A 112031-nucleotide genomic window follows, 5' to 3' on the forward strand; every position below is an offset into this window, starting at 1 on the left:
GCCAAGGCATGTAATAACGACCTGGACCAGCGGGATACCGCTGGCCCAGCTTCTCTGCAGAAGGCTCTCTGAGGCGGTTTTGCGGGAGTTGTTCAAAGACCAGTCGAACCTTGCAGCTGATCAATGTTCACAGCTGGTGCGCTGAGTATTTATCTCTGCCGTTGTGTACCTTAAAGGCAGTGATGCAGCGTCTGAGCTCATAAGCAAAATAATCCCCGGAAACAGACAATGCCGCCTGTCCGGACCCGGTCACCCCGGACTATCATGCCGATAGCCCTGTCTCTTACTGCAAGGAGCCGCTCGGAACGCCGATGCGCCAGATCTGGAAATCTTTTCGAGCCCTTTATTTCGCCTCCTTGATGATGCTGATCGGCTCCGGCCTGCTCAGTACTTATCTGGCCTTGCGCCTCGCAGCTGACCATGTAGACAGCCTGTGGGTCGGTGCATTGATGGCGGCCAACTATTTTGGCCTAGTGTTGGGTGGCAAGATCGGTCACCGCCTGATTGCCCGGGTCGGACATATTCGTGCCTACGCCACCTGCGCCGGGATCGTCGGTGCGGCGGTGCTGGGTCATGGCTTGATCGATTGGCTGCCAGCTTGGATTGTGCTGCGGATGATCGTGGGCCTGGGGATGATGTGCCAGTACATGGTCATTGAGAGCTGGCTTAACGAACAAGCCGACGCCAAGCAGCGTGGCGTGGTATTCAGCGGCTATATGATCGCTTCCTACCTGGGCTTGGTATTGGGTCAGTTAATCTTGGTGATGCATCCCCAGCTTGGCCTTGAGTTGCTCATGCTGGTGGCGCTGTGTTTCGCCCTGTGCCTGGTTCCCGTAGCAATGACTCGACGCATCCACCCGGCACCGCTGCACCCGGCACCGATGGAACCACGGTTTTTTATCAAGCGCGTGCCACAGTCGCTCAGTACGGTACTGGGCGCGGGATTGATCGTGGGGTCGTTCTACGGTTTGGCGCCGCTCTATGCGTCTCAGCAAGGGCTAACGACTGAACAAGTCGGCTTGTTCATGGGGTCCTGCATTTTTGCTGGATTGCTCGTGCAGTGGCCATTGGGCTGGCTGTCGGACCGCTATGACCGCGCGCTGCTGATTCGCTGCTTTGCCTTGTGTCTGGCGGTAGCGGCGTTGCCGTTGGCCATTATGACTCAAGTGCCATTGGAAATTTTGTTTGTGGCGGGCTTCCTGTGTTCGCTGGTGCAGTTCTGCCTTTACCCGCTGGCCGTGGCCTTTTCCAACGACCATGTGGAAGGAGATCGTCGGGTGTCGCTGACGGCCATGCTGCTGGTGACCTACGGCATTGGAGCCAGCGTTGGGCCACTCCTGGCTGGTGTGGTGATGAAGCTGTTTGGCAGCCAAATGCTGTATGCGTTTTTCAGTTTGTGTGCGTTGATCCTGGTGTGGCGTATTCGGCCGAAGGCGGTGACTAACCTGCATCAGGTCGATGACGCGCCGCTGCATCACGTGGCGATGCCTGACAGCATGTCCAGCTCGCCGCTGGTGGCTGCGCTCGACCCGCGGGTGGATGAGCAGGTGGTACAGGAGCAAATGCAAGCCGGTGCGCCAGAGCCAGCCCCTGAGCCCGCAATTGACGAGCCAGTTATCGAGGGCCCTCCAGAGCCACTTGGCCCTGACGACCATCCCCATGACCTGAGCAGGGCACGTCCCTGAATGAAAAAAGGGCAGATCCGATCAGGAACTGCCCTTTTTTTGCCTCGGCCTTTAAGGTTTAAAGGTCGTCGTCCTTGTCGAAGCGCCGTGCTTCACGCTGCAGTTGGTACACAAAACGCTCCACTTGGCGCTGCACCAAGCCACTCATATTGTGAAAGCGCACGCCGGCAAAGGTGGTGTTGATCTTATCTTCGAAGTGCAGGTATCGCAGCTCGACTGAAGTGGTCATGCTGCCGAAGGGCAGGGCTGCGATAAAGCGGTCATAGACCTGACCCAACTGCAGGCGCTCGGAGATGTCGCCCTCAAAGCGCAGTTTGCAGCCGGTGGCGGAGATGTCCAGCAGCTTACCGTTGATCGGGGCCTTGAGTTTTTCGCCACCCAGCTCGATGCTCACCAATTGCGCCAATTTCAACGCTGCGCGGAAGGCATTACGACGTTGATGGTAAACCACCTCGTCGGGCATGCTGCCGGTGTAGATGCGGTGGCCACCTTTTTCGCTGATGGTCAGCGTACCGTTGCTTTCCCACGCCACCCGCACGCCCTCATGGAAGCCTTCGATACGGAAGGGTTCGCCATTCTCAAGGTAGCGTTCCCCGTCACGCGGAATCATTTCGTCCAAAGCCAGCGTCTTGCTGTCCCGGTCAACATCTACCAGATAGCTTTGGAAGCGCTGGCTGCGTTCGTGGAAAGTGATGATCAGTGGGTCATGGCTTTCTTGCAGCATCCGCAAAGTGCCGGCGATTTCCAGAGGCGTGGTGAGGACCTTCGGTGGCTGCGGAGCATCTTCCGCATTAAGGGCGTTGAACACGGTTCTTCCATCTCCAGACAAAATACGACTACACGCAAGAACCGGCATTTTGCCAGTATGTAGCGCACCTTGGATAGGTCACGCCGTCAACTGGTGTCAGGCTTGGCTGCGGGTGCTTGGCTTGACCAGGCGTGAGGTGGAACCTTGGGCGTTGTACAGCGCCGGAGGTTCTCCGCCGTGGAGGATGCGTAACTGGTTGGCGGTCGTGGCTTGCTGAAGCTGGATCGACTGACCGTTGAGCAGGTTGGCTTCCTGGCACTGGGCGAGCAATTGATTGAGTGCGCTGCTTTGCGTCAGCAGTTGATCGCCGACCGAGGAATGGCTGGCCAGTTGTGCGAGGCCGTCATGATCGGCGGGCAAGCCCAGGCTGATGAGAATCTCGCTGCGCTTCTTGCCGTGCTGTTCGAGCAGCACAATCAGCGACTGTTTGCGCGCCAGTATTTCTTCCAGCAAGCGCATGTCCCGGCCGTACAAAGCCAGGGATTCTTCTTTGAGCAGCTCGAGCAAATGTTGCGTCGGCGCCAGATCATCAATGATCAGTTGAAGCAAATGTTCGTCGTGGTGCATGGCTGGCCTTGGGTTTTAAGCGTCCAAAAGCCCTGCGCAGGCCTTTGCCTAGCGCTCGGCTTCGAAGTTAAGCAGCTTGCTGGCTACACGGTTGCTGTCGACTTTATAGCTGCCATCGGCGATGGCCTGTTTCAACTCGGCCACACGGGCTTTATTGACAACCGGCTGATCGCGCAGCGAGTCAGTGACCTTCTGCAACTGTTGAGCCTCACTGCTCAGGTGTACCGATTCCCCACTCTGGCTGACACTGGCCTGTTCTGCCTTGGCGGGCGGGGCCTGAGTCTTGGCTTCTACGCCGTCCTTGGCGCCGCTGGTACGCGTACTGCCTGGCAAAGCCGGGGTGTTATTCAAACGACTGAAATCAATGACCATCTTAAAAAACCTCTGGGTATTTGGACGCTTGCCATGTTTTCGGCCATACCCGGGCAAACTTTAGGCTCGACTGACAATAAACCTAGTACAGCTCGACATCCAACGCACAGTGTAGGAAAAGCCAGCGTTTGATACCAGTGATCTATAAAGCCACTTCGACTTGGCCTGGCGCGGTCACCTGTGCCTTTATCACTCGGTTGGAGTTAAGGTTCTTGACTCGAATCTGTTCGCTCATTCCGCCATTGGAGAGCGCCTCGCCTGGCATCTTGACGGTCAACCCGCCGCTACTGGCGGAAATCACCACTTGGTCACCCTTGCGTATTACTTCGGCCTGTTCGAGATGAACCAGCGTGATGACTTGGTCGGTCACCATTGGTCGGGTGAGTTTTTGCCCGATAGCCTGGTCCAGGGAGGTCAGGTAGCCCTGATTGATCTGGCTGATATCCCTTTCGCGCAAAGCAACGTCTTCATAACCGATGATGCCGGTGCGTTTGAGGGGGCGCGTGACCACAACCACATCACGGAACAACTTGACTTGGGCCGGTACAAACACGGTCCACGGCGAAGCGCCATCGCAACGCACTTTCACGGTCACACGGCCGATGGGCTGGGCGGGGCTTTCCAGGGTGGCTGTCAATTCCTTGTCGCACATGGGCATACGCAGGCGCGGATCCAACGGGTTGACTTGGATTTCATAACGCCCTGGCGTCTGGGTGGTTGTCAGATAATCTTCTACAGTGAACTCAAGAAAGCCCTGAGTGACGCCGATAAGGAGATCAGGCAAGGTGACATTATCTGCGCGGGCTGCGGCACTCGAGCCCAAAGCGAGCAGCGCTATCGTGGCGCAGAACAATCTGCGGTACCGTGGCAGGCGTCGGGAAACTGTCGTTTTAAGGTTCATAAGCCAATAAATAGCAAAGCTCGTGCCGTTTCGTGTTGGGTACGCGCTGCCCTGTAGGTATAGCCCGGGTTTTAGCGTAGGAGTAAAGGCATGGCAGGTGTAATGGACTCAGTAAACCAGCGCACACAGCTGGTAGGGCAGAATCGCCTGGAGTTGTTGCTTTTTCGCCTGGACGGCAAGCAGCTGTACGGTATCAACGTGTTTAAAGTACGGGAAGTGCTGCAGTGTCCCAAGCTGACGATCATGCCCAAGTCCAGTCCGGTGGTGTGTGGCGTAGCCAACATCCGTGGCGCGACCATCCCGATTCTTGACCTGGCAATGGCCACGGGTTCTGCCGGTTTGCAAGACCGCGACAGCCCGTTCGTGATCATTACCGAGTACAACACCAAGACTCAGGGGTTCCTGGTGCGCTCGGTGGAGCGTATCGTCAATATGAACTGGGAGGAGATTCATCCGCCGCCCAAGGGCACTGGCCGCGATCACTATCTTACGGCGGTGACACGGGTCGATAACCAGTTGGTGGAAATCATCGACGTGGAGAAAATCCTCGCCGAAGTAGCGCCGACCTCTGAAACGATTTCCGTTGGGGTGGTGGATGCCGAGACGGCGCACAAGGCGGTATCCCTGCGTGTGTTGACCGTGGATGACTCTTCCGTCGCGCGTAAGCAAGTCACTCGTTGCCTGCAAACCGTTGGTGTGGACGTGGTGGCCCTCAATGACGGGCGCCAAGCCCTGGACTACCTGCGCAAGCTGGTGGATGAAGGCAAGAAGCCGGAAGAAGAGTTTTTGATGATGATCTCCGACATCGAAATGCCGGAAATGGACGGTTATACCCTTACGGCAGAGATACGCAGCGATCCACGCATGCAAAAATTGCATATCATCCTGCATACTTCATTGTCTGGGGTGTTCAATCAGGCAATGGTCAAGAAGGTCGGCGCTGATGACTTTCTGGCTAAATTTCGTCCTGATGACCTCGCATCCCGGGTAGTCGACCGGATCAAGGCAGCAGATCACGGCTAGGGATTTCCCTGGCGGTCATATGATTTAAGAGGCGGTATCATTGTCTACGGGTAATTTGGATTTCGAACAGTTCCGGGTCTTCCTGGAAAAAGCCTGTGGCATATTGCTTGGTGAAAACAAGCAGTACCTGGTATCCAGCCGTCTCAACAAACTGATGGAACAGCAGGGCATCAAATCCCTGGGTGAGTTGGTACAGCGAATCCAGGGGCAGCCGCGCAGCGGGCTCAAAGAGATGGTGGTCGATGCCATGACCACCAACGAAACCTTGTGGTTTCGCGATACCTACCCATTTGAAGTGCTCAAGAGCAAAGTGCTGCCTGAGGCCATCAAGGCCAGCCCGGGCCAGCGTTTGCGTATCTGGTCGGCAGCCTGTTCCTCGGGTCAGGAACCGTACTCGATCTCGATGTCCATCGACGAATTCGAGCGGACCAATATGGGCCAACTGAAGGCTGGCGCGCAGATTGTTGCCACGGACTTGTCCGGCACCATGCTCACCAACTGCAAGACCGGTGAGTACGACAGCCTCGCCCTGGGGCGCGGTTTGTCCCAGGAGCGCCTGCAGCGTTTCTTTGACCCGAAAGGGGCTGGGCGTTGGGCGATCAAGGCGCCGATCAAGAACCGAGTGGAGTTTCGCTCGTTCAACCTGCTCGACAGCTATGCCAGCCTGGGTAAGTTCGACATGGTGTTCTGCCGCAACGTGCTGATCTATTTTTCGGCCGAAGTGAAGAAAGACATCCTGTTGCGCATCCACGGCACCCTCAAGCGCGGTGGCTATTTGTTCCTCGGTGCGTCCGAGGCATTGAATGGCCTGCCGGATCATTACCAGATGGTGCAGTGCAGTCCCGGGATCATTTACCAGGCAAAATGATGCACGCTTGAACAAACAATGGGAGGCCCCGCAAAGGCCTCCCATTTTTTTCGCCGTAAAGCGGCAGTCCCTCTTGCCGCTTTACTGGCGCCAGGCGGAAACCGGTTGCCGCTTTTCTGGCATTGCCGCCGGCAATCTTCCTGCAACCCCTTGATTTACGGGGCTTGCGTGACTTGGCATGGCGCTTGCTATCTTCCTGTTACGAAAAGCAGGTCAGCCTAAAGGTTTCCGCCATGAGCATCAGCTTCGATAAAGCGCTCGGTATCCATGAACAAGCCCTGGGCTTCCGCGCCCAGCGTGCTGAAGTCCTGGCCAATAACATTGCCAACGCCGATACCCCGAACTACAAGGCTCGGGACCTGGACTTCTCCGCTGTGCTGGCCGCACAACAGGACAAGACCAAGAACGGCACCTTCGCCTTGAACATGACCAACAGCCGTCATATCGAAGCGCAAGGCTTGAGCAAGGGTGATGAGTCGCTGCTGTATCGTACGCCGATGCAACCGTCGATCGACCAGAACACCGTCGATGCCCAACTGGAGCAATCGGCCTACGCCGAGAACTCAGTGAACTTTCAGGCCAGCTTCACCCTGCTCAACAGCAAATTCAAAGGGCTGATGTCAGCCCTGCGTGGAGAGTAAGCCATGTCCCTGTCCAGTGTTTTCAATATTGCCGGCAGTGGCATGAGCGCGCAGACCACGCGCTTGAACACCGTCGCCAGTAACATCGCCAACGCCGAGACGGTGTCTTCGAGCATTGACCAGACTTACCGTGCTCGTCACCCGGTGTTCGCCACCATGTTTCAGGGTGGCCAGGGTAACGGCAGCGATTCGCTGTTCCAGAGCCAGGAGGCCGCTGGCTCTGGTGTGCAGGTGCTGGGTGTGGTCGAAGACCAAAGCAACCTTGAGGCCCGTTACGAACCCAATCACCCCGCCGCGAACGAAAAGGGCTACGTGTACTACCCCAACGTCAACGTGGTTGAAGAAATGGCTGACATGATCTCCGCCAGTCGCTCGTTCCAGACCAATGCGGAAATGATGAACACCGCCAAAACCATGATGCAGAAGGTCCTGACCCTGGGTCAGTGATAAGGGGCGCCAAATAATGGCCATTGTTGATACCACGTCTACTACACCCAACACGCCGGTTCAGGACCTTTTCAACTCCAAGGTCAAGACCGCGACGGACAATAGCGGCCTCGCTGCTGCTTCTACGGCGGCCACGGGTAACCAAGCACTGGGCAAGGACGCGTTCCTGCAACTGCTGGTGACCCAGTTGAAAAACCAGAACCCGCTGTCGCCCCAAGACAACGGTGCGTTCGTAGCGCAACTGGCTCAGTTCAGCAGCCTGGAAGGCATCAACACCCTGAATGATTCGGTGAATGCGATCTCCAGCAACTTCAGCTCCTCGCAAGCGCTGCAGGCGTCGTCACTGGTAGGGCGCTCAATCATTACCCAGACCAACCAGGCCATGGTCGACACCAGCAAGAGCATGACCGGTTCGGTGGCGGTGACGGCGGCGACGGGCAACGTCTCCGTCAAGGTCACCGACAAAGACGGCAATGTGGTGCGCACGATCGACATGGGCGCCCAGAGCGCCGGTGATTCCAGCTTTATCTGGGATGGCAAGAACGACAAGGGTGAGGTCGCGCCTGCCGGGACCTATACCTTCGCGGCCTCCACCAAAAATGACAAGGGCGATTCGGTTGCCCTGCTGACTTCGCTGCCGGCAACGGTGACCAGCGTGACGTTGAGCAAGACCGGTGGCGAAATGCTGCTGAACCTTGCAGGTGGCATGGGCAGCGTCAAGCTGTCGCAAATTCAGACTATCGGTACATAGAGCCGGCTAAATACGGCAGAGGGAGAGAAACATGTCTTTTAACATCGGCCTTAGCGGCCTCTATGCGGCCAACAAACAACTGGACGTGACCGGCAACAACATCGCCAACGTCGCGACCACAGGCTTCAAATCGTCCCGTGCGGAATTTTCGGACATTTACGCAGCGTCCAAGCTGGGTACTGGCCAGAACAGCGTTGGCAGCGGTGTGAACCTGGCGGCGGTGTCCCAGCAGTTCACTCAAGGTGATGTCAACAACACCGGCGGTATTCTGGATATGGCGATCCAGGGCGGTGGCTTCTTCGTTCAGAAGGGCAGTGATGGTTCGCTGGAATACACCCGTAGCGGCACTTTCCGTTCGGATAAAGACGGCTTCATCACCAACAACACCGGTACCTCGCGCCTGCAAGGCTACGCGGCGGACGCTGACGGCAATATCATCAAGGGCGCGTTGACCGACCTGCAATTGAACCTGGCGAACCTGCCGCCCAAGGCATCTAGCAAAGTCGATTCCAACAGCAACCTGAACTCGTCGTCGCCGGTGATCGACCAGACCGCCAAGCCGTTTGATCCAACCGATTCCACCACCTTCACCACCCAGTACAACACCACGTTGTATGACACCCAGGGTAATGCCCACCCGATGGTGCAGTACCTGGTCAAAACGGACTCCAACACTTGGAAATCCTACACCTTGATCGATGGCCGTAACCCCGACGGTTCGCCACCTACCGGCACGGGTTCTACGCCACCGGTTGCTTCGACGTTGAGCTTTGACGGCTCCGGCAAGCTGACCGGGATTGTCACGGGTACCACGTCCAGCACCACCCTGCAGCTCACCGGTTGGGTACCAGGTACGGTGACCAATGGCGTGTGGACCAGCAACGGTGCGAACGCCAACCCAGGCGGGATTGCCATCAACATGGGCAACATCACCCAGTACAACTCGGCGACCTACCGCAACCCACCGGTCACCGATGGCTACGCCACCGGTCAGATCACCGGCCTGAACGTTGACGGTAATGGCGTGCTGTTCGCTACCTTCAGCAACCAGCAGAGCAAGGCGGTTGGTCAACTTTCCCTGGCCAGCTTTAACAACGAGCAGGGCCTGCAGCCAGCCGGCGGCACCACTTGGAAAGAGACCTACTCTTCGGGCCAGCCGGGTTACGACACCCCGCAATCGGGCACCCTGGGTTCGATTGTGTACAAGTCCCTGGAGAACTCTAACGTCAACCTGACCAACGAGCTGGTGGACCTGATCAAGGCCCAGAGCAACTATCAGGCAAACGCCAAGACCATCTCCACCCAGAGCACCATCATGCAGACCATCATTCAGATGACCTGATGCGGTAGCGCTCGACAAAAAGCCCCTCGAGAGGGGCTTTTTTGCGGGCGTAGAAAAACATCTCGTATAGCCGGGAAGGCCTGTATCGCCAGGGCCTGAAAAATAACATTCGGGCCGCTACGGCCGCTGATTTACGGTGAAGTAAGGTAGGGCCTGTGGTGTACAACGGTCACTCGATGGCCGTTTACGATGGGCGGATTGAGTTGTGGGGAAGGCGAGGCGCAGCGCCACAGTCAGGCACGGCGACGGTGTTGTTTGGCACTTGAGACAAAAGAAAACCCCTGATAAACCCAACTGCATCCAGGGTCTATCAGGGGTTTTTCAATCCCGGGCATTCAAGCCCGGGACCGGCTCAGGTTATTGGCAAGCTTCGCAATCCGGCTCGTCAATCGCGCAGGCTTTCGGCACTGGCGCCGGGCCGGCTGGTGCGGCAAGCACCGAATCATCACCGTGGTTGCCGCTGGACACTGCGTTCAGCTTGCCGGTGTTGATGGTCGACTTCTCGGTGCTGGTCGCCGCCAGGGCACGGAGGTAGTAAGTGGTTTTCAGGCCACGGTACCACGCCATGCGGTAGGTCACGTCCAGCTTCTTGCCCGATGCACCGGCGATGTACAGGTTCAGCGACTGAGCCTGGTCGATCCACTTCTGGCGACGGCTGGCGGCGTCAACGATCCACTTGGTGTCCACTTCGAAGGCCGTCGCGTAGAGCTCTTTGAGTTCTTGCGGGATGCGCTCGATCTGCTGCACGGAACCGTCGTAGTACTTCAGGTCGTTGATCATGACCGAGTCCCACAGGCCGCGGGCTTTCAGGTCGCGCACCAGGTACGGGTTGATCACGGTGAACTCGCCGGACAGGTTCGATTTCACATACAGGTTCTGGTAGGTCGGTTCGATCGACTGCGATACGCCAGTAATGTTGGCGATGGTCGCGGTCGGTGCGATGGCCATGATGTTGGAGTTACGAATACCTTTCTGCACACGGGCACGTACCGGCGCCCAGTCCAGGGTTTCGTTCAGGTCAACATCGATGTACTTCTGGCCACGGGCTTCGATCAGGATCTGTTGCGAGTCCAGCGGCAGGATGCCTTTGGACCACAGCGAACCCTGGAACGTCTCGTACGCGCCTCGCTCATCGGCCAGGTCGCAGGACGCCTGGATCGCGTAGTAGCTGACCGCTTCCATGGACTTGTCGGCGAACTCGACGGCAGCATCCGAACCGTAAGGAATGTGCTGCAGGTACAGCGCGTCCTGGAAGCCCATGATCCCTAAGCCAACCGGGCGGTGCTTGAAGTTGGAGTTCTGCGCCTGTGGCACCGAGTAGTAGTTGATGTCGATCACGTTATCGAGCATGCGTACGGCGGTGTTGACCGTGCGTGCAAGCTTCACGGTGTCCAACTTGCCGTTGACGATGTGGTTCGGCAGGTTGATCGAGCCCAGGTTGCAAACGGCGATCTCGTCCTTGTTGGTATTCAAGGTGATCTCGGTGCACAGGTTCGAGCTGTGGACCACGCCCACGTGCTGCTGCGGGCTGCGCAGGTTGCATGGGTCCTTGAAGGTCAGCCATGGGTGGCCGGTTTCGAACAGCATGGACAGCATTTTGCGCCACAGGTCTTTGGCCTGGATGGTCTTGAACAGCTTGACCTTGCCTGGGTACTCGGTGAGGGCTTCGTAGTACTCGTAGCGCTCTTCGAAGGCTTTGCCGGTCAGGTCGTGCAGGTCCGGTACTTCGGACGGCGAGAACAGGGTCCACTTGCCATCATCGAAGACGCGCTTCATGAACAGGTCAGGGATCCAGTTGGCGGTGTTCATGTCGTGGGTACGACGACGGTCATCACCGGTGTTCTTGCGCAGCTCGATGAACTCTTCAATGTCCATGTGCCAGGTTTCCAGGTAGGCACATACAGCGCCTTTGCGCTTGCCACCCTGGTTAACGGCGACGGCAGTGTCGTTCACGACTTTCAGGAACGGTACAACGCCCTGGGACTTGCCGTTGGTGCCCTTGATGTACGAACCCAGTGCACGCACCGGCGTCCAGTCGTTACCCAGGCCGCCAGCGAATTTGGACAGCATGGCGTTGTCGTGGATCGCGTGGTAGATGCCCGACAGGTCATCCGGCACGGTGGTCAGGTAGCAGCTCGACAGCTGTGGACGCAGGGTGCCGGCGTTGAACAGGGTTGGGGTCGACGACATGTAGTCGAAGGACGACAACAGGTTGTAGAACTCGATGGCGCGGTCTTCTTTGTGCTTCTCTTCAATCGCCAGGCCCATGGCCACACGCATGAAGAACACTTGCGGCAGTTCGAAGCGGATACCGTCCTTGTGGATGAAGTAACGGTCGTACAGGGTTTGCAGGCCCAGGTAGGTGAACTGCTGGTCGCGCTCGTGGTTGATCGCCTTGCCGAGTTTTTCCAGGTCGAAGGTCGCCAGGATCGGGTTCAGCAATTCGAATTCGATGCCCTTGGCGATGTAGGCCGGCAGGGCCTTGGCGTACAGGTCGGCCATCTCGTGGTGGGTGGCGCTGTCGGCCACGCCGAGGAAGCCCAGGCCTTCGGCACGCAGGGTGTCCATCAGCAGGCGTGCGGTCACGAACGAGTAGTTCGGCTCGCGCTCAACCAGGGTACGGGCGGTCATCACCAGAGCAGTGTTGACGTCGGTCAGGGCCACGCCGTCGTACAGGTTCTTCAGGGTTTCGCGCTGGATCAGGTCACCATCGACTTCTTCCAGGCCTTCGCAGGCTTCGGTGATGATGGTGTTCAGGCGGCCCAGGTCCAGCGGTGCAAACGTGCCGTCGGCCAGGGTAATGCGGATCGACGGGTGAGCGTGTACGGCGGCTTCTTCGGCCGGGGAGCGCACGGCACGTTCCTTGGAACGGGCGTCACGGTAGATCACGTAGTCACGCGCGACTTTCTGCTCGCCGGCACGCATCAGGGCCAGTTCAACCTGGTCCTGGATTTCTTCGATGTGGATGGTGCCGCCCGACGGCATGCGACGCTTGAAGGTTGCAGTGACTTGTTCGGTCAGGCGGGCAACGGTGTCGTGGATGCGCGACGAGGCAGCAGCGGTGCCGCCTTCAACTGCAAGAAACGCTTTGGTGATGGCGACGGTGATTTTGTCATCGGTATAAGGAACGACAGTGCCGTTACGCTTGATCACGCGCAGTTGGCCGGGTGCGGTGGCGGACAGATCCAGGTTCGAATCAGCGGCCTGCGGCACGGAGCCTTGCGGGTTCTCGCGAGTTGTGTCGGTTTGCATGGGGGGTTGTCTCCACATTCTATATTTATTTGGGCACCATCACGGTGCCCACCGTTCCGTCCTGAAGCACTTACAGCAGGCATTGGCCTGGCATAACAACTTCGGGACAGGAGGAAGGGAGCTCATCGCGCCGCTTCCATGCCGAAGTCTTCGGCTCGGGGCACAAAGGCCCTTCGCCGTATTCCTGGTGGGTGACAGTTGCCAGGTTCAAGCACTGCAACACCCGTACCGTTTTTTACCAATTGGGTTGAAAAACGGTGGCCGTCCGCGCGTGCGGTTTGGCCTTCAAAAAATGCTTTGGTTCAACCAAACAGGAGCAAGAAAGCGCTTGAGTTTCTTGTCTGATCTGTGTTTGGTTTTTTCGCTGAAAACCCTACATGTAGGGTTTTTTTAGCGCTGAGGTACAAGATAATGCGTTTTGGGGGGCTTAGCAACGCACTACCTGTGGATAACGCTGTGGGTAAAATGTGTATGAATCATGGAACACCCGTGTAGGCCGCAGTACTACTGGATTACGCCGTTTGTCACCGAATATTCCAAGGGAAAAACTGCCGGTTGGAATTTTGAGGGCGCGAACCCTATCACAAAAAAACGCCATGACCGAATGGAATTCCCGGCTTGTGTTCAAGGGAGGGTGCATGGCTACAATCGGCCTCTGTTATGCCCTCAAAACATGACAAACAGGCTATGGGGCGGTGGAGATCTAATTGTGGGAGCGGGCTTGCTCGCCAAAGCGGTGTATCAGTCGATGCATGTGCCAGCTGACCCACTGCTTTGGCGAGCAAGCCCCACATTCGACCGCGTGAGCCAAAGAACTTCTAATAACAACGAGGTGGCGCATGGAGCAAGAAGCCTGGCAGATACTGATCGTCGAGGACGACGAGCGACTCGCCGAGTTGACCCGTGATTACCTGGAAAGCAACGGCTTGCGCGTGTCAGTAGAAGGCAATGGCGCCCAGGCTGCGGCGCGCATCATTGCCGAGCAGCCTGACCTGGTGATCCTTGATCTGATGCTGCCTGGCGAAGACGGCCTGAGCATCTGCCGCACGGTACGCGAGCGTTATGACGGTGTGATCCTGATGCTGACCGCACGCACCGACGACATGGACCAAGTGCTGGGCCTGGACATGGGCGCCGACGATTATGTGTGCAAGCCTGTGCGCCCGCGTTTATTGCTGGCGCGTATCCAGGCCCTGCTGCGACGCAGCGAGCCGGCGCTGCCTGCTGCGGTGGAAACCCAACGCCGCCTGCAATTTGGCCCGCTAGTGGTGGACAGCGCCCTGCGCGAGGCCTGGCTGCACGAAGGCGGCATCGAACTGACCAGTGCCGAATTCGACCTGTTGTGGCTGCTGGTGGCCAACGCCGGGCGCATCTTGTCTCGCGAAGAAATCTTCATCGCCTTGCGCGGCATTGGTTACGACGGCCAGGATCGCTCCATTGATGTGCGCATCTCACGCATTCGGCCAAAGATTGGCGACGACCCGATCCACCCGCGCCTGATCAAGACCATCCGCAGCAAAGGCTACCTGTTTGTCCCCGAAGCCGCTGCCGACATGCCGCTGTGAACTCGATCTTCCTGCGCATCTACGGCGGCATGTGCGCAGCGCTGATCCTGGTGGCGTTACTCGGCGTTCTGGCCTTGCACTTGCTCAATGATGTGCGCAGTGGCCAGTACCGAGAGCGCTTGGCCCACGGCACCTTCGCCTTGATGGGCGATAACCTGCAACCCATGAGCGCCATTGAACGGCTGCGCGCGTTGGCGGTGTGGGAGCGTCTGCTGGGGATTCCCCTGGAGTTGCGTACTTTCGCTGACGCGCAACTGGACCTGAGCCAGCGCAATCGCCTGCAACGTGGCCAGGTCCTGGTGGAACAGACGGGCCCCCATGCGGCGCGGGTGCTGCGTTTGGTCAGTGAACAGGAGCAACTGGTGCTCACCGGTGAAGTGCAGCAAATCAGCGAGCAATTGGCCCGTGCGACGATCTACCTGCTGGCCGACGAACTGGTGCGATTTCCGGTGGACGAGCAACCCAAGCGCTTGGCCGCAATAAAGGAAGCCAAGGGTTTTGGTTTTGAGATGCACCTGATGCCCCTTGACCAGACTGATATGGACGACGACCAGCGCCGTCGCGTGGCGGAAGGCGATACGGTGATGGCCCTGGGCAAGGGCGGCGACTCGATCCGCGTGTTTGCCGGCATGGTGGGCACACCCTGGGTGCTGGAGATCGGCCCGCTGTATCAAATGAACCCGTACCCGGCGCAATGGCTGATCCTGATCACGTTGATCGGTCTGACGTTGATCGGTTTGATCGTCTACCTGCTGGTGCGTCAGCTTGAGCGCCGGCTCAAGGGCCTGGAGGCGGCGGCCACGCGTATCGCCAAGGGCAACCTGGAAGTGCGTGTGCCGGCGCGTGGCGCCGACTCGGTAGGGCGCCTGGCGGCAGCATTCAATGGCATGGCCGAGCACTTGCAACAATTGTTGGCGATTCAGCGCGAGCTGGTGCGCGCGGTGTCCCATGAATTGCGCACGCCGGTAGCCCGCCTGCGTTTCGGCCTGGAGATGATCGGCGATGCCGCCACCCCCGAAGCCAGGCGCAAATACCTGGATGGCATGGATGGCGATATCCAGGACCTCGATGGCCTGGTGGACGAAATGCTGACTTATGCGCGCCTGGAACAGGGCGCGCCGGCGTTGAGTTTCCAGCGCGTCGACCTCGACGCGTTGCTGGATCAGGTGATCGGCGAATTGTCGCCACTGCGGCCTCAGGTCACCGTCACCCGTGGCACGTGCTTGTCCTCGCCCCACTGGGAGGATGCCTGGGTCGACGCCGAGCCGCGCTACCTGCACCGTGCCCTGCAGAACCTGGTGAGCAATGCCATGCGCCACGCCAAGGGGCAGGTATTGATCAGTTATCAGGTCGGGCAGATGCGTTGTCGCATCGACGTGGAAGATGACGGTCCCGGCGTGCCGGAAAGCGCCTGGGAACGGATCTTCACGCCGTTCCTGCGCCTGGACGACAGCCGCACACGGGCCTCGGGCGGACATGGCCTGGGGTTATCGATTGTACGGCGGATTATCTATTGGCATGGCGGGCGGGCGTTGATCAGCAAGAGCAACAACCTGGGCGGGGCGTGTTTCAGCTTGAGTTGGCCAAGGGATCAGCAGAAACCCTGACACCGCAATCGGGGGCTTACCCTTAAGCGCCACAGTTACAGCGCCCCTTCTTAATTGACTGGCATTGGGGCTTGCCCCGATTGTGGTCTATCAAGCGCCGATAGCCACCAGGCTCAACAACTGCTCCCCCTCCACCACAAACTGCCCCTCCAACGCTTTGCCATGGCACCACTCATTGGACAAGTCCGTCAGCAATCGTAGCCGCACATGTCCAGCCTGCGACCACTCCAGCACCTCGGCATGTTCAAAGTAAAAGCGCTTCTGCACAATCGGGTAGAGCGCCTTGAACAGGCTCTCTTTGACCGAAAACGTCAGCGTCACCAGCAAGGCAATCTGGTCGCGCGGCAGGGCGGCCATGCGCTGCAACTCATCGGCGGTCAGAATTTCACTGGCCAGGCGTTCTGCCCGTTCCAGCGTCAGTACGTTCTCCACGTCCATCCCCAGCCCGCGCCATTGCGCCTTGTGGCCGACAATCGCCGCAGCATGCCCGGTGCTGTGGGTAATGGAGCCGCTGATGTGCCCAGGCCATATCGGCGCACGGTCTTCGCCAATCGCGGGGACGCAATCGAGCTGATCAAGCTGTTGCAGCGCTGCGCGGGCGCACAGGCGGCCAGCGAGGAACTCCGCCTGACGCTTGGCCACTGAGCGCTGGATGCTCGCCGGAGGCGGTACGGCGCTGCGCTGGAAATCGCCGGCACTCAATAGGGCCGGATCGAATCGAGTGCTCAGAAACACCGTGCCCGGCAAGGGAACGGGCAGCGGCCAATGGGCATCGAGTGGGGTGCAGCAAGCGGGTAGGAGGGTCATGTGCGGTATTTTGCCGAGTTGGCGCGTCAGTGGATAGCCCGTAACGGTTCAGGTGAGGTTCAGAGGCCGTTCAGGGGGAGTTCAGGGGCGCCTGCGTAGTCTGGGCCTCACAGCCTAAACGCGTAAGAGGTAAGCACCATGACTGCGATCAAGAAGCTGATGTTGGCGTTAACCATGCTCAGTGCCACCGCCGGCGTACAGGCCGGCGATGGCGCCTTTGCGGCATTCGGTAGCGAGAAAACCAAAAAATCCAGCAACCTGATCCATCGTGTCAGCTTCGAAGACGCGGGCAGCCAACCCGCGCCGTGGGGGCAGTCTCTGGACCTTGCTGCCCGGCAGCCGGGTTACCGCACAGGCTATGAACACCTGACGGGCCAATACAATGGCATTAAACTGCGCCCGCAAGACTTGCAGGGCCGCTATCATATCCCTCTGTCGGACAGTTGAATCGCCTTGGAGAGCCTTATGAAATTGCTGGTGGTTGAAGATGAGGCGCTGTTGCGTCATCACCTGTTAACCCGCCTGACCGACAGCGGGCACGTGGTCGAGGCCGTGGCCAATGCCGAAGAAGCCCTGTACCAGACTGGCCAGTTCAACCACGACTTGGCGATCATCGACCTTGGTTTGCCTGGCATGGGCGGCCTGGACCTGATCCGCCAACTGCGCACTCAGGCCAAGACCTTCCCGATCCTGATCCTGACCGCCCGCGGCAACTGGCAGGACAAGGTCGAGGGCCTGGCGGCCGGTGCCGACGACTACGTGGTCAAGCCGTTCCAGTTCGAAGAGCTGGAAGCGCGGATGAACGCCTTGCTGCGCCGCTCCAGCGGGTTTACCCAGTCCACCATCGTCGCCGGACCCTTGCTGCTGGATCTCAATCGCAAGCAAGCCTCCCTGGAAGAACAGCCGCTGGCGTTGACTGCCTATGAGTATCGGATTCTCGAATACTTGATGCGTCACCACCAGCAAGTGGTGGCCAAGGATCGCTTGATGGAACAGCTCTACCCCGATGACGATGAGCGCGACCCGAACGTCATCGAAGTGCTGGTCGGCCGCCTGCGGCGCAAGCTCGAAGGCCCGGCCGGGTTCAAGCCGATCGATACCGTGCGTGGCTTGGGTTACCTGTTCAATGAGCGCTGCCGTTGATTCGCTCGCTACGTGTGCGCTTGATGCTGGCCGCCGCCACCCTGGCCGTGCTGTTTATGCTGGGCTTGTTGCCTGCCATGCAAGGCGCTTTCAGCCTGGCGCTGCAAGACTCCATCGAGCAGCGCCTGGCCTCGGATGTGACGACACTGATTTCCGCAGCACGGGTCGAAAATAACCGGCTGCTGATGCCGGCTCAGTTGCCGGATGAGCGTTTCAACCTTACCGATAGCCGGTTGCTCGGCTATATCTACGACCGCGAAGGCCATCTGGTGTGGCGTTCGCGGGCGACCCAGGAAGAAAACATCAACTACAAGCCGCGCTACGACGGGCGTGGCAACGAGTTTGCGCGCATCCGCGAGGCCAATGGCCAGGAGTTCTTCGTGTATGACGTCGAGGTCAGACTGCTGGGCGGTAAGAGTGCGGCCTTCAGTATCGTCGCCCTGCAACCGGTACGTGAATACCAACTGACCCTCGAAGGCTTGCGGGAAAACCTCTACCTGGGGTTCGGCGCGGCCTTGCTCGTGTTGCTGACACTGTTGTGGCTGGGCCTGACCTGGGGCCTGCAAGCCCTGCGGCGGCTGAGTCAGGAGCTTGATCAGATCGAAGGGGGGACCCGTGAAAGTCTTTCTGAGGAACACCCCCGCGAGCTGTTGCGCCTCACCGGTTCCCTCAACCGTCTGCTGCACAGCGAGCGCGAGCAGCGTGCGCGCTACCGCGATTCCCTCGACGACCTGGCCCACAGCCTGAAAACGCCACTGGCGGTATTGCAAGGCGTGAGCGAAGACATGGCCCAGCGCCCCGAAGAACGTGGCCAGGCGTGGGTATTGCAATCGCAGATCGAGCGCATGAGCCAACAGATCGGCTATCAATTGCAGCGTGCCAGCCTGCGTAAAAGCGGCCTGGTGCGCCATCAGGTGCGCCTGGAACCGGTACTGCAAAGCCTGTGCGACACGCTGGACAAGGTTTACCGAGACAAGCGCGTCGCGGTGTCCTTTGATTTGCCGGATAAGTGCGATGTGCCCATCGAGAAAGGGGCCTTGCTCGAAATGCTCGGCAACCTGCTGGAAAATGCCTATCGCCTGTGCCTGAGTGAAGTGCGTATCAGCCTGGTGGAAAGCCTGGAAGGCACAGAGTTGTGTATTGAAGACGATGGCCCCGGTGTACCGCCGGATCAGCGTGCGCGGATTCTTCAGCGCGGCGAGCGGCTCGATCGTCAGCACCCTGGGCAGGGGATCGGGCTGGCGGTGGTCAAGGACATCATCGAAAGCTACAACGCGCGCCTGACCTTGGGTGACTCGCCGTTGGGTGGGGCGGCCTTCAAGATTCACTTCCCGGCCATCTAGTTTTCCTGGGCGCGGTAGGCCCCCGGTGTCAGCCCCGTCCACTTCTTGAATGCCCGATGAAACGCCGACGGTTCGGAGAATCCCAATTGTTCGGCGATTTCCTGCAAAGACAAATCCGCCCGCCCCAAGTGGTAAATCGCGATGTCTCGGCGCAATTCGTCCTTCAACGCCTGAAAACTGGTGCCTTCTTCGCGCAGATGCCGGCGCAGGGTCTGCGGGCTGATGTGCAGGTGTTGAGCCACGGCTTCCAGGTCCGGCCAGGGCGTGCGGTCGCGACTCAGCAAGCGGCGCAGTTGGCTGCTCAAGCTGTCACCTTCATCCGGTCGAGACAATAAATCGGCTGGGGAGCGCTGCAAGAAGTGCTTGAGGGTGCGTTCGTCCTGCAACAGCGGCAGGCTCAGGTAGCGGCTGGGAAACACCAGGCTGCTGTTCGGTGCACTGAACACCAGGGAGCAGGGGAACAACAGGTCGTATTCTCCCGCGTGGGCTGGCATTGGGTAGCTGAAGGTTGCCTGGTGCAGGCGGATACGCTGGCCAATCAGCCAACTGCCGAGGCGATGCCAGATCACCAGCAGGCATTCACTGAGGAAGTGATCCGGGTCCCACAACTGCGAATCGTCCAGGCTCAAGCGCGCCATGTCGCCTTCTTTGGTCAGCTGCCAGCGCGGGCCTTGCGGGAATAGGCTATAAAATAATAAGCCGCGTTCCAGAGCCTTCTCCAGGGTGCGGCAGTGGATCAGGGCGTGGCACATCATGGCGAAGGTGCCGCGCTTGCTCGGCCCTTCGGCAAAGCCCAGGTATTCGTCATCCAGCGCTAGCCAGAGCATTTGCAACAGGCGGGTAAATTGCTCCGGCGCGATGCGGGCGCGGGGTTCGGTCAGCAGTTCTGGGGTAATGCCCAGTTGATGCAATAGGCCCGAGTAGTCGTAGCCGGCACGACGCGCACCGCCCAGGGCGGCTCGGGCGTAATGACTGGCGATGGTACGTTCGCGCATGAAAGGGCCTCGTCCATGGAGTGGCGGATGGTAGCCATCGCCTGGCGGTGCGACAAGGCGGATATCCGCCAAATTGCAGGACGGGACTGGCCGAGTAGGCGGAAATCCGCCATCTTGTACCGTGTCGGCAAGAGCGTCTGTAAACCCCGGCCCCTGATGTCTAAGGGCCTTCAGGGTTTTTAAGCAAAGTGGCACGACGTTTGCGATAAGGCTTGAAGCGCAGGTTTGATCCTACAGACTTCGCCAACAACAAATCCCTCCAGTGCAGGAGGGTTCGCAATTCAAGTGTCGTGGGCAATGGCGGATATTTGCCACACGGTGCGATTGAGGAACTTTGCAATGACGACTCGTCAGCCACTGTACAAATCCCTGTATTTCCAGGTGATCGTTGCAATCGTTATCGGTATTTTGCTCGGTCACTTCTACCCGCAGACCGGCGTGGCCCTCAAGCCACTGGGTGACGGCTTTATCAAGCTGATCAAAATGGTCATCGCCCCGATCATCTTCTGCACCGTTGTCAGTGGCATCGCTGGCATGCAAAGCATGAAATCGGTCGGTAAAACCGGTGGCTATGCGCTGCTGTACTTCGAAGTCGTTTCCACCATCGCCCTGCTGATCGGCCTGGTCGTGGTCAACGTTGTGCAACCGGGCGCCGGCATGCACATCGACGTCGCGACCCTGGACGCGTCCAAAGTCGCTGCCTACGTGACGGCCGGTGCAGACCAGAGCGTGGTCGGCTTCATCCTCAACGTGATCCCGAACACCATCGTCGGCGCATTTGCTAACGGCGATATCCTGCAAGTGCTGATGTTCTCGGTGATCTTCGGTTTCGCCCTGCATCGCCTGGGTGCCTATGGCAAGCCGGTCCTGGACTTCATCGATCGCTTCGCCCACGTGATGTTCAACATCATCAACATGATCATGAAGCTCGCGCCAATCGGTGCCTTGGGCGCCATGGCGTTCACCATCGGTGCCTACGGTGTAGGTTCTCTGGTGCAACTGGGCCAGTTGATGATCTGCTTCTACATCACCTGCGTGCTGTTCGTCGTGGTGGTGCTGGGCGCCATCTGCCGCGCGCACGGTTTCAGTGTGTTGAAGCTGGTTCGTTACATCCGTGAAGAGCTGTTGATCGTTCTGGGTACTTCGTCCTCCGAGTCCGCACTGCCACGCATGCTGATCAAGATGGAGCGCCTGGGCGCGAAGAAATCCGTAGTCGGCCTGGTGATCCCAACAGGCTACTCCTTCAACCTCGACGGTACTTCGATCTACCTGACCATGGCTGCCGTGTTCATCGCCCAGGCGACTGACACCCACATGGACATCACCCACCAGATCACCCTGCTGCTGGTGCTGCTGTTGTCCTCCAAAGGCGCTGCAGGCGTGACCGGTTCGGGCTTCATCGTACTGGCTGCAACCCTGTCGGCCGTAGGCCACCTGCCGGTTGCCGGCCTGGCGCTGATCCTGGGTATCGACCGCTTCATGTCCGAAGCCCGTGCATTGACCAACCTGGTCGGTAACGCGGTCGCGACCATTGTTGTGGCCAAGTGGGTCAAGGAACTGGACACCGACAAGCTGCACAGCGAGCTGGCGTCCGGCGGTACCGGTATCTCCGACACGCGTCCGGAAGATGACCTGGGCGTGGCCGAAGGCCCTGCTCCTGCTGCCATCAAGTAAGGTGCGGCTGGCGTGAACTGACGCCCGAGCCACCTGCAAACGCCCCGACTGGTTCGGGGCGTTTGCGTTTCTGCCCGGCCACTTTTGGCGTCTTTTGATTTACAGTGAATAAATGTTTCATCCGCAACGCCAGCAGGAGGTTTGATGGATAGCGTGGATCTGAATGTCCTGCGCAGCGTGCTGGAATGGCGTCGTGCCGGGCAACGAGTGGTGTTGTATAGCGTGGTCCAGACCTGGGGCAGTGCACCGCGGCCTCCGGGGGCGATGCTGGCCTTGCGGGGCGACGGGGTGGTGATTGGCTCCGTGTCCGGGGGGTGCATCGAAGATGACTTGATTGCCCGCCTGCAAGATGGTCGGCTGGCGGACGATGGGCCGCCGGTGCAGTTAGTGACCTATGGCGTCACCCGCGATGAGGCGGCGCGTTTTGGCCTGCCTTGCGGCGGCACGTTGCGTCTGACCGAAGAGCGGGTGGATGACTGGGAGTGGGTCGCGCAGTTGCTGGCACGCTGTGAAGACCATCAGGTTGTCGCGCGCGAGTTGAACCTGGCCACAGGCGAGGTGACCCTCAGGAGTGCGAGCAAGAACGATGTGGTGAGCTTTGACGGTGAACGCTTGCGGGCCATTTACGGCCCGCGCTGGCGCCTGTTGTTGATCGGTGCCGGGCAGTTATCACGCTATGTGGCGGAAATGGCGCGGCTGCTGGATTTCGAAGTACTGATCTGCGACCCGCGCCAAGAGTTCGTTTACGGCTGGGAAGAACAGCACGGCCGCTTTGTGCCGGGCATGCCCGATGAGGCGGTGTTGAATATCCACACCGATGAACGCACGGCGATCGTGTGCCTGACCCACGATCCGCGCCTGGATGACATGGCGTTGCTGACGGCGCTGAACTCCACGGCGTTCTATATCGGCGCCCTGGGGTCGCGAGTCAACACCCAGAAGCGCCGGGAGAACCTGGCGGCGCTGGGTTTGTCTGCGCAGGTCATTGCACGTTTGCATGGGCCGATTGGTTTGCATATCGGCAGTCATACACCAGCGGAGATTGCGTTGTCGTTGATGGCTGAAATTGTGGCGATCAAGAATGGCGTGGCACCGATGCAGAAAAAGCCGTTGGCGGAGGTGGCGCAGTGAATGTCACGGCCATTGTGCTGGCGGCGGGGCAGGGCAGTCGTTTCCGGGCTGAAGCCGGGATGGATCAGGACAAGCTGCTGGCTGATTGTGTGGGCCTGGATGGGGTTGTGCGACCGGTGATCGAGCAGGTGCTTCTGAATTTGCCTGCGCGTGTTGTCGAGCGCTGGTTAGTGACCTCCCCGGAGCGCACCGAGGTTATCCGATTGGCGCAGGCTTATGGCTGCCAAGTCTTGCTGCTGCACTCGGCCGGCATGGGGGACAGTATTGCCGCGGCGGTTGCGGCCAGTGGCTCGGCGGATGGCTGGCTGGTGGTGCTGGGGGATATGCCGTTTATATTGACTTCCAGTATTGAAAGTGTGGTTGCTGGGCTGGCCGTGAGTCGTATTCGGGTACCCGTCCATGCCGGGCGGTATGGGCATCCAGTGGCTTTTGGAAGTGGCTGCGCTCAAGCGCTGATGGGGTTGTCTGGGGATGTAGGGGCAAAGTCTTTGTTTGCTTCTTTTCGAGTCGTGCCTGTGAATGTGCTGGATCCTGGCGTGTTATGGGACGTTGACGTGCCCAGTAGCTTGCGAGGGGCAGAGGTTAATGGGCCTACAAATGGCGGTAGCTTTTCCGATACTGCCTTGCGTTGAGTCTGATCGTGGGAGTTTACGGCTTCGTACTTAATGAGCACCTGTGTGTTCACCCCTCCTGTTGAGCAGCCTTCTTTTGCTTCCCGCACGTCGAATAATTCGAAAACCGAGGCGAACACCGAAGTGAAAGCTCTGAATCAAAAAAGCCCCGCCTGATCACTCAGGCGGGGCTTTTTAGTGGCGGGTGGAATCAGACGAGGGGTTTAGGCTCGTGCTCTGCTTCCAGGGCCTTGTGCTCAACCACGGTCTCGGCAACCGGGGCGGGTACCGGGGTGGCTTCGACAGCGGGCGGTGCAGCAGCGGCAGCAGCGGCGGCAGCTTCAGCTTCCTTGCGACGACGACGCACTTCACGTGGGTCATTCGGCGCACGGCCGTTTTCGGTCAGGGCGCTGGCAGGAGCCGCCTCAACCACAGGGGCCGCCACTTCGGCAACCACAGGCGCTTCAACCACGGGTGCAGGCTCGGCAACCACAACCGGTGCTTCAACCACTTCGGCAACCGGGGCTGGCGCCTCTTCTACCACGGGGGCTGGTGCTTCTTCGGCGGGGGCGGCAGGTTCGGCAGTCCACTGGAAGGCGGTCTGTTCTTCGCGAACTTCACGCACTGCCGGGGCAGCTTCGACAACCACGGCGTCAACCACGGCCACTTCAACCACAGGCTGAGGCTCGACCGTCGGTGCTGGTTCAGCAGCAGCGACTTCGACTTCAGGCTGGGTTTCGCGAACCGGTGCAACTTCCACTTCCGGAACCACTGGGGCTTCGATAGGGGTAATGGCTTCGACGACTGGCGCTTCAACAGCTGGGGTCTCAACCACTGGGGTTTCGACAACCGGTGCTTCTACTGCAACTGTTTCTTCAACGGCGGCGGTAGCGCGTTCGGCCTGTTCGTGAGCCTGGGCTTCAGCAGGTGCGCTGATAACCGAGCTGGCAACGGCAGCAGTGACGGCCAGGCCGGCAGCCAGTTCGGCAGCGGTTGGTTCGTGGGTAGCCGCTTCTGCGTTTTCGCCGGCTTCTTCGGAGCCTTCGATCACGTTGCCGTTGGCGTCGCGTTGACGCTCGCGACGGTTGCTGCGACGACGCTGACCACGGGAGCGACGGCGTGGGCGATCGCCTTCGGCGTTGTCCTGGCCGTCTTCCTGCAGTTGCTCTTCGCCGGTCAGTACTTCTTCTTCACTGGCAGCGGCTTGCTCGGCACGAGGTTGACGCTCTTCGCGTGGCGGGCGTGGCTGACGCTCTTCACGAGGTGCGCGCTCTTCACGCGGCTGACGCGCCGGGCGTTCTTCGCTGGTGGCTGCTGCGGCTGCAACGGCCGCAACGGCCGCAACGGCTGGCGCGGCGTCCAGTGGCTCACGCAGTTCACGCACGCGCTCTTCGCGCTCGCCACGTGGCTTGCGATCTTCACGCGGGGCGCGAGGTGTGCGAGGTGCACGCTCTTCACGCGGTGCACGTTCTTCACGGGCTACGGTTGGTGTGTCTTCACGGGCTTCGCGAGGCGCACGCTCTTCACGTGGCGCACGTTCTTCACGAGGCTTGCGCTCTTCGTCACGGCGACCGTTGCGGTTACGGCTTTGCTGGCGGCCGTTGCGGCGTTCTTCGTTGCGGGCTGGGCGCTCGGTGGCGGGTTTTTCGACCACAACCGGTGCCGCAGGCTCTTCCTTGGTGGCGAACAGGCTGACCAGCGACTTGACCAGGCCCTTGAACAGGCTTGGCTCAGGCATGGCGGCTGGTGCGGCAACTGGAGCGGCGACTTCAGTTGGAACCGGTGCGTTGGCACGCGCCGGCGCGGTCTTCACAGCAGCTTCCTGGCGAACCAGCGTGCGGGTCGCAGCGGCTGGCTGGACTTCTTCCACTTCAGCGGCAGCAGCGGCGATTTCGTAGCTGGACTGGCCGCTGTGGGCTTCCGGGCTGTCATCACGCAGGCGCTGCACTTCGAAATGTGGCGTCTCGAGGTGGTCGTTCGGCAGGATGACGATGCGGGCACGGGTGCGCAGTTCGATCTTGGTGATCGAGTTGCGTTTTTCGTTGAGCAGGAACGCTGCAACCGGAATCGGCACTTGGGCGCGGACTTCGGCGGTGCGGTCTTTCAGGGCTTCTTCTTCGATCAGGCGCAGGATCGCCAGGGACAGCGATTCAACGTCACGGATGATGCCGGTGCCGTTGCAACGCGGGCAGACGATGCCGCTGCTCTCGCCCAGGGATGGACGCAGGCGTTGACGGGACATTTCCAGCAGGCCGAAGCGCGAGATGCGGCCGACTTGCACGCGAGCGCGGTCAGCTTCCAGGCATTCGCGGACTTTCTCTTCCACGGCGCGCTGGTTCTTGGCTGGGGTCATGTCGATGAAGTCGATGACGATCAGGCCGCCGATATCACGCAGGCGCAGTTGGCGGGCGATTTCTTCAGCCGCTTCCAGGTTGGTCTGCAGGGCGGTTTCTTCGATGTCGCTACCTTTCGTGGCGCGCGCCGAGTTGATGTCGATGGACACCAGGGCTTCGGTCGGGTCGATCACGATGGAGCCGCCGGAAGGCAGTTCGACCACGCGCTGGAAGGCGGTCTCGATCTGGCTTTCGATCTGGAAACGGTTGAACAGCGGCACGCTGTCTTCGTACAGCTTGATCTTGCTGGCGTACTGCGGCATCACCTGGCGGATGAAGGTCAGGGCTTCGTCCTGGGCTTCAACGCTGTCGATCAGCACTTCGCCGATGTCCTGGCGCAGGTAGTCGCGGATGGCGCGGATGATGACGTTGCTTTCCTGGTAGATCAGGAACGGCGCGGAACGATCCAGGGACGCTTCTTTGATAGCGGTCCACAGTTGCAGCAGGTAGTCGAGGTCCCACTGCATTTCTTCGCTGCTGCGGCCCAGGCCGGCAGTGCGCACGATCAGGCCCATGTCGGCCGGTGCGATCAGGCCGTTGAGCGCTTCACGCAGTTCGTTGCGCTCTTCGCCTTCGATGCGACGGGAAATGCCGCCGGCACGTGGGTTGTTCGGCATCAGCACCAGGTAACGACCGGCCAGGCTGATGAAGGTGGTCAGGGCTGCGCCCTTGTTGCCACGTTCTTCTTTTTCGACCTGGACGATGACTTCCTGGCCTTCGCTCAGGACGTCCTTGATGTTCACGCGGCCTTCAGGGGCTTTCTTGAAGTATTCGCGGGAGATTTCTTTGAGGGGCAGGAAGCCGTGGCGCTCGGAGCCGAAGTCGACAAAGGCAGCCTCAAGGCTTGGTTCGATGCGAGTAATACGGCCTTTATAGATGTTGGCCTTCTTTTGCTCGCGTGCACCGGATTCGATGTCCAGGTCGTAGAGGCGTTGGCCATCTACCAGTGCAACACGCAACTCTTCGGGTTGAGTTGCGTTAATCAGCATTCTTTTCATGTTGTACCGTCGGTTTCCGGGCTGCCGGAAACGGCGTTCGGCACACACGACTTCTCACGGTCGGTGTCAGGTGCGTCAAGAGTGGTTGGCCACTCCAGTGTCCAGCAAAATCGGCCAATTGGGCCGGTATCGCGACGGACGCGTCCTGCTTGTTAGCGGTGGTGACAAAGGCACCACTTCAACAAAAGCTAAGGTCAGGAGGAGGAATCAACCGGCGACTGTGGACGAGATGAAGCGTCTAAATATAAGCCTAGTGCTACACGGTCCGACGGTTGTGCATCTCCACCCTACACGTATCCCTGATAATTCGGGTGCTGCCGCGCGCAGAATCCGCAGCGGGTTGGCATTTACCGTGTTCTCCAATGGGGAGTCCACGCTCATGGCTAAACAAGACTAGGTGTGGGCGACTGCGCTCTCACTCAGCTCTTAACAGGCGTTGTTTCCGAAGCATTCGCCATGGTCTGGCTCAAGACTGACTGCACTTTGTGAACTGGCCGTAAATATCGGCGCAGAACGCGAGTATTCACTCTGCTTTCTGCGCTCGCTTCAGGCCTCATGTCACCTGCGCTTGTTACAATCTCGAGCCTTCCAGGGTGGCGAAAGCCCCGTAGGACGGCCTCGCGTCCTGATGAATTGCGATGGTCAGGGCCGGCAGTTTGCCGCTAATCCTCTGTCCAGGCCGCTTTTGGCGGCGTTCGCGACTATAGCAGCAATGATTAAGTGCTTCAATTCCATAAAAAATTGTTATCATCGCCGGCATGACGAATACCGCCCCCCAGACCCCCAGCGTCCAGCTGCTCGAGGTCTCGCCGGAATATGCCGGCCAACGCATCGATAATTTTCTTCTGGCCAGGCTCAAGGGCGTGCCCAAGACCTTGATCTACCGCATTTTGCGTAAAGGCGAAGTGCGCGTGAACAAGGGGCGCATCAAGCCTGAGTACAAGCTGCAGGCGGGCGATATCGTCCGTGTGCCGCCTGTGCGCGTGCCTGAGCGTGACGAGCCCGTGCCGCTGGCCCAGGGCCTGTTGCAGCGCCTGGAGGCGTCCATTGTCTACGAAGACAGCAAGCTGATCGTGATCAACAAACCGTGCGGCATTGCGGTCCACGGTGGCAGCGGCCTGAACTTCGGTGTGATCGAAGCTTTCCGCCAGTTGCGCCCGGATGCCAAGGAACTGGAGCTGGTCCACCGCCTGGACCGGGATACCTCTGGCCTTTTGATGATCGCCAAGAAGCGCAGTATGTTGCGCCACCTGCACACCGCCCTGCGTGGCGATGGCGTGGACAAGCGCTACATGGCCTTGGTGCGTGGCCACTGGGCCAGCTCCATCAAGAGCGTCCGCGCGCCGTTGCAGAAGAGCAACCTGCGTTCCGGCGAACGCATGGTGGAAGTGGACGAGGAGGGTAAAGAGGCCCTGACCCTGTTCAAGGTTCTGCGCCGCTTCGGCGACTTCGCCACCCTGGTCGAGGCCAAGCCGGTGACCGGGCGTACGCACCAGATTCGCGTGCACACCTTGCATGCCGGTCATTGCATCGCGGGCGATACCAAGTATGGCGACGAGGATTTCTCCAAGGAAATTCGCGACTTGGGCGGCAAGCGCCTGTTCCTGCATGCCTACATGCTGACGGTGCCGCTGCCAGACGGTGGCGAGCTGAAGCTGCAGGCCCCTGTCGATGAGATGTGGGCCAAGACCGTGGAGCGTTTGAGTGTCGCACCTTGACTACAAGCTGCTGATCTTCGATTGGGACGGGACGCTGGCCAACTCCATTGGTCGGATTGTCGAATCGATGCACGTGGCGTCGACCCGTTCTGGCTTCGAGTTGTGCAGCGACCTGGCGGTCAAGGGCATCATCGGTCTGGGTTTGCCTGAAGCCATCCGCACCCTGTACCCGGACATCGACGACGACCAACTGATAGCGTTTCGGCAGCATTACGCCGATCACTACATCGCCCTCGAAGCTGAGCCTTCGCCGCTGTTCGATGGCGTGCGGCAATCCCTGGAGGTGTTCCGCGCCGAGGGGTATCACCTCGCCGTGGCCACCGGCAAGGCCCGTCGCGGGCTGGATCGGGTGCTCAAGGCCCACGGTTGGGAAGATTATTTCGACATTACCCGTGCAGCGGATGAAACCGCCAGCAAGCCCCATCCTCTGATGTTGGAGCAGATCCTGGCTCATTGCGGCGCCGCGCCGCGCCAGGCATTGATGGTGGGGGACGCGTCCTTCGACCTGATGATGGCGCGCAACGCCGGTATGGACAGCGTGGCGGTCAGCTATGGCGCTCAGTCCGCCCAAGTGTTGCAGCAGTACGAGCCCAGGCTGACGATTGATCATTTTTCCGAACTGCAAGCCTGGCTCAGCCGGGCTCAATAAGTCTTTGCTGGGGTTAATGGCATGAGTGACGAGTGGAAAGCGCCCGAAAAGGCTGAAAGCAGTGATGATAAAAGCTGGAAACTGCTGGAGAAGACCCTGCTGGCCAGCGTTCAGGAACAACGTCGTTCGCGGCGCTGGGGGATTTTCTTCAAATTGCTGACCTTCGTTTATCTGCTCGGCATGCTGGCGCTGTTCAGTCCGCTGATGGATATGGAAAAAAGTGCCACCCGTGGCGCTCACTACACTGCCTTGATCGACGTGCGCGGAGTGATTGCCGACAAGGAGTCCGCCAGCGCCGACAATATCGTCAGCAGCCTGCGCGCCGCGTTTGAAGACACCAAGGTCAAGGCCGTGATCCTGCGCATCAACAGTCCGGGCGGCAGCCCTGTGCAGTCGGGCTATGTGTACGACGAAATTCGCCGCCTGCGGGCGCTGCACCCGGATACCAAGCTCTACGCCGTGATTTCTGACCTGGGTGCCTCGGGTGCCTATTACATTGCCAGCGCTGCTGACCAGATCTACGCCGATAAGGCCAGCCTGGTCGGTTCCATTGGCGTGACGGCGGCGGGTTATGGTTTTGTCGGCACCATGGAGAAACTGGGGGTTGAGCGTCGCACCTACACCTCGGGTGAGCACAAGTCGTTCCTTGACCCCTTCCAGCCGCAAAAGGCCGATGAAACCCAGTTCTGGCAAGGCGTCCTGGACACGACCCATCGTCAGTTCATTGCCAGCGTGAAGCAGGGGCGTGGCGATCGGCTGAAGGATAAAGACCATCCGGAGCTGTTCTCCGGGCTGGTCTGGTCGGGCGAGCAGGCGTTGCCGCTGGGCTTGATCGATGGCCTGGGCAGTGCCAGTTCGGTGGCGCGGGATGTGATTGGCGAGAAAGAGTTGGTGGATTTTACGGTTGAGGAATCGCCGTTCGATCGTTTCTCCAAGAAGCTTGGTGCCAGTGTGGCTGAGAAGCTGGCCTTGTACATGGGCTTCCAGGGCCCGACGCTGCGCTGATGTCTCGGCTCTGACGCAGTTCAAGATGTGGGAGCGGGCTTGCTCGCGAATGCGGAGTGTCAGTCACTGAAGATTTGGCTGATTCATCGCCTTCGCGAGCAAGCCCGCTCCCACAGTTGATTTCGTGGTGGGCCTAAGGGATTTGTGCGCCTTCGGCCAGGAGCATATCCACCAGTCGAATCAGCGGTAGCCCAACAAGGCTGGTCGCATCCGGTCCTTCAGTACTCTGAAACAGACTCACGCCCAGCCCTTCAGCCTTGAAGCTGCCGGCGCAGTCATACGGTTGCTCGATCCGCAGGTAGCGCTCAATGCGTTCCACGTCCAGCTCGCGCATGTGCACGGTGAACGGCACGCAGTCGACCTGGCAATGCCCTGTCTCGCTGTTCAGCAGTGCCAGCCCGGTGAGGAAGCTCACACGTTTTCCGCTGGCCGCCAGCAGTTGCTCGCGGGCATTCTCGACTGTATGCGGCTTGCCGATGATCCGCCCTTCAAGTGCGGCCACCTGGTCCGAACCGATAATCAAATGCCCAGGATGGCTGGCGGCGAGGGCGCGGGCCTTTTGTTCGGCCAGGCGCTTGACCAGCTCAACGGCCGATTCATCCGGGTGGTGGCTTTCGTCGATATCCGGCGAGCTGCAGGTGAACGGCAAGTGCAGGCGGCTCAGCAATTCCCGGCGATAAACCGAGCTGGATGCGAGTAATAAAGGCAGCATGGACGTCTCCTCAAGGCAGCCGCAGATTCTAGCCGGGCGACCGGCTGACGCACAGGGCTGAATTTCCTTTGACATGGCTGGGTGCATCCCTATAATGCTGCGCCTATGTTGAATGACCCGATTCCACCTCACGTTGACCCGCGCAAATTGGCAGATCGTGGCACTTCCCTTCAAGGTGAATTGCCGCTGGCCGATTTGGAGAGACTCTGCGACCCGCTTTCCGACACTGTCGGTACGGTGCAGGCCAAATTTGTTTTTGAACGAGATGAACGTAAATCTGTGGTAATCCACAGCTTTATCGACACCGAGGTCAAAATGGTTTGCCAGCGTTGTCTTGAGCTGGTCACCCTGCCGATCCACAGCGAGTGCAGTTATGCTGTGGTGAAGGAGGGTGCGAATACCCAGTCGTTGCCGAAAGGTTATGACGTGCTGGAACTGGGCGAAGATCCTTTGGATCTGCATGCACTGATCGAGGAGGAGCTTCTGCTCGCCTTGCCCATTGTGCCTGCTCATCATCCGGAAGAATGCCAGCAGCCGGCGGGCCTCGATGACGAGCCCGAACCGAGCGAGGACGAGGTAACGCGGTCCAACCCGTTCAGTGTATTGGCGCAGTTAAAGCGTGACCCAAACGTTTAGGAGTTAATCAATTATGGCTGTTCAGCAGAACAAAAAATCCCGCTCTGCCCGTGACATGCGTCGTTCGCACGACGCCCTGACGGCAAGCACTCTGTCCGTAGAAAAGACCACTGGTGAAATTCACCTGCGTCACCACGTATCGCCAGAAGGCGTATACCGTGGCCGTAAAGTGATCGACAAGGGCGCTGACGAGTAATCACTTGTCTGCTCAAGTCATCGCGATTGACGCAATGGGCGGGGACTTCGGTCCCCGCAGCATTGTTCAGGCCAGCATTGCCAGCCTGTCTGCAACGCCCTCGCTGCACCTGACCCTTGTCGGTCAACCCTCCCTTCTTGAAGAATTGATTGCCAGCCATCCGGCGGTGGATCGCGCGCGCCTGACGATTACGCCGGCCAGCGAAGCCATCAGTATGGATGAAAAGCCGGCTGCGGCCCTGCGTGGCAAGCCCGACTCTTCAATGCGGGTGGCCCTGGAGCTGTTGCGTGATGGCAAGGTGCAGGCGTGTGTCAGTGCGGGCAATACCGGCGCATTGATGGCGTTGTCGCGGCATGTGCTCAAGACCCTCCCAGGCATTGACCGACCGGCGATGGTGGCGGCGATTCCTACGCAGAACGGCTACTGCCAGTTGCTGGACCTGGGCGCCAACGTCGATTGCAGTGCCGAGCATCTGTTCCAGTTCGCCGTGATGGGCTCGGTGGCCGCCGAAGCGCTGGGCGTGGCTCGGCCACGGGTGGCCTTGCTGAATATCGGAACCGAAGACATCAAGGGCAATCAGCAGGTCAAGCTCGCCGCCACGTTGTTGCAGGGCGCGCGGGGTTTGAACTACATCGGCTTCGTCGAAGGTGACGGCTTGTATCGTGGTGAGGCGGATGTGGTGGTGTGTGACGGATTTGTCGGCAATATCCTGCTCAAGTCCAGTGAAGGGCTGGCGACCATGATTGCCGCGCGTATCGAGGCTTTGTTCAAACGCAACCTGGCGTCGCGTCTGGTAGGGGGCTTGGCGCTGCCGCTGATGCGCCGGTTGCAGGCTGACCTGGCGCCCGCACGGCATAACGGGGCGAGCTTCCTGGGCCTGCAGGGCATTGTAGTCAAGAGCCACGGCTCGGCAGGTGTGGAGGGCTTTCAGAGTGCGATTGCGCGGGCCCTGATCGAGATCCAGGAAAATCTGCCGCAACGCTTGCACGGCCGTCTTGAGGATCTGTTGCCTTAGGCGAATTGGCTCGGGAGTGCTTAAATGTGACCGGCCAGTTCAATTGACCATCCAATCTGTCAGTTTCGTGCGCTCCCACCCTTGGGATTCATCTCAAGATCGGGAGCGACCATTTTTGACGACCCGATCATTAGGGGCTTGTTACATGTCTACATCCCTCGCATTCGTCTTTCCAGGGCAGGGTTCGCAGTCCCTCGGCATGTTGGCCGAGCTGGGCGCGCAATATCCGCTGATCCTGGAAACTTTCAAGGAAGCCTCCGACGCCCTGGGTTACGACCTGTGGGCACTGACCCAGCAAGGGCCGGAAGAGCAACTCAATCAAACCGATAAAACCCAGCCGGCCATCCTGACCGCTTCGATCGCCCTGTGGCGCTTGTGGCTGGCGGAAGGCGGCGCCCGCCCTGCATTTGTGGCCGGTCACAGCCTGGGTGAATACAGCGCCCTGGTGGCGGCGGGCAGCCTGACCCTCGGTGAAGCGGTCAAGCTGGTCGAGCGTCGTGGCCAGTTGATGCAGGAGGCCGTTCCGGCAGGGCAGGGCGGTATGGCTGCTATCCTGGGCTTGGACGACGCAGTGGTGATCCAAGCCTGCGCCGAAGCGGCACAAGGCGAGGTGGTCAGTGCGGTGAACTTCAACTCCCCTGGCCAGGTGGTGATCGCCGGCGCCAAGGCGGCGGTTGATCGTGCCATCGAAGGCTGCAAGGCCCGTGGTGCCAAGCGTGCCTTGCCATTGCCGGTGAGCGTGCCGTCGCACTGCGAGCTGATGCGCCCGGCGGCCGAGCGGTTTGCCGAGTCCATCGCTGCGATCAACTGGCAGGCACCGCAGATCCCGCTGGTGCAGAACGTCAGCGCAGCGGTTGCATTGGATCTTGAAACGCTCAAGCGCGACCTGCTGGAGCAGCTCTACAAGCCGGTACGCTGGGTTGAGTCGGTCCAGACCCTGGCCGCCAATGGCGCCACTGAGCTGGTCGAGTGCGGCCCGGGCAAGGTCCTGGCTGGCTTGAACAAGCGCTGCGCCGACGGTGTGTCGACCGCGAACCTCAATACCCCGGATGCCTTCGCTGCCGCCCGCGCGGCACTGGCCTGAACGCTTGATCCCGATTCTGAACTTAGGAGAAGCCTGCATGAGTCTGCAAGGTAAAGTTGCACTGGTCACCGGCGCAAGCCGTGGCATTGGCCAGGCGATCGCCCTGGAGCTGGGCCGTCAGGGCGCCGTTGTCATCGGTACTGCCACTTCCGCTTCGGGCGCCGAGCGTATCGCCGCGACCCTGAAGGAAAACGGCGTTCAGGGCACAGGTCTTGAGCTGAATGTGACCAGCGATGAGTCCGTTGCCGCTGTGCTGGCCGAGATTACCGCGCAGTTCGGCGCGCCGGCGATTCTGGTCAACAACGCCGGTATCACCCGCGACAACCTGATGATGCGCATGAAAGACGACGAGTGGTACGACGTGGTCGACACCAACTTGAACAGTCTGTTTCGCCTGTCCAAGGGTGTTTTGCGCGGCATGACCAAGGCGCGTTGGGGCCGAATTATCAATATTGGCTCCGTAGTGGGTGCCATGGGCAACGCAGGCCAAGTAAACTACGCCGCCGCCAAGGCCGGTCTGGAAGGTTTCAGCCGTGCACTGGCGCGTGAAGTCGGCTCGCGGTCGATTACGGTCAACTCGGTGGCTCCAGGGTTCATCGACACCGATATGACCCGCGAACTGCCCGAGGCACAGCGTGAGGCGTTGCTGACGCAGATTCCGCTGGGCCGTCTGGGCCAGGCTCAAGAGATCGCGAATGTGGTCACTTTCCTGGCATCCGACGGTGCGGCATACGTGACTGGGGCTACAATCCCGGTTAACGGCGGGATGTACATGAGTTAAATTGTGACGGATCGCTTCAAAAAAATGTCATACGAGCTGTCTAAAATCCGTTATAAAGCTGCAACTTAATTTATAGACAGGTGGCCGACCGGGTACAGGGTGAAGCTTTCAGTTGAAAAGCTGAAAAGGCTTTCTATACACTTACCCACTGGCCAGCTGCCTGAATTTGTCCATTAGGAGTTAAACAAGGTATGAGCACCATCGAAGAGCGCGTCAAGAAAATCGTTGCCGAGCAACTGGGCGTCAAAGAAGAAGAAGTGGTCAACACTGCTTCCTTCGTAGAAGACCTGGGTGCCGATTCCCTTGACACCGTTGAGCTGGTGATGGCTCTGGAAGAGGAATTCGAGACCGAAATCCCGGACGAAGAAGCTGAAAAAATCACTACTGTTCAAGCTGCTATCGACTACGTTACTAGCCACCAGGCGTAATAGTTTGTAGTCGTCGCTTGCTGTCAGGGAAAAACCGCACTGCTGTAACGGCGTGCGGTTTTTTCTTTAGCCCTGATGAAAAGTGAGCGTTGAAGCAAAGTGTCGTCATCAAGAAAAAGGAGAGTGCTGTGTCGCGTAGACGCGTCGTAGTCACCGGTATGGGTATGTTGTCGCCACTGGGCACGGATGTGCCGAGCAGTTGGCAGGGCATTCTGGCTGGCCACAGTGGTATTGGTCTGATCGAACACACGGACCTTTCTGCCTATTCCACCCGTTTTGGCGGCTCGGTAAAGGGCTTCAATGTCGAGGAATATCTCTCGGTCAAGGAGTCCCGCAAACTCGACCTGTTCATTCAATACGGCCTGGCAGCCGGTTTTCAGGCAGTGCGTAACGCCGGCCTGGAAGTCACCGACGCCAACCGTGAGCGCATCGGCGTAGCCATGGGTTCGGGTATTGGCGGTTTGACCAATATCGAAGAAACCAGCCGCACGCTGCATGATTCCGGCCCCCGTCGAATTTCACCGTTCTTCGTGCCGGGCTCGATCATCAACATGATTTCCGGTTTCCTGTCCATCCACTTGGGTGCACAGGGGCCCAACTACGCCATTGCCACGGCGTGTACCACGGGTACGCACTGCATCGGCATGGCGGCACGCAACATCGCCTACGACGAAGCTGACGTGATGATCGCCGGTGGCGCCGAAATGGCGGCCTGTGGTCTGGGCATGGGCGGCTTTGGCGCGTCCCGCGCGCTGTCGACCCGCAATGACGAACCGACCCGTGCCAGCCGTCCATGGGACAAGGGCCGTGACGGTTTCGTACTCTCCGACGGTGCCGGCGCGCTGGTACTGGAAGAGTTGGAGCACGCCAAGGCGCGTGGAGCGACCATCTACGCCGAGCTGATCGGCTTTGGCATGAGCGGCGACGCCTACCACATGACTTCGCCACCGTCCGACGGTGCCGGTGCTGCGCGTTGCATCACCAATGCCCTGCGCGACGCGAAGGTCAACCCCAGCCAGGTGCAGTACATCAACGCCCACGGCACCTCGACCCCGACCGGCGACCTGGCGGAAGCCGAGGCCATCAAGTCGGTGTTCGGCGAGCACGCCTACAACCTGGCGGTCAGTTCCACCAAGTCCATGACCGGTCACCTGTTGGGTGCGGCCGGCGCGGTCGAGGCGATCTTCAGTGTAATGGCCATCAAGGACCAGGTCGCTCCGCCGACCATCAACCTCGATGAGCCGGACGAAGGCTGTGACCTGAACTTCGTGCCTCACGAAGCCCAGCCGATGCCGATTGATGTGGTGATCTCCAACTCGTTCGGTTTCGGGGGGACCAACGGCTCCCTGGTGTTCCGCCGGTTCGCCGAGTGATGCACCGCTGGGTCGACGGTCAGCCAGCGGACAGCGTGCCCCTGAAAGACCGTGGCCTGGCGTACGGCGACGGTCTGTTCGAGACCATCGCCGTGAGGGGCGGGCAGCCCGTGCTGCTCGACCGTCACCTGCAGCGCCTTGAGGAGGGTTGCAGGCGCCTTGCGTTTGTTGTGGATCACGTACTGGTTCGCAGTGAAGTGCTCCGCTTTGCCGCCGCCCTCGGCGACGGTGTCCTCAAGTTGATCCTGACCCGCGGCGACAGCCTGCGCGGTTATGGCATCAACCCCGGCGCCCCGGTGCGCCGCATCTTGCAGGGCAGTCCGCCCGCCACCTATCCCATCGCCCATGGCACTGACGGCATTCGTCTGTTTCCATGCGCCACCCGCTTGGCCGAGCAGCCGCTGCTGGCGGGTCTCAAGCACCTCAACCGCCTCGAACAAGTGATCGCGCGCGCTGAATGGCAAGATTCCGAGCACGCCGAAGGCTTGATGCTGGATATGTCCGGTCGTGTGATCGAAGGTGTCTTCAGCAACCTGTTCCTGGTGCGCAACGGCTTGTTACTAACCGCTGATCTGAATCGTTGCGGCGTGGCCGGCGTGATGCGCGGCGAGATACTGGCCCTGGCACATGGGCTGGGCGTCCCGGTAGCCGTGGCCGACATCAGCCTTGAGCAGTTGCAACAGGCCGATGAGGTCTTCGTCTGCAACAGCGTTTATGGCATTTGGCCGGTGCGTGGATGCGCTGCGATGAGCTGGTCGGTTGGCCCGCTCACCCGTAAACTGCAGGGCATTGTTCGCGCATTATTGGAAGTTTGAGTTGATACGAAAATTGGTTTTATTGCTGCTGATCAGCCTGATCTCGGCAGGTTTGCTGCTGGGTTTTTCCGCCTGGAAGCTCGACTCTGCCTTGAAGCAGCCCTTGAATCTGACGCAGGAACAATTGCTTGATGTCCCGGCCGGGGCAACGCCGACCGGTACCTTCAATCGCTTGGAAGCCGAGGGTGTGCTCGATGACGCCTTCTGGCTGCGTCTCTACTGGCGCTTCAACCTGGAGGGCCAACCACTGCATAGCGGTGAGTATCGCCTGACGCCCGGCCTCACGGCCCAAGGCTTGATAGGCCTGTGGCAGCGTGGCGAAGTGGTGCAGTACAGCCTGACCTTGGTGGAAGGTTGGAATTTCCGCCAGGTACGTTCGGCCCTGGCCAAGCATGAAAAGATCGTGCAGACCCTTGCGGGCCTCAGCGACAGCGAAGTCATGGATAAGCTGGGTCACTCGGGGGTGTTCCCTGAGGGGCGATTCTTTCCCGATACCTACCGGTTTGTACGTGGCATGACTGACGTCGACTTCCTGAAAAAAGCCTACAACCGGCTGGACGATGTGCTCGCCCAGGAGTGGAGCAAGCGGTCCGCCGATGCGCCGTACACCGACCCTTATCAAGCGCTGATCATGGCTTCTTTGGTGGAAAAAGAGACCGGCGTGCCGGAAGAGCGCGGGCAGATTGCCGGTGTGTTCGTGCGCCGCCTGAAGATCGGCATGCTGCTGCAGACCGACCCAACGGTGATCTACGGCCTGGGTGAGCGCTACAACGGCAAGTTGACCCGCGCCCACCTCAAGGAAGCGAACCCCTACAACACCTACATGATTGCCGGCCTGCCACCGACACCCATCGCGATGGTCGGGCGCGAAGCGATCCATGCGGCGCTGAACCCCGTGCCGGGAAGCAGCCTGTATTTCGTCGCACGGGGCGACGGCAGCCATATTTTTTCCGATGACCTGGATGCGCATAATGCCGCCGTACGTGAGTTTCAGCTCAAGCGTCGCGCCGATTACCGCTCCAGCCCGGCACCGGTGGTGAAACCGCTGGACGACGCTGCGCCGCCTGCTGATGCTCCGGTCGAGCCCGCGCCGGACAGCCCCGCGCCGCAAAGCCCGCAATGACTCTGACTAAGGACTGCCTGTGACTGGCTTGTTTATTACCTTGGAAGGCCCGGAAGGCGCCGGCAAAAGCACGAACCGCGATTATCTGGCCGAGCGCCTGCGTGCCGAGGGCATCGAAGTGGTGCTGACCCGTGAACCGGGCGGGACGCCGCTGGCCGAGCGGATTCGCGAAGTCCTCTTGGCTCCGGGTGACGAGCAGATGAATCCGGACACTGAGCTGCTGCTGGTGTTTGCCGCACGCGCCCAACACTTGGCCGAAGTGATTCGCCCAGCCCTGGCGCGGGGTGCCGTGGTGATTTGTGACCGTTTCACTGATTCCACCTACGCCTACCAGGGCGGTGGCCGGGGGTTGTCCCTGGAGCGCATCGCCACCCTGGAAACGTTCGTGCAGGGTGATGTGCGCCCGGATCTGACCCTGCTGTTCGACCTGCCGGTGGAAGTGGGGATGGCTCGCGCCAGCGCCCGCGGTCGTCTGGATCGCTTCGAGCTGGAAGGCCGGGCATTTTTCGACGCGGTACGCACCGCGTTCCTCAAGCGTGCCGAGGCTGAGCCTGCGCGTTATTCCCTGTTGGACGCCGCCCAGCCGTTGGCTCAAGTGCAGCAGGCCATCGATGCCCTGTTGCCCAAACTGCTGGAGCGCGCCCGTGGCTGAGTCCTACCCGTGGCAGGACAGCCTCTGGCAGCAACTGGCCGGCCGTGCCCAGCACGCCCATGCCTATCTGCTGCACGGGCCAATGGGGATCGGTAAACGCGCCCTCGCTGAACGCCTGATGGCCAGCTTGCTGTGCCAGCGCCCCGTCAATCTGGAAGCCTGTGGCGAGTGCAAGTCCTGCCTGCTGCTCAAGGCCGGTAGTCACCCGGACAACTATTTACTGGAGCCTGAGGAGGCGGACAAGGCGATCAAGGTCGACCAGGTGCGTGATCTCGTCAGCTTCGTGGTGCAGACCGCGCAGATGGGGGGCCGCAAGGTGGTGCTGATCGAGCCGGTGGAGGCGATGAACATCAATGCCGCCAACGCCTTGCTCAAAAGCCTTGAGGAGCCTTCCGGCGATACCGTGTTGTTGCTGGTGAGCCATCAATCCAGCCGCCTGTTGCCGACCATCCGCAGCCGCTGCGTGCAACAGGCTTGCCCATTGCCGAGCGAGGCCATGAGCCTGCAGTGGCTGGCGCAGGCTTTGCCGGAATGCTCCGCTGACGAACGGGTTGAATTACTGACCCTGGCGGCCGGTTCACCCTTGGCGGCGGTCAAGCTGCAAGCCCAAGGGGTGCGCGAGCAGCGTGCGCTGGTCGTCGATGGCGTGAAGAAGTTGCTCAAGCAAGAACTGTCCGCCACGCAACTGGCCGAAAGCGCCTGGAAGGACATCCCGCTGCTGCTGCTGTTCGATTGGTTCTGTGACTGGTCGAGCCTGATCCTGCGTTACCAGTTGACCCAGGATGAAGGTGGCCTGGGCCTGCCGGATATGCGCAAGGTCGTGCAATACCTGGCGCAGAAAAGCGCCCAGGACAAAGTGCTGACTATTCAGGACTGGATTCTCGCCCAGCGCCAGAAGGTGCTCGGCAAAGCCAACCTCAACCGCGTGCTGTTGCTTGAAGCGCTGCTGGTGCAGTGGGTTGGCCTGCTCGGCCGTCGTTAATTTCCGTGGTCGACGGGTGTATCGTTGGCCAGACACTTTCCGTGACTTAAGTCGTACTTTCCTATGCTCGTAGATTCCCATTGCCACCTTGATCGCCTGGACCTTGCCCAACATGGTGGTTCCCTCGACGCCGCCCTTGAGGCAGCGCGCCAGCGCGGGGTAGGGCACTTCCTGTGTATCGGCGTCAGTGCCGAAAACGCCGCCGACGTCAAAACCCTCGCTGATCGCTATGCCGATGTGGACTGTTCGGTGGGTATCCACCCATTGGACCTCAAGCCTGGCGAAGCCCCGGCCCTCGATTGGCTGTTGGCCGAACTCAACCACCCGCGCGTGGTGGCCATTGGCGAAACCGGCCTGGATTACCACTACGAGCCCGAAGCCGCCGACTTGCAGCAAGCCTCGTTCCGCCTGCACCTGCAAGCTGCCCAGCAAACCGGCAAACCAGTGATCGTCCATACCCGTGGTGCGCGTGCCGATACCCTCACGCTATTGCGCGAAGCCGCGCTGCCCCAGGCCGGCGTGTTGCACTGTTTCACCGAGGATTGGGAAATGGCCAAGGCCGCCCTGGACCTGGGGTTCTATATTTCCTTGTCGGGTATCGTCACCTTCCGCAATGCCGATGCCCTGCGCGATGTGGCCCGCCAGGTGCCGGCAGATCGCCTGCTGGTGGAAACCGACTCGCCGTACCTGGCGCCCATTCCCCATCGCGGCAAGCCCAACCTGCCGGAATATGTGCGCGATGTGGCGGATTACCTGGCGATGCTGCGCGGTGAGTCATACGAACGCTTCGCGCAGCAGACGACCGAGAACTTCAAGCGCCTGTTCCCGCTGGCGCATGTCGCTGGGTAGAGCCGCCAAATCGCAGGCAAAAAAAACCCGGGTTCTGGGGGGTGAATCCGGGCTAAGACCATTAGGAGTAAAACAAGGGCACACAGTCCGTCGGTACCCAGGTCGGCGCTTCACTTGGGGGAGATGTCACGCCGACAGTTCAAGTATTGATCAGTATCCCATTCAGTCCAGTCATATCTGGTCGTTTTTTAAACAGATTTGGAATACGCGCGCTTCGCTTGAGTTCTCATTGAGCGGATGGGCAGTTGCAGATGTTGCGTATTATTTCTGACTGATATCGATGAAAACGTTGGTGTACTGAAAGTTAAGTGCGTGACGGGTTCACATAGACGTTGCCCAACGACCGTTCAGTCGGGATAATCCCTCGCATCGGGTAAATCGTATCGCCTCGTATCCATGGCCATGCGTAACCCTCCCTATTCCGACCTCTGCAGACCTCTTCCTCATGCACAAAGAACCCCGTAAGGTCCGTGAGTTTCGCCGCCGTGAGCAGGAAATTCTCGACACTGCACTCAAGCTGTTCCTCGAACAAGGTGAAGACAGCGTCACCGTCGAGATGATCGCGGATGCCGTGGGTATCGGCAAAGGCACGATCTACAAGCACTTCAAGTCCAAGGCCGAGATCTATCTGCGCCTGATGCTGGATTACGAGCGCGACTTGAACGAGTTGCTGCATTCGGCCGATGTCGACAAGGACAAAGAAGCCCTGTCCCGGGCGTATTTCGAGTTTCGTATGCGTGACCCGCAGCGCTACCGCCTGTTCGATCGCCTGGAAGAGAAGGTGGTTAAAGGTCACCAGGTGCCGGAAATGGTCGAGGAACTGCACAAGATCCGCGCCTCGAACTTCGAACGCCTGACCTTGCTGATCAAGGGCCGCATCAGTGAAGGCAAGCTCGAAGACGTTCCACCGTATTTCCATTACTGCGCTGCCTGGGCTTTGGTGCATGGCGCTGTGGCCCTGTATCACTCGCCGTTCTGGAGCAACGTGTTGGAAGATCAGGAAGGTTTCTTCCAATTCCTGATGGACATCGGCGTACGCATGGGCAACAAGCGCAAGCACAGTGCCGAACTGCCAAGCGCTGAATCGAAGAGCGACGAAACCCCCGCAACGTAAGTCATTCACCGCAATGATGGCGCAATGATTTTCTGCCAGGTGCGTTACCTGAGGAATATACTCAGGCAAGGATCTTGCTAAAAACTGATTTATAGGTCAGCTTTTGGAGCGTTTGAATTGTCCTCTGCCGGAGTGATCCATGATCGTTGATCGTCAAGGCAGGCGGTTTCGCAATTTGCGGATCAGCCTGACCTCAGCCTGCAATTATGCGTGTACCTACTGCGTGCCCAACGGCAAGCGGCTGGTGGCTGCCCAGGACGAACTCTCGGCCGAGGCCATGGCTCGGGGTGTGGCTTACCTGATCGAAGCGGCCGGTATCGAACGCTTGCGTATCACCGGCGGCGAGCCGTTGGTCAGCCCCAAACTGGAAGCCTTCATGGGCGCGGTGGGGCAAATGGGGCTCAGTGACATCAGCCTGACCACCAACGGCCAACTGCTGGCGCGCAAACTGCCGTTGCTGGTGGAGGCCGGCATTCGTCGGATCAACGTCTCCCTCGACACCCTGGACGCCGACGCTTTCCGCAGCATCGCCCGTGGCGGAGACCTGGCGACCGTGCTGGATGGTATGGAGCAGGCCCGCGCTGCCGGGATCAAGATCAAGGTCAATATGGTGCCGTTGCGCGGCCAGAACCTGGACCAGGTGATGCCGCTGCTCGATTACTGCCTGGAGCGCGGCTATGAGCTGCGTTTTATCGAACTGATGCGCATGGGGCACTTGGCAAAAGATTCCAACGCGTTCCTGCAGCAATTCGTCAGCCTGCAACAACTGCTCAGCCTGATCGGTGAACATCACGAGTACCTGCAAGCCAGTGCGCCTGTCGATGCCACGGCGGTGCGCTACGAAGTCCCAGGCCGAGGCTTCTTTGGGGTGATCGCCAACGAAAGCGTACCGTTCTGCCGTACCTGTTCGCGCTTGCGGCTGTCCTCCACCGGTTGGCTGCATGGCTGCCTGTCGTCGAGTAATCGTCACTACGTGGGTGACTTGCTCGATCAACCGCGTCACCAGGCATTGCCGGCCCTGCAGGGCTTGCTGGTCAAAGCCCTGGGCGACAAACAGGAAGTGGCCTTCTCCGGCGGTGCGACGATCATGAAGATCATCGGCGGCTAGCCCAAGCTGGCGCAGAACCTGCATCAGGTGCCCATTCGCCGGTTTTCCGTCACCGGCTTCTGGAGGATTAGGATGCGTAGTCTGGTTTTGCTGCTGGCGTCGTTGGCCCTGAGTGGCTGCATGACCGTCAGCGATATGGCCGAAGGCACCCGCTATCAGATGAGCGACGCCGGGTTGCTCGACCACAGCGATACCCGTCGTACGGCTTCGGTTCGCATACAGCCGGACTCATTTGTCTTTATTGCCCAAGGCGCCTTCGTACCGCCGGGCAGCGCCTATCCGCGACCTAATGTGGTGGCCGAGGAAGCGTTCAACGGCTTCGTCGAATATTTCCCGATGGTGCGGCGCGCCCGTCAGCCTGAGGGGCTCGAGCAGGCCATGGCCGAAGCCCGTGGGGCAGGCGCTCACTACTTGCTGTATTGCCGCTTCGCCGCGGCCGATGACCGTATCGGCAACGCCGATGAGTGGACCGACCAACAAGCCCTGGACCGCTTGGGCCTGGACAGCGGCGTGATCCAGATCATGCTGATCGAGACCAGCACCCAGTATTTGATTGATACTGCACGTATTCGCAGTCGTGGCGGTTTACTGACGTTCCACGATAACAAGCCGCAAGATCTGATTGCCCGCCCCTTGGCGCAGTATGCTCGAGGTTTGCTGGGCATGAGTGATCAGTAAAGCAGAGGAGCCCCCCATGACCGATTCCGCCAAGGCCAATGATCTATTGGCCCAACTGCCCAAGGGCAAGGGGCCGGCACCTGTGCATTTGTGGAACCCGGATTTCTGTGGCCACATCGATATGCGCATCGCCCGCGACGGCACCTGGTTTTATCAGGGCACGCCCATCGGGCGAAAGCCGATGGTCAAAATGTTCTCCACTATCATTCGCCGCGACGGCGATGATTATTTCCTGATTACCCCGGTAGAAAAGGTCGGCATCACCGTCGATGATGCGCCGTTTGTGGCAGTTACCCTGGACGTTGAAGGCGAGGGCGAAAACCAGGTACTGCGCTTCACTTCCAACGTCGATGAGCAGATCGAGGCGGGCCTCGAACACCCGCTGCGGGTGGTGGTCGATTCCGTCACTCAGGAGCCTGCCCCCTATCTGCGGGTACGCACCAACCTTGAAGCCCTCGTTCACCGCAACGTGTTCTACCAATTGGTGGAGTTGGCGGTGAGCCGTCCGATCAACGGTCAGAACTGGCTTGGAGTATGGAGCGGCGGGGAGTTTTTCCCCATTGGCCTGGAGCCCTGAGGCCGTTTATTTCACCTCCTGAAATAATTTGCTTGCTGAGATCGGACGCTTTCGGTTATCAATTTGTACATGATTAGACATGTTCGATTTGATAAGAAAAAACGCGTCGTCGACGAGCTCATCCGCCGTATCGAGGGTGGGGTGATGGCCGACGGTTTCCTGTTGCCGGGCGAACACCAGTTGGCCGAGGAGTTTGCGGTCAGCCGTGGCACGCTGCGTGAAGCGCTTGCCGAGCTCAAACGCCGCAACTACATCGCCACCCAGAGCGGCGTGGGTTCCATCGTCACCTTTGACGGTATGGTGCTGGACCAACGCAGCGGCTGGGCCCAGGCCCTGGCGGATACCGGTGCGCGGGTGACCACCGATGTCCTGCGCCTTGAAGCGGTCACCCGGCCGGACTTGCTCAGCCGTTTCGGCTGCGACCAATTCATTGCCCTCGACCGTCGCCGGCGTACGGCCGACGGCACTGCGGTGTCCCTGGAGCGCTCGCTGATGCCGGCCTCCGGTGGCTTGGAAAGCCTGCCTCGTATCGGCTTGATCGACAACTCCCTGACCATCACCCTGGCGGCCTATGGCTATGTAGGCGCCGAAGGTGACCAGTGGATCGGTGCCGAGCCGCTGAGCGATGAAGACGCCGAGTTGCTTGGGCGCCCTATTGGCACGGTGTTTCTCAAGGCATCGCGCACGACTTACGATCGTCGCGAGCGCTTTATGGAGTATGTCGAAAGCCTGCTCGACCCTCTGCACTTTCGTTTGCACCTGCAATTTGGAGCTTCAAAATGACCCCGGCCAATCGTGCGCTTGGCGCTTTCTATGGCCTGGCCCTGGGGGATGCCTTGGGCATGCCCACCCAGTCGCTGAGCCGTGAGCAGGTCCGGGCACGCTTCGGTGCGATTACCACGTTGCAAGCTGCCGATGCCGACCAACCCATCGCGCCGAACATGCCCGCCGGCTCTATCACCGATGACACCGAGCAGGCCATTCTGGTGGCGCAGTTGCTGGTGGACGGTCAAGGCAAGATCGAACCGAGCGTGCTCGCCCAGCGCTTGATCGACTGGGAGGCGGTGATGCGCGCCAAGGGCTCCCAGGATTTGCTCGGCCCATCGACCAAACGCGCAATCGACATGATCCTCGCCGGCCACACCCCGGAGGAATCCGGGCGCTATGGCACCACCAATGGCGCGGCGATGCGCATCACCCCCGTCGGTATCGCCGCCGATGTCAGCGACCCGGCGCACTTTATTCAGGCCGTGATCCAGGCGTGCCAGGTCACCCATAACACCAGCCTGGGTATCTCCAGTGCTGCGGCGGTCGCGGCGGTGGTCTCGGCCGGCATCAACGGCGTGGACCTTGGGGAAGCGCTCAACATCGGCGTCCAGATTGCCCAGCAGGCCGAAGGCCACGGCCACTGGATTGCCGGTGGGCGTGTTTCCACCCGCATCAGTTGGGCGCGCACCTTGAGCGTCGGCAGCGGTGACAAGGCGCTGTTCGCTGACCTGCTCTATGAGTTGATCGGTACTTCGGTGGCGTCCCAGGAATCGGTGGTGGTGTCGTTTGCCCTCGCGCAGCAAGTGGCGTCGGGCGATATGACGGCCTTCGAGGCCCTGTGCCTGGCCGCCAGCCTGGGGGGCGACACCGACACCATTGCGGCGATCCTCGGCGCCATGGTGGGCGCGTGCCTGGGCCTGCAGTGCTGGCCGGCAGCGATGATTGAACAGGTCAAACAGGTCAATGGCCTGGCGTTGCAGCCGTTGGTCCACGGGCTGCTCGCGTTGCGCTAAGCCGCCCATTGGACCTTGCTGAGTCAGGACGACTTAGTCTCTGCCACAACCACAATAATACTGGCACCAGGAGCCCCTCTCATGAGCAGCACTTCTTCCGGCCAAAGCGCCGGGCAGTTGGAAACACGTGGTATCGAACCGGTCCCGGAGGGCGAGTGCAACGGCCATCCGCTGCAATTGTTCTGGGTGTGGTTCGCCGCCAACATCAGCATCCTTGGCTTGCCGCTCGGCGCGACGCTTGTGGCGTTCCGCGGCCTGGCGATCTGGCAGGCCATTCTCGTCGCCCTCCTTGGCGCGGCCGGTTCCTTTGCGGTGGTGGGCATCATCTCCATCGCTGGCCGTCGGGGGCGCGCGCCCAGCCTGACCTTGTCCCGCGCCATCTTCGGCGTGCGCGGCAATATCGGTCCGACCCTGGTGTCGCTGATGTCGCGCCTGGGCTGGGAAACCGTCAACACCACGACGGCGGCCTTTGTATTGCTGTCGCTGTGTTCGATCCTGTTTCACTCGCCGGTCGAGGCGAAAAGCGCGCCGTTGCTGACCTTGCTGTTTATCGCCCTCTTCGTGCTGCTGACCCTGTCGGTTTCTGGCCTCGGTCATGCGACGTTGCTGGTGATCCAGAAGTGGGCCACTTACGTGTTCGGTGCCTTGAATATCCTGGTGGGCGGTTTCCTCTGCGCCACCATCGACTGGAGCGCGGTGTTCAACGCTACACCGGCACCGCTGAGCGCGATGATCATCGGCATCGGCACCATGGCGGCGGGCACGGGTATCGGTTGGGCCAACGCTGGCGCCGACATGTCGCGCTACCAGCACCGCAGCGTCAAGGCTGCGCGCCTGGTGGCATCTGCCGCATTTGGCGCGGGTATTCCGCTGGTATTGCTGATCACTCTCGGCGGCCTGCTGTCGGTGGGCAATAACGACCTGGCCTCGGCCACTGACCCGATCATCGCGATCCGCGACATGCTGCCGACCTGGATGGCCGTGCCGTACCTGATCACGGCGTTTGGCGGGCTGCTGCTTTCCAACAACCTCTCGGTGTACTCGGCCGGACTCACCACCTTGACCCTGGGCTTGAAGGTCAAGCGCGTGCATGCGGTGATCGTCGACATCGTGGCGATCTTCGCCGGTTCTATCTACTTCATGCTGATCGCCGACAGTTTCTACGGCCCGTTCATTACCTTCATCTCGTTGCTGGCGGTGCCGATCACAGCGTGGGTCGGGATCTTCGTGGTCGACCTGATTCACCGTCACTACTACAGCCCAAAAGACCTGCTGGACGTCAGCCCCACCAGCGCCTACTGGTACCGCGGCGGTATCGAATGGCGTGCGTTCGGCGCCTGGGCCGTGGCGATCGTGCTGGGCTTGAGCTTCACCACCATTGGCACCACCGCTGAAAATATCTGGTTCGCCGGGCCGTTGTCTGACTCCTGGCTGGGCCATAACGGCCTCGGCTGGATCGTCACCTTCCTGGTGGCCGGTGGGATTTATGCGGTACTGGGCGGCGCGGCTGATCGGCGCCCAGCTTTGGTAGAGAGCCCCAATGTCTAGATTGCTGCACACAGGCCAAGTCATCGTTGACCTGGTCATGGCCCTCGACACCTTGCCCGCAACCGGCGGCGACGTGTTGGCACACTCGGCCAATTTCGAAGCCGGCGGTGGGTTTAATGTGATGGCTGCGGCGCGGCGCAATGGTTTACCGGTGATTTACCTGGGCCGTCACGGCAGTGGGCGCTTCGGCGACCTGGCGCGCGCGGCGATGCAGGCCGAGGGCGTGGAGATGGCGCAGGCGGCCAGCGAAGGCAAGGACACCGGGTTGTGTGTGTCGCTGACCGAGGCCACCACCGAGCGCACCTTCATTTCCCATATCGGTGCTGAAGGTGACTTGAGCGCCGAGGATTTGGCCCGCGTGGTGCCGCGCGCGGATGACTATGTGTATGTGAGCGGCTACAGCCTGTTGCTCGATGGCAAGGCGCAGGCGTTGCTCGATTGGCTGCTGGCGTTGCCGCGTGAAATCACGGTGGTGTTCGACCCGGGCCCGCTGGTCAAGGCGCCGGACTCGGCGCTGATGCGGGCCTTGCTGCCGCGTATCGATATCTGGACCAGCAACGGCCCGGAAGCGCTCGCGTTTACGGGCGCCGCTATGTTGGCCGACGCACTGACCGAGCTTAATCGCCTCCTGCCTGCCGAAACATTGCGGGTGGTGCGTGATGGCCCGAACGGATGTTGGGTCAGTGCCCAAGGCAACGCCGAACATGTACTGGGGTTTGACGTGAAAGCGGTCGACAGCAACGGTGCAGGCGATGCCCATGCGGGCGTCTTTCTCGCCGGGTTGGCCAATGGTTTGGCACCTGTTGACGCGGCGCGTCGTGCCAATGCAGCCGCTGCGCTGGCGGTCACGCGTTGGGGGCCTGCAACTGCACCCGGGCCTGCCGAAGTGGATGCATTGTTGGCAAAATAGGCACCTATCAGCACCGAGCGACTCCATGACCCAGAACGGCGCAGGAGCAGGAGCGCCCGATGATGTTGCTGGTCTCGGCCCCCATTTGATCGGTGCCTAGCCGGCCTTGCGCAGCGCATCGATCAACTGATCTTTGCGCATGCTCGAACGCCCCCGAATATCCTTGGCCCGCGCTTCTTTTAACAAGCTTTCCTTGGTTTGCGTGCTTAGCGAAACCGTGCTGTTACGCGGGTGGCCTTCGCGGGTGGCGGCGGCACGCTTGGCGGACTCACTTCGCGCCTGGGCTTTTTTCTCCGGGGCCTTGTTGCGGCCTGAACCACCGGGTTTTTCGCCTCCACCGGACTGCTTATTGACGGTCGCCCAGGCTCGGGCTTCGGCTTCATCCGTGGGGACGCCTTTTTGCTCGTAACTCTCTTCGATACGAGCGGCCTTACGCTTCTGTGCGGCGGTGTATTTGGCTTTGCTTCCAAGAGGCATTGCGATACTCCTACTGGCCCTTAATGTCCGGGCCAGACCAGACAAAATGGATTACTGACGGCTCTCACCTTCCAGCTTGCGGGCCTCGTCGACGCCCGACGCGGTCAGTTTGATCGGCAGGTTCAACGAATATTCACCGGCATCGTCGGTGGTCACATGCCCATCCTTGATCAGCCCACGGTCCTGTAGGAACGCCAAGACACTGGCGACCACTTTTTCACCGCGGTAGTTATCCAGAACCTCCTTGCCCAGGCCATTCGGGTGGGCGTGCAGCAGGCGGGTGAGGACTTCTTTTTCAAGGTTTCTATCGACGTTCATGCTTACCTCTTCACTGGGGAATGGTCAGGTGTTCGTCTTGCTACCGCAGTATCAAGGCGCAGGTTGTTTCGGTGCGCCGGGAATGCGGTTGTCGTCGCCTTTGTTGACATTCGGTTCTTTTGCTCCGGGGCCCATCTTGCCGTTACCGACGGCGGCGGGGGCCTGGCGTTGTGTGTCGTTGCCTTGGGTGCGTGGGTCGGCACCGTTGTTGATAATCGCGCCACCATTGGTATCAAGGCCGGTGCCCATTGAATCCTGAGACTCCTGGGTAGCAGGGCTCGGTGGGTTGCCGACGGGATCGGTCTTGCCGGTGGACGATGTGGCAGCCAAGGCACTCAGCGATGCGGCAGACAAAAGGCCGGTGAGGGCGAGGGCGGCGAGTTTGGAATTTTTCATCAGGGGTGTCTCCATATGATTAATGTCCTTACCCTTTATTGGTCCGCCCCCGTTTCGGGTTCGTGCCTTGATGGCGACGAACGGTATTAACTTACCTGTAAGGCTTTGTGTGCCGAGCGCTGGCGCCAGATCAATCGCGCCACCGTGATCAGCCAGTTGAACAAGGCCACGCCCAGCACACTCGCCAGCAGCATCGGGAGGCCGTAGTCGACGATGATCTTGCCCGCCAGCCAGGGAAAACCGAACACGCCGATAAAGTACGCCAGGCTGAACAGCAGCAGTGCCTGGGATGTAGTGCCTGACGGCGCTTCGTTGGCCACCAGCCCATTGATCACGGAATACGTGAGGCCGTACCCCACCCCCAACGTGGCCGCCGCCAGCAGGTAGCTGAAGTTACCGCTAACGCCAAATGCAAACAGCGCGATAGACCCGAGCATGATCCCGGATAACGCACAGGCGGCCCGGTAGGCATCACGCTTGACCACGTGGCCGGCGATCAGTAGGCGGCTGGTGATTGCGGCACTCAGGAACCCCGCGAAGAACAGCGAATAGTCCAACCTATGGGCCGCTGCATAGCTGGTCTGGAACGATGACAGCCCGCCAAATACACAGCCACCCAGGCCAACCATCAGGATGGAAAATGCGGCTTTTGATGACAGCACTCGGCGGCTGGAGGCCCAGGAAATCCTCGATGTGGGCACATTCGCGTGATGCTTGAGGTGTGCCCCCATGCGCCAGAACATCGCGACGCCCGCGAGGCTGGCCAACCCCGCAATATAGAAGGCCGTTGTCAGCGGCAGGTCCAATGCACTGGCGGCTCGCCCGAGCAAAGGGCCGGCTCCGATCCCGCTCAACATGCTTCCCGACAGCAGCGCAAAGTATTTGGCCCGCTGGTGGGACTCCACCAGCAGCGTCACGATGATCGGACCCAAGGTGTAGAACACACCCCAGCCCAACCCCAAAGACAGCCCGAATACCATCAGGCCTTGACCAAAACCCGGCGTCAGCGCAAACCCCAGGCAGGCCACCACCAGCAATACACCCATCCCCGCAATAGCCCGTGCCGCGCCCACGGCATCGGCCAAATGTCCGCAACACACCACCGCCACGAAAGTGCTGAGCATCGCCATGGAAATCACGCTGCCGGCATCATGTTCGTTTCCTCCGCGCGAATGGATCAATAGCGACAGCAGAAACGTCGAGCCGTAGGACAGCGACAGCAAGAAGCTGGCAAGGCAGAACAGCGCAAATGTCTTCGCGCCCACCGCAGGCGTGGTGTGCATGAGTAAGTCTCGAGTCGTTGGATTTATGCGCTCTGTTTACCATGCACAGCCCGGCGGATTGTTCTGTGGTTGGTGGTGCTCGGGTTAGCGTGCGACGGAGTAAAGCGCCCCGGTTGCTGCGAAATTGCACTGCAATCGGTCATCAAAGCGTCTTAGTATGTGGGCTTTGAAATTGCCCAAGGCCTGCCCATGACCATCGAGATTCGCCCCGCCGTGCCCAGCGATGCTGCGCAGATCCTGACGTTCATCACCGAACTTGCCGAATACGAAAAGGCCCGGCATGAAGTGATCGCCAGCGTGGCGGATATTGAGCGCAGCCTGTTCAGCGAAGGGGCTACCGCCCATGGCCTGATCTGCTCGCGGGATGGCGTGCCGATTGGTTTCGCGGTGTTCTTTTTCAGTTATTCGACGTGGCTTGGCAGCAACTGCCTGTACCTGGAAGACCTCTACATCAACCCGGAACAACGCGGCGGTGGGGCGGGCAAGAAGTTGTTGCGCCACTTGGCGAAGATTGCCTGCGACAACGGTTGCGGGCGCTTTGAATGGAGCGTGCTGGACTGGAACGAACCGGCCATCGCGTTCTACAAATCCATCGGTGCCCAGCCGCAGGAGGAGTGGGTGCGCTATCGCATGGAAGGGGATGCGCTGCGCGATTTTGCCCAAGGCTGATCCGCGCTCCGCTGAAAAACCGGCCTTTAATGGCTGATGCCAGTCAGTTAAGAGCTAGAAAGAGCAACCGGTAACCTGTGGCGAGGGAGCTTGCTCTCTCGCCACAGTTACAGTGCTCCTTCTTCGCTGACGAGCATCAGCCATTAAAGGCCGGTTTTTTATGTTTGCTCTCACAATATGGGATGCAAATTTATATATTGAGATATTTAAAGGTCTGGGTTTATAGTCGGCTGCATCAGCACTCACTACCAAAAATAAAACAGGTGAAGCGATGCAGGCACAACCGCTGTCATTACCCGCTGTGCCCGAGCCGACTTACGGCGAGCGGCTAAAGAATAAAGTGGTGATTATCACTGGCGCTGCGCAGGGTATTGGCGAGGCGATCGTCGCTTGCTTCCAGGCCCAGCAGGCGCGATTGGTGATCGCGGATATCCAGGGCGAAAAGGTCGAGCGCGTTGCCGCCCACTGGCGCGAGCGTGGCGCCGAGATCGTCGCGCAACCTGTCGATATCACTTCCAAAGCTCAATGGCAGTCGCTGGTCGACCTGGCCATCGAGCGCTTCGGTCGCGTCGATGTGCTGGTCAACTGTGCCGGGGTGAATGTATTTCGCGACCCCCTTGAAATGACCGACGAAGACTGGCGCCGTTGCTTCGCCATTGACCTGGACGGCGCCTGGTACGGCTGCCGTTCGGTGTTGCCGCACATGATCGAGCAGGGCATCGGCAACATCATCAACATTGCCTCCACCCATTCCAGCCACATCATCCCCGGCTGCTTTCCATACCCCGTCGCCAAGCACGGTCTGCTCGGCCTTACCCGTGCCCTGGGTATCGAATACGCACCCAAGGGCATCCGCGTGAATGCCATTGCGCCGGGCTATATCGAAACCCAGCTCAACGTCGATTACTGGAACGGTTTCCCCGACCCCCACGCCGAGCGTCAGCGCGCGTTTGACCTGCACCCGCCCAAGCGGATTGGCCAGCCGATTGAGGTGGCCATGACGGCGCTGTTTTTGGCCACTGACGAGGCGCCGTTTATCAATGCCACCTGCCTGATGATCGATGGCGGGCGCTCTGTGATGTACCACGACTAAATCCAACAAGAGGTGGTTCATGTTCAAGAAAACCCTGGGCGCCCTGGCGCTCGCTGTGGCCTTCAGCGGCTTTGTATCGGCCGAAGAAGTGAAGATCGGCTTCCTCGTCAAGCAAGCCGAAGAACCCTGGTTCCAGACCGAATGGGCCTTCGCCGAAAAAGCCGGCAAGGACCAGGGTTTCACCGTGATCAAGATCGCCGTGCCCGATGGTGAGAAAACCCTGTCGGCCATCGACACCCTGGCGGCCAACGGCGCCAAGGGCTTCGTGATCTGCCCGCCGGACGTGTCCCTGGGGCCTGCGATCATGGCCAAGGCCAAGCTCAACGGCTTGAAAGTGCTGGCGGTGGATGATCGCTTCGTCGACGCCAAGGGCAAGCCCATGGAGGACGTGCCCTATGTCGGCCTGGACGCCTACAAGATCGGCCAGAAGCAAGGCGAGGCCATGGCCACCGAAGCGAAAAAACGCAATTGGGATTGGAAAGAAACCTACGCCGTCATCAACACCTTCGATGAGTTGGAGACTGGCAAGAAGCGCACCGATGGTTCGGTCCAGGGGCTCAAGGCTGCTGGCTTGCCGGCAGACCATATCCTGTTCAGCGCGCAGAAAACCCTTGATGTACCTGGCAGCATGGACGCCACCAACTCGGCGTTGGTGAAGCTGCCCAGCGGTGCGAAAAACCTGATCATCGGCGGCATGAACGACAGCACCGTGCTCGGTGGTGTGCGTGCCACTGAAAGCGCTGGTTTCAAGGCGGCCAATGTCATCGGCGTCGGCATCAACGGCACCGATGCCATCGAAGAGCTGAAAAAAACCGACACGGGTTTCTATGGCTCAATGCTGCTGAGCCCCGACGCATCGGGCTATAAAACCGCGAGTGCGATGTTCGAGTGGGTGACCAAAGGCACCGAGCCGGCCAAGTTCACTGCCCTGGACAACGTAACGCTGATCACCCGCGCCAACTTCAAGCAAGAGTTGAGCAAAATCGGGCTGTGGAAATGACCGGCGCGGCCCTGCGTTTCAACGGTATCGGCAAGGAGTTTCCCGGGGTCAAGGCCCTGGCGCAGATCAGCTTTGAAGCGCGGCCGCATTCGGTGCACGCGCTGATGGGGGAGAACGGCGCGGGCAAGTCGACGCTGCTGAAAATCCTTGGCGGCGCCTACCTGCCGAGCAGTGGCACGGTGCAAATCGGCGAGCAGGTCATGGCCTTTAAAAATGCGGCTGACAGCATCGCCAACGGTGTGGCGGTGATTCACCAGGAGCTGCATCTGGTGCCGGAAATGACCGTGGCCGAGAACCTGTTCCTGGGGCACTTGCCGTCGCGCTTTGGCGTGGTCAATGGCGGTTTGCTGCGCCAACAGGCGTTGGCGTGTCTCAAGGGCCTGGCCGATGAAATCGACCCCCAGGAGAAGCTCGGGCGTTTGTCCCTCGGCCAGCGGCAGTTGGTGGAAATCGCCAAGGCGTTGTCCCGTGGTGCCCATGTGATTGCCTTCGATGAACCCACCAGCAGTTTGTCGGCGCGGGAAATCGAGCGCTTGATGGCGATCATCACGCGTCTGCGCGACGAGGGCAAAGTGGTGCTGTATGTCTCTCATCGCATGGAAGAAGTGTTCCGTATCTGCGATGCGGTGACGGTGTTCAAGGACGGCCGCTATGTGCGCACCTTTGACGACATGGCCACGCTGACCCACGACCAATTGGTGACGTGCATGGTCGGTCGCGACATCCAGGACATTTACGACTACCGCCCGCGTGAGCACGGCGAAGTCGCGCTCAAGGTCCAGGGTTTGCTTGGCCCGGGCTTGCGTGAACCGGTCAGCTTGCAGGTGCGCAAAGGCGAGATTCTCGGCCTGTTCGGGCTGGTTGGCGCCGGCCGTACCGAACTGCTCAGGCTGCTCAGTGGCCTCGCGCGCAGTACCGCAGGGCACTTGAAACTGTGCGGGCAAACGCTGCAACTGCGCTCCCCGAGAGATGCCATCGCCGCTGGTGTATTGCTGTGCCCGGAGGACCGCAAGAAGGAGGGCATCATCCCGCTGTCCAGCGTCGCCGAGAACATCAACATCAGCGCGCGTGGCGCCCATTCCACGTTTGGCTGGCTGTTGCGTGAGGGCTGGGAGAAGGGTAACGCCGACCAGCAGATCAAGGCGATGAAAGTCAAAACGCCGAACGCCCAGCAGAAAATCATGTACCTGTCGGGCGGCAACCAACAGAAGGCCATTCTCGGCCGCTGGCTGTCGATGCCGATGAAGGTGTTGCTGCTCGATGAACCCACGCGCGGTATCGACATCGGGGCCAAGTCGGAGATCTACCAGATCATCCATAACCTGGCGGCCAGCGGCATTGCGGTGATCGTAGTGTCCAGCGACCTGATGGAAGTGATGGGCATCTGCGACCGCATCCTGGTGATGAGCGAAGGCGTCCTGACCGGTGAGTTGAACCGCGATCAGGCGGATGAAGCACGGCTATTGCAACTGGCACTTCCGCGTACGCGGGCTTGAAGAATTCGAGGTGATTGATGTCCCAGGTAAAGACTGCAAAAGGCTTCTGGCCGGGTTTCAACCAGCGCAAGTTTCTTGATGATTGGGTGATGCTGCTCGCGGCATTGACGATCTTTGTGCTCAGCGCGCTGTTCATCGACAACTTCCTTTCGCCGCTGAACATGCGTGGCCTGGGGCTGGCGATTTCCACCGTGGGGATTGCCGCGTGCACGATGTTGTTCTGCCTGGCGTCGGGGCACTTCGACTTATCGGTAGGCTCGGTGATCGCCTGCGCCGGCGTGGTGGCGGGGATTGTGATTCGCGACACCGACAGCGTGGTACTCGGCGTGTCTGCCGCGTTGGCCATGGGCCTGGTGGTCGGGCTGATCAATGGCATTGTCATCGCCAAGCTGCGCATCAATGCCTTGATCGCGACCCTGGCGACCATGCAGATCGTGCGTGGGCTGGCCTACATCTTCTCCAACGGCAAGGCCGTCGGCGTGATGGATGAGCGCTTCTTTGTCTTCGGCAACGGCCAACTGCTGGGCGTGCCGGTGCCGATCATCATCACGGTAGTGTGCTTTGTGTTTTTTGGCTGGCTGCTCAACTACACCACGTACGGACGCAATACCATGGCCATCGGCGGTAACCAGGAGGCCGCGTTGCTGGCCGGGGTGAACGTTGACCGCACCAAGATCATCATCTTTGCCGTGCACGGTTTGGTCGGCGCACTGGCTGGAGTGATTCTCGCGTCGCGCATGACTTCGGGCCAGCCGATGATTGGCCAGGGCTTCGAACTGACGGTGATTTCGGCCTGCGTATTGGGCGGGGTGTCGTTGAGCGGCGGCATCGGCATGATTCGCCATGTGATTGCCGGGGTGCTGATCCTGGCGATCATCGAGAACGCGATGAACCTGAAGAACATCGACACCTTCTACCAGTATGTGATTCGTGGCTCGATCCTGCTCTTGGCGGTGATTATCGACCGTATGAAACAACGCTGAACCAAACCCTATGAAGACCGACAGTGGAAGGGGCCTCCTCCCACTGTGGATCTTCTCTGTTCTGGAGGGCGGTATTTGCCATAATGGCGCCGTTTTCGTACTTCCTAATAGGCCCGATATGCAGGAAAACGCCCACACCCCCGTCAAAGACGCCGCGCCCACCGGTACCCAGACCTTGCTGCGTGGCCTGGGCGTGGTGCATGCGGTGGCGGCGGGTGCGCGCGATCTGAAAGAGATCGCCAAGCGCATCGGTACCACTCGCAGCACCACCCACCGCCTGGCCAGTTGCCTGGTGGAGGAGCGTTACCTGCGCGTGGTGCCGCAAGTCGGTTACCTGCTGGGGCCGAAGCTGATCGAGCTGGGGTTCCAGGCCCGTGAAGAGTTGCCGTTGGTGAGCCTGGCGATGCCCTACCTGGATGAGTTGTCGGCGCTGACCGGTGACACCATTCACCTGGCGATCCGCGAGTACGACGACGTGCTCTACCTGCACAAGAACCCCGGCCGCAACGGCCCGGAAATGCGTTCGCGGGTCGGCCATCGCATGCCGCTGGCGCGTACCGGGATCGGCAAGGCGTTGCTGTTGGACGATTCGGTGGAGGAGTGGCAGCGTCTGTACGAAGTCAGCTTGCCCGCAGGCGGGAAAAGCCTGCAGTGGCCGCAGCATCCGGAACAGTCCTGGGCACAGTTCGAGCAGCGCATGCGTGAATACGTGGTGGGGGGGTATGCGTTCGATCTGGAAGACAACGAACCGTCGATCCGTTGCGTGGCGGCACCGGTGCGCGATGCCAGCCGGCGAATCGTCGCCGGCATCAGCATCGCCAGTACCGTGCCCTACATGCCACTGGAAAAAATGGCCGAGCTGATCCCAGTGATCAAACAGGTCGCGGCCCGGCTGTCAGCGGAGTTGGGCGCGAAAGCCTCGTAGCCCTTGCGCCCGCGTAGGGTGGCGGGTTGAAAGGGCTTAGGCTTTCAGGGTCGCCATGTCGATGACAAAACGGTACTTCACATCACCGGCGATCATGCGGCTGTAGGCTTCGTTGATGTTGCGGATGTCGAGCATTTCGATGTCACAGCTGATGCCGTGCTCGGCGCAGAAATCCAGGACTTCCTGGGTTTCTGCAATGCCGCCGATCAACGAGCCGGCCAGTACCTTGCGGCCCATGATCAGTTTGGCGGCGTTGACCGGTGGGTCGACCGGCTCGATCAGGCCCACCAGGATGTGCACACCGTCAAAGCGCAGCACGTCGAGGTAGGGGTTCAGGTCGTGCTGCATCGGGATGGTGTCCAGCAGGAAGTCGAAGTGCCCGGCAGCGGCTTTCATCTGGGCTGCGTCGGTCGACACGATCACATGGTCGGCACCCTGGCGACGGCCTTCTTCGGCCTTGCTGGCGGAACGGGTGAACAGGGTCACTTCAGCGCCAATCGCCTTGGCCAGCTTGATGCCCATGTGGCCCAGGCCACCCATGCCCAATACGCCCACCTTGTCGCCGGCCTTGATGCCGTAGTGCTTGATCGGCGAATACAGGGTGACACCGGCGCACAGGATCGGCGCGGCGCTGGCCAGGTCGAGCGTGGCGGGGATCTTCACCACAAAGTGCTCGCTGACCACGATGCTGTCGGAATAACCGCCCATGGTATTGCTGCCGTCCACCCGGTCCGGGGTGGCGTAGGTCATGGTCGGGCCTTCGAGGCAGTATTGCTCCAGGTCCGATTTGCATGCGTCGCAGTGGCGGCACGAATCGACCATGCAGCCAACGCCTACCAGGTCGCCGACTTTATGCGCGGTGACGTTGGCGCCGACGGCGGTGACTTTGCCGACAATTTCATGGCCAGGCATCAGCGGGTATACCGCGATCCCCCATTCGTTGCGGGCCTGGTGAATATCGGAGTGGCACACGCCGCAGTAGAGGATTTCGATGGCCACGTCATCGACGCGCGGGCTGCGGCGCTGGAAGGACATGGGGGCGAGGGGAGTGGTGGCCGACTGGGCGGCATAACCGATGGCGGTGTACATGGTAAACCTCGCAAAAGGATGACTTAGGAGGCGGCGCATTCTCCGCGTCGGGCCTGTGTGCGGCCATGGCGATTGCTCCGAGTCTCATGCCTATTCGTCCGGGAGTGCCCTGTGTTTGGATTTATCTGCGCTCAGACCTGCGATGATGTTTTCATCCCTTATTCGCGAAGTTTTTTGCCATGTTGTTAACCCGCCATCTCGACGCCAACGCGGCGCTCGTTGCCTTGATCAAGGGGCTTACGCCCTGTGACGGCTTTTCCCCGACGAACCTGCCGGGCGTGCAGGTGTTGCGCGCCAGTTGCGACGTGGCGCGCGGGCCGCAGATCTACGAACCGAGCCTGATGATTGTCGCCCAAGGCAGCAAGGTGGCCTATCTGGGCCCGCGTACGCTGGAGTACGGCGCCGGGCACTATTTGATCCAGGCGATGCCGGTGCCGTTCGAGTGCGAGACCTTCGCCTTGCCGAATGCACCGCTGTATGGCGTGACGGTCGGCATTGACCGCGTGGTGCTGGGCGAATTGGTCATGGCCATGGGCATTCAGGCGGGGCCGCCGCCGACAGCGCAGACCCTGGAGTCGATGAGTTCAGTGGTGCTGGATGACGCCATGCGCGGCTGTGTAGAACGGTTGTTGCAGTGCCTGCACGATCCACTGGAAAGCCGGATCATGGGGCCTGCTCGGGTTCGCGAGTTACTGTTCACCGCGTTGCGCGGGCCACAGGCTGATGTATTGCGTGCATTGGTGGAGCAGCAGGGGCAGTTTTCGCGCATCGCCACGTCCTTGAATCACCTGCACGCCCATTACGCCGAGCCGCTGAATATCGAGACCCTGGCGGGTTATGCACACATGAGTGCGTCGACCTTTCATGAGCATTTCAAACGCTGCACGCTGTTGTCGCCGGTGCAGTACCTCAAACGCTTGCGGTTATTGAAGGCCCAGCAGTTGCTGCTGGTGGAAGGCATGAGCGTGGCGCAGGCGGCGCATAGCGTGGGGTATCAGAGTACGTCGCAGTTCAGTCGGGAATATAAGCGCTATTTCCTGCGTAACCCCGGCGAAGAGCGGGCGGCATAGCATTTCAAGTCAAAACACACTCCAACTGTGGGAGGGAGCAAGCCCCCTCCCACAGTTGGCCGAGTTTGCCTCCATAAAAAAGGCTCCCAATTGGGAGCCTCGTTTGGCTTACATATTCGGGTAAGTCGGCCCACCCGCACCTTCCGGTGTGACCCAGGTGATGTTCTGCGAAGGGTCCTTGATGTCACAGGTCTTGCAGTGCACGCAGTTCTGGGCGTTGATCTGGAAGCGCTTCTCGCCGTCTTCCTGGGTGATCACTTCATACACACCGGCCGGGCAATAGCGCTGCGCCGGTTCATCGTAGAGCGGCAGGTTGGTGCCGATCGGGATGCTCGGGTCTTTGAGTTTCAAATGGCACGGCTGTTCTTCTTCGTGGTTGGTACCGGAGATGAACACCGAGCTCAGCTTGTCGAAGCTCAGCTTGCCGTCGGGTTTGGGGTAGTCGATTTTCTTGCAGTCTTTGGCCAGCTTCAGGCAGGCGTAGTCCGGCTTGGTATCGTGTAGGGTGAACGGCATTTTGCCGCCCAGGATGTTCTGGTCGAACCAGTTGAAGCCGGCACCGAGGATCGGGCCGAACTTGTGCATCGCCGGGCCGAAGTTGCGGCTGGCGAACAGTTCTTCGTAGAGCCAGCTGGATTTGAAGCTGTCGACGTAGTTGGTCAGCTCATCGCCGCCTTCGGATTCGGCAAACAGGCGCTCGGCCACGGCGTCGGCGGCGAGCATGCCGGACTTCATCGCGGTGTGGCTGCCTTTGATCTTGGCGAAGTTCAGGGTGCCCAGGTCGCAACCGATCAGCGCGCCACCGTTGAAGACCATCTTCGGCAGGGAGTTCAGGCCGCCTTTGCAGATGGCACGAGCGCCGTAGCTGATGCGCTTGCCGCCTTCCAGGTATTGGGCCAGCACCGGGTGGTGCTTGAGGCGCTGGAACTCATCGAACGGCGACAGGAAGGTGTTGCTGTAGGACAGGTCGACGATCAGACCGACCACCACCTGGTTGTTTTCCAGGTGATAGAGGAACGAACCACCGGTGTTCTCGGCGCTCATGATGTCCAGCGGCCAACCGGCAGTGTGCACCACCAGGCCCGGTTGATGCTTGGCGGGGTCGATTTCCCAGATTTCTTTCAGGCCGATGCCGTAGTGCTGGGCGTCGGCGTCGCTGTCCAGGTTGAAGCGCTGGATCAGTTGCTTGCCGATGTGGCCACGGCAACCTTCGGCGAACAGGGTGTACTTGCCACGCAGTTCCATGCCCGGGGTGTACACGCCTTCTTTGGGCTTGCCTTCGCGGTCGACGCCCAGGTCACCGGTAATAATCCCGCGCACCACGCCGTTTTCGTCGAACAGGGCTTCCTGGGCGGCGAAGCCTGGGTAGACTTCCACGCCCAGGTTCTCGGCCTGCTGGGCCAGCCAGCGGCACAGGTTGCCCAGGGAGATGATGTAGTTGCCTTCGTTGTGCATGGTCTTGGGCACAAAGAAGTCAGGTACCTTGGTGGAGGCTTCGGGGCTGCGCAGAACATAGATGTCATCGCGCACCACCGGGGTGTTGAGCGGGGCGCCGAGTGCTTTCCAGTCCGGGAACAGTTCGTTCAGGGCTCGGGGTTCAAACACGGCACCGGAGAGGATATGCGCGCCCACTTCGGAGCCTTTCTCGACCACGCAGACGCTGATTTCCTTACCGGCTTCGGCGGCCTTCTGCTTCAGTCGGCAGGCGGCAGACAGGCCAGCCGGGCCAGCGCCGACGATGACCACGTCGAATTCCATGTATTCGCGTTCCACAGGCTATCTCCTACTCAAGGCTCAACAGGCTTTTTTTTCTAATGGGTGGAGGTTCGGTGTCGTTCTGCACGAAGGCAGGACCCACCTGTCTCTCTAGGTGGCGCATTATATATAGACCACTGGCAGCGTCCAATACAAACGTTTGTTTGAATCGCCCGAAGCCTAGGTAAATCAAAGCAACGGGGCTTATGACTGACCATTTTGCCGTATTGACCAGAATAGGCGTTCCGGTCAAGATACGGTCGGTTTTGCGCTTACCGTAGGCAGACTGCAGGTTTCAAGAGCACGTCCAAAGACAGGCTTAAGGCAAAAAAGTGACGCGCACCTGAACGATGGGGCGCAGTTTACACGCCGCGATAAAGAATGACCTCCCAGTCACCGCTGACGAACGGTCATCACTTCCCGTGTGCAAGGCCACTGCCGAGGTCTTTGGAGGTGCCCTTGTGTGCCGATGAGCATCAACCGCCAGGTTCGCCTAGGCGACTTTCTTTTCACCGGAGAGTAACGAGGAATCCATGAAGGTTCTTGTAGCTGTCAAACGCGTTGTCGATTACAACGTGAAAGTTCGCGTCAAGGCGGACAATTCCGGCGTCGACCTTGCTAACGTCAAGATGTCGATGAACCCTTTCTGCGAAATCGCTGTGGAAGAAGCCGTACGCCTGAAAGAGAAAGGCGTTGCGACTGAAATCGTCGTGGTGTCCATCGGTCCGACGACTGCCCAAGAGCAGCTGCGTACCGCCCTGGCCCTGGGCGCCGATCGCGCCATCCTGGTCGAGTCGGCTGAAGAGCTGACCTCCCTGGCCGTTGCCAAGTTGCTCAAGGCCGTTGTCGACAAGGAACAGCCACAGCTGGTGATCCTTGGCAAACAAGCCATCGACAGCGACAACAACCAGACTGGCCAGATGCTGGCTGCACTGACCGGTTACGGCCAGGGCACCTTCGCTTCGAAAGTCGAAGTGAGCGGCGACAAGGTTGCCGTGACCCGCGAAATCGACGGCGGCGCGCAAACAGTTTCCCTGAAACTGCCAGCCATCGTGACCACCGACCTGCGTTTGAACGAGCCGCGTTATGCGTCCCTGCCAAACATCATGAAAGCCAAGAAGAAGCCTCTCGAAGTGCTGACTCCAGATGCTTTGGGCGTTTCCACCGCCTCCACCAACAAGACCGTCAAAGTCGAAGCGCCGGCTGCACGCAGCGCGGGCATCAAGGTCAAGTCGGTGGCTGAACTGGTCGAGAAACTGAAAAACGAAGCGAAGGTAATCTAAAAATGACTATCTTGGTAATCGCTGAACACGACAACAAGGTGCTGGCCCCGGCCACCCTGAACACCGTGGCCGCTGCTGCAAAAATCGGTGGTGACATTCACGTGCTGGTAGCAGGCCAGGGCGCTGGCGCCGTGGTTGAAGCCGCTGCGAAAATCGCTGGCGTGAGCAAAGTCCTGAACGCTGACAATGCCGCCTACGCGCATCAGTTGCCGGAAAACGTTGCCCCGCTGGTTGCAGAGCTGGGCAAGGGCTACAGCCACATCCTGGCGGCTGCTACCTCCAACGGCAAAAACATCCTGCCACGCGTTGCCGCGCAGCTGGACGTTGACCAGATCTCCGAGATCATCTCGGTTGAAAGCGCTGACACCTTCAAGCGCCCGATCTACGCCGGTAACGCCATTGCGACCGTGCAGTCCAACGCTTCGGTCAAAGTCATCACCGTACGTGCGACCGGTTTCGACCCGGTTGCCGCCGAAGGTGGTTCGGCTGCCGTTGAAGCTGTCTCCGCTGCCCACGACGCTGGCACTTCCAGCTTTGTTGGCGAAGAGCTGGCCAAGTCGGACCGCCCTGAACTGACCGCTGCCAAGATCGTCGTCTCCGGCGGGCGTGGCATGCAGAACGGTGACAACTTCAAGCACCTGTACGCCCTGGCCGACAAGCTGGGCGCGGCGGTCGGCGCTTCCCGCGCGGCCGTTGACGCAGGTTTCGTACCTAACGATATGCAGGTCGGCCAGACCGGCAAGATCGTTGCGCCACAGCTGTACATCGCCGTGGGTATCTCCGGCGCGATCCAGCATTTGGCCGGTATGAAAGACTCCAAGGTGATCGTTGCGATCAACAAGGACGAAGAAGCCCCCATCTTCCAGGTCGCCGATTATGGCCTGGTGGCGGACTTGTTCGAAGCCGTACCAGAGCTTTCGAAGCTGGTCTAATCCAGCCGCTTCACTTATAAAGAGCCCGGTCTTTTGACCGGGCTTTTTTTGGCCTGGGCTTTTTTGAACATCGGAGAAACCGCCATGGAACTGCGCCCCTGGGCCGTACTGCTGGGCTTCACGCTGCTGCCGAGCCTGTCGTGGGCCGCCGGCAAATGTGAGCACCTGGTGATCACCGGCAGCCCGGACGCACCGCCGTTGTTATGGCGCGACCCACAAGACCCGACGCACCTGATCGGCGCCACTGCCGACGTGCTGCAGCAGGTCGGCAAGGACCTCGGGCTCAAAGTCGACCTGCTCTACGGCGGTAAACGTTCCCTGGCCCTGGATGAAGTGCGCAGCGGGCGCATGGACATCCTCGCCGACGCGCCGTTGAACCTTGGTGAGCTGGAAAACTTCGACTACATCCACCCGGCGTTGGTGCAGATCGACTACCTGGTCTGGACCCGCAAGGACTCACCCCTGGTCTACACCACCGCCGCCGACTTGCACGGGCACAAAGGCGCGGTGTCGGAGCGCGCCCGTTTGAGCGCTACGTTCGAAGCCTTCGCCGGTCAGCAGCTCACCCTGCAACGCCTGCCCAACTTGACCCCTGCCTTCCAGAAACTGTTACTGGGTGAAGTGGACTACGTATTGGCCGGGCGTTATTCCGGCATGGCCATGGCCCAGACCTTGGGCATGAGTAACGACCTTGTTGCCCGTGATATGCCGATTGACCAGCCCGGGCTGTACCTGGCGGTTTCCCACAACTCTGCCTGCAATGATCCGTGGCTGCGCGGACAGCTGGCGAAAAAGATGACAGAATTGCCCGCTTCCGGTGTGGCGCAAACTGCGCTGCAGCGCAATCTGGAGCGCTGGAAAGCGCAATTGCAACAACCCGTCGGCACCCCAACAAAGTAGGGATTTACAGTGATTTTTCGACCTCTTTTAGCGGCCCTCGCCGTTGTCGCTCTGGCGGGATGTGCAGCCGATCCTGCGCCGAATGAACAAATGCGCCTGACCCAACAAGCCTTGGTGCAAGCCAGTGCGGTCGGCGTCAACACCGACGAATCGCCCGAGCTGAAACTGGCTGAAGACAAGTTCGCCAAGGCCAAGGCCGACATGGCCGGCCAGTCCTACAAGAACGCGCGCATGCTGGCCGAACAGGCTGAGTTGGATGCGCGTTTTGCCGAGGCGCAAGTGCTGACCCACAAGAGCCAGGAACAACTGAACGTACTCAACACCCGCATCACCCGCCTGCGCAAGCAATTGCAGTTGGGAGAAGCGCAATGAGCCCGATGATCCGTGGTTTGAGTTGTGTATTGCTGCTGGGCAGCGCAGCCCTGGGCGGTTGCGCCAGCCAGCCCAGCAGCGAGCAGGCATTGCAGCTGGCCGGCAGTGACTTCCAGAAGGTCAAGGAAGACGCCAACGTGCTGCGTTTTGCCCCCAAGGACGTGATCCGCGCCGGAGAGTCCCTGGCCCGTGCCGATCGCTTGTCCAGCTACTGGGGCAGTGGCCCCGACGTTGTGCATTACGCCTACCTGAGCCAGCGCTACAGTGCGATTGCCCGCGAACACACCGAGCAAGGGCTCAACGCAGAGCGCGGTACCCAACTCGAGTTGGAGCGCCAGCGGCTGCAATTGGCCCTGCGTGAAAACAAGCTGGCCAGCGTGCAGCAGCAGGGCAAGTGGGTCGAAGCACAAATCGCCAGCCTGACCACCCAGACCGACCGCGGCCTGGTGATGACCTTGGGCGATATGCTGTTCGACACCGGGGTTGCCGAGCTGGAAAACTCCGCTAACCGCACTGTGCTGAAAATCGTACAGTTCCTGCAACTGAACCCCGGGCGCGTGGTGCGCATCGAGGGCTACACCGACAACACCGGTGGCGAGCAGGAAAACCTCAAACTGTCCCGCGACCGCGCGCAATCGGTGGCTGACGTGCTGATTGACCTGGGCATCGACGAGAAACGTATCCAGGTCGAAGGTTACGGCGACCAGTACCCGGTGGAAGCCAACGCCTCCGAGCGTGGCCGCGCACAGAACCGCCGCGTGGAGATTGTGTTCTCCGATCAGAAGGGCCAACTGGGCGCTGCCCGCTAACGCCTGACGCAGATAAACGTGTGGGAGGGAGCTTGCTCCCGATTGCGGTGAATCAGTCGCCTAATTCATGGCTGACGCACTGCTATCGGGAGCAAGCTTGCTCCCACATTTCGTTTGGAGTACACCCGGAGCTCTGTTCAACGCCTCTACAGTTTTTTCTATCACTGTCGCGTGCGCTCGACTATTGTGGCAACTGTCCCCGTACACTTCTAAACTGTGCCGGTATGTTTCACACAAAAATAAAATATCCGTGAAATCGAGTGCTGCGTCATGACCAATCTGTTGCTTTACCAACGTATTGCCCAGCAACTGGCTGAGGATATCCGGCGCGGTGTCTATCAACCGGGGGAGCGCGTGCCCTCTGTGCGCAAAATGAGCTCCCAGCTCAATGTGAGCCATGCCACGGTGCTGCAGGCGTATGCCAACCTGGAAGACCAGGGGCTGATCCGGGCGCGGCCGCAATCGGGCTATTACGTGCACCAGACACCGGCACTCACGGCGCCGACCCCGGACATCGCTCGGGTCGAGCGTCCAGGTTTGGTGACCCGCAGCAGTATCATTCAACAAGTGCTGGTCGAGTCGCGCCGTGAAGGTGTGTTCCCCTTGGGCGCGGCGGTGCCGAGTGTCGACTACCTGCCGGTACGGGCGCTGCACCAGCAACTGGCCAAGGTTACGCGGTTCCAGAGCCCACGGGCGTTCAGCTACATGTTCAGCCCGGGCTTTGAACCCCTGCGCCGCCAGGTGGCAATCCGCATGCGCGATGCCGGGGTCGTGGTTGACCCCTCCGAAGTGGTGATCACCCACGGCTGTGTCGATGCCTTGCAGATGTCGTTGCGCGTGCTCACACGCCCGGGCGACCTGATTGCCGCCGAATCACCGACCTATTACGGCTTGCTGCAACTGGCTGATTTGCTAGGCCTCAAAGTCATCGAGATCCCCAGCGACCCAGCCACCGGCATGAGCCTGGAAGCCCTGCAACTGGCCGCCAACCAATGGTCGATCAAGGCGCTGGTGCTGACCACGCGCTTGAGCAACCCGTTGGGCGGCACCATGCCCGAGGAGCGGCAGAAACAGTTGCTGCGCCTGGCCTCGGATTTCGATATCCAGATCGTCGAGGATGATATCTACGGCGAACTGATGTTCGAGCTCGGCCGCACCAAGGCCCTGAAAGCCTATGACCGTCTCGACCGGGTCATCTATTGCTCCAGCTTTTCCAAGACCTTGTCTCCCGGCGTGCGTATCGGCTGGATGATCGCCGGCAAATACCAGCAGGAAATCCAGCGCTTGCAGATGTTCAGCACGCACTCGGCGTGCAGCGTCACGCAGATGGGCGTCGCAGCCTACCTGGAGAACGGCGGCTACGACCGTCACTTGCGCTACATCCGCCAGGAATACCGCAAGAATCTCAGCGCGTTCCAACTGGCCGTGCAGCAGTATTTCCCCGAAGGCACGCAGATGACCCGGCCCACCGGTGGCTTCATCCTGTGGGTCAGTTTGCCGGGGCGGGTCAATACCCAGGAACTGCACGTGCGCGCCCTGCAACAAGGCATCAGTATTGCGCCGGGGCTGATCTTCAGTAATACGGAACAGTTCAACCACTGCATTCGCCTTAACTGCGGTACACCGTGGAACCGCGAAGCGGAGCGGGCATTAATGACCCTGGGCATGCTTGCCAACCAGTTATGCCAGGAAACAGCGGCAGGTTTTTGAGGCGCCTAAAGGGGGCAAGACGGCGCGCGGGCTGAACACCGCGCTTGTCATGCCGAGCGCAACAAGCGAGCATATGGCCCTCTGCCGTTAATGCTGTTGGCGATATGATCTCTACTTTTCGCGCTACTTTGGTGATTGGCCTGTTAACCCTGTGCAATGTCAGCACCTTGCTGGCGGCGGCCCCTGTGGCTGAAAACAAGCCTGCTGCCAGTGCCCAGAAGTCGCCCGCCAAGAAGCCGGCCCCTGCGAAAAAAGCCCCGGCCACCCAGAAAAAGGCCGTAGCGACCAAGAAGCGCGCCCCGGTCGCGAGCAAGTCCAAATCGGCCCATGAAGTGGCCCAGACCAAACTGCCACCGGCAAAATTGGACCTGTCCTTGCCCCCGGAGATGGTCCGGCACTTGCAGCCAATCGGGACCATGCCCAAGCCCAAGAGCGTTCCGCTGTTGCCGCCGATGTTTGGCGAAAAGCCGTCCGACAACAGCGCATTCCAAATCAACGGCCGCTTGCTCAGCAATGAGATGAAGCTGCAACTGCGTAACGAAGAACGGCGTGAAGTCGAAGGGGCTGCGCTGGATTTCGAATTCAAGCAATAAACTTTGCCGGCGTGGGTGACGCAGGTTGCCGACCATCTGTCGCAGACTGGTCGGTCACTTTTGTTTTGTGCGAAAAACCCCTGTTACACCATTTTAAAACGGCTGTTTAAGGGCGTACTCTAGCCCGGCCATCCACATTGAGTCGTCGAGGACCTGCTGGTCATGAAATGCCGTGAAGGCTGTGGCGCTTGCTGCATCGCCCCCTCTATCAGTTCACCGCTGCCGGGAATGCCCCATGGCAAACCTGCGGGAGAACGTTGCCTGCACCTTTCGGTCGAACAGTTGTGCCAGCTGTTCGGCCAACCTGAGCGGCCGGCGGTGTGCAGTGATTTCAAGGCGGATATCGAGGTCTGCGGCAACGACCAGGCCGATGCAATCCGGTTGATCGGTTGGTGGGAGCAGATGACGGCGGCTTGATGGGCTTTACTATCGGAACTTCAACAATAAGGAATACAACAATGGGTTCGCTGAAACGAATGGCTGTGTTGTGCGGCTTTACGGTGTTATTTGCTGCCACTGCCCAGGCTGAAGAGTGGCAAGTTGCCAAGGACGAAGACGGTATCAAGGTATCCTTGAGCGAAATTGCCGGCTCCAAGTACAAGGCGTATCGCGGTGTGACCGTGATCAAGGCACCGGTCGCCAAGATCCAGGCCCTGCAGGAAGATGTCGCGGGTGCCTGCTCCTGGATTCATGAATGCAAATCGCAAAAGCTGCTCAAGACCGAAGGCGACAAGAGCTGGACCTACACCCAGTTCAAGGCACCGTTCCCGGTGACCGACCGCGACTCGATCCTTGAGATCACCACCTCCAAGGCTGCCGACGGCACCGTGACACGTAAACTGCTGGAAGTGCCGACCTACCAGCCGGAAGTCAAAGGCTATGTGCGCGTGGCGCAAGTGGATGGCTACTGGAAACTGGTGCCTAAAGGCGATAACCAGACCGAAGTCACCTACCAGGTACACACCGAGCCAGGCGGCAGCGTGCCGTCTTGGCTGGCCAACAAGTTCGTGGTGGACGCTCCGTTCAATACCTTGAAAGCCTTGAAGGAACGCGCTGAAAAATAAGCGCGGTTAGTCTGGTGCCTCCTGCCTTGAGTGGAACGTTTGCCGAGCTCCCAGGGTCAAGATAGAGGTGAGCCCACACATGGGCTTTATCGAGGAGGCACTGATGCAAACGTGGACAATTACCTTTGTGGATGATCACGGCGTGCAGTCCGTGGAGCAGTTCAACTGCGATCACAAGCCTAGCCTCGAAGATGCGGCGCACATGATTCGCGGTAAGCTGTTGCCGGTCGCCGCCGTACTTGACCTTAACGATCTTGAGGGCCGCAAAGACGAGCCTACGGTCAAGATCCTCAAAGAGCAGAACAGTATCCAGATCCTCAGTATCTCTCCCGCCCCCTGAACATTTCCTGCGTACCCTCTAAAGCCCTCTGGTGGAGGTGATAGCTTCGCGCTACTCTGCAATCGAGATCAGCGAATGAATCGCTAAGGTCTGGTCTTGTCAGCTACATGCTTGTTTTCCAGCGGTGTTGTTACTGCCGTAGCACCCGCGCCAGTAGGGCGCGGGCTTCGGGAAGCACGGAAAGTCTATCCATCGGTTTGAGGAGGACGTTTCATGAGCACAGCCTATCAAGAAGACATCAGCACCAACGTTCTGCGCCGCATGAAAGAAGGCGGTTTCGACTTCTCGCGTTTTCACCCCATCGAGTTCTACGCCATTTTCCCGGATGAGGAACGGGCGCGCAGGGCTGCGGGTCGATTTCGCGGGGAATCCCTGAATGCCCAGGTCAGCGCGCGCGACGATGGCGCCTGGTACCTGGAACTGAGCAAAATCATGTTCGCCACCTACGACGGCATAGGAGACTTCGAGCAAGACTTTGAGGCGGTGGTCGAGCCACTGGGCGGGATCATTGAGGGATGGGGCGTCAAGCAGGAGGTGCGTGGGTTACCCATGTAGCATGAGCACAGCAGCGTATCGGCTGACCTTTGGGTCGGCCGATTTTGTTTGGGCCGCCTGCACGTTTTTGCAGCCAAAAAAAAGCCACCCGAAGAGGGTGGCGCAAAGGGAAGAACGAAGGAGATCAGTACACGAGGTCGAACGGTACCGACTGGGCAAAGGGTCTGGCTGTAGGACATGTCCTGTCTAGCCCATGGAGGCGATTATCCGTGGGGGCAGGCGCGCAGTGAAATCAACTCTGGCTATGCTGTTGATAGTCAAAGTCCGCATTGTGATGAAGCGCGCGACATGACCTCGGGCATTCTGCGCACCAGGACGGTGCGGCGGAAATCCTGGCTTTATACAACCGATTGATTATTAAGTGTTTATGCCGCTGGCACGGGCCTTGCGAAGGTTCTGGCGTCCGGGTGACAAGGAGTACGGCATGATCCGCACTAATTACGATGAAATGTACGATGGGGAAGGGCGGGTCCGCCCCCATTACCGCGAGTTCGCCCGCTGGTTAGCCGAAACCCCTGCCGAACTGTTGGCCCAGCGCCGGCGCGAAGCCGATTTGCTGTTTCACCGAGCCGGGATCACGTTCACCCTTTACGGGGACGAACAAGGCACCGAGCGCCTGATTCCCTTCGACACCATCCCCCGCAGCATTCCGGCGAGCGAGTGGCGGATTGTCGAGCGCGGCTGCATTCAGCGGGTCAAGGCGCTGAACATGTTCCTCGCCGACCTGTACCACGATCAACGCATCATCAAGGCCGGGATCATCCCCGCCGAGCAGGTGCTGGCCAACGAGCAATACCAGTTGGCAATGCAGGGTCTGGACCTGCACCGCGATCTGTATTCCCACATATCTGGGGTCGATCTCGTACGCGACGGCGATGGCACTTACTACGTGTTGGAAGACAACCTGCGCACACCCAGTGGCGTGAGCTACATGCTTGAAGACCGCAAGATGATGATGCGCCTGTTTCCCGAGCTGTTTGCCGCCCAGCGGATTGCGCCCATCGACCATTACCCCAACCTGCTGCTCGACACCCTGAAAAGTTCGAGCCCCCTGGATAACCCCAGCGTGGTGGTGCTGACCCCGGGGCGTTTTAACAGCGCGTTCTTTGAACATGCCTTTCTCGCCCGGGAAATGGGCGTGGAGCTGGTGGAGGGCGCCGACCTGTTTGTACGGGATGACCGCGTGTTCATGCGTACCACCGATGGCCCCAAAGCGGTGGACGTGATTTACCGCCGCCTTGATGATGCGTTTCTCGACCCGCTGGCGTTCAACCCCGCCTCGATGCTTGGCGTGCCTGGCCTGTTGGCCGCCTATCGCTCGGGGAATGTGGTGTTGGCCAACGCCATTGGCACGGGGGTGGCGGATGACAAATCGGTGTACCCGTTCGTCACCGAGATGATCCGTTTTTACCTGGATGAAGAACCCATCCTGAAGAACGTCCCGACGTTCCAATGCCGTAAGCCGGATGAGTTGTCCCATGTGCTGGCCAACCTGGCCGATCTGGTGGTCAAGGAAACCCAAGGCTCCGGCGGCTACGGCATGTTGGTCGGTCCGGCCGCCACGGCAGCGGAAATCGAAGCCTTCCGCGCCCGTATCAAGGCCAAGCCCCACGCCTATATCGCCCAGCCAACCCTGTGCTTATCCACCTGTCCGACGTTCGTCGAGAACGGTATCGCCCCGCGCCATATCGACTTGCGGCCGTTCGTGCTGTCTGGCAAAGAAACCCGTGTGGTGCCGGGCGGCCTGACCCGTGTAGCCCTGCGCGAAGGTTCGTTGGTGGTCAACTCGTCCCAGGGCGGCGGCACTAAAGACACCTGGGTGGTCGAGGACTGATGTCATGTTGAGTAGAACTGCCTCGGATTTGTACTGGATGTCGCGCTACCTGGAACGCGCGGAAAACCTCGCGCGCATGCTCGATGTCAGCTATTCGCTGTCGCTGATGCCCCAGGATGGGCGCGGTGATGGCCTGCACGAATTGGCCATGCCGCTGTTGATCACCGGCACCCTGGATGATTACCACGAGCGCCACGGCGAATTGCACGCTGAACGCCTGTTGCACTTCTTCGCGCTGGATGCGGCCAACCCGGCCAGCATCTACAGCTGCCTCGGTGCCGCGCGGGCCAGTGCCCATGCGGTACGTGGGCGAATCACCGCCGACATGTGGGAAAACATCAACGCGACTTGGCTGGATATTCGCGATATCGCCCAACAGGGGCTGAGCCGCTACGGCATGAGCCGGTTTTGTGAGTGGGTCAAAGAGCGTTCGCACCTGTTTCGTGGCGCCACCTACGGCACCATCATGCGTAACGATGCGTTCCGCTTTATTCGCCTGGGCACGTTTATCGAGCGCGCCGACAACACCCTGCGTCTACTGGATGCTCGCTACGAAATGGCCGGCGACCAAGCCGAAGCGGTCACCGACGGCACGGCCCACGCCTATTATCAGTGGAGCGCCTTGCTGCGTGCGCTGTCGTCGTTCGAGGCGTACACCGAGATTTACCGGGACGCCCCTGGCGCTCGGCAAGTCGCACAACTGCTGTTGTTACGCGCAGATGTTCCGCGCTCGCTACGGGCCTGCAGCGAAGAGATCGAGCAGATTCTCGCCAGCCTGCCGGGCCTGAACGGTCGCCCGGCGCAACGGCTGGCGGCCGAGATGGACGCGCGCCTGCGCTTTACCGCCATTGACGAAATCCTCGAGGAAGGCCTGCACGCTTGGCTGACCGACTTTATCCCCTTGGTCCGCCAGTTGGGCGACGCCATTTACAGCTCCTACCTGGAGGCCGCATGAGACTCTCCATCAGCCACGAAACAACCTACCACTATGACGACCAAGTGCGCGCCAGCATCCAGTACCTGCGCCTGACGCCCCATGACAGCGAGCGCCAGCACGTTCTGAGCTGGCAATTGGACCTGCCACGCCCGGTACGGGCGCAGGTGGATCCATTCGGCAACATCCTGCACGTGCTGACCCTGGACGAACCCCACGACGCCATCATCATCGGCGCCCGTGGCCTGGTGGATATCGACGAGTTGCGGGAGGCCGAACACGAGAGTCAGTCCGCCTTCCCGTTCCTGCGTTGTACGCGCCTGACCGAGCCTGATGAAGCCTTGCGCCGTTTTGCCCAGCAGCACTGTCAGCAGCGTCGCGACCGTACGGCGTTGATCGACCTGATGCAGGCCCTCAACCAGGCGATGGTCTACACACCGGGCGCTACCGAGGTCGATACCTGCGCGGCCGAAGCCTTCGCCGGCGCTGCGGGCGTGTGCCAGGACCACACCCATGCATTCCTGGCCTGCGCCCGCAGCCTGGGGATTCCTGCACGGTATGTGTCGGGGTATTTGTATACGGAAGACAGCGCGCACCTGGCCAGCCATGCCTGGGCCGAAGCCTGGCTGGATGATGCCTGGTACAGCTTTGACGTGACCAACCAACTGGCCCGGCCCGAGCGGCATTTGAAGCTGGCCGTGGGCCTGGACTACCTTGATGCCTGCCCGGTGCGCGGCATGCGCCGTGGAGGCGGGCATGAGCAGATGCACGCCAAGGTATTGGTGGCGCCGACGCCAGTGATTTCAGTACAGCAGCAATAACCACCAGCGCGACACTGACCAACTGTGGGAGGAGGGGAAACCCTGCTACCAGCCAGTTAAGCGCTAGAGCGAGCAAACGGTAGCCACAGTGACAGCGTTCCATTAGGGCAATCCCTCTCACAGAGGGACTGCGTAAACCTTAAGGCTGCTGCTTGCGCCCCGCCATATGCTTCAAGTACCCCACCAACAACTCCAGCTCACTGTCCGGCAACACACTGGCAGAGAACGCCGGCATCTTCGCCTGTGGCCAGTGCCTCAGGCTTTGCGGATCACGGATGTAACGCTTGAGGAAATCGTCGCCGAAATACTCGGTGGGGCTGTACGGAACATTCAGGTCCGGCCCCACTTGGGCATCGCCGGCACCATTGAGGCGGTGGCACGCCAGGCAGTTCTTCTGGAACAACGCAAAGCCCAGGTTGACCGGGTCATTGGCGGCCAACTTCGGGTCGGGCACCAACGCTGGAAAACGCTCGGCCACCGTCTGCAATTGCTTGAACGCAGAGACTTGGAACGGCCACTGTTCCGGGCTGATATGCCCGGCTTGCGGGTGGGTCCACACCAGGTAGAACGGCCCGGCGCTGGGTTTGCCCGGCGCCAGCGCCGGCCATGGGTGAGCCGGGTCCTCCACGGCCAGCCAGGCGCGGGCGCCGTTTTTTTCCAATAAGGGGGCGGCACTGAGTTCGGCGGCGAAGCCATCCAGGGCGACGGCTTGCAGATGATTTTCCGCCTTGAGACCCGGTAGGAGCGCCGCTAACGGCACTGCGCGATAGGTCATGTTGCGTTTGTAGGAAACGTCATCAACTACCTGCACGGTCTGCGCATCCGGATGCGCGAGCAGGTCGGCGGTCTGCCAGGTCTTGCTGGCGTGGTCCAGTTCGATGGTCAATGGTGCCGCTGAAGCGGGAAGTGCCAGCAGCAGGGTCAAAAAGGCGAGGATTGTTTTCAAGGGGGAGGCCCGGTACGAAGTGTCGATGGCGCTCAAGATAGCGGAAATCTGCGCGCAAAAAGACAGCCCCTGCAACAGGACCGCTATGCGCAATGTCCCGGCAGGTGCTGCCAAACGCTGCAGTCCTGGTGCTGTGTGTGCACGGAAGGTGGGGTGCGGATCGTCACCCGATAATCTTGGTCAAGTTGGGCAAGATCAGAATCAGTGTGGTGGCGAACAGAATGAGCCCCGCCTGGCGTACTTTCGAATGCTTGAACATGGCTGTCTGCCTTTTTTTGTTATTCCCGAGCGTCAAATGCGTGCCGGTTATTTTCAGTATCGCGAGGTGACGTTGCACTTTTCTTACAGCTGCTCCAGCAAAACCCGGCAGCAACCTCTTACAGATTCAACCTTAGAGCCCTCGCTCTTCGTGGCTTAGATCCATTTCATATCAGCTAAGCAGTGTTTGCGCTAAAAACGCTATGAGGCTTATTGCCATCCTGGCGCCAGCCCTAGGGCTAGACAGCTAAAACGATTAACCCGTGGTTTCCGGTCGTTGCCTACCGTTCGTCCGAGCGAGGGGGTCAAAAGCAATGAGCGCATCCGTCATTGAAACCGTGTCAATCGGGCCTAAGGTAGGGGCACACATGCACAGCGGTTCGAGGATGTCATGACCCAAGCTTTGATCTTTGATGCGATACGCACGCCCCGGGGCAAAGGCAAGGCCGACGGTGCCTTGCACAGCGTCAAGCCGGTAAACCTGGTGGCCGGCTTGCTCACCGCACTGGCGCAACGCAGTGACCTTGATACGCGCCAGGTGGATGACATCGTCCTCGGCTGCGTGACTCCGATAGGCGACCAGGGCGCCGACATCGCCAAGACCGCCGCGCTGGTGGCCGACTGGGACATCAGCGTCGCCGGCGTACAGGTCAACCGCTTCTGTGCCTCGGGTCTGGAAGCGGTCAACCTGGGGGCGATGAAGGTGCGTTCCGGCTTTGAAGACCTGGTGGTGGTCGGCGGTGTCGAGTCCATGTCCCGTGTGCCCATGGGCAGTGATGGCGGAGCCTGGGTACTCGACCCGCAAACCAATATGCATAGCCACTTCACTCCGCAAGGCATTGGCGCCGATCTGATTGCCACCTTGGAAGGCTTCACCCGCGAGGACGTCGATACCTTTGCCCTACAGTCCCAGCGCAAAGCCGCCAGGGCACGGGCAGATGGTTCCTTCAACAAGTCGCTGATCGCGGTGCAGGACCAGAATGGCATCGTCCTGCTGGACCATGACGAATTTATTCGTGGCGACTCGACCCTCGAGGGCCTCGGCAAGCTCAAGCCCAGTTTCGAGATGATGGGCCAGATGGGCTTCGACGCGACCGCGCTGCGGGTCTATAGCCAGGTGGAGCGCATCCAGCATGTGCACACGCCGGGTAACAGCTCTGGCATCGTCGACGGCGCCGCGTTGATGTTGATCGGCTCCGAGGCCAAGGGGCGTGAACTGGGCCTGCAACCGCGAGCGCGTATTGTCGCCACGGCAGTGACCAGCACCGACCCGACCATCATGCTGACCGGCCCGGCGCCGGCCACCCGCAAAGCCCTGGCCAAGGCCGGCCTGCGCGTTGAAGACATCGACCTGTTTGAAGTCAACGAAGCGTTTGCCTCGGTGGTGCTCAAGTTCATCAAGGACATGGGCATCGACGCTGCCCGGGTCAACGTGAACGGCGGCTCCATCGCCCTGGGCCATCCGCTGGGCGCGACCGGCTGCGCAATTCTCGGCACCTTGCTCGATGAGCTGGAGGTGCGTCAGCAGCGCTACGGCCTGGCCACCCTGTGTGTCGGCGGTGGCATGGGCATCGCCACCATTATCGAACGCCTCTGAGCCCAAGGAATTTGTCATGACCGACGCCATTCGTTACGAAAAAGGCCAGGACCAGATCGTGGTGCTGACCCTCGACATGCCCGGCCAGAGCGCCAACACCATGAACGCCGCGTACCGCGAGGCCATGGCCGCCACGGTCGCGCGCCTGGAAGCGGAAAAGGACACGCTTGCCGGCGTGGTCATTACCTCGGCGAAGAAAACCTTTTTCGCCGGTGGCGACCTCAATGAACTGATCCAGGTCGACAAGGCCCACGCCAAGCAATTCTACGACAGCGTGCGGGTATTGAAGGCGCAATTGCGCCGCCTGGAAACCCTCGGTAAACCGGTGGTCGCCGCGATCAACGGCGCGGCCTTGGGCGGTGGCTGGGAGATTTGCCTGGCCTGCCATTACCGGGTTGCGCTCGACGACAAGTCCGTGCAACTGGGCTTGCCGGAAGTCACCCTTGGCCTGTTGCCGGGCGGCGGCGGAGTCGTACGCACGGTGCGTCTGCTGGGCTTGGAAAAAGCCCTGCCGTATCTGCTCGAAGGAAAAAAAATCCGGCCGGCCCAGGCATTGCAAGCGGGCTTGATTGATGAGTTGGCCGCAGATCGCGATGAGCTGCTGGCCAAGTCCCGCGCCTGGATTCTGGCTAATCCGCAGGCTCAACAACTCTGGGACAACAAGGGTTACCAGATTCCTGGCGGCACACCGTCGAACCCGAAAGTGGCACAGATGCTCGCCATTGCCCCGTCGATCTTGCGCAGCAAGACCCATGGCTGCTTCCCGGCGCCGGAGAAAATCCTGTGTGCCGCCGTCGAAGGTGCCCAGGTGGATTTCGACACCGCGCACCTGATCGAAACCCGCTACTTCACCGAACTGGTGACCGGGCAGGTGGCGAAGAACATGATCGGCACCTTCTGGTTCCAGCTCAATGAAATCAACGCCGGCCGCTCGCGGCCCCAGGGTTTTGCCCCTTGCGTCACGCGCAAGGTCGGCGTGCTGGGCGCTGGGATGATGGGCGCGGGCATCGCTTATGTCAGTGCCTGTGCGGGTATCGACGTGGTACTCAAGGACATCAGCCTGGCGGCTGCCGAGAAAGGCAAGGCCCATTCAGCCGCGCTGCTGGACAAGAAAGTCAGCCGTGGGCAACTGACCGCCGAGCAGCGCGAAACCACCCTCGCGCGGGTTCATCCTACGCAGGATGACGCCGACCTGGTCGGTTGCGACCTGATCATCGAAGCCGTGTTCGAAGACCGCGAACTCAAGGCCAGGGTCTCGGCCGCTGCGCAACGGGTGGTCGGTGCCGACGCGGTGATCGCGTCCAACACGTCGACCTTGCCCATCAGCGGCCTGGCAACCGCCGTACCCGACCCAGGTAAGTTCATTGGCCTGCATTTCTTCAGCCCGGTGGACAAGATGCCCTTGGTGGAGATCATCAAGGGCGCGCGCACCAGCGACGAAACCCTGGCCCGAGGTTTCGATTTCGTACTGCAAATCAAGAAAACCCCGATTGTGGTCAACGACAGTCGTGGCTTCTTCACCTCGCGGGTGTTCGGCACCTTCACCAACGAAGGCATCGCCATGCTCGGCGAAGGCGTCGCCGCGCCGATGATCGAAACCGAGGCGCGCAAGGCCGGCATGCCGGTGGGGCCGTTGGCGGTGTCCGATGAAGTGTCTCTGAGCCTGATGAGCCATATCCGACAGCAAACGGCCAAGGATCTGCTGGCGGAAGGCAAGGCCGTGCCGACGCATCCGGCGACGGCGGTGATCGACCTGTTGGTTAACGAATACAAGCGCGTCGGCAAGGCGGCGGGTGGCGGTTTCTATGAGTATCCGGCGGGGGGGCAGAAGTATTTGTGGCCCGAACTGAAAACCCGCTTTGAACAACCGGGGCAGCAGATTTCAGCACAGGACGTACGCGACCGCTTGCTGTTTATCCAGGCCATCGAAACCGTACGCTGTGTGGAGGAGGGCGTGTTGATGTCCACGGCCGACGCCAACGTGGGTTCGATCTTCGGCATTGGCTTTGCCGCGTGGAGTGGCGGCGCGCTGCAATTTATCAACCAGTACGGGTTGAATGAGTTCATCGCCCGCGCTCGCTACCTGGCCGAGCAGTATGGGGAGCGGTTCTCGCCGCCGGCGTTGTTGTTGGAAAAAGCGGCACAAGGCGAGGTCTTCAGGTGATCAAGATGTGAGAGGGCGCTTGCTGTCGATGGCGGAGCTTCAGGTAGGGCGCTATCGGGAGCAAGCCCCCTCCCACAGGGGACTTGCTTTGCAGGTACATTTCAAGGCAGGCTCTGGGGGTGTTCATTATTCCCATCGCCGTGTCAGGTATTTTTTATGTCGCTACGCGTCTGCATCCTGGAAACCGATATTCTGCGTCCCGCTTTGATCGATGAGTACCAAGGCTACGGGCAGATGTTCAAGCGCCTGTTCTCCAAGCAGCCGATTGCTGCCGACTTTGTCGTCTACAACGTGGTGCAGGGCGAATACCCCTCGGATGATGAAGTCTTTGACGCGTACCTGATCACCGGCAGCAAAGCCGATTCCTTCGGCACCGACCCTTGGATCCAAACCCTCAAGACCTACCTGCTCGAGCGCTATGAGCGCGGCGACAAGTTGTTGGGTGTGTGCTTTGGTCACCAGTTATTGGCGCTGCTGTTGGGCGGCAAGACCGAGCGTGCGAGCAAAGGTTGGGGCATGGGTATCCACGACTACAAACTCAACGCCAAGGCACCCTGGATGAGCCCGGTGGTGGAAGAGCTGACCCTGCTGATCAGCCACCAGGACCAAGTGACCACCCTGCCGGAAAACGCCACGGTGATCGCCTCCAGCGATTTTTGCCCGTATGCGGCGTACCACATCGAAGACCAGGTGCTGTGCTTCCAGGGCCACCCGGAATTCATCCATGACTATTCCCGCGAGCTGCTGGAGATTCTTCAGACCACCCTGGGCGAAAAGGTCTACACCCATGGCGTCGCCAGCCTGGCGCGCGACCACCACGGCGCAACCGTGGCGGAATGGATGATGCGCTTTGTGGCACACAAGCCTGAGGCTAGCGCTTAAAGCCAGCCCGACCGCTTGAAGCTGGCCCACAAGCCGGTGCAGCCCACCGCAATAAACCCGAGCACCGCAAAATAGCCGTAGTGCCATTGCAGCTCGGGCATGTTCTGGAAGTTCATCCCATAAATCCCCGCCACCGCCGTGGGGAAGGCGAGGATCGCCGCCCAGGCCGCGAACTTGCGCTGCACCACGCTCTGGCGTGACGCCTCCAGCAACACACCGATCTCGATGGTCTGGCTGGCGATATCGCGCAGGGTGGTGAGGTCTTCCATCTGCCGTGTCACGTGGATCTGCACGTCGCGGAAGTACGGGCGCATGTTCTTGTCGATAAACGGGAAGCTCAGCTTCTGCAGTTCCTGGCTGATCTCCACCATCGGCGCTACGTACCGCTTGAGCCGCAGCACGTCACGGCGCAGGCCGTGGAGGTTCTGGATATCGGTTTCATTGAGGGCTTTGCACAACACGTTGCGCTCCAGCTCATCGATCTCGGCCTGGATGGCCTCGCTCACCGGCTGGTAGTTTTCGGTGACGAAATCCAGCAGCGCATAGAGTACGAAATCTTCCCCATGCTCCAACAGCAATGGCCGCGCCTCACAGCGTTGGCGCACATAACCGTAGGACGCCGAGTGACCGTTGCGGGCGGTGATGATGTAGCCGGTACCGGCAAAGATATGGGTCTCGATAAACTCCAGCTTGCCGTTCTCGCGCACCGGTGAGTAGGTGACGATAAACAGCGCGTCGCCAAAAGTTTCCAGCTTGGGGCGGCTGTGTTTTTCCAGGGCGTCTTCGATCGCCAGTTCATGCAGGTTGAACTGGCGTTGCAGGTTGGCCAGCTCGTGGGCGTTGGGTTCTTCCAGGCCGATCCACACAAAGTGATCGGGCTTGGCGGCCCAGGCCGCGCCTTCGTCGAGGGTGATATCAGTGACTTTCTTACCGGCGCTGTAGACGGCTGCCGCAACAACTCTACCCATGGTGCTGATCACTTCTTGTTAGGAGGACAGGTGTTGGGCAGCTTAGCCTGAATGACGTTCCATTGGGCTTGTTGTAGCCGTGAGCAAGCTTGCTCCTGCAAGCTCACGATCCATCGCTGTGATGCATTCATCCATCTGCGTCTGACAGGCCTGCATCAACTGGGGAACGTCATCCGAAGTCAGGCCAGTGGTAGGAATCGGCGGCAACGAACGGATGAGCACATCACCACTGTTCCAACGATTGAGCTGCATGTGGGTGACGTAATTGCTGACACACACCTGCACGATGGGCACGCCCGCGGCAATCGCCATATGGAACGCGCCTTTCTTGAACGGCAGCAAGCCTTTGCCCAGGTTGCGCGTACCCTCGGGGAACACCCAGATCGACGTGTCCTCATGCTGCAAGGTATGGGTGGTGGTGAGCATCGCGCGGCGTGCCTTGTGTGCATTACCACGGTCGATCAGCACGTTGCCCGCCAGCCAGAACAACTGGCCGAACAACGGCACCCATTTCAGGCTTTTCTTGGCGATACACACCGTGCGGTGCGGGACCACATTGCCGAACACAAACAGGTCATAGTTGGACTGATGGTTGGCGATGATCACGCAGGTGCCGGGCTTGTTGCGCAGTGAGTCGACATCAGCCTTCACGTTCAAGCCCAGAATCCACATGGCCGGCAGCGCGTAGAGGCGGGCACACAGGCGGCTGTTGTCCGGGTTGAACGGCCGGCAGACGCCGACGAGCACGCCCAGTACACCGGCGACCATAAAGTGCAGGCTCATCAACAACATACGTAACAGAAAAAGCATCGATACGGCCCATCGGGACAAAAGGTGGCGCAGTGTACGGATGTGCACTGTATTCGGCAATTGCCCCTACAGACGTAGGAGATAGGCGATGTTTAAGTACATGTTTCAACGTGTGCCGATAAAGGCGGCCTAGAGCGGCTGCAGACGTTTCCGATCAATTTATAAGAAAAAGCCCGACTCAAGGCCGGGCTCGGGCAAATCAGGTGTAGGAAGTTAGACCAGGTTATGGCCCTGATCCTGGATGATTGCCTCGTCCAGGGCTTCCAGCAGCGCCTTACGCACCTTCAGCTTGGTGTGCTTGTGGGCGTTCATATTGATCTTCTTCAACTGGCGTGCCGCTTCCAACGCCGCGGCATGCAGTTCCTCTGGCGCCACCACCTTATCGAGGAAACCCGCTTGCAACGCGCCTTGGGGGTTAAACATCTCGGCATTGATCACCGAGCGATGAAACGCCGACTTGCGCAGACGATCTCGCGCCAATTCGATACCGGCGTGGTGCATGGTCATGCCGATCGCCACTTCATTCAGGCCAATGCTGAACGGGCCTTCCACGCCAATGCGGTAATCGGCCGACAACAACAGGAACGCACCTTTGGCCACCGCATGCCCAGGGCACGCCACGATCACCGGGAACGGGTGCGACAGCAGGCGCCGCGCCAAGGTCGAGCCCGACGTCACCAGGCTGATGGCTTCTTTAGGGCCGGCCGTCATCACCTTCAGATCATAACCACCCGACAGAATCCCCGGCGTACCGGTGATGATCACCACCGCCCGATCCTTCTCGGCCTGATCCAGCGCCGCATTGAACTCACTGACCACCGCCGGAGAAATGGCATTCACCTTGCCGTTGCTCAAGGTCAGGGTCGCGATACCGTCTTCGAGGTGGTAGGCAATCAACTCACTCATGACGCGGTTCCTTGTAGGGTTTGTTATCGATAGGCTGTTTATAGAAGAGCATGCGCAGACGTTACCCACCACGCCCGCCCTGGTAAAGCGCTGTGACTGACTGCCCAGTCAGACTTTCCCCACCCGCCCACGCGTAGACAGCCCGTAGCAGAGCGCGGCCGCCCTGCCAGACGCATCTCGCCGCTGCCCAAGAATGGCAGAATCAGCGCCCCTTGCAGGACGCCCCACGGCATAACCGTCTAACCGCATGAAAATTCTGAAAAAAACCTTTGCCATCAGAAAGGCTTTCGACTACATTAGCGCGCCTCGACAGACTGAACTGGTTTGACGAGATACGGTGAAGTGTCCGAGTGGCTTAAGGAGCACGCCTGGAAAGTGTGTATACAAGAAATTGTATCGAGAGTTCGAATCTCTCCTTCACCGCCACATTCGATGTAAACAAAACCCCTGGTTTCGAGAGAAACCAGGGGTTTTGTGATTTCTGACCCTGAAAATTATTGTCCGAGATCACCCGCGCGGACTCTCCATCCGTTGCCCTACGACATGTGGTCACCAAACCCGATCGTTCACTGCGCGACCGAGCTGGGATTTTGAGCCGCGGGAGTGTCTTGCTTCCGATAGGGCGTTGCTCCAATTGATGCCTCAATGCCTATGCCGATGATGCACATCCGGAAAATGCGCATGGCTATGTCTCATCGGGCTATGAACATGCACATGACTATGCGGCTCTGTGGGGTCCCACTCAAAGTCATGTTCATGCTGATGATGTTCATCATGCACATGCCGGTGCCCGTGTTCGGTCGCTTCATGCAGATGCTCGTGGGCGTGCCGCTCTGTCAGGTGCAGCCACACGCCCACCGCCATCAGCGCCGAGGCGATCCAGAACGCTACGGTTACTGACTCTCCAAACACCAGCAAGGCCACTGCGGCGCCGAGGAAGGGGGCCGTCGAGAAGTACGCCCCCGTGCGTGCGCTGCCCAACCCGCGTAGCGCCAGCACGAACATGACCAGGCTGACGCCATAGCCGAGGAATCCCACCAGTAGGATCGGCGCCAGTTGCGCCACGCCGGGCACTTGCGCGCCGAGGTAAAGCGCCAGGCTGCAATTGACCAGCCCCGCAATCAGGCCCTTGGCCCCGGCGATAAACAGCGCGTCGGAGGCTGACACTTTGCGTGTGAGGTTGTTATCGATCCCCCAGCACAAGCACGCCAGTGCAACGGCAAGCGGTCCGGTCCAGCCTTGGCTGGTGCCGCCGGTGCCGGTCCAGGACAACACCACGCCGCCCAGCACGATGGCGAGCATGCCGAGGACGATGCGGCGGTCGGCGTTTTCTCTGAACACGAGCCAGGCGATAACGGCGGTCAGTACCGATTCAAGGTTGAGCATCAGGGAGGCGGTTGCGCCGGCGGTGCGGGTCAGGCCGAACATGAGCGCTACGGGCCCGAGGATGCCGCCGAAGGCGATGGCGCCGAGTAACCAGGGCCATTCCGAGGGGGTTAGCCCGGAGGGCTTCCAGCCGCGATCACGGATGAGGCGTACGCCGGCGAGCCCGAGGCCGCTGCCGAGGTAGAGCAGGCCGGCGAGCAGCACGGGCGAGAGGCCCAGGCCGAGGCTTTTGGCGAGCGGGGTGCTGGCGCCGAACAGGGCGGCAGCCGCGAGTGCGTGGAGAATACTGAGGTTCATGGGCCATCCTCGAGAGTCAGGCCCATGATACGTCCCTTGCCAGGGTCAGCGCCCTGACAACGTGATACTTAGTGCGCGGTTTTCAGCTTGATTACATCACCGGAAATCTTGGTGGTGTAGCCGCTGAGTACCCAAGCCCAGAACCAGTTTTCCTGGACCTGAGTGTTGATCAGTGCGTCGCCGCCTTTTGCCTTGATCGCAGCATCTTGAGCGCGTACGAAACGGCTGTTCTGGCCAATCGGGATCAAGCCGAACAGCATGATGCCGGTGGCGCTGGCTTCACTGTGGCCCAGCACGGTGTATTGGCTGCTGTCGTATTGCGGGGATTTGATGGCGGTACCGGTGCAGCCGGCGAGGGTGAAACCGAGAACAGCTGCTGCAACTACTTTACTGACGTACTTCACTAAGTAACTCCATGGACTCAATCCCGAGATCCAATTCTCGAGGGCGCGACACTTTAATCGCTTGGCTGGCAGATTGAAATCGGCCAGCCAAGGTTTCAGGCTCAGGCTTGCACATAGACCCAAGCGGTCAGGCCCGAGGCCAATGCCACTGAGACCCGCTTGTAGTCCGACACTTCATAGGCATCTGCCGCCGCCAGTTCCTGCTCGTTGATCTGAAAGACCATGCCTTCAACGCTGGCGGCTTTTTCCGTGCTAGGTGCGACGATGGGGTGGTGGGTCTTGCCGCTGGTCGCGAGCACTTCGGGGTCGGTGATTTCTACCCAGCTTTGCGAATAGCCCAGCATGGCGTCCTGCTGCCCAACTAATTCACGGCCGAAGTTGGCCAGTTGCACGGCCTTGTCTTGCAAGGTGCCGTAGGAAAACAACAGCACGGGAAATGAGGTGGAATGTTCCATGTGTATTCCTCTGAGGGATCAGGCGAGTAAGTCTTCGTAGAAGGCGCCGTAGGGCTTGGTCGGGTGGGCGATCTGGATTTCCAGGATCCACAGACCTGCGTTCGGGTAATGCTCGAAATCGCCCAGGTCCCCGCCACGGTGGATGGCGTGGGGGAAGTCGCTGACACGGTGGCCCTGGATGTCGAGGTTCAGTTGCCAGCCCATGGCCCGCGCTTGTTCTTCGGCATAGCGGTAAAGCTCAAGGCCCGCGACTTGCTGGGTTTTCCAGCGCGATTCTACGCGGTGGAACAGTGCTTTGGCGGCGCTGGCGCAGGCGATCATGTCGGGGTCGTTGCCGGTGGTGAAGGTGGCGCCGGCGTCACCTTCGTGCCCTTGCCACACGGCGCCCATGTCGATGAAGAAAATATCGTTTTCACCCAAGGCCGGGTCGCCCTCGGAGCGTTGCTTGAAGGTCTTGAGGGTGTTGGCGCCGAAGCGCACCAGCAGCGGGTGCCAGATACGCTGCATGTCGAGGTCGGCGAGCACTTGCTTGCCCAGCTCGCGGGCTTCGGATTCAAGCATGCCGGGGTGGATGCGTTGGGCGAGCTGGCCGATGGCTTGCCAGGTCATGGCTTGGGCGTAGCGCATGGAATCGAGGCTGTAGGCGGCGCCCACGGCTTCCTTGGGTTGTGTGGACACCGGTATCTCCTCGAGTAGGTGTTAGCGTTATGCTATTTACTATATAGCGAATGGCGAGGCAGCCCAAGGAAAGGCACGGACGCGCTTCTGTGGTTTTTCTCAGTGGGAAGTGAGCTGACTGACCTTTCGTCGATTCACTTGAAAAGTACTGTATTTATGAACAGTGTCTGACTAGTCTTTGGAGAGCGGTGACCGGTAGCGATGTGTTAACTGGAAATTGACGGGTAAATTGACGGGTAATATGAGGCTGTGCAGAATCGCGGCATCATTTTTGTAGATGCAAGGTGCAAAGGAATTGCATCAATTGGAGAGGATTGCTAATGCCGAGCAGCATAGATGTCGCCAACTATTTTCTTTGCTTGGAAGGGGAAAGTAGCGAGATCTCGAATCTCAAAATTCAGAAGCTGGCTTATTATGCCCAAGGATTCAGTCTCGCCCTCCATGGGCAGCCGCTGTTTTCGGAGCCAATAGAGGCGTGGATGCATGGGCCGGTAGTTCCTGATCTTTATCGCCGCTTCAGCCGCTACGGGTCTGGAGCAATTCCACTTCCAAATGACTTCAACCCAAGTGTCTTTAGCCCTGAACAACAGCACTTGTTGAATGAAGTGTTCGACGTATACGGTCAGTTTTCAGCCTGGAAGTTACGTCAACTCACTCATGAAGAGACGCCTTGGCGTAATAATTTTGAAGAAGGTGAATTCAGTCGAACCATTCCTCAGCAGGAAATGGAAGCTTACTTCAAGGAACACCTGGTGAATTGATCAATGTCCAGACTCAAGGATAGAGGGGCAAAAGGTGGCCAGATCAAGGCGAGAAAATCATCTGTTGAAACAGATGACTCTGATCTGAAACCGCCTGTTTTTTCTTTTGAGTTCCTCCAGGCCGGATGGTGCATCCAAGACTGCCAGCAGGAAGAACGATCTAAGATGCTGGATAAACTCAGAAGGCTGAGCCGGCTGTCTTGGCGGGATATACGCCAGCAAGATCGTCACTTGCTGGGTACTGAGACTATCGCCAGAGGTAGTATCCGCGCCGCAATCCCGCCATTTGTTACTGATGACGTCAGGCTTTTGGCATTCAGGGCGTTTGACCGTGTGGCGATGGTCGGTTATCGAAGCGAGCGTATTTTTCATGTCCTTTGGATCGACAGAGCCTTCACTCTTTACGACCATGGTTAAGGCACGCTTAGACCACTTTTTATAGGGGCTACACGCTAAATGTGCAGCCACGCCAGGCTGCCCAGCACGACGGCAACACCGCCGGCGGTGTACGACATACGTTTTAGCCACTCCTTGCGCGTCAGCAACGTAATCGCCGCCAGCGAAATCGCTATCTGAATCGCGGTCATCGCCTGGGCCCAGCGATGATGCTGGTGCAGCGCCTCTTCGGATTTCTGATCCCATTCCCGTGAGGTGGCTTCAAGCTTTTCAGCCTGCTTGCGCACGTCTTCCTTCTGGTTCTTGTAGCGCTCGATCTCATCTTTGTAATGCGCAGCGTCCACGCCGGGAATATGGGTCGCCAGTTCCGCCAGGTTTTGCCGGCTGGATTTGGCCTGGTAGTAATTCCACTGGTTGGCGGCTTCGGTCTTGATGATGGCCGCGTTGTTCTTGTCCATCGCCGCTTCGCTTTCGGTGGAGCCGGCCTGGTAGCTGAGCATGGCGCCGAGGGTGGCCATCAGCGCGGTCATCACGGCGATGCGGCTGGCGAAATTGTCACCGCGGCCGTGGGCATGTTCGGTGGTGTGCTCGATGTGCTTTTCGTGGGGGCTGGGGACTTCGAAGGCTTCGGACATGGGGGCGTCTTTGAAGGGATTAAGGGAGTTTGATTCTTTACCAGTGAAGCTGTCTCAATCCTGTACGTAACGCTGCAAACCGGCCACCAAGGCATCAAATGTCACCCGGCAGCGTGGGCTGTTGCGCAGGTCTTCATGCATGGTGACCCAAGTATCCATTTTGAACGCGAACCCTTCCGGCAGCACCCGACGCAAACGCGGGTCTTGCTTGGCCAGTTGCACCTGGCACCCGCCGATACCGGCACCGGCGCGGATCAGCGCCAATTGCGCCAGGTCGCTGTCGCTGCTGATGGCGAAGGCGCTGCGCTCAAAGCCGTTGATCGCCAGGCTGCGGATAAACGCGGTTTCCTGGTCGAAGCCGATGACCGAGTGGTCGGCCAAATCTTGCATATGCTGCGGGGTGCCGTGTTGTTGCAGGTAGTCTTCCCGGGCATGCAGGCCCACTTCGATCAGGCCGATACGCCGTGCCAGCAGTTGCTCCTGGCGGGGGCGGACCATGCGCACGGCAACGTCGGCTTCCAGTTGCAGCAGGTCGCTCAAGCGGTTGGTCAGGATCAGCTCGACCTTGAGGTGCGGGTACTGTTGGCGCAGGTGCGTGAGGATCGGCGGCAGCACTTCCACGCCGATCACTTCGCTGGCCGATACACGCACCACCCCGCGCACCTCATCACCCTGGGCGGAGGCGGCCCGCTCAAGAGCGGCGGCGGTGCGTTCCATGGTCTCGGCGTGGGCGCGCAGGGTGTGGGCGACCGCCGTCGGTAACAAACCGGTGGGCGAGCGGGTGAACAGCACCACCCCCAGCGCCGTTTCCAGCGCGGCGATATGCCGGCCGACCGTGGGCTGTGTGATGCCGAGCTGCCGTGCGGCCCCCGACAACGATCCTTCCTTGAGTACGCCGAGGAACGACCGGTAAAGCTCCCAACCAATATTCGCTGCCATGCATAAATGTATAGCGACTGGATGGTCTTCAGCAATTCCTCTATAGCAAGGTCGCGAACATAATGGCCTCATCAACCAACAGCGGGAGACGGTGATGAGCAAGGTTCTGGTTTTGGGTGCAACCGGTGGCATTGGCGGGGAAGTGGCACGCCAGTTGAGCGCGGCGGGCTGGGAGGTGTGTGCGTTGACCCGGGATGTCGACAAGGCCCGCAGCCAGAACGCTGCCTTTACCTGGGTCAAGGGCGATGCGCTCAATCGCGATGAGGTGCTTGCCGCTGCCCGTGGTTGTACGGTGATCGTCCACGGGGTCAACCCGCCGGGCTACCGCAACTGGGCGGAACAGGTGCTGCCGATGATCGACAACAGCATTGCGGCCGCCATCGCCGAAGGCGCGACTATTGTGCTGCCCGGCACGGTCTACAACTTCGGGCCGGATGCCTTCCCGGTGTTGCACGAAGACTCGCCCCAGCACCCACTGACCCGCAAGGGCGTGATCCGGGTGCAACTGGAGCAACGTCTGGAGCAGGCTTCCCGCCGGGGCGTGCGCGTGATCATCGTACGGGCCGGGGACTTTTTCGGCGCCCGGGTCGCCAACAACTGGTTTGCCCAGGGCCTGATCAAACCGGGCAAACCGGTGCATGCCATCAGCTATCCGGGCACACCTGGCATGGCGCATCAATGGGCGTACCTGCCGGACGTGGCGCGCACGATGGTCGAGTTGATTGAGCGCCGCGCCACCCTCGATGCGTTCGCGCGCTTTCATATGGCCGGGCATGAGGATACGGATGGCACGCAGATGATTCAGGCGATCCAGCGAGTGGTGCTGCGCAGGACCGGCCATCAACCCCGAGTCGGTCGCTTCCCGTGGTGGTTGATGGCATGGATCGCGCCCTTTGTTGTCACCGTGCGCGAGATGCTGGAGATGCGCTACCTCTGGCAAACCCCGTTGCGCCTGGACAACCAGCGCCTGGTGGCGGCCCTGGGCCAGGAGCCCCACACACCACTGGAACAGGCGGTGGAGGCCACGCTGGTCGATCTGGGGTGCTTGCCTACTGGCGCTTTAACAGGCGTCCATACACCGCGAGGTTGATCAACACCACCACCGCCCCCAGCACCAGTTGAATGTTCGGGGTGAGGCCGGCGGGGTAGATCAGCGTCAGGATGTAGTGCTCGATAAAGCCGCCGCCATACCCGTCCTGCCCGGCCAGGTGGCGAAACAGGTTTTCCCAGCGGGTAAGCGGGCAGGGCAGGTGGAACACTTCGACCGCAATACCCCAGGCGACGGCGGGCAGGTGCAGCCAGATCACCCGGCGCCACTTCAGGGTGAGCAGGCCGCCAAACAGCACGAACAGGATGAAGGTCAGGTGAAACAGCACCAGGCTGTCGGCGGCTAGGCGGTAGAGCATTGCAGGCACTTCGAAAGGAGGGGCGCACAGTCTAAAGGGTTGCTTGCCGGCAAGCGCGGCCGTTATTGTGCTGAATCCTTTTAGTCCTTTACCCAGGTTGTGTCGTGATGAATGCACCGCGTAACGTTGCCCCGTTCAGTGCCGGCCCGATCAAGGCTGTGATCTTTGATATGGATGGGTTGTTGCTGGATACCGAAGGCATCTACACCGAAGTGACGCAGATCATCGCTGAACGCTACGGCCGTACCTACGACTGGGGGATCAAGCAGCACATCATCGGGCGCGGTGCCCAGGACCTGGCCGACTACGTGGTCAAGGCGCTGGACCTGCCGATCACACCGGCTGAATTTCTCGCCATTCGTGAACCGCTGATGAGCGAGCGCTTTCCCAAGGCGCTGGGCATGCCCGGCGCCGAGGCGTTGGTGCGGCATTTGAAAGCGCACAATATTCCGATTGCCGTGGGTACCAGCTCGTCGCGCAATTCGTTTGGCCACAAGACCACCTTGCACCGCGAATGGTTTGGCTTGTTCGGCACCATCGTCACGGCCGATGACCCGGAGGTCGGCGCCGCCAAGCCTGCGCCAGACATCTTTCTTACCGCCGCCCGCCGCCTGGGCGTGGCGCCGCAGGATTGCCTGGTGTTCGAAGATTCGCCGTTCGGTGTGACCGCTGCGAAAGCCGCCCATATGACCGCCATCGCCGTGCCCGATGAAGCCATGGCCGACAGCAAGTACGAGCATGCCGACCAGATCATCCGCAATCTCGCGGACTTCGATCTGGCGGCCTATGGCTTGCCACCGATGCGCTGAATAAACACGGCGAAAAATGTGGGAGGGCTTGCGCCCTCCCACATTGGGTTGCAGTTCTTCAAGGCGCTAGGCGCTGAAGCCACCATCGATGGTCAGGCTTGCCCCAGTGATGTACCCGGCTTCCGGCCCGGCCAGATACGCCACAAAACTGGCAATCTCCTCCACATGCCCATAACGCCCCACCGCCATTAACCCGATCAGCGTCTCGGCAAAATCACCGTTCGCCGGGTTCATGTCAGTGTCCACCGGGCCAGGTTGCACGTTATTGATGGTGATGCCCCGTGGCCCAAGGTCTCGCGCCAAGCCCTTGGTCAACCCCACCAGCGCCGCCTTGCTCATCGCATACGGCCCACCGCCGCCAAACGGCATGCGCTCGGCGTTGGTACTGCCGATATTGATCACCCGGCCACCTTCGCCCATATGCTTGGCAGCCTCCTGTGTCGCGATAAACACACTGCGCACGTTGATCGCCAAGGTCTGGTCGAAGTCTTCCAGTTTGAAGTCTTCCAAGGGGGCGATGGCCAGCACACCGGCGTTGTTTACCAGGATATCCAGGCGCCCAAACGCTGCGACGGTGGCATTCACGGCGTTGCGGATTGCGCCGGCATCGGCGCTGTCGGCCTGAATCGCCAAGGCTTTGCCGCCTTCGCTGATCACGCTGTTCTGCAAGGCTTCGGCTTTGGCGGCCGAGCTGACGTAGGTAAAGGCGACGGCTGCGCCTTGGGCGGCCAGGCGCTTGACGATAGCGGCGCCGATGCCACGGGAACCGCCTTGAATCAAGGCGACTTTGCCGGTGAGGTTGTGCTGGGTCATGTCGATCTCCGAGTGGTTGATGGGCCAAGTATCGACCTCGCCCTCGCGCCCCGGTAGACCGAGATTGCTATAGTCTGTGTAAACCAAAAGTTTGGAATGAGGCGAGATGGAAAGCTTTGGCAGTATCGAATGCTTTGTGCGCAGCGCCGAGGGAGGCAGCTTTGCCGAGGCCGCCCGGCACCTGAGCCTGACCCCGGCGGCGGTCGGCAAGAGTGTCGCCAAACTTGAGGCACGCCTGGGTGTCCGGCTGTTTCAGCGCAGCACCCGACGCCTTACGCTGACCGAAGCCGGCAAGCTGTTCCTCGAAGAAGTCAGCGGCAGTCTGACCACCATCCAGAACGCCGTGGCCAACCTGGCCAGTGCCGAAGGGCAGCCGGTGGGCACGCTCAAGGTGAGCATGGGCACGGTGTTCGGCAATCGCTATGTGGTGCCGCTGCTGGGGGCATTCATACAGCGTTTTCCGGCTATCAGCCCGGACTGGCACTTCGATAACCGCCAGGTCGACCTGATCGGCCAAGGGTTTGATGCCGCCATTGGCGGAGGTTTTGAATTGCCCCAAGGGGTGGTGGCGCGCAAGTTGACGCCGGCGCACCGGGTGCTGGTGGCTTCGCCGGACTACTTGGCGCAACGCCCGCCAGTGCGGGAGCCCGAAGATTTATCACGCTGCCTGGGTATCCTGATTCGCTCGCCGCAAACCGGCCGCGTGCGTTCCTGGCAACTGACCCGCGTTGACCGCGAACACCGCCCGCTGATGCTCAAGCCCGGGATGACGATGAGCGACTCCGAAGCCGCCTGCTGTGCCAGCGCCCAAGGCTTGGGCATCGCCCTGGTGAGCATGCCGATGGCCGTGCCGTTCCTCGACAGTGGCGCGGTGGTGCGCGTACTGCCGGATTGGTATGTCGACGACGGTAATATTTCCATCTACTACGCCGAACACAAACTGCTGCCCGGCAAGACCCGGGCGTTTGTGGATTTCATCCTTGAGCAGTTTGCCGAGCAACAACTGGGGCAAAAATTCAGCGCTATCTAATGCCAGGCACCGATCAAAATGTGGGCGGGGGATTGAATCTTCAGCGGCCGAATTTGCCGGGCCAGCCCATGACCTGCTTCGGCCTTGGCGTCGCATAGGTTCGAATTTTCGACGTCGACAACCCCAACCGCACCAACCCTTCGGCAATCGTCACCGCCGCGGTCACCCCATCCACCACCGGCACCCCGGTGCGCTGGCGAATCTGTTCATCCAGCCCCGCCATGCCGCCGCAACCGAGGCAGATCACCTCGGCCTTGTCCTCGCGGATGGCCAATTCCGCCTGGCGCACGATGGCTTCCATGGCGGCGAGCGGGTCTTCTTCCAGCTCCAGTACCGCCATGCCGCTGGCGCGCACCGAGGCACAGCGCTGGTAGAGGCCGGCGAGTTTCAGCCGGTCTTCGATCAGCGGCACCGTGCGGTCCAGGGTGGTAACCACCGAGTAGGCATGCCCCAGGAACATTGCGGTGCTGGCCGCCGCTTCGGTGATGTCCACCACCGGCACGTTGAGCAATTCCTGCAAGCCTTCACGGCCATGCTCGCCGTAGCCGGCCTGGATCACCGCATCGAACGGCTGGTCATAGGCCATCACCCGGTCCATCACCGCGATGGCTGCCAGGTAGCTTTCAAAGTTGCCCTCCACCGACTCGGCGCCAAAGTATGGGGTGAGCCCGACAATCTCGGTGCCCGGTGCCGCCACGGCTCGCGCCTGCTGGGCGATGGTTTCAGTGATGGATTCGGTGGTGTTGACGTTGACCACGAGGATGCGCATGGGAGGTCCTTGTTCAATGACTGACGTTATCGACTGCAATGCTCTCGCCGCTGACATCGGCGTAATGCGGTTGGCGCTTGGCAATCACTCGGTACAGCAGCCCTGCAATACCGGCGCCAAACAACCAGGAAAACGGTGAGACGCTGGCGAACCCAGGCAACAGCGCGAGCAGAATGGCGATCACGGCCGCAGGAATAAACGCTGCCACTGCGCGTAAATTCACGCCTCGGTTGTAGTAATAAACGCCATTGGGGTCTTCGCTATACAGCTGCGGCACATCCACCTGGCTTTTACGGATCAGCCAGTAATCGACCATGATCACCCCGTACAACGGCCCCAACAGTGCCCCCAGGCCGGAGAGGAAATACACGATCACCAGCGGGCTGTTATAGAGGTTCCACGGCAGGATCAGCACCGCCACGGTGGCGCTGATCAACCCGGCGCGGCGGAAGTTCAGGTACGTGGGCGCCAGGTTGCTCAGCACAAAGGCCGGGGCGACGAAGTTGGCCATGATGTTCACCGCCACGGTGACGATCAGGAACGCGAGGCAGCCCAGCACGAGGAAAAAGGTATTGGGGATCGCCGCGATGATCTCGGTCGGGCTTTCGATCACCCGGCCATTGAGCTGGAACTGCCCGCCGCACAGCAGCACGGTGATGGCGGCGAACACCAGGATATTCACCGGCAGGCCCCAGAAGTTACCGACCTGGATCGTCTTGCGGCAGGGCGAGGAGCGTGCGAAGTCACAGAAGTTGAGGATCAGCGTGCCGTAGATCGTCAGCCACAGGGCGCCACCGGCGAAAATGTTGCGCCACATCTCGCCGCCGCTCAGCGGTTCACGGATCGACCAGGCAATATGCCCACCGACCTGGAAGTACATCCAGCCGGCCAGCGAGGCCACGGTCAGCAAAATCACCGGCCCGGCAAACCCTTCATAGCGGCGCACCATCTCCATGCCATAGGCGAGAATCGCCAGTTGCACCAGCCAGATCGCTACAAAACACGCCCAGCCCAGGGTCGACAGGCCGAGGATGGAGTTGTGGTCATAAGCGGCAAAGCCTGGGTGAATCGCCGTCAGTAATACGCGGAAAACGACCGAGGCCAGGTAGGTCTGGATACCAAACCAGGCAATCGCAATCACTGCGCGAATCAACGCCGGGATCTGTGCGCCGTGAATGCCGAAACTGATGCGGCTGATGACCGGAAAGGGCACCCCGGTCTTCTGCCCCATATACCCCGACAAGTTCATGAAGAAATACACCAGCGCCGCGCCGATCCCCAAGGACAGCAAAATCTGCCAACCGCCCAGGCCCAGTGCATATAAGCCAATGGCGAATGAGTAGTTGGCGATGTTGTGCACGTCATTGGTCCACAACGCAAAGATGCTGTAGCGCCCCCAACGACGGCCTTCGAGCTTGGTGGGGGCCAGGTCTTTGTTATGCAGGCGTGGGCTGAGGACCAGCGGGCCGGGGCTGGCGGCCTTCGGGTTTAGTGAGGAGGAGGGCAGATCCAGTGCGATGTTATTCGAGAGGCTTGTACGCATTCCGGCAGGCTCCAGCGCATCCGCGAGCAAGCCGAAGATGGCAAAGTGTATGTAGGTTTTGTATTTATTGTATACAAAGCGTATTTCACCTTAAGCCACTTACGTGCCAGTTTTCGTTCTATGAAACCGGTGGTTAATTTCGTTTTTATCGGGTGTATAAATAACTGACTGAATTAAAAGCGATATAAATTGACCGATTGAACAGGTATTTATTTTCAGGACAGGACAGAGATTATTTGGCGGGCAAACGGTGTGCAGAAATAGCTGTTACGTTTTGGTGCGTTTCAGTAAAAATTGCACACATAAATGGCACCGATGGTTACATGTGTGTGTACATTTCAAGCCTCAATACAAAGCAAATGTGGGAGGGGGCTTGCTCCCGATAGCAAAGTGTCAGTCACCCTTGAGCTGGCTGACCACCGCTATCGGGAGCAAGCCCCCTCTCACATGTTTTTTTTAAGCCTCAGCTTCAAGCCTTGCTGATGATATTCCCCGCGTGCAACCCGCATTCCTTCTGCGTCGCTTCTTCCCACCACCAGCGGCCTTCGCGTTCATGCTGGTTCGGCAGTACCGGGCGGGTGCACGGCTCGCAGCCGATGCTGATAAAACCGCGCTCATGCAGGCTGTTGTAAGGCAATTCCAGCATGCGGATATAGCCCCAGATCTCCTCGCTGGTCATTTGCGCCAGCGGGTTGAACTTGTACAGGGTGCGTTCCGGGGTAGAGAACGCCGAGTCGATTTCCAGCGCGGCCACCTGGCTACGGGTGCCAGGGCTCTGGTCGCGGCGTTGGCCGGTGGCCCAGGCGCGTACGCCCGAGAGCTTGCGGCGCAGCGGCTCGATTTTGCGCACGCCGCAGCATTCGCCATGGCCGTCCTTATAGAAGCTGAACAGGCCCTTTTCCTTGACGAAGGGTTCCAGCTTGCTCTGGTCCGGCGAGATCAGCTCGATGTCGATCTTGTAGAACTCACGCACCTGCTCGATAAACCGGTAGGTCTCCGGGTGCAGGCGGCCGGTGTCGAGGCTGAACACCTTGACGTTCTTGTTCAGCTTCCAGGCCATGTCTACCAGCACCACGTCCTCGGCACCGCTGAAGGAGATCCACAGGTCATCACCGAACTGGCTGAATGCCAGCTTGAGAATGTCCTGGGCGGATTTGTTGGCATAAGTCGCGGCGAGTTCAGCGACGTCGAAGGCTTGGTTCATCAGGACGGTTCCTACAGGTCAGTGGCGCTGAGCGCTCTATAGGGGAGCGATGGTATCAAATCCGCCCTGCGTTGCGGCGGCGAGCTTGAGTCGCTAGAGTTCGGCAGTCCTTATGCTCGCTCAACTAACAACATCTAATGGGAGTGTCTTGTGGAAATTGCCTGTCTCGACCTGGAAGGGGTACTGGTTCCGGAGATCTGGATCGCCTTCGCCGAAAAAACCGGTATTGAATCCCTGCGGGCCACCACCCGGGACATTCCCGACTACGACGTGCTGATGAAGCAACGCCTGCGCATCCTCGACGAGCACGGGCTCAAGCTTGCCGATATCCAGGAAGTGATTGCCACGCTCAAGCCGCTGGACGGCGCCATCGAGTTCGTCAATTGGCTGCGCGAACGCTTCCAGGTGGTGATCCTGTCCGACACGTTCTACGAATTCTCCCAGCCGCTGATGCGCCAACTGGGTTTCCCAACCTTGCTCTGCCATCGCTTGATGACCGATGAGAACGACCGGGTGGTGAGTTACCAACTACGCCAGAAAGACCCCAAGCGTCAGTCGGTGCTGGCGTTCAAGACCCTCTATTACCGCGTGATCGCTGCTGGCGATTCCTACAACGACACCAGCATGCTGGGCGAAGCGGACCGTGGGATTCTGTTCCATGCGCCGCAGAATGTGATTCGCGAGTTCCCGCAGTTCCCAGCGGTGCACACGTTTGAGGACTTGAAGCGGGAGTTCATCAAGGCGTCGAATCGGCCGTTGAGCCTGTAGGCCATCCAGCGAGGCGGATGGCCTCAGCGGGAGCAAGCCCCCTCCCACATTTGAATGTATTCACAATTCAAATGTGGGAGGGGGCTTGCTCCCGATAGGGCCAGTACCGGCGCTACAAGCTTTCCAACGTTTGTAACAACACCCGCACCTTCGTCAGCGACTCCTGATACTCGGCCTCCCACTGCGAGTCCGCCACGATCCCGCCGCCGCCCCAGCAGCACACCTGGCCATCCTTGACCAGCAAACTGCGGATGGTGATGGAACTGTCCATCTCGCCACGCACGTCCAGATACACCAGTGAGCCGCAATACAAACCCCGTCGGGTCGGTTCAAGCTCGTCGATGATTTGCATGGCGCGGATCTTCGGTGCGCCGGTGATGGAGCCGCCGGGGAAGCTGCCGGCGATCAGGTCGAGGGCGTCTTTGTCGTCGGCCAGTGTGCCGGTCACGCTGCTCACCAGGTGGTGCACATTGGGGTAGCTTTCCAGGCTGAACAACTCCGGCACTTTGACCGAGCCGATACGACAGCTGCGGCCGAGGTCGTTGCGCAGCAGGTCGACGATCATTAGGTTCTCGGCGCGGTCCTTGGGGCTGGCCAGCAATTCGGCGGCATTCGCAGCGTCTTCTTGCGGCGTGAGGCCGCGTGGGCGCGTGCCTTTGATCGGGCGGGTCTCGACCTGGCGTTCGCTGATGCGCACGAACCGTTCCGGCGACAGGCTCAGCACCGCGCCGTCATCCGGCAGGCTCTGGAACCCGGCAAAGGGGGTCGGGCAGGCTTCGCGCAGGGCGCAGTAGGCCACCCACGGATCGCCGATGCAGGGCGCGCGGAAGCGTTGGGCGAAGTTGACCTGGTAGCAGTCGCCGGCCTGGATGTAATCCTGGATACGCACGATGGCCTGGCGGTAAGTCTCGGCGCTGAGGTCGGGGGCCATCGGGCCCTGGAGTGTGAAGGTAGCCGGTGTATCGACCCCTTCAGCACTGAACAGGGTAATCAGGCGTTGCCGTTCGCTCTCGGCCAATGCGGGGTGAAAAACCAGTTGGCTGGTCTGCACCTGGTGATCGCTGATCAGCGCCCAGGCATAGAGCCCAAGGCGCGCGTCCGGCAGGTGTAAATCGTCCACTGCCAGCTGGGGCATCTGTTCCAGGTGTCGCCCGAAGTCGTAGCTCAGATAGCCGATCAAGCCGCCGGCAAAGGGCAGTTCTACACCCGCGGGCAATAGCGCTTCACCCAGCTGTGCCAGGCTTGCCCGCAAGCGTTGCAGAAAATCGCTGCCATTTTCGTCAGGTCGCACAGCCAAGGTCGCCTCGGGCCAGGCACTGAGCAGGTCGTAACGCCCACGCTCGGCCGTTGGGCGGCCGCTGTCCAGCAGCACCGCGCCAGGGGCATGGCGAATCACCGCAAAATAGTCGGCGGGGTTGGCCCGGTAGGGCAACGGGTAAACAGAGCAGGTCGACATGCGGGGTGGATCAGCCAGTGCGCGGGGGAGGGGATTGTAGTCCCCTGTAGGATTTGGTCCTAGAGGGGATGTCGGGGATAGACAGATGGAAGCCCCGATCAGCCTTTGACGTGGGGTATATGCCCAAACATTTCCTGCACAAACGTCACGCGCTCTGCCGGCGTTTCCGTCACGCCGGCGGCTTTCAGTTCTTCCAGGCGCGCTTCAACGGCGTGGGTGCGCGAGGTTAAACCACAGTCGTTGGCGATCTGGATATTGAGCCCCGGCCGTGCATTGAGCTCAAGAATCAGCGGGCCTTTTTCCTGGTCCAGCACCATGTCCACACCGATGTAACCCAGCCCGCACAGCTCATAGCAGCCGGCCGCCAACTTCATGAAACCGTCCCAGTTGGGCAATTGCACGCCGTCCACCGCGTTAGTGGTATCGGGGTGTTTGGTGATGATGTTGTTCAGCCAGGTGCCGCGCAGGGTCAGGCCGGTGGCCAGGTCCACACCCACGCCAATCGCGCCCTGGTGCAGGTTGGCCTTGCCGCCGGACTGGCGGGTCGGCAAACGCAACATGGCCATCACCGGGTAACCCATCAGCACGATGATGCGGATGTCCGGCACGCCTTCGTAGCTGATGCTCTTGAAGATCTGGTCGGGCACCACGCGGTATTCGATCAAGGCGCGGTCGCGGTGGCCGCCCAGGGAATACAGCCCGGTCAGAATGCTGGAAATCTGATGTTCGATTTCTTCATGGCTGATGATCCTGCCGGACACCGTGCGGTAGCGCCCTTCAAAACGGTCGGCCACCACCAGGATGCCGTCACCGCCAGCGCCTTGGGCCGGCTTGATCACGAAGTCGTTACGCCCACCGATAATGGCGTCGAGGTTGTCGATTTCTTTCTCGGTGGAAATCACCCCGTACATTTGCGGCACATGGATGCCCGCGGCGATGGCCCGTTCCTTGGTGATGATCTTGTCATCCACAATCGGGTACAGGCTGCGCTTGTTGTACTTGAGCACGTAGTCGGCATTACGCCGGTTGATGCCCATGATCCCCCGCGCTTCGAGGGCCTTCCAGGTTTTCCAGAAGCCGAACATTACGAATCAGCCTTGAGGAACGCCTTGAAACGTACCAGTTCGGTGAGGCGGTAGCCGCGATAACGCCCCATGGCCAGCATGAAGCCCACCAGGATCAACAGGATCGCCGGGAAGGTGAACACAAAGTAGATCAGCTCCGGCACGCTCATGATGATGTGTGCCAGGGACGCTGCGAACAGCGTCCCTATCGCCACTTTCAGCGCATGGCTGGCGCCACGCTCCTCCCAGGTGATGGACAGCCGTTCGATGGTCATGGTCAAGATCACCATGGGGAACAGCGCCACCGACAAGCCACGTTCCAGCCCCAGTTTGTGGCTGAACAGGCTGATGGTCGCAATCAGCACCACCACGAAGGTCAACACCACCGACAACCTGGGCAGCATCTGCAGCTTCAAGTGCTCCAGGTATGAGCGCAGGGACAAGCCCAGCGCCGTGATGATCGTGAACAACGCAATGCCAAAGCCCAGTTGCGTCTCGCGGAACGCCAATGCAATCAGCACCGGGGTAAAGGTGCCGAGGGTCTGCAGGCCGATCAGGTTGCGCAGGATCAGAATCACCAGCACGCCAATCGGGATCATCACCATGATCATGAACGTCTGCTGGGTTTGCAGCGGCAGGCCATACAGCGAGTATTCGAGGAAGTTGGCGTCGGTGTTTTCGTCGGTCAGCTTGGCCAGGCGAATGGCGTTCATTTCGCTGTTGTTCAGGCTGAAGGTCACTGTGGCTTTCTTGCCGCCATCGACCGTGATCAGGTTTTCATCGCCGGTCCACCACAGCAGGCGGTCGGCGGGCAGGCCCTGTTCGCCGGTTTCCGGGTTGAAGTACAGCCAGTCATTGCCGTTGAAGCTGCGCAGCCACAGCTCCGGGGTTTGTGGCTGGTCGGCCACCAGGCGGATGGTGTGGACTTTCTCCACCGGCACATGGGCGATGGACAGCAGCAGTTCGACGATCTTGGCCTTGTGCGGCGTCGATGGGTCGCCCGCCAGCAGCAGCTTCACATTGTCGTCATTGAGGTTGTTGGTGCGCTTGATGGCTTCGCCGATAAAGGTCTCGACGTCGGCCGAGTGCTGGCGGATCGGGGCCAGCAAGGCTTCGGCGGCGATCTTTTCCGGGCCTTCCACGGCGATGCTGTCACGGAAGGTCGGGCCTTTGACCTTGACCTTTTCCCCGCTGTAACGCTTGGTCAGCACCAGGCGGTAATACAGGGTTTGCTTGCCCTTGGCCCGGCGCGCCGACCAGGTCACCTTGCGGTTGCCATCGGTGCGGTTGACGCTCACCCCGTAGTTATTCGAGATAAAACTCTCATTGAGGCTGACGAAGTCGCGGCTCAGGGGCGGCACGAACATCGAGATTTTCACCGGGTCCTTGGGGTTGGCGACGAACTCGACCTTGGCGTCGATGTTCCACAGGTCGTCGGTGGCGTCCTCGGTGACGGGGATCCCCAGCACGAAAATCTGATAGGCGGTGACCGAAATACCCAAGACCACCAGGATGGTGATCAGGATTTTCAGGTGCAGGGTCAGAGAGCGCATTCGGTTTACTCGGCGGTATGAGCGTCGGCGGCGCAGGCGGGTTTGCCCGCTGCGTATTTAAGACTGGGGTCGACCAGCGCATCAAAGCGTTTGAGCGCTTCGGAGCCGATCAGCAGCGGGTATTGGAATGCGCTGCGGTCAGTCAAGTTCACTTCGATGCTGCGTAAAGCGCTGCCCATGCAGATATCCAGGGCGATCACTGGGCGGGCGGTGTAGTTCTTGTCCTCATCGGGGTCGTAGTCACCGGCGCGACGCTTGATTTTGCTGACGCGGGCCAGGGGGCGTTCGATGGGGTGGGAATGGGCGGTGTCGATGGCCAGATAAAAGCGCACCCAGGATTCGCCATTGCGCTTGAAGCGTTTGATGTCGCGGGCGCTCAACGAGGCGGTCTTGGCGCCAGTGTCGAGTTTGGCCGCCACTTCCAGGTCGATGCCCGCCAATTTGGCGTATTCGTTCAAGCCATACACGGTCTTCTCGGCGGCAACGCCAAGGCCCGGTACGCACAGTAGGCAAGTCAATAGAAGGAAGGGCTTGAGTCTCATAGATCCTGACGCGGTGCCGTGCGATGTTCAATTCAAGGCGACTGGCATTACTGCGCAATCTCTGGTGCGCCGTGTCATCAATTGATGTCAGGCAAAAACGGCGGGCATTCTAACATGATGCTTTTTTGGCGCCAGCGCTGGCAGGCGGCCATGACCTCAGAACACGCAATCAGGGTTATTAGACGATTGTCGACAATGTTGATTTATTCTTTGACTATTCAGGGCTGATTGGCTAGTTTTTGCCGCATTGCTTTTAAAGGTGTCGACAATATGCTGGATCAACTGGAAACCCCAGTGGTGGCGCAAGACGATTCGCAGACCATGTCCGAGAACGTCTTCCGGCGTATCCAGGCTGCCATCGTCAAGGGCGAGATTGCCCCCGGCAGCAAGATTTCCGAGCCGGAACTGGCGCGCACCTACGGCATCAGCCGTGGCCCCTTGCGTGAAGCGATCCATCGCCTGGAAGGCCAGCGCCTGCTGGTGCGCGTGCCTCATGTCGGCGCGAGAGTCGTGTCGTTGAGCCACGCCGAGTTGATCGAGCTCTATGAAATCCGCGAGTCCCTCGAAGGCATGGCCTGCCGCCTGGCCGCCGAGCGCATGACCGATGCGGAAATCGAGGAGCTGCGCCAGGTCTTGCACACCCATGAGCGCGACGCAGCGTTCCAGGCCGGCCTCGGGTATTACCAGCAGGAAGGCGACTTCGATTTTCATTACCGGATAATTCAAGGCGCCGGCAACCGCACCCTCACTCAAATGCTCTGCGGCGAGCTGTACCAATTGGTGCGCATGTACCGCATCCAGTTTTCCGCCACCCCCAATCGTCCACGCCAGGCTTTTGCCGAGCATCACCGCATTCTTGATGCGATTGCCGATCGCGACGGTGAACTGGCCGAGTTGTTGATGCGCCGCCATATCGGCGCTTCCAAACGCAATATTGCCCGTCACTTCCCGGACGGTGCTCCTTCATCACGAGGTGAGTCATGAGTTCTCAAAACAACAGCACTCCCGGCCAGCGTTTCCGTGACGCGGTCGCCAGCGAACAGCCCTTGCAAGTGGTCGGCGCGATCAACGCCAACCATGCGTTGCTGGCCAAGCGCGCCGGCTTCAAGGCGATTTACCTGTCAGGTGGCGGTGTCGCCGCCGGCTCCCTCGGCGTACCGGACCTGGGTATTACCGGCCTGGATGACGTACTCACCGACGTGCGCCGCATCACCGACGTGTGCGACCTGCCGCTGCTGGTGGACGTGGATACCGGTTTCGGTTCCTCGGCGTTCAATGTGGCGCGCACCGTCAAGTCGATGATCAAGTTCGGCGCCGCCGCCATCCATATCGAAGACCAGGTCGGCGCCAAGCGTTGCGGCCATCGCCCGAACAAGGAAATCGTGTCCCAACAGGAAATGGTCGACCGCATCAAGGCGGCCGTGGACGCGCGCACCGATGACAGCTTTGTGATCATGGCGCGCACCGACGCCCTCGCCGTCGAAGGCTTGGAGTCTGCGCTGGAACGCGCCGCCGCCTGCATCGAGGCCGGTGCCGACATGGTGTTCCCGGAAGCGATCACTGAGCTGGAAATGTACAAACTGTTCGCGTCCCGTGTGAAAGCACCGATCCTGGCTAACATCACCGAGTTCGGCGCGACGCCGCTGTACACCACCGAACAGTTGAAATCTGCCGATGTTTCCATCGTGCTGTACCCGCTCTCGGCCTTCCGCGCCATGAACAAGGCCGCCGAGAACGTCTACACCGCGATCCGTCGCGACGGCACCCAGCAGAACGTGATCGACACCATGCAAACCCGCATGGAGCTTTACGATCGCATCGACTACCACACCTTCGAGCAGAAGCTCGACGCGCTGTTTGCCGCGAAAAAATAACGCGGTGCGCCTCCCTAATAAATTCAAGATTGGAGAACGAACATGGCTGAAGCAAAAGTATTGAGTGGTGCCGGCCTGCGTGGCCAGGTGGCCGGGCAGACCGCACTATCGACCGTGGGCCAGGCCGGTGCCGGCTTGACCTATCGTGGCTACGACGTGCGTGAACTGGCCGCTGACGCGCAATTTGAAGAAGTCGCCTACCTGCTGCTGTACGGCGAACTGCCGACCCAGGCCGAGCTGGACGCCTACAGCGCCAAGCTGAGTAAACTGCGCGACTTGCCCCAGGCACTCAAGGAAGTACTGGAGCGCATCCCCGCCGACGCTCACCCGATGGACGTGATGCGCACCGGTTGCTCGTTCCTGGGCAATATCGAGCCGGAAAAAGACTTCAGCGCGCAGCACGATGTCACCGACCGCCTGCTCGCCGCGTTCCCGGCGATCATGTGCTACTGGTACCGCTTCAGCCATGACGGCCAGCGCATCGACTGTGTGACCGACGAGCCGAGCATCGGTGGTCACTTCCTGCACCTGCTGCATGGCAAGAAGCCGAGCGATCTGCACGTCAAAGTGATGAACGTGTCGCTGATCCTCTACGCCGAGCACGAATTCAACGCCTCGACCTTCACTGCGCGGGTGTGTGCTTCGACCTTGTCCGACCTGTACTCCTGCGTCACGGCCGCCATCGGTTCCCTGCGTGGCCCGCTGCACGGCGGTGCCAACGAAGCGGCGATGGACATGATCGAGCGTTTCTCCTCGGCCCAGGAAGCGGTCGAAGGCACCCTTGGTATGTTGGCGCGCAAAGACAAGATCATGGGTTTTGGCCACGCGATCTATAAAGACAGCGATCCGCGCAATGAGGTGATCAAGGGCTGGTCGAAAAAACTCGCGGACGAGGTAGGCGACACCGTGCTGTTCCCTGTATCCGAAGCCATCGACAAGACCATGTGGGAGCAGAAGAAGCTGTTCCCCAACGCCGACTTCTACCATGCCTCGGCGTACCACTTCATGGGTATCCCGACCAAGCTGTTCACGCCGATCTTCGTGTGCTCGCGCCTGACCGGCTGGGCTGCACACGTGTTCGAGCAGCGCGCCAACAACCGCATCATCCGTCCAAGCGCCGAGTACATCGGCGTTGAGCAGCGCAAGTTCGTGCCAATCGAACGTCGCTGAAAAACTACTATCTCGGGCTGGAAACCCGATCAAAGTGTGGGAGCGGGCTTGCTCGCGAATACGGTGTAACAGTCGCCGAGTGTGTTGAATGACACGCCGCTTTCGCGAGCAAGCCCGCTCCCACATTTAGGTCTCATTCCAACTCTGGATCCGGCTTCTTTTGCACTTACCGTGACCGAGTCCTGACGATGAACACTGAATTTCGCAAACCGCTTCCCGGCAGCCGCCTGGATTTCTTCGACGCCCGTGCGGCGGTCGAGGCAATCACCCCCGGCGCCTACGCCACCTTGCCGTACACCTCCCGCGTGCTGGCGGAGAACCTGGTGCGTCGCTGCGACCCGGCCACCCTCAATGCGTCCCTGAGCCAGCTGATCGAGCGCAAGCGCGACCTCGACTTCCCGTGGTTCCCGGCGCGTGTGGTGTGCCATGACATCCTTGGCCAGACCGCCCTGGTGGACCTGGCCGGCCTGCGTGACGCCATTGCCTTGCAAGGCGGTGACCCGGCCCAGGTCAACCCGGTGGTGCCGACCCAACTGATCGTCGATCACTCCCTGGCCGTCGAGGCCGGAGGCTTTGATCCGGAAGCATTCGAGAAAAACCGCGCCATCGAAGATCGCCGCAACGAGGACCGTTTTCACTTTATCGAGTGGACCAAAAAGGCCTTCAAGAACGTCGATGTGATCCCGCCGGGCAACGGCATCATGCACCAGATCAACCTGGAGAAAATGTCCCCGGTGATTCAAGTGCGTGACGGTGTGGCCTTCCCGGATACCTGCGTCGGCACCGACAGCCACACCCCCCACGTGGACGCCCTGGGCGTGATCGCCATCGGCGTTGGCGGCCTGGAAGCCGAGAGTGTGATGCTCGGTCGTGCGTCGTGGATGCGCCTGCCGGAAAGCGTTGGCGTGGAACTGACCGGCCAGTTGCAGCCGGGCATCACCGCTACCGATATGGTGCTGGCGCTCACCGAGTTCCTGCGTCAACAGAAGGTGGTGGGCGCGTGGCTGGAGTTCTTCGGCGAAGGGGCGTCGGCCCTCACGCTGGGCGACCGCGCGACCATTTCCAACATGGCCCCGGAATACGGCGCCACGGCCGCGATGTTCTACATCGACCCGCAGACCATCGCCTACCTCAAGCTCACCGGCCGCGAAGACGAACAAGTCACGCTGGTGGAGCAATACGCACGCCATACCGGCCTGTGGGCGGATGACCTCAAGGGGGCGCAATACGAGCGCGGCCTGAGCTTTGACCTGTCCAGCGTCGTGCGCAACATGGCCGGCCCCAGCAACCCCCACGCACGCGTCGCCACCCGCGACCTGGCATCCAAGGGTATTTCCGGGCAGTGGGATGACGTGCCGGGGCAAATGCCCGACGGCGCGGTGATCATCGCCGCCATCACCAGTTGCACCAACACCAGTAACCCGCGCAACGTGATCGCTGCCGGCCTGTTGGCGCGCAACGCCAACAAGCTCGGGCTGACCCGCAAGCCGTGGGTCAAGTCGTCCCTGGCGCCGGGCTCGAAAACCGTGGCCATGTACCTGGAAGAGGCCGGCCTGGGCCATGAGCTGGAAACACTCGGTTTCGGCGTGGTGGCGTTCGCCTGCACCACCTGCAACGGTATGTCCGGCGCGCTCGACCCGGTGATCCAGCAGGAAATCATCGACCGCGACCTCTATGCCACCGCCGTGCTTTCCGGCAACCGCAATTTCGACGGGCGTATTCACCCGTATGCCAAGCAAGCGTTCCTGGCTTCACCGCCGTTGGTGGTGGCCTACGCGATTGCCGGCACCATCCGTTTCGACATTGAAAAGGACGTGCTGGGCCTGGACGCCGACGGCAAGGAAATCCGCCTGAAAGACATCTGGCCGAGCGATGAAGAAATCGACGCGGTGGTCAAGGCGTCGGTCAAGCCGGAGCAGTTCCGCGCGGTGTACATCCCGATGTTCGCCATTCACGAAGACACCGGCCCGAAAGTCGCGCCGCTGTACGACTGGCGCCCGCAGAGCACCTACATCCGTCGCCCGCCGTACTGGGAAGGCGCACTGGCCGGGGCGCGGCCGCTCAAGGGCATGCGCCCGCTGGCGGTGCTGCCGGACAACATCACCACTGACCACCTGTCGCCGTCCAACGCGATCATGCTCGACAGTGCCGCCGGCGAATACCTGGCGAAAATGGGCTTGCCGGAAGTCGACTTCAACTCCTACGCGACCCATCGCGGCGACCACCTGACTGCGCAGCGCGCCACCTTCGCCAACCCGAAACTGTTCAACGAAATGGTCGTGGAGAACGGCAAGGTCAAGCAGGGTTCCCTGGCGCGCATCGAGCCGGAAGGCAGGGTCACGCGGATGTGGGAAGCCATTGAAACCTACATGGAGCGCAAGCAGCCGCTGATCATCATCGCCGGCGCCGATTACGGCCAAGGCTCGTCCCGCGACTGGGCGGCCAAAGGCGTACGCCTGGCCGGCGTGGAGGCGATTGCCGCCGAAGGTTTCGAGCGTATCCACCGCACCAACCTGGTCGGCATGGGCGTGTTGCCGCTGGAGTTCCTGCCGGGCACCGACCGTCACACGCTGAAGATCGACGGCAGCGAAACCTATGACGTGCTGGGCGAACGCACCCCGCGGGCACAGCTGACCCTGGTGATCCATCGCAAGAATGGCGAGCGTGTCGAGGTGCCGGTGACCTGCCGCCTCGATACCGCCGAAGAAGTATCGATTTATGAAGCGGGCGGCGTGTTGCAACGCTTTGCCCAGGATTTCCTGGAATCGGCGACCACCGCCTGAAGAGGATGACCATGGCACACGCACCGCAAATCAAGATCCCGGCCACCTATATGCGTGGCGGCACCAGCAAGGGCGTTTTTTTCAGCCTCACGGACCTGCCCGAGTCGGCCCAGGTTCCGGGGGCTGCGCGCGATGCCCTGTTGCTGCGGGTGATCGGCAGCCCCGACCCTTATGACAAGCAGATCGACGGTATGGGGGGCGCGACGTCCAGCACCAGCAAAACCGTGATCCTGGCTAAAAGTACCCGCGCCGATCATGACGTGGACTACCTGTTTGGCCAGGTTTCCATCGACAAGCCGTTTGTTGATTGGAGCGGCAATTGCGGCAACCTGTCGGCGGCGGTCGGTTCGTTTGCCATCAGCGCAGGGCTGGTCGACCCGGCCCGCGTGCCCCATGACGGCGTGGCCGTGGTGCGGGTGTGGCAGGCCAATATCGGCAAGACCATCATCGCCCACGTACCGATCACCAAGGGGGCGGTGCAGGAAACGGGCGACTTCGAACTGGACGGCGTGACCTTCCCGGCCGCCGAAGTGCAGCTGGAATTCATGGACCCAGCGGCCGAAGAAGAAGGCGGCGGGGGCTCGATGTTTCCTACCGGCAACCTCGTGGATGACCTGGAAGTGCCTGGTGTCGGGACCTTCAAGGCAACGCTGATCAACGCCGGCATCCCGACGATCTTTATCAACGCCCAAGACCTTGGCTACACCGGTACCGAGCTGCAAGGTGCGATCAACAGCGACCCGAAAGCCCTGGCGATGTTCGAGACGGTGCGTGCCTATGGCGCGCTGCGCATGGGCCTGATCAAGCACCTGGACGAAGCCGCCCAACGCCAGCACACGCCCAAGGTGGCGTTCGTGGCCAAGCCTGCCGATTACGTGGCTTCCAGTGGCAAGGCAATCAAGGCCGGCGATGTGGATTTGCTGGTGCGCGCCCTGTCCATGGGCAAACTGCACCACGCGATGATGGGCACGGCGGCGGTGGCGATTGGCACCGCGGCGGCGATTTCCGGCACCTTGGTCAACTTGGCGGCAGGCGGCGTGGAGCGCAATGCCGTGCGCTTCGGGCATCCCTCCGGCACCTTGCGTGTGGGCGCTGAAGCCACCCAGGTGAACGGCGAATGGGTCGTCAAGAAAGCCATCATGAGCCGCAGTGCGCGGGTGTTGATGGAAGGTTTCGTACGCGTCCCCGGTGACGCTTTTTAGCTTTATGTGGGAGGGGGCTTGCTCCCGATAGCAGGGTGTCAGTCGCCCCATTCATTGACTGACCCAGCGTCATCGGGAGCAAGCCCCCTCCCACAGGGATACAAGCAGGCAATCAGACCTGCGCAACGATTAACCCTGACCCTGAGGATGGAACCACCCAACTTTTAGGAGAACTGCCATGAGCGCCAACGTCGACCAGAACAACCGCCCCGATTACGACCAGGTTTTGCAGGACATTGCCGACTATGTCCTCAACTACCGCATCGATTCTCGGGACGCATTGGACACTGCCCGCAACTGCCTGATGGACACGCTCGGTTGTGGCCTGCTGGCCCTGCGGTTCCCCGAGTGCACCAAGCACCTGGGGCCGATCGTCGAGGGCACGCTCGTCCCGTTTGGCGCGCGGGTGCCGGGCACCTCGTTTCGCCTGGACCCGGTCAAGGCGGCCTGGGACATTGGCTGCATCGTGCGTTGGCTCGACTATAACGACACTTGGCTCGCCGCCGAATGGGGCCACCCTTCGGACAACCTGGGCGGCATTCTCGCCGTGGCCGATCACCTGTCGCAAAAGCGCGTGGCCAATGGCGATGCGCCGCTGACCGTACGCGTGGTGCTGGAGGCGATGATCATGGCCCACGAAATCCAGGGAGTGATTGCCCTGGAAAACGCCTTTAACCGGGTTGGCCTGGACCATGTGCTGCTGGTGAAAGTCGCGTCTACCGCTGTCACCGCCAAGCTCATGGGCGCTAACCGTGAACAGTTGCTCGCGGCGCTGTCGCATGCGTTTGTCGATGGTCAGGCGCTACGTACTTACCGCCATGCGCCCAATGCCGGCTCGCGTAAATCCTGGGCGGCGGGCGATGCGTCCAGTCGCGGTGTGCGCCTGGCGGATATTGCCCTGCGTGGCGAAATGGGGATTCCCGGGGTCTTGAGTGCGCCGCAGTGGGGCTTTTATGACGTGTTGTTCAGCCACACCAACAAGGACCTGGCGCTCAAGCCCGAGGACAAGCGTGCGTTCAGCCTGTCCCAGCCTTACGGCACGTATGTGATGGAAAACGTGCTGTTCAAGATCAGCTTCCCCGCCGAGTTCCATGCGCAAACCGCCTGTGAAGCGGCGGTAGCTCTGCACCCGCAGGTCAAGAACCGCCTGCACGACATCGAACGCATCGTGATCACCACCCACGAGTCAGCCATTCGTATCATCTCCAAGGTCGGCCCCCTGGCCAACGCCGCCGACCGCGACCACTGCCTGCAATACATGACCGCCGTGCCGCTGGCGTTCGGCAAGCTGGTGGCCGAGCAGTACGAAGACGATTTTCATGGGGCGCACCCGATCATTGATGAGCTGCGCGACAAGATGGTGATCGTCGAAGACCCACGCTACAGCCGCGAGTACCTGGAGGCCGACAAGCGTTCCATTGCCAATGCGGTGCAGGTGTTTTTCAGGGATGGCACTCATACCGAACAGGTGGCGGTGGAGTACCCGATGGGTCATCGTCGCCGTCGGGTGGACGGCATCCCGTTGCTGGAGGCGAAGTTCAAGGCCAACCTGGCCACGCGTTTTACCGCGCAGCGCAGTGCTGAGATTTTTGCGTTGTGCAAGGATCAGGCGAAGCTTGAAGCCACGCCGGTCCACCGGTTTGTGGACCTGTTCGTGATCTAGGCAACGCTACAAAAAAATGGATTTTTGTTGGTTTTGACGGCCCTACATACTGCCTTCGACATCATCCAGGCTGAACGTCTCGGTGTGGTCGTCATAGGAGAAAATCTCCGCATAGCGTCCCCACGCCACCACGCTTTCCAGGGTTTTCTCCACGAAGGCGTCGGTCATCGAGTCTTCCAACTCTTGCTCGAAGCGCACCCGTGGCGCCCGGTGCCCGCTGCGTTCAAGCAACACTTGATGGATGCGTGCCGCCAGCGGCACGTGACGGATCAAATGCTCGGCGAACAGAGTTTTACGTTCTTGGGTGCCGTAGTCGGCGAACAGTTTGCCGGCGTCAGTGAGGGTGATGTCGGCGCCTTTGAGTTCGGCGAAGCCCAGATGCTCGAGCATCTCCGCCACTGGGAACAGGTCGTCCACTTCCAGCAAGCGCCGCTCGGCCACGGTCGGCAAGCCGGCGTGGCCGTTGTAGGGCTCGGCCGCCAAGGTTTCGATCAGGCCGGCCATCAGGTTGGTGGACACTTCCGGCAACAGGCTGCCCATTTTCAGCTCAGGTAGACCTCTGCTCGCGTCGGCGCTGCGGCGGTCGGTCATCAAGGCGTAGATGTCGTCGACCATTTGCCGGAAGGTCGGGTCCAGCCGGTTGCGTGGGTGTGCAAACGGCACCTTGATCTCGGCGACCACCCGGCCGGGGTTGGACGACAACACCAGGATGCGGTCGCACATCAGCACTGCTTCTTCGATGTTGTGGGTCACGATCAGGATCGACTTGATCGGCAGTTGTTTGCCGCTCCACAGGTCCAGCAAGTCAGTGCGCAGGGTTTCGGCGGTGAGGACATCGAGTGCCGAGAACGGTTCGTCCATCAGCAACAGGGTCGGGTTGACCACCAGGCCGCGGGCAAACCCCACGCGCTGGCGCATGCCACCGGACAATTCGCGCGGGTAGGCGTTTTCGAACCCGTCCAGGCCGATCAAGTCGATGGCCGCCAAGGCGCGCCGGCGGGTTTCCTTGCGCTCGACTTGCAAGGCTTGCAGGCCAGCTTCCACGTTTTCCAGCACGGTCAGCCAGGGGAACAGCGCAAAGGTCTGGAATACCATGGCCACGCCTTCGGCCGGCCCCTTCAAGGGGGCGCCGTTGTAGCGGACTTCGCCCGACGAGGGCTCGATCAGCCCAGCGATGATACGCAGCAGCGTGGACTTGCCCGAGCCGGAACGGCCGAGCATGCCCACGATTTCGCCTTCGTGCAGGCTCAGGTCTACGCCGCTGAGAACTTGCAACTCATCTTTACCTTTGCCGAACACCCGGTTCACGTTTTTCAACGAGTAGATTTGCGGAGTGTCGACAGCATGCTCGGTATAGGTAGTCATCACAGCGAATCCCATCAATTGAGACGAAGTTTGTTTTCAGCCATGGCGTACATCGGTCGCCAGACCGCGCGGTTGAACGCCACGACGAAGATCGACATCACCACCACGCCCAGGGCGATTTTCGGGAAATCGCCGGCGGCGGTGGTCTGCGCGATATAGGCGCCCAGCCCGTGGGCGACCACGTTGTCCTGGCCCCAGGACACGTATTCGGAAACGATGCTGGCGTTCCACGCGCCGCCCGAGGCGGTAATGGCGCCGGTGACGTAGTACGGGAAGATCCCCGGCAGCATGACTTTGCGCCACCACAGCCAGCCGCGAATGCGGAAGTTGGCGGCGGCTTCCTTGAAGTCGTTGGGAAAGGCGCTGGCACCGGCGATGACGTTGAACAGGATGTACCACTGGGTGCCCAGCACGATCAGTGGGCTCAGCCAGATATCCGGGTTGAGCTGGTAGTGCAGGATCACGATGACAAACACCGGGAACAGCAGGTTGGCCGGGAATGCCGCGAGAAACTGCGCCAGCGGCTGGATTTTCTCCGCCAGGGCGGGGCGCAAGCCGATCATCACGCCCAACGGCACCCAGATCAGCGAAGCAATCAGGATCAACCCGGCCACTCGCAGCAGCGTAATCAGGCCCAGCACGAAGACATGGCCGACCTCAGCCAAGTCCACCTCGGTGCCGACGTACAGCACGATGTGATACAGCGCATAAGCCGCCATCAGCGCAATCAGTGTGCCCCACACCCAGTCGATCACCCTTGAGGCCGCCGGGGTTTCTGCCGGCAGTGCCTTGAGTGCACCGCCCGCCAGGCTGAAACGTTTATTGCCGATGCGGCTGACGGCGCGGGTGATAGGGCGCAGGATGCGCTGCACGATGCGTGTGCGCTGGATCAGGTTCAGCAACCAGGATTGCGGCGCGGCGCCCTGCGAGGCGGTGGTTTCCATGCGGAATTTGTCGGCCCAGGCCACCAGTGGCCGGAACAGGAACTGGTCGTAGATCAGGATCACCACCACCATCGCCAGGATCACATAACCCACGGCGTGCATGTCTTTCTGGGCGATGGCCAGGGCCAGGTACGAACCCACGCCTGGCAGGGTGATGGTCTTGTCACCGACGGTGATGGCTTCGGAGGCAACCACGAAAAACCAGCCGCCGGACATGCTCATCATCATGTTC

General features: G+C 60.2%; 110 protein-coding genes and 1 tRNA gene (1 of these 111 running past the window's edge). 75 read left to right on the forward strand and 36 right to left on the reverse strand.

Going from position 1 to position 112031, the window contains the following annotated elements:
- Window positions 1-311 precede the first annotated feature (311 nt).
- On the forward strand, window positions 312-1685 hold the full coding sequence (locus tag M5B43_RS10810; RefSeq protein ID WP_248750095.1) for an MFS transporter: 1374 nt from the start codon (window positions 312-314) through the stop codon (window positions 1683-1685).
- Between the two features lie 58 nt (window positions 1686-1743).
- Here the strand turns inward: M5B43_RS10810 and M5B43_RS10815 are convergent, their stop codons facing one another.
- The 4 genes from M5B43_RS10815 to flgA form a co-directional block, all read right to left on the reverse strand.
- Window positions 1744-2493: a flagellar brake protein gene (locus M5B43_RS10815; protein ID WP_248750096.1), complete on the reverse strand. Its 750-nt coding sequence runs from the start codon at window positions 2491-2493 to the stop codon at window positions 1744-1746.
- A 96-nt stretch (window positions 2494-2589) separates the two neighbouring features.
- Window positions 2590-3060: a flagellar protein FlgN gene (locus tag M5B43_RS10820; RefSeq protein ID WP_060756334.1), complete on the reverse strand. Its 471-nt coding sequence runs from the start codon at window positions 3058-3060 to the stop codon at window positions 2590-2592.
- 48 nt (window positions 3061-3108) lie between these two features.
- Complete coding sequence (gene flgM / locus M5B43_RS10825) at window positions 3109-3432, reverse strand: flagellar biosynthesis anti-sigma factor FlgM (RefSeq protein ID WP_248750097.1); 324 nt, start codon at window positions 3430-3432, stop codon at window positions 3109-3111.
- Window positions 3433-3574: 142 nt separating this feature from the next.
- The gene (gene flgA / locus M5B43_RS10830) at window positions 3575-4333 is read right to left on the reverse strand and encodes a flagellar basal body P-ring formation chaperone FlgA (RefSeq protein ID WP_248750098.1); all 759 of its coding nucleotides are present in this window, start codon (window positions 4331-4333) and stop codon (window positions 3575-3577) included.
- Between the two features lie 90 nt (window positions 4334-4423).
- On the opposite strand from flgA, the gene M5B43_RS10835 reads away from it, so the two are divergent.
- The 6 genes from M5B43_RS10835 (at window position 4424) to flgE (ending at window position 9405) form a co-directional block, all read left to right on the forward strand.
- A complete protein-coding gene (locus tag M5B43_RS10835) occupies window positions 4424-5356 on the forward strand; it encodes a chemotaxis protein CheV (RefSeq protein ID WP_248750099.1) in 933 nt (310 codons plus the stop codon).
- Window positions 5357-5396: 40 nt separating this feature from the next.
- Window positions 5397-6224 carry a protein-glutamate O-methyltransferase CheR gene (cheR, locus tag M5B43_RS10840; protein WP_248750100.1) on the forward strand — a complete coding sequence of 276 codons (828 nt, stop codon included), beginning with the start codon at window positions 5397-5399 and terminating at the stop codon, window positions 6222-6224.
- A gap of 233 nt (window positions 6225-6457) precedes the next feature.
- Window positions 6458-6865 carry a flagellar basal body rod protein FlgB gene (gene flgB / locus M5B43_RS10845; protein ID WP_248750101.1) on the forward strand — a complete coding sequence of 136 codons (408 nt, stop codon included), beginning with the start codon at window positions 6458-6460 and terminating at the stop codon, window positions 6863-6865.
- 3 nt (window positions 6866-6868) lie between these two features.
- Entirely contained in the window at window positions 6869-7312 is a 444-nt protein-coding gene (flgC, locus tag M5B43_RS10850) for a flagellar basal body rod protein FlgC (RefSeq protein ID WP_248750102.1), read from the forward strand.
- 16 nt (window positions 7313-7328) lie between these two features.
- Entirely contained in the window at window positions 7329-8063 is a 735-nt protein-coding gene (gene flgD, locus M5B43_RS10855; RefSeq protein WP_248750103.1) for a flagellar hook assembly protein FlgD, read from the forward strand.
- A gap of 31 nt (window positions 8064-8094) precedes the next feature.
- A complete protein-coding gene (gene flgE / locus M5B43_RS10860) occupies window positions 8095-9405 on the forward strand; it encodes a flagellar hook protein FlgE (protein ID WP_248750104.1) in 1311 nt (436 codons plus the stop codon).
- A 357-nt stretch (window positions 9406-9762) separates the two neighbouring features.
- On the opposite strand, the gene M5B43_RS10865 is transcribed toward flgE, so the two are convergent.
- On the reverse strand, window positions 9763-12657 hold the full coding sequence (locus M5B43_RS10865; RefSeq protein ID WP_248750105.1) for a ribonucleoside-diphosphate reductase subunit alpha: 2895 nt from the start codon (window positions 12655-12657) through the stop codon (window positions 9763-9765).
- An 839-nt stretch (window positions 12658-13496) separates the two neighbouring features.
- Here M5B43_RS10865 and M5B43_RS10870 point away from each other — a divergent pair.
- Both M5B43_RS10870 and M5B43_RS10875 read left to right on the forward strand, forming a co-directional pair.
- Entirely contained in the window at window positions 13497-14222 is a 726-nt protein-coding gene (locus M5B43_RS10870; RefSeq protein ID WP_248750106.1) for a response regulator, read from the forward strand.
- Entirely contained in the window at window positions 14219-15829 is a 1611-nt protein-coding gene (locus tag M5B43_RS10875; RefSeq protein ID WP_248750107.1) for an ATP-binding protein, read from the forward strand. Before M5B43_RS10870 ends, M5B43_RS10875 begins: the two co-directional genes overlap by 4 nt.
- A gap of 90 nt (window positions 15830-15919) precedes the next feature.
- Here the strand turns inward: M5B43_RS10875 and M5B43_RS10880 are convergent, their stop codons facing one another.
- Window positions 15920-16636 (reverse strand): 4'-phosphopantetheinyl transferase superfamily protein, encoded by a 717-nt coding sequence (locus M5B43_RS10880; RefSeq protein WP_248750108.1) that lies wholly within the window; start codon window positions 16634-16636, stop codon window positions 15920-15922.
- Between the two features lie 138 nt (window positions 16637-16774).
- Here M5B43_RS10880 and M5B43_RS10885 point away from each other — a divergent pair, with 138 nt between their 5' ends.
- The 3 genes from M5B43_RS10885 to M5B43_RS10895 are packed head-to-tail and all read left to right on the forward strand — an operon-like array spanning window position 16775 to window position 19122.
- Entirely contained in the window at window positions 16775-17083 is a 309-nt protein-coding gene (locus M5B43_RS10885) for a hypothetical protein (RefSeq protein WP_248750109.1), read from the forward strand.
- An 18-nt stretch (window positions 17084-17101) separates the two neighbouring features.
- Complete coding sequence (locus M5B43_RS10890; protein ID WP_248750110.1) at window positions 17102-17779, forward strand: response regulator transcription factor; 678 nt, start codon at window positions 17102-17104, stop codon at window positions 17777-17779.
- Window positions 17776-19122 (forward strand): ATP-binding protein, encoded by a 1347-nt coding sequence (locus M5B43_RS10895; protein ID WP_248750111.1) that lies wholly within the window; start codon window positions 17776-17778, stop codon window positions 19120-19122. Before M5B43_RS10890 ends, M5B43_RS10895 begins: the two co-directional genes overlap by 4 nt.
- Here the strand turns inward: M5B43_RS10895 and M5B43_RS10900 are convergent.
- Entirely contained in the window at window positions 19119-20117 is a 999-nt protein-coding gene (locus M5B43_RS10900; RefSeq protein WP_248750112.1) for an AraC family transcriptional regulator, read from the reverse strand. The two genes, M5B43_RS10895 and M5B43_RS10900, sit on opposite strands and share 4 nt — an antisense overlap.
- 339 nt (window positions 20118-20456) lie before the next feature.
- Between M5B43_RS10900 and M5B43_RS10905 the strand changes: the two genes are divergently transcribed.
- The 3 genes from M5B43_RS10905 (at window position 20457) to M5B43_RS10915 (ending at window position 23554) form a co-directional block, all read left to right on the forward strand.
- Window positions 20457-21791, forward strand: a complete 1335-nt coding sequence (locus M5B43_RS10905) for a dicarboxylate/amino acid:cation symporter (protein ID WP_248750113.1) — start codon at window positions 20457-20459, stop codon at window positions 21789-21791.
- 144 nt (window positions 21792-21935) lie between these two features.
- The gene (locus tag M5B43_RS10910) at window positions 21936-22922 is read left to right on the forward strand and encodes an XdhC family protein (protein WP_248750114.1); all 987 of its coding nucleotides are present in this window, start codon (window positions 21936-21938) and stop codon (window positions 22920-22922) included.
- The gene (locus M5B43_RS10915; RefSeq protein ID WP_248750115.1) at window positions 22919-23554 is read left to right on the forward strand and encodes a nucleotidyltransferase family protein; all 636 of its coding nucleotides are present in this window, start codon (window positions 22919-22921) and stop codon (window positions 23552-23554) included. Before M5B43_RS10910 ends, M5B43_RS10915 begins: the two co-directional genes overlap by 4 nt.
- A gap of 190 nt (window positions 23555-23744) precedes the next feature.
- On the opposite strand, the gene rne is transcribed toward M5B43_RS10915, so the two are convergent.
- Window positions 23745-26924, reverse strand: coding sequence for a ribonuclease E (rne, locus tag M5B43_RS10920; protein WP_248750116.1), 3180 nt, complete (start codon window positions 26922-26924; stop codon window positions 23745-23747).
- A gap of 758 nt (window positions 26925-27682) precedes the next feature.
- Here rne and rluC point away from each other — a divergent pair.
- Genes rluC through M5B43_RS10935 form a run of 3 tightly spaced genes read left to right on the forward strand, consistent with a single transcriptional unit; the run spans window position 27683 to window position 30296 of the window.
- Window positions 27683-28642: a 23S rRNA pseudouridine(955/2504/2580) synthase RluC gene (gene rluC / locus M5B43_RS10925; protein ID WP_248750117.1), complete on the forward strand. Its 960-nt coding sequence runs from the start codon at window positions 27683-27685 to the stop codon at window positions 28640-28642.
- Complete coding sequence (locus tag M5B43_RS10930; protein ID WP_248750118.1) at window positions 28629-29291, forward strand: HAD-IA family hydrolase; 663 nt, start codon at window positions 28629-28631, stop codon at window positions 29289-29291. The genes rluC and M5B43_RS10930 overlap by 14 nt, the downstream gene beginning before the upstream one ends.
- 21 nt (window positions 29292-29312) lie before the next feature.
- Window positions 29313-30296 (forward strand): S49 family peptidase, encoded by a 984-nt coding sequence (locus M5B43_RS10935; protein WP_248750119.1) that lies wholly within the window; start codon window positions 29313-29315, stop codon window positions 30294-30296.
- Window positions 30297-30429: 133 nt separating this feature from the next.
- Here the strand turns inward: M5B43_RS10935 and M5B43_RS10940 are convergent, their stop codons facing one another.
- Window positions 30430-31008: a nucleoside triphosphate pyrophosphatase gene (locus M5B43_RS10940; RefSeq protein WP_248750120.1), complete on the reverse strand. Its 579-nt coding sequence runs from the start codon at window positions 31006-31008 to the stop codon at window positions 30430-30432.
- Between the two features lie 105 nt (window positions 31009-31113).
- Here M5B43_RS10940 and M5B43_RS10945 point away from each other — a divergent pair, with 105 nt between their 5' ends.
- The 20 genes from M5B43_RS10945 to M5B43_RS11040 all read left to right on the forward strand — a co-directional run bounded on the left by M5B43_RS10945 (window position 31114) and on the right by M5B43_RS11040 (window position 48658).
- Window positions 31114-31644: a YceD family protein gene (locus tag M5B43_RS10945; protein ID WP_123718901.1), complete on the forward strand. Its 531-nt coding sequence runs from the start codon at window positions 31114-31116 to the stop codon at window positions 31642-31644.
- A gap of 13 nt (window positions 31645-31657) precedes the next feature.
- Window positions 31658-31840 (forward strand): 50S ribosomal protein L32, encoded by a 183-nt coding sequence (gene rpmF, locus M5B43_RS10950; RefSeq protein ID WP_008152339.1) that lies wholly within the window; start codon window positions 31658-31660, stop codon window positions 31838-31840.
- A 4-nt stretch (window positions 31841-31844) separates the two neighbouring features.
- On the forward strand, window positions 31845-32855 hold the full coding sequence (gene plsX / locus M5B43_RS10955) for a phosphate acyltransferase PlsX (RefSeq protein WP_248750121.1): 1011 nt from the start codon (window positions 31845-31847) through the stop codon (window positions 32853-32855).
- A 145-nt stretch (window positions 32856-33000) separates the two neighbouring features.
- A complete protein-coding gene (fabD, locus tag M5B43_RS10960) occupies window positions 33001-33939 on the forward strand; it encodes an ACP S-malonyltransferase (protein WP_248750122.1) in 939 nt (312 codons plus the stop codon).
- Between the two features lie 37 nt (window positions 33940-33976).
- Window positions 33977-34720: a 3-oxoacyl-ACP reductase FabG gene (gene fabG / locus M5B43_RS10965; RefSeq protein WP_015885432.1), complete on the forward strand. Its 744-nt coding sequence runs from the start codon at window positions 33977-33979 to the stop codon at window positions 34718-34720.
- Between the two features lie 191 nt (window positions 34721-34911).
- Entirely contained in the window at window positions 34912-35148 is a 237-nt protein-coding gene (gene acpP / locus M5B43_RS10970; RefSeq protein WP_003175607.1) for an acyl carrier protein, read from the forward strand.
- Window positions 35149-35276: 128 nt separating this feature from the next.
- Window positions 35277-36521, forward strand: a complete 1245-nt coding sequence (gene fabF, locus M5B43_RS10975; protein ID WP_248750123.1) for a beta-ketoacyl-ACP synthase II — start codon at window positions 35277-35279, stop codon at window positions 36519-36521.
- Window positions 36521-37336 carry an aminodeoxychorismate lyase gene (pabC, locus tag M5B43_RS10980; protein WP_248750221.1) on the forward strand — a complete coding sequence of 272 codons (816 nt, stop codon included), beginning with the start codon at window positions 36521-36523 and terminating at the stop codon, window positions 37334-37336. Before fabF ends, pabC begins: the two co-directional genes overlap by 1 nt.
- A gap of 1 nt (window position 37337) precedes the next feature.
- Window positions 37338-38459: an endolytic transglycosylase MltG gene (gene mltG / locus M5B43_RS10985; protein ID WP_248750124.1), complete on the forward strand. Its 1122-nt coding sequence runs from the start codon at window positions 37338-37340 to the stop codon at window positions 38457-38459.
- A 19-nt stretch (window positions 38460-38478) separates the two neighbouring features.
- A complete protein-coding gene (tmk, locus tag M5B43_RS10990) occupies window positions 38479-39111 on the forward strand; it encodes a dTMP kinase (RefSeq protein ID WP_248750125.1) in 633 nt (210 codons plus the stop codon).
- Entirely contained in the window at window positions 39104-40093 is a 990-nt protein-coding gene (locus M5B43_RS10995; protein WP_248750126.1) for a DNA polymerase III subunit delta', read from the forward strand. Before tmk ends, M5B43_RS10995 begins: the two co-directional genes overlap by 8 nt.
- Window positions 40094-40156: 63 nt before the next feature.
- Window positions 40157-40942: a TatD family hydrolase gene (locus M5B43_RS11000; protein ID WP_248750127.1), complete on the forward strand. Its 786-nt coding sequence runs from the start codon at window positions 40157-40159 to the stop codon at window positions 40940-40942.
- Window positions 40943-41387: 445 nt separating this feature from the next.
- Window positions 41388-42056, forward strand: coding sequence for a TetR/AcrR family transcriptional regulator (locus M5B43_RS11005; RefSeq protein WP_248750128.1), 669 nt, complete (start codon window positions 41388-41390; stop codon window positions 42054-42056).
- A 139-nt stretch (window positions 42057-42195) separates the two neighbouring features.
- Entirely contained in the window at window positions 42196-43164 is a 969-nt protein-coding gene (locus M5B43_RS11010; protein ID WP_248750129.1) for a radical SAM protein, read from the forward strand.
- A 72-nt stretch (window positions 43165-43236) separates the two neighbouring features.
- The gene (locus tag M5B43_RS11015; protein ID WP_248750130.1) at window positions 43237-43842 is read left to right on the forward strand and encodes a DUF4823 domain-containing protein; all 606 of its coding nucleotides are present in this window, start codon (window positions 43237-43239) and stop codon (window positions 43840-43842) included.
- 16 nt (window positions 43843-43858) lie between these two features.
- Window positions 43859-44419 (forward strand): DUF1285 domain-containing protein, encoded by a 561-nt coding sequence (locus M5B43_RS11020; protein ID WP_248750131.1) that lies wholly within the window; start codon window positions 43859-43861, stop codon window positions 44417-44419.
- Between the two features lie 69 nt (window positions 44420-44488).
- Window positions 44489-45202 carry a GntR family transcriptional regulator gene (locus tag M5B43_RS11025; protein ID WP_248750132.1) on the forward strand — a complete coding sequence of 238 codons (714 nt, stop codon included), beginning with the start codon at window positions 44489-44491 and terminating at the stop codon, window positions 45200-45202.
- Window positions 45199-46200 (forward strand): ADP-ribosylglycohydrolase family protein, encoded by a 1002-nt coding sequence (locus M5B43_RS11030; RefSeq protein ID WP_248750133.1) that lies wholly within the window; start codon window positions 45199-45201, stop codon window positions 46198-46200. The genes M5B43_RS11025 and M5B43_RS11030 overlap by 4 nt, the downstream gene beginning before the upstream one ends.
- 81 nt (window positions 46201-46281) lie before the next feature.
- Complete coding sequence (locus M5B43_RS11035; protein WP_248750134.1) at window positions 46282-47748, forward strand: cytosine permease; 1467 nt, start codon at window positions 46282-46284, stop codon at window positions 47746-47748.
- Complete coding sequence (locus M5B43_RS11040) at window positions 47741-48658, forward strand: PfkB family carbohydrate kinase (protein ID WP_248750135.1); 918 nt, start codon at window positions 47741-47743, stop codon at window positions 48656-48658. The genes M5B43_RS11035 and M5B43_RS11040 overlap by 8 nt, the downstream gene beginning before the upstream one ends.
- A gap of 96 nt (window positions 48659-48754) precedes the next feature.
- Here M5B43_RS11040 and M5B43_RS11045 read toward each other — a convergent pair whose 3' ends face one another.
- The 4 genes from M5B43_RS11045 to M5B43_RS11060 form a co-directional block, all read right to left on the reverse strand.
- Complete coding sequence (locus tag M5B43_RS11045) at window positions 48755-49135, reverse strand: termination factor Rho (protein WP_248750136.1); 381 nt, start codon at window positions 49133-49135, stop codon at window positions 48755-48757.
- A gap of 51 nt (window positions 49136-49186) precedes the next feature.
- On the reverse strand, window positions 49187-49453 hold the full coding sequence (locus tag M5B43_RS11050) for a hypothetical protein (protein ID WP_248750137.1): 267 nt from the start codon (window positions 49451-49453) through the stop codon (window positions 49187-49189).
- Window positions 49454-49504: 51 nt separating this feature from the next.
- On the reverse strand, window positions 49505-49849 hold the full coding sequence (locus M5B43_RS11055; protein WP_248750138.1) for a hypothetical protein: 345 nt from the start codon (window positions 49847-49849) through the stop codon (window positions 49505-49507).
- A gap of 86 nt (window positions 49850-49935) precedes the next feature.
- Window positions 49936-51132: an MFS transporter gene (locus M5B43_RS11060; RefSeq protein ID WP_248750139.1), complete on the reverse strand. Its 1197-nt coding sequence runs from the start codon at window positions 51130-51132 to the stop codon at window positions 49936-49938.
- A gap of 189 nt (window positions 51133-51321) precedes the next feature.
- On the opposite strand from M5B43_RS11060, the gene M5B43_RS11065 reads away from it, so the two are divergent.
- From M5B43_RS11065 to M5B43_RS11090, 6 genes are all read left to right on the forward strand, one after another.
- Window positions 51322-51801 carry a GNAT family N-acetyltransferase gene (locus M5B43_RS11065; protein WP_248750140.1) on the forward strand — a complete coding sequence of 160 codons (480 nt, stop codon included), beginning with the start codon at window positions 51322-51324 and terminating at the stop codon, window positions 51799-51801.
- A gap of 271 nt (window positions 51802-52072) precedes the next feature.
- Window positions 52073-52894, forward strand: coding sequence for an SDR family oxidoreductase (locus M5B43_RS11070; RefSeq protein ID WP_248750141.1), 822 nt, complete (start codon window positions 52073-52075; stop codon window positions 52892-52894).
- 19 nt (window positions 52895-52913) lie between these two features.
- The gene (locus tag M5B43_RS11075; RefSeq protein ID WP_248750142.1) at window positions 52914-53894 is read left to right on the forward strand and encodes a substrate-binding domain-containing protein; all 981 of its coding nucleotides are present in this window, start codon (window positions 52914-52916) and stop codon (window positions 53892-53894) included.
- Window positions 53891-55390 carry an L-arabinose ABC transporter ATP-binding protein AraG gene (gene araG / locus M5B43_RS11080; RefSeq protein WP_248750143.1) on the forward strand — a complete coding sequence of 500 codons (1500 nt, stop codon included), beginning with the start codon at window positions 53891-53893 and terminating at the stop codon, window positions 55388-55390. The genes M5B43_RS11075 and araG overlap by 4 nt, the downstream gene beginning before the upstream one ends.
- A gap of 17 nt (window positions 55391-55407) precedes the next feature.
- Complete coding sequence (gene araH / locus M5B43_RS11085) at window positions 55408-56373, forward strand: L-arabinose ABC transporter permease AraH (protein ID WP_248750144.1); 966 nt, start codon at window positions 55408-55410, stop codon at window positions 56371-56373.
- Window positions 56374-56491: 118 nt separating this feature from the next.
- Window positions 56492-57298, forward strand: a complete 807-nt coding sequence (locus tag M5B43_RS11090) for an IclR family transcriptional regulator (RefSeq protein ID WP_248750145.1) — start codon at window positions 56492-56494, stop codon at window positions 57296-57298.
- A 36-nt stretch (window positions 57299-57334) separates the two neighbouring features.
- On the opposite strand, the gene M5B43_RS11095 is transcribed toward M5B43_RS11090, so the two are convergent.
- On the reverse strand, window positions 57335-58387 hold the full coding sequence (locus tag M5B43_RS11095) for an NAD(P)-dependent alcohol dehydrogenase (RefSeq protein ID WP_248750146.1): 1053 nt from the start codon (window positions 58385-58387) through the stop codon (window positions 57335-57337).
- 179 nt (window positions 58388-58566) lie between these two features.
- Between M5B43_RS11095 and M5B43_RS11100 the strand changes: the two genes are divergently transcribed.
- Window positions 58567-59457, forward strand: a complete 891-nt coding sequence (locus M5B43_RS11100) for an AraC family transcriptional regulator (protein ID WP_248750147.1) — start codon at window positions 58567-58569, stop codon at window positions 59455-59457.
- 108 nt (window positions 59458-59565) lie between these two features.
- On the opposite strand, the gene M5B43_RS11105 is transcribed toward M5B43_RS11100, so the two are convergent.
- The gene (locus M5B43_RS11105) at window positions 59566-61230 is read right to left on the reverse strand and encodes an electron transfer flavoprotein-ubiquinone oxidoreductase (protein ID WP_248750148.1); all 1665 of its coding nucleotides are present in this window, start codon (window positions 61228-61230) and stop codon (window positions 59566-59568) included.
- Between the two features lie 515 nt (window positions 61231-61745).
- On the opposite strand from M5B43_RS11105, the gene M5B43_RS11110 reads away from it, so the two are divergent.
- The 14 genes from M5B43_RS11110 to M5B43_RS11175 all read left to right on the forward strand — a co-directional run bounded on the left by M5B43_RS11110 (window position 61746) and on the right by M5B43_RS11175 (window position 73359).
- A complete protein-coding gene (locus M5B43_RS11110) occupies window positions 61746-62495 on the forward strand; it encodes an electron transfer flavoprotein subunit beta/FixA family protein (protein WP_065940716.1) in 750 nt (249 codons plus the stop codon).
- A 2-nt stretch (window positions 62496-62497) separates the two neighbouring features.
- Window positions 62498-63427 carry an FAD-binding protein gene (locus M5B43_RS11115; protein WP_248750149.1) on the forward strand — a complete coding sequence of 310 codons (930 nt, stop codon included), beginning with the start codon at window positions 62498-62500 and terminating at the stop codon, window positions 63425-63427.
- An 84-nt stretch (window positions 63428-63511) separates the two neighbouring features.
- Complete coding sequence (locus M5B43_RS11120; RefSeq protein WP_248750150.1) at window positions 63512-64327, forward strand: transporter substrate-binding domain-containing protein; 816 nt, start codon at window positions 63512-63514, stop codon at window positions 64325-64327.
- Between the two features lie 9 nt (window positions 64328-64336).
- Entirely contained in the window at window positions 64337-64699 is a 363-nt protein-coding gene (locus M5B43_RS11125; RefSeq protein WP_248750151.1) for a DUF4398 domain-containing protein, read from the forward strand.
- Complete coding sequence (locus M5B43_RS11130; protein ID WP_248750152.1) at window positions 64696-65508, forward strand: OmpA family protein; 813 nt, start codon at window positions 64696-64698, stop codon at window positions 65506-65508. Before M5B43_RS11125 ends, M5B43_RS11130 begins: the two co-directional genes overlap by 4 nt.
- 270 nt (window positions 65509-65778) lie before the next feature.
- Complete coding sequence (locus M5B43_RS11135; RefSeq protein WP_034120766.1) at window positions 65779-67218, forward strand: PLP-dependent aminotransferase family protein; 1440 nt, start codon at window positions 65779-65781, stop codon at window positions 67216-67218.
- A gap of 104 nt (window positions 67219-67322) precedes the next feature.
- Window positions 67323-67811, forward strand: coding sequence for a translation initiation factor 2 (locus tag M5B43_RS11140; RefSeq protein WP_248750153.1), 489 nt, complete (start codon window positions 67323-67325; stop codon window positions 67809-67811).
- A 162-nt stretch (window positions 67812-67973) separates the two neighbouring features.
- Window positions 67974-68228, forward strand: a complete 255-nt coding sequence (locus tag M5B43_RS11145) for a YkgJ family cysteine cluster protein (RefSeq protein ID WP_124410570.1) — start codon at window positions 67974-67976, stop codon at window positions 68226-68228.
- Between the two features lie 41 nt (window positions 68229-68269).
- A complete protein-coding gene (locus M5B43_RS11150; RefSeq protein ID WP_248750154.1) occupies window positions 68270-68875 on the forward strand; it encodes an START domain-containing protein in 606 nt (201 codons plus the stop codon).
- Between the two features lie 103 nt (window positions 68876-68978).
- Window positions 68979-69215: a hypothetical protein gene (locus tag M5B43_RS11155; protein WP_248750155.1), complete on the forward strand. Its 237-nt coding sequence runs from the start codon at window positions 68979-68981 to the stop codon at window positions 69213-69215.
- Window positions 69216-69428: 213 nt separating this feature from the next.
- A complete protein-coding gene (locus M5B43_RS11160) occupies window positions 69429-69770 on the forward strand; it encodes a ribonuclease E inhibitor RraB (RefSeq protein WP_003193463.1) in 342 nt (113 codons plus the stop codon).
- A 424-nt stretch (window positions 69771-70194) separates the two neighbouring features.
- Window positions 70195-71604, forward strand: a complete 1410-nt coding sequence (locus M5B43_RS11165) for a circularly permuted type 2 ATP-grasp protein (RefSeq protein WP_248750156.1) — start codon at window positions 70195-70197, stop codon at window positions 71602-71604.
- A gap of 4 nt (window positions 71605-71608) precedes the next feature.
- Complete coding sequence (locus tag M5B43_RS11170) at window positions 71609-72559, forward strand: alpha-E domain-containing protein (protein WP_248750157.1); 951 nt, start codon at window positions 71609-71611, stop codon at window positions 72557-72559.
- A complete protein-coding gene (locus M5B43_RS11175) occupies window positions 72556-73359 on the forward strand; it encodes a transglutaminase family protein (RefSeq protein WP_248750158.1) in 804 nt (267 codons plus the stop codon). The genes M5B43_RS11170 and M5B43_RS11175 overlap by 4 nt, the downstream gene beginning before the upstream one ends.
- Window positions 73360-73498: 139 nt before the next feature.
- On the opposite strand, the gene M5B43_RS11180 is transcribed toward M5B43_RS11175, so the two are convergent.
- A complete protein-coding gene (locus tag M5B43_RS11180; RefSeq protein WP_248750159.1) occupies window positions 73499-74305 on the reverse strand; it encodes a cytochrome c in 807 nt (268 codons plus the stop codon).
- A 649-nt stretch (window positions 74306-74954) separates the two neighbouring features.
- On the opposite strand from M5B43_RS11180, the gene M5B43_RS11185 reads away from it, so the two are divergent.
- The 3 genes from M5B43_RS11185 to M5B43_RS11195 all read left to right on the forward strand — a co-directional run bounded on the left by M5B43_RS11185 (window position 74955) and on the right by M5B43_RS11195 (window position 79206).
- Window positions 74955-76160 carry an acetyl-CoA C-acetyltransferase gene (locus M5B43_RS11185; protein ID WP_248750160.1) on the forward strand — a complete coding sequence of 402 codons (1206 nt, stop codon included), beginning with the start codon at window positions 74955-74957 and terminating at the stop codon, window positions 76158-76160.
- A 16-nt stretch (window positions 76161-76176) separates the two neighbouring features.
- Window positions 76177-78324 carry a 3-hydroxyacyl-CoA dehydrogenase NAD-binding domain-containing protein gene (locus tag M5B43_RS11190; protein ID WP_248750161.1) on the forward strand — a complete coding sequence of 716 codons (2148 nt, stop codon included), beginning with the start codon at window positions 76177-76179 and terminating at the stop codon, window positions 78322-78324.
- 156 nt (window positions 78325-78480) lie between these two features.
- Window positions 78481-79206 carry an amidotransferase gene (locus M5B43_RS11195; protein ID WP_248750162.1) on the forward strand — a complete coding sequence of 242 codons (726 nt, stop codon included), beginning with the start codon at window positions 78481-78483 and terminating at the stop codon, window positions 79204-79206.
- Here M5B43_RS11195 and M5B43_RS11200 read toward each other — a convergent pair.
- From M5B43_RS11200 to M5B43_RS11210, 3 genes are all read right to left on the reverse strand, one after another.
- Window positions 79203-80174, reverse strand: coding sequence for a magnesium and cobalt transport protein CorA (locus M5B43_RS11200; protein WP_248750163.1), 972 nt, complete (start codon window positions 80172-80174; stop codon window positions 79203-79205). The genes M5B43_RS11195 and M5B43_RS11200 overlap by 4 nt on opposite strands.
- A gap of 42 nt (window positions 80175-80216) precedes the next feature.
- Complete coding sequence (locus M5B43_RS11205; protein ID WP_248750164.1) at window positions 80217-80984, reverse strand: 1-acylglycerol-3-phosphate O-acyltransferase; 768 nt, start codon at window positions 80982-80984, stop codon at window positions 80217-80219.
- A 213-nt stretch (window positions 80985-81197) separates the two neighbouring features.
- Complete coding sequence (locus M5B43_RS11210; RefSeq protein WP_248750165.1) at window positions 81198-81890, reverse strand: crotonase/enoyl-CoA hydratase family protein; 693 nt, start codon at window positions 81888-81890, stop codon at window positions 81198-81200.
- 336 nt (window positions 81891-82226) lie between these two features.
- On the opposite strand from M5B43_RS11210, the gene M5B43_RS11215 reads away from it, so the two are divergent.
- Window positions 82227-82316: transfer RNA gene (locus tag M5B43_RS11215), tRNA-Ser, on the forward strand.
- Window positions 82317-82532: 216 nt separating this feature from the next.
- On the opposite strand, the gene M5B43_RS11220 is transcribed toward M5B43_RS11215, so the two are convergent.
- From M5B43_RS11220 to M5B43_RS11235, 4 genes are all read right to left on the reverse strand, one after another.
- The gene (locus M5B43_RS11220) at window positions 82533-83573 is read right to left on the reverse strand and encodes a DMT family transporter (RefSeq protein WP_248750166.1); all 1041 of its coding nucleotides are present in this window, start codon (window positions 83571-83573) and stop codon (window positions 82533-82535) included.
- 68 nt (window positions 83574-83641) lie between these two features.
- Entirely contained in the window at window positions 83642-83977 is a 336-nt protein-coding gene (locus M5B43_RS11225; RefSeq protein WP_248750167.1) for a hypothetical protein, read from the reverse strand.
- Window positions 83978-84078: 101 nt separating this feature from the next.
- Window positions 84079-84432, reverse strand: coding sequence for a gamma-glutamylcyclotransferase family protein (locus M5B43_RS11230; RefSeq protein ID WP_248750168.1), 354 nt, complete (start codon window positions 84430-84432; stop codon window positions 84079-84081).
- Between the two features lie 18 nt (window positions 84433-84450).
- Window positions 84451-85110: a M24 family metallopeptidase gene (locus M5B43_RS11235; protein WP_248750169.1), complete on the reverse strand. Its 660-nt coding sequence runs from the start codon at window positions 85108-85110 to the stop codon at window positions 84451-84453.
- Window positions 85111-85430: 320 nt separating this feature from the next.
- Between M5B43_RS11235 and M5B43_RS11240 the strand changes: the two genes are divergently transcribed.
- Together M5B43_RS11240 and M5B43_RS11245 are read left to right on the forward strand one after the other, a co-directional pair.
- Entirely contained in the window at window positions 85431-85871 is a 441-nt protein-coding gene (locus M5B43_RS11240; RefSeq protein ID WP_248750170.1) for a type II toxin-antitoxin system antitoxin SocA domain-containing protein, read from the forward strand.
- Between the two features lie 3 nt (window positions 85872-85874).
- Window positions 85875-86288, forward strand: a complete 414-nt coding sequence (locus M5B43_RS11245; RefSeq protein ID WP_248750171.1) for a hypothetical protein — start codon at window positions 85875-85877, stop codon at window positions 86286-86288.
- Window positions 86289-86323: 35 nt separating this feature from the next.
- On the opposite strand, the gene M5B43_RS11250 is transcribed toward M5B43_RS11245, so the two are convergent.
- Window positions 86324-86902: a DUF4337 domain-containing protein gene (locus M5B43_RS11250; RefSeq protein ID WP_248750172.1), complete on the reverse strand. Its 579-nt coding sequence runs from the start codon at window positions 86900-86902 to the stop codon at window positions 86324-86326.
- Window positions 86903-86956: 54 nt separating this feature from the next.
- Complete coding sequence (locus tag M5B43_RS11255) at window positions 86957-87841, reverse strand: LysR family transcriptional regulator (RefSeq protein ID WP_248750173.1); 885 nt, start codon at window positions 87839-87841, stop codon at window positions 86957-86959.
- A 94-nt stretch (window positions 87842-87935) separates the two neighbouring features.
- Here M5B43_RS11255 and M5B43_RS11260 point away from each other — a divergent pair, with 94 nt between their 5' ends.
- On the forward strand, window positions 87936-88931 hold the full coding sequence (locus M5B43_RS11260; protein WP_248750174.1) for an NAD-dependent epimerase/dehydratase family protein: 996 nt from the start codon (window positions 87936-87938) through the stop codon (window positions 88929-88931).
- Here M5B43_RS11260 and M5B43_RS11265 read toward each other — a convergent pair.
- The gene (locus M5B43_RS11265; RefSeq protein ID WP_248750175.1) at window positions 88891-89247 is read right to left on the reverse strand and encodes a DUF2784 domain-containing protein; all 357 of its coding nucleotides are present in this window, start codon (window positions 89245-89247) and stop codon (window positions 88891-88893) included. The two genes, M5B43_RS11260 and M5B43_RS11265, sit on opposite strands and share 41 nt — an antisense overlap.
- 107 nt (window positions 89248-89354) lie before the next feature.
- On the opposite strand from M5B43_RS11265, the gene M5B43_RS11270 reads away from it, so the two are divergent.
- Window positions 89355-90056 (forward strand): HAD-IA family hydrolase, encoded by a 702-nt coding sequence (locus M5B43_RS11270; protein ID WP_248750176.1) that lies wholly within the window; start codon window positions 89355-89357, stop codon window positions 90054-90056.
- A 66-nt stretch (window positions 90057-90122) separates the two neighbouring features.
- Here M5B43_RS11270 and M5B43_RS11275 read toward each other — a convergent pair whose 3' ends face one another.
- Entirely contained in the window at window positions 90123-90869 is a 747-nt protein-coding gene (locus M5B43_RS11275; RefSeq protein ID WP_248750177.1) for a 3-oxoacyl-ACP reductase family protein, read from the reverse strand.
- Window positions 90870-90975: 106 nt separating this feature from the next.
- Here M5B43_RS11275 and M5B43_RS11280 point away from each other — a divergent pair, with 106 nt between their 5' ends.
- Window positions 90976-91899 carry a LysR family transcriptional regulator gene (locus tag M5B43_RS11280; protein WP_248750178.1) on the forward strand — a complete coding sequence of 308 codons (924 nt, stop codon included), beginning with the start codon at window positions 90976-90978 and terminating at the stop codon, window positions 91897-91899.
- 40 nt (window positions 91900-91939) lie between these two features.
- Here the strand turns inward: M5B43_RS11280 and M5B43_RS11285 are convergent, their stop codons facing one another.
- From M5B43_RS11285 to M5B43_RS11295, 3 genes are all read right to left on the reverse strand, one after another.
- Window positions 91940-92668, reverse strand: coding sequence for an aspartate/glutamate racemase family protein (locus tag M5B43_RS11285; protein ID WP_248750179.1), 729 nt, complete (start codon window positions 92666-92668; stop codon window positions 91940-91942).
- 13 nt (window positions 92669-92681) lie between these two features.
- A complete protein-coding gene (locus tag M5B43_RS11290; protein WP_248750180.1) occupies window positions 92682-94211 on the reverse strand; it encodes an NCS1 family nucleobase:cation symporter-1 in 1530 nt (509 codons plus the stop codon).
- Window positions 94212-94680: 469 nt separating this feature from the next.
- Window positions 94681-95415 (reverse strand): phosphoadenylyl-sulfate reductase, encoded by a 735-nt coding sequence (locus M5B43_RS11295; RefSeq protein ID WP_248750181.1) that lies wholly within the window; start codon window positions 95413-95415, stop codon window positions 94681-94683.
- 150 nt (window positions 95416-95565) lie between these two features.
- Here M5B43_RS11295 and thrH point away from each other — a divergent pair, with 150 nt between their 5' ends.
- On the forward strand, window positions 95566-96183 hold the full coding sequence (gene thrH, locus M5B43_RS11300) for a bifunctional phosphoserine phosphatase/homoserine phosphotransferase ThrH (protein WP_248750182.1): 618 nt from the start codon (window positions 95566-95568) through the stop codon (window positions 96181-96183).
- A gap of 112 nt (window positions 96184-96295) precedes the next feature.
- Here the strand turns inward: thrH and pabB are convergent, their stop codons facing one another.
- The 4 genes from pabB to M5B43_RS11320 form a co-directional block, all read right to left on the reverse strand.
- Window positions 96296-97639 (reverse strand): aminodeoxychorismate synthase component I, encoded by a 1344-nt coding sequence (gene pabB / locus M5B43_RS11305; protein WP_248750183.1) that lies wholly within the window; start codon window positions 97637-97639, stop codon window positions 96296-96298.
- Window positions 97640-97737: 98 nt separating this feature from the next.
- Window positions 97738-98724: an alpha-L-glutamate ligase-like protein gene (locus M5B43_RS11310; protein ID WP_248750184.1), complete on the reverse strand. Its 987-nt coding sequence runs from the start codon at window positions 98722-98724 to the stop codon at window positions 97738-97740.
- Entirely contained in the window at window positions 98724-100256 is a 1533-nt protein-coding gene (locus M5B43_RS11315; RefSeq protein ID WP_248750185.1) for an inactive transglutaminase family protein, read from the reverse strand. The genes M5B43_RS11310 and M5B43_RS11315 overlap by 1 nt, the downstream gene beginning before the upstream one ends.
- A 5-nt stretch (window positions 100257-100261) precedes the next feature.
- The gene (locus M5B43_RS11320; protein ID WP_248750186.1) at window positions 100262-100798 is read right to left on the reverse strand and encodes an ATP-dependent zinc protease; all 537 of its coding nucleotides are present in this window, start codon (window positions 100796-100798) and stop codon (window positions 100262-100264) included.
- A 270-nt stretch (window positions 100799-101068) separates the two neighbouring features.
- Here M5B43_RS11320 and M5B43_RS11325 point away from each other — a divergent pair, with 270 nt between their 5' ends.
- The 6 genes from M5B43_RS11325 to prpD all read left to right on the forward strand — a co-directional run bounded on the left by M5B43_RS11325 (window position 101069) and on the right by prpD (window position 109490).
- Complete coding sequence (locus M5B43_RS11325) at window positions 101069-101782, forward strand: GntR family transcriptional regulator (protein ID WP_248750187.1); 714 nt, start codon at window positions 101069-101071, stop codon at window positions 101780-101782.
- A complete protein-coding gene (gene prpB / locus M5B43_RS11330) occupies window positions 101779-102672 on the forward strand; it encodes a methylisocitrate lyase (RefSeq protein WP_248750188.1) in 894 nt (297 codons plus the stop codon). Before M5B43_RS11325 ends, prpB begins: the two co-directional genes overlap by 4 nt.
- 42 nt (window positions 102673-102714) lie before the next feature.
- Window positions 102715-103842 carry a 2-methylcitrate synthase gene (gene prpC, locus M5B43_RS11335; RefSeq protein WP_248750189.1) on the forward strand — a complete coding sequence of 376 codons (1128 nt, stop codon included), beginning with the start codon at window positions 102715-102717 and terminating at the stop codon, window positions 103840-103842.
- Between the two features lie 188 nt (window positions 103843-104030).
- Window positions 104031-106625, forward strand: a complete 2595-nt coding sequence (acnD, locus tag M5B43_RS11340; RefSeq protein WP_248750190.1) for a Fe/S-dependent 2-methylisocitrate dehydratase AcnD — start codon at window positions 104031-104033, stop codon at window positions 106623-106625.
- A gap of 11 nt (window positions 106626-106636) precedes the next feature.
- On the forward strand, window positions 106637-107827 hold the full coding sequence (gene prpF / locus M5B43_RS11345; RefSeq protein ID WP_248750191.1) for a 2-methylaconitate cis-trans isomerase PrpF: 1191 nt from the start codon (window positions 106637-106639) through the stop codon (window positions 107825-107827).
- Between the two features lie 178 nt (window positions 107828-108005).
- Window positions 108006-109490, forward strand: a complete 1485-nt coding sequence (gene prpD / locus M5B43_RS11350; protein ID WP_248750192.1) for a 2-methylcitrate dehydratase — start codon at window positions 108006-108008, stop codon at window positions 109488-109490.
- A 42-nt stretch (window positions 109491-109532) separates the two neighbouring features.
- On the opposite strand, the gene M5B43_RS11355 is transcribed toward prpD, so the two are convergent.
- Both M5B43_RS11355 and M5B43_RS11360 read right to left on the reverse strand, forming a co-directional pair.
- Entirely contained in the window at window positions 109533-110855 is a 1323-nt protein-coding gene (locus M5B43_RS11355) for a nitrate/sulfonate/bicarbonate ABC transporter ATP-binding protein (RefSeq protein WP_248750193.1), read from the reverse strand.
- 14 nt (window positions 110856-110869) lie between these two features.
- Window positions 110870-112031, reverse strand: partial view of an ABC transporter permease subunit gene (locus M5B43_RS11360; RefSeq protein ID WP_248750194.1) — the 3' portion only. 584 nt of this gene lie beyond the right edge of the window; only the last 1162 of its 1746 coding nucleotides appear in the window; its start codon lies off the right edge, out of view — the gene reads right to left on this strand; the stop codon is at window positions 110870-110872.

The organism is Pseudomonas sp. MWU15-20650 (assembly GCF_023242475.1).
Classification (GTDB): domain Bacteria; phylum Pseudomonadota; class Gammaproteobacteria; order Pseudomonadales; family Pseudomonadaceae; genus Aquipseudomonas.

What these genes read in the sequence shown, in the direction of transcription:
- M5B43_RS10810 (WP_248750095.1), top strand. Translation starts at nt 312, where the DNA reads ATGCGCCAGATCTGGAAATCTTTTCGAGCCCTTTATTTCGCCTCCTTG.
- M5B43_RS10820 (WP_060756334.1), bottom strand. Translation starts at nt 3,060, where the DNA reads ATGCACCACGACGAACATTTGCTTCAACTGATCATTGATGATCTGGCG.
- flgM (WP_248750097.1), bottom strand. Translation starts at nt 3,432, where the DNA reads ATGGTCATTGATTTCAGTCGTTTGAATAACACCCCGGCTTTGCCAGGC.
- flgA (WP_248750098.1), bottom strand. Translation starts at nt 4,333, where the DNA reads ATGAACCTTAAAACGACAGTTTCCCGACGCCTGCCACGGTACCGCAGA.
- M5B43_RS10835 (WP_248750099.1), top strand. Translation starts at nt 4,424, where the DNA reads ATGGCAGGTGTAATGGACTCAGTAAACCAGCGCACACAGCTGGTAGGG.
- flgB (WP_248750101.1), top strand. Translation starts at nt 6,458, where the DNA reads ATGAGCATCAGCTTCGATAAAGCGCTCGGTATCCATGAACAAGCCCTG.
- flgC (WP_248750102.1), top strand. Translation starts at nt 6,869, where the DNA reads ATGTCCCTGTCCAGTGTTTTCAATATTGCCGGCAGTGGCATGAGCGCG.
- flgD (WP_248750103.1), top strand. Translation starts at nt 7,329, where the DNA reads ATGGCCATTGTTGATACCACGTCTACTACACCCAACACGCCGGTTCAG.
- flgE (WP_248750104.1), top strand. Translation starts at nt 8,095, where the DNA reads ATGTCTTTTAACATCGGCCTTAGCGGCCTCTATGCGGCCAACAAACAA.
- M5B43_RS10865 (WP_248750105.1), bottom strand. Translation starts at nt 12,657, where the DNA reads ATGCAAACCGACACAACTCGCGAGAACCCGCAAGGCTCCGTGCCGCAG.
- M5B43_RS10870 (WP_248750106.1), top strand. Translation starts at nt 13,497, where the DNA reads ATGGAGCAAGAAGCCTGGCAGATACTGATCGTCGAGGACGACGAGCGA.
- M5B43_RS10880 (WP_248750108.1), bottom strand. Translation starts at nt 16,636, where the DNA reads ATGACCCTCCTACCCGCTTGCTGCACCCCACTCGATGCCCATTGGCCG.
- M5B43_RS10885 (WP_248750109.1), top strand. Translation starts at nt 16,775, where the DNA reads ATGACTGCGATCAAGAAGCTGATGTTGGCGTTAACCATGCTCAGTGCC.
- M5B43_RS10890 (WP_248750110.1), top strand. Translation starts at nt 17,102, where the DNA reads ATGAAATTGCTGGTGGTTGAAGATGAGGCGCTGTTGCGTCATCACCTG.
- M5B43_RS10900 (WP_248750112.1), bottom strand. Translation starts at nt 20,117, where the DNA reads ATGCGCGAACGTACCATCGCCAGTCATTACGCCCGAGCCGCCCTGGGC.
- M5B43_RS10905 (WP_248750113.1), top strand. Translation starts at nt 20,457, where the DNA reads ATGACGACTCGTCAGCCACTGTACAAATCCCTGTATTTCCAGGTGATC.
- M5B43_RS10910 (WP_248750114.1), top strand. Translation starts at nt 21,936, where the DNA reads ATGGATAGCGTGGATCTGAATGTCCTGCGCAGCGTGCTGGAATGGCGT.
- rne (WP_248750116.1), bottom strand. Translation starts at nt 26,924, where the DNA reads ATGAAAAGAATGCTGATTAACGCAACTCAACCCGAAGAGTTGCGTGTT.
- rluC (WP_248750117.1), top strand. Translation starts at nt 27,683, where the DNA reads ATGACGAATACCGCCCCCCAGACCCCCAGCGTCCAGCTGCTCGAGGTC.
- M5B43_RS10935 (WP_248750119.1), top strand. Translation starts at nt 29,313, where the DNA reads ATGAGTGACGAGTGGAAAGCGCCCGAAAAGGCTGAAAGCAGTGATGAT.
- M5B43_RS10940 (WP_248750120.1), bottom strand. Translation starts at nt 31,008, where the DNA reads ATGCTGCCTTTATTACTCGCATCCAGCTCGGTTTATCGCCGGGAATTG.
- M5B43_RS10945 (WP_123718901.1), top strand. Translation starts at nt 31,114, where the DNA reads ATGTTGAATGACCCGATTCCACCTCACGTTGACCCGCGCAAATTGGCA.
- rpmF (WP_008152339.1), top strand. Translation starts at nt 31,658, where the DNA reads ATGGCTGTTCAGCAGAACAAAAAATCCCGCTCTGCCCGTGACATGCGT.
- fabD (WP_248750122.1), top strand. Translation starts at nt 33,001, where the DNA reads ATGTCTACATCCCTCGCATTCGTCTTTCCAGGGCAGGGTTCGCAGTCC.
- fabG (WP_015885432.1), top strand. Translation starts at nt 33,977, where the DNA reads ATGAGTCTGCAAGGTAAAGTTGCACTGGTCACCGGCGCAAGCCGTGGC.
- acpP (WP_003175607.1), top strand. Translation starts at nt 34,912, where the DNA reads ATGAGCACCATCGAAGAGCGCGTCAAGAAAATCGTTGCCGAGCAACTG.
- pabC (WP_248750221.1), top strand. Translation starts at nt 36,521, where the DNA reads ATGCACCGCTGGGTCGACGGTCAGCCAGCGGACAGCGTGCCCCTGAAA.
- M5B43_RS11000 (WP_248750127.1), top strand. Translation starts at nt 40,157, where the DNA reads ATGCTCGTAGATTCCCATTGCCACCTTGATCGCCTGGACCTTGCCCAA.
- M5B43_RS11005 (WP_248750128.1), top strand. Translation starts at nt 41,388, where the DNA reads ATGCACAAAGAACCCCGTAAGGTCCGTGAGTTTCGCCGCCGTGAGCAG.
- M5B43_RS11010 (WP_248750129.1), top strand. Translation starts at nt 42,196, where the DNA reads ATGATCGTTGATCGTCAAGGCAGGCGGTTTCGCAATTTGCGGATCAGC.
- M5B43_RS11015 (WP_248750130.1), top strand. Translation starts at nt 43,237, where the DNA reads ATGCGTAGTCTGGTTTTGCTGCTGGCGTCGTTGGCCCTGAGTGGCTGC.
- M5B43_RS11020 (WP_248750131.1), top strand. Translation starts at nt 43,859, where the DNA reads ATGACCGATTCCGCCAAGGCCAATGATCTATTGGCCCAACTGCCCAAG.
- M5B43_RS11025 (WP_248750132.1), top strand. Translation starts at nt 44,489, where the DNA reads ATGATTAGACATGTTCGATTTGATAAGAAAAAACGCGTCGTCGACGAG.
- M5B43_RS11030 (WP_248750133.1), top strand. Translation starts at nt 45,199, where the DNA reads ATGACCCCGGCCAATCGTGCGCTTGGCGCTTTCTATGGCCTGGCCCTG.
- M5B43_RS11035 (WP_248750134.1), top strand. Translation starts at nt 46,282, where the DNA reads ATGAGCAGCACTTCTTCCGGCCAAAGCGCCGGGCAGTTGGAAACACGT.
- M5B43_RS11040 (WP_248750135.1), top strand. Translation starts at nt 47,741, where the DNA reads ATGTCTAGATTGCTGCACACAGGCCAAGTCATCGTTGACCTGGTCATG.
- M5B43_RS11045 (WP_248750136.1), bottom strand. Translation starts at nt 49,135, where the DNA reads ATGCCTCTTGGAAGCAAAGCCAAATACACCGCCGCACAGAAGCGTAAG.
- M5B43_RS11050 (WP_248750137.1), bottom strand. Translation starts at nt 49,453, where the DNA reads ATGAACGTCGATAGAAACCTTGAAAAAGAAGTCCTCACCCGCCTGCTG.
- M5B43_RS11055 (WP_248750138.1), bottom strand. Translation starts at nt 49,849, where the DNA reads ATGAAAAATTCCAAACTCGCCGCCCTCGCCCTCACCGGCCTTTTGTCT.
- M5B43_RS11060 (WP_248750139.1), bottom strand. Translation starts at nt 51,132, where the DNA reads ATGCACACCACGCCTGCGGTGGGCGCGAAGACATTTGCGCTGTTCTGC.
- M5B43_RS11065 (WP_248750140.1), top strand. Translation starts at nt 51,322, where the DNA reads ATGACCATCGAGATTCGCCCCGCCGTGCCCAGCGATGCTGCGCAGATC.
- M5B43_RS11070 (WP_248750141.1), top strand. Translation starts at nt 52,073, where the DNA reads ATGCAGGCACAACCGCTGTCATTACCCGCTGTGCCCGAGCCGACTTAC.
- M5B43_RS11075 (WP_248750142.1), top strand. Translation starts at nt 52,914, where the DNA reads ATGTTCAAGAAAACCCTGGGCGCCCTGGCGCTCGCTGTGGCCTTCAGC.
- araG (WP_248750143.1), top strand. Translation starts at nt 53,891, where the DNA reads ATGACCGGCGCGGCCCTGCGTTTCAACGGTATCGGCAAGGAGTTTCCC.
- araH (WP_248750144.1), top strand. Translation starts at nt 55,408, where the DNA reads ATGTCCCAGGTAAAGACTGCAAAAGGCTTCTGGCCGGGTTTCAACCAG.
- M5B43_RS11090 (WP_248750145.1), top strand. Translation starts at nt 56,492, where the DNA reads ATGCAGGAAAACGCCCACACCCCCGTCAAAGACGCCGCGCCCACCGGT.
- M5B43_RS11095 (WP_248750146.1), bottom strand. Translation starts at nt 58,387, where the DNA reads ATGTACACCGCCATCGGTTATGCCGCCCAGTCGGCCACCACTCCCCTC.
- M5B43_RS11100 (WP_248750147.1), top strand. Translation starts at nt 58,567, where the DNA reads ATGTTGTTAACCCGCCATCTCGACGCCAACGCGGCGCTCGTTGCCTTG.
- M5B43_RS11110 (WP_065940716.1), top strand. Translation starts at nt 61,746, where the DNA reads ATGAAGGTTCTTGTAGCTGTCAAACGCGTTGTCGATTACAACGTGAAA.
- M5B43_RS11115 (WP_248750149.1), top strand. Translation starts at nt 62,498, where the DNA reads ATGACTATCTTGGTAATCGCTGAACACGACAACAAGGTGCTGGCCCCG.
- M5B43_RS11120 (WP_248750150.1), top strand. Translation starts at nt 63,512, where the DNA reads ATGGAACTGCGCCCCTGGGCCGTACTGCTGGGCTTCACGCTGCTGCCG.
- M5B43_RS11130 (WP_248750152.1), top strand. Translation starts at nt 64,696, where the DNA reads ATGAGCCCGATGATCCGTGGTTTGAGTTGTGTATTGCTGCTGGGCAGC.
- M5B43_RS11135 (WP_034120766.1), top strand. Translation starts at nt 65,779, where the DNA reads ATGACCAATCTGTTGCTTTACCAACGTATTGCCCAGCAACTGGCTGAG.
- M5B43_RS11140 (WP_248750153.1), top strand. Translation starts at nt 67,323, where the DNA reads ATGATCTCTACTTTTCGCGCTACTTTGGTGATTGGCCTGTTAACCCTG.
- M5B43_RS11145 (WP_124410570.1), top strand. Translation starts at nt 67,974, where the DNA reads ATGAAATGCCGTGAAGGCTGTGGCGCTTGCTGCATCGCCCCCTCTATC.
- M5B43_RS11150 (WP_248750154.1), top strand. Translation starts at nt 68,270, where the DNA reads ATGGGTTCGCTGAAACGAATGGCTGTGTTGTGCGGCTTTACGGTGTTA.
- M5B43_RS11155 (WP_248750155.1), top strand. Translation starts at nt 68,979, where the DNA reads ATGCAAACGTGGACAATTACCTTTGTGGATGATCACGGCGTGCAGTCC.
- M5B43_RS11160 (WP_003193463.1), top strand. Translation starts at nt 69,429, where the DNA reads ATGAGCACAGCCTATCAAGAAGACATCAGCACCAACGTTCTGCGCCGC.
- M5B43_RS11165 (WP_248750156.1), top strand. Translation starts at nt 70,195, where the DNA reads ATGATCCGCACTAATTACGATGAAATGTACGATGGGGAAGGGCGGGTC.
- M5B43_RS11170 (WP_248750157.1), top strand. Translation starts at nt 71,609, where the DNA reads ATGTTGAGTAGAACTGCCTCGGATTTGTACTGGATGTCGCGCTACCTG.
- M5B43_RS11175 (WP_248750158.1), top strand. Translation starts at nt 72,556, where the DNA reads ATGAGACTCTCCATCAGCCACGAAACAACCTACCACTATGACGACCAA.
- M5B43_RS11185 (WP_248750160.1), top strand. Translation starts at nt 74,955, where the DNA reads ATGACCCAAGCTTTGATCTTTGATGCGATACGCACGCCCCGGGGCAAA.
- M5B43_RS11190 (WP_248750161.1), top strand. Translation starts at nt 76,177, where the DNA reads ATGACCGACGCCATTCGTTACGAAAAAGGCCAGGACCAGATCGTGGTG.
- M5B43_RS11195 (WP_248750162.1), top strand. Translation starts at nt 78,481, where the DNA reads ATGTCGCTACGCGTCTGCATCCTGGAAACCGATATTCTGCGTCCCGCT.
- M5B43_RS11200 (WP_248750163.1), bottom strand. Translation starts at nt 80,174, where the DNA reads ATGGGTAGAGTTGTTGCGGCAGCCGTCTACAGCGCCGGTAAGAAAGTC.
- M5B43_RS11205 (WP_248750164.1), bottom strand. Translation starts at nt 80,984, where the DNA reads ATGCTTTTTCTGTTACGTATGTTGTTGATGAGCCTGCACTTTATGGTC.
- M5B43_RS11210 (WP_248750165.1), bottom strand. Translation starts at nt 81,890, where the DNA reads ATGAGTGAGTTGATTGCCTACCACCTCGAAGACGGTATCGCGACCCTG.
- M5B43_RS11220 (WP_248750166.1), bottom strand. Translation starts at nt 83,573, where the DNA reads ATGAACCTCAGTATTCTCCACGCACTCGCGGCTGCCGCCCTGTTCGGC.
- M5B43_RS11230 (WP_248750168.1), bottom strand. Translation starts at nt 84,432, where the DNA reads ATGGAACATTCCACCTCATTTCCCGTGCTGTTGTTTTCCTACGGCACC.
- M5B43_RS11240 (WP_248750170.1), top strand. Translation starts at nt 85,431, where the DNA reads ATGCCGAGCAGCATAGATGTCGCCAACTATTTTCTTTGCTTGGAAGGG.
- M5B43_RS11245 (WP_248750171.1), top strand. Translation starts at nt 85,875, where the DNA reads ATGTCCAGACTCAAGGATAGAGGGGCAAAAGGTGGCCAGATCAAGGCG.
- M5B43_RS11250 (WP_248750172.1), bottom strand. Translation starts at nt 86,902, where the DNA reads ATGTCCGAAGCCTTCGAAGTCCCCAGCCCCCACGAAAAGCACATCGAG.
- M5B43_RS11255 (WP_248750173.1), bottom strand. Translation starts at nt 87,841, where the DNA reads ATGGCAGCGAATATTGGTTGGGAGCTTTACCGGTCGTTCCTCGGCGTA.
- M5B43_RS11260 (WP_248750174.1), top strand. Translation starts at nt 87,936, where the DNA reads ATGAGCAAGGTTCTGGTTTTGGGTGCAACCGGTGGCATTGGCGGGGAA.
- M5B43_RS11265 (WP_248750175.1), bottom strand. Translation starts at nt 89,247, where the DNA reads ATGCTCTACCGCCTAGCCGCCGACAGCCTGGTGCTGTTTCACCTGACC.
- M5B43_RS11270 (WP_248750176.1), top strand. Translation starts at nt 89,355, where the DNA reads ATGAATGCACCGCGTAACGTTGCCCCGTTCAGTGCCGGCCCGATCAAG.
- M5B43_RS11275 (WP_248750177.1), bottom strand. Translation starts at nt 90,869, where the DNA reads ATGACCCAGCACAACCTCACCGGCAAAGTCGCCTTGATTCAAGGCGGT.
- M5B43_RS11280 (WP_248750178.1), top strand. Translation starts at nt 90,976, where the DNA reads ATGGAAAGCTTTGGCAGTATCGAATGCTTTGTGCGCAGCGCCGAGGGA.
- M5B43_RS11285 (WP_248750179.1), bottom strand. Translation starts at nt 92,668, where the DNA reads ATGCGCATCCTCGTGGTCAACGTCAACACCACCGAATCCATCACTGAA.
- M5B43_RS11290 (WP_248750180.1), bottom strand. Translation starts at nt 94,211, where the DNA reads ATGCGTACAAGCCTCTCGAATAACATCGCACTGGATCTGCCCTCCTCC.
- M5B43_RS11295 (WP_248750181.1), bottom strand. Translation starts at nt 95,415, where the DNA reads ATGAACCAAGCCTTCGACGTCGCTGAACTCGCCGCGACTTATGCCAAC.
- pabB (WP_248750183.1), bottom strand. Translation starts at nt 97,639, where the DNA reads ATGTCGACCTGCTCTGTTTACCCGTTGCCCTACCGGGCCAACCCCGCC.
- M5B43_RS11310 (WP_248750184.1), bottom strand. Translation starts at nt 98,724, where the DNA reads ATGTTCGGCTTCTGGAAAACCTGGAAGGCCCTCGAAGCGCGGGGGATC.
- M5B43_RS11315 (WP_248750185.1), bottom strand. Translation starts at nt 100,256, where the DNA reads ATGCGCTCTCTGACCCTGCACCTGAAAATCCTGATCACCATCCTGGTG.
- M5B43_RS11320 (WP_248750186.1), bottom strand. Translation starts at nt 100,798, where the DNA reads ATGAGACTCAAGCCCTTCCTTCTATTGACTTGCCTACTGTGCGTACCG.
- M5B43_RS11325 (WP_248750187.1), top strand. Translation starts at nt 101,069, where the DNA reads ATGCTGGATCAACTGGAAACCCCAGTGGTGGCGCAAGACGATTCGCAG.
- prpB (WP_248750188.1), top strand. Translation starts at nt 101,779, where the DNA reads ATGAGTTCTCAAAACAACAGCACTCCCGGCCAGCGTTTCCGTGACGCG.
- prpC (WP_248750189.1), top strand. Translation starts at nt 102,715, where the DNA reads ATGGCTGAAGCAAAAGTATTGAGTGGTGCCGGCCTGCGTGGCCAGGTG.
- acnD (WP_248750190.1), top strand. Translation starts at nt 104,031, where the DNA reads ATGAACACTGAATTTCGCAAACCGCTTCCCGGCAGCCGCCTGGATTTC.
- prpF (WP_248750191.1), top strand. Translation starts at nt 106,637, where the DNA reads ATGGCACACGCACCGCAAATCAAGATCCCGGCCACCTATATGCGTGGC.
- prpD (WP_248750192.1), top strand. Translation starts at nt 108,006, where the DNA reads ATGAGCGCCAACGTCGACCAGAACAACCGCCCCGATTACGACCAGGTT.
- M5B43_RS11355 (WP_248750193.1), bottom strand. Translation starts at nt 110,855, where the DNA reads ATGACTACCTATACCGAGCATGCTGTCGACACTCCGCAAATCTACTCG.